This window comes from Marinobacter sp. OP 3.4 (assembly GCF_036224885.1).
Classification (GTDB): Bacteria; Pseudomonadota; Gammaproteobacteria; order Pseudomonadales; family Oleiphilaceae; genus Marinobacter.
Map to the genome: position 1 here is coordinate 1 of NZ_JAVVLT010000032.1, position 115,343 is coordinate 115,343.

Genomic DNA, 115,343 nt, shown 5'->3' on the forward strand with positions numbered 1-115,343 from the left:
CCCTGCGGGCGCTCCCCCTCTCCCTGGCCCTCTCCCTCGTTGGGGAGAGGGGATGAACGACGCGAGTGCCGTGTAGCCCCTCTCCCCAACGAGGGAGAGGGGTTGGGGAGAGGGGGGAACGCCCCACTCCACTGCCCTGTCTCAGCAGCCCCTACTTCTTCCGGTAACGCTCCAGCAGCTCCGCCTTATTGGGCAGGGACCAGTCGATAGCGGGCTGACCCCGCTCCTGCAGCCACTGGTTGGCACGGGAGAAATGCTTACAGCCGAAGAAGCCACGGTAAGCACTCAGTGGGGAGGGGTGCGGGCCTTCCAGCACCAGGTGACGGTTGCGGTCGATGATGCGGCCCTTCTTGCGGGCGTAGCTGCCCCAGAGCAGGAACACCACGCCCTCCCGGCGCTGGTTGATGGTCTCGATGACCCGGTCGGTGAACAGCTCCCAGCCCTTGCCCTGGTGGGCGCCGGCATTGGCCTGCTCCACGGTCAGCACGGCATTGAGCAGTAACACACCCCGCTCGGCCCAGGGCTGCAGGCAGCCATGGTCCGGCGGCGCGATGCCCAGGTCGTCCTGGATTTCCTTGAAGATGTTCACCAGTGAAGGCGGCACCTGCACATTGGGCCGCACCGAGAAGCACAGGCCGTGGGCCTGGCCCGGGCCGTGGTACGGGTCCTGTCCCAGGATCACCACCTTGACCTGATCCAGCGGCGTGCTGTTCAGGGCATTGAAGCAATGCCGACTCTCCGGGAACAGCACCTTGCCGGCCCGTTCCTCGCTGGCCAGGAACTCCGCCAGCTGCGCCATGTAGGGCTGGCGGAATTCATCGGCAAGATACTGGTCCCAGCCCCGGTCGGGCCGGAGTTGCTGCGCCAGTCCTTCGGCCGGGGTCATGGCTTATCCCTCCTGCCCGTGGCCGGCCTTGTGCTCAGGGCGCATGGCCGGGAACAGGATGACATCGCGGATGGACGCGGAATCGGTCAGCAGCATGGCCAGGCGGTCAATACCGATGCCCTCGCCGGCAGTGGGCGGCAGGCCGTACTCCAGCGCCATGACATAGTCCTCGTCGTAGAACATGGCCTCGTCATCGCCGGCGTCTTTTTCCGCCACCTGGGCCAGGAAGCGCTCGGCCTGATCCTCGGCGTCGTTGAGCTCCGAGAAGCCGTTGGCGATCTCGCGGCCACCCACGAAGAACTCGAAACGCTCGGTGACGAAGGGATCACTGTCCTTGCAGCGGGCCAGGGGCGACACTTCCTTCGGATAATCGGTGATGAAGGTGGGCTGCATCAGTCGGTGTTCCGCCGTCGCCTCGAAGATCTCAATCTGCACCTTGCCCAGACCCCAGCCCTGCTTCAGCTGGATGCCCAGATCCTTGGCCACCCGGCGGGCGCTGGCGTCATCCGCCAGCTGTTCCCGGGTGATGTCCGGGTTATGACGCAGGATGGCATCCACCACGGTAAGACGCTCGAAGGGCTTGCCGAAATCGTACTCGACGGTTTCCTCGGTGCCATCAGACAGGGTCCGGGTATTGGTCACCGTGGTGGTACCCAGTACCCTCTTCGCGATGGTACGCAGCATGTCCTCGGTGAGATCCATCAGGTCGTTGTAATCCGCGTAGGCCTGGTAGAACTCCACCATGGTAAATTCCGGGTTGTGACGCGTGGACAGGCCTTCGTTGCGGAAGTTGCGGTTGATCTCGAACACCCGCTCAAAGCCGCCCACCACCAGGCGCTTGAGGAACAGCTCCGGGGCGATCCGCAGGTACATGTCGATACCCAGGGCATTGTGATGGGTCACGAACGGCTTGGCGGTGGCGCCACCGGGAATCACCTGCAGCATGGGTGTCTCCACCTCGGTGAAATCCCGCTCGGTGAAGTACTGGCGCATCACGTTGATGATCTTCGACCGGGCCTGGAAGACCCGCCGGCTTTCCTCGTTCATCATCAGGTCCACGTACCGGTGACGGTAGCGGGCCTCGGTGTCGGTCAGCCCCTTGTGCTTTTCCGGCAGCGGGCGCAGGGACTTGGTGAGCAGCACGTACTCATCCATGGTCACATAGAGGTCGCCCTTGCCGGACTTGGACAGGGTACCGCGCACCCCGATAATGTCCCCCAGGTCCCAGTGCCTGGTGTCCTTCTGCACGTCCTTGGAGGCATACACCTGGATGCGACCGGTCATGTCCTGGACCACCTTGAACGCCTTACGATCGAGCATCATGCGACCGGCGATGGCCACCTGGATGTTCAGCTCGGCAAGCTCTTCCTTGGATTTATCCCCGTATTTCTCCTGCAGCTCGGCAGCGGTGGCGTCGCGGCGGAAGTCGTTGGGGAACGGATTGCCGCCCTCACGCAATTCGGCCAGCTTGGACCGGCGCTCGGCAATCAGCTTGTTGTCCTCGGAATGGGTGGCGTTCGGGTTGTGATCAGTCATGTCGGCTCACAAGTAGGTCGGGGTTTCCGGATTGATACGGTCGATGGCGCCGCTTATTACAGCGCCATCTTCAGGCTGGCTTCGATGAACTTGTCGATATCGCCGTCCAGCACGGTCTGGGTGTTACTGGTTTCCACCTTGGTACGCAGGTCCTTGATGCGGCTGTCGTCCAGCACGTAGGAGCGGATCTGGCTGCCCCAGCCGATGTCGGACTTGGCGTCTTCCTGCTTCTGCTTCTCGGCGTTGCGCTCCTGCATCTCCCGCTCGAACAGTTTGGCCTTGAGCTGTTTCATGGCCTGGTCCTTGTTCTGGTGCTGGCTGCGACCGGCCTGACAGGCCACCACGATACCGGTGGGGTTGTGGGTCAGTCGCACCGCGGACTCGGTCCGGTTGACGTGCTGACCACCGGCGCCGGAGGCCCGGTACACGTCCACTCGCAGGTCCGCCGGGTTGATCTCGATCTCGAAGCTGTCATCCACTTCCGGTGACACGAAGACCGATGAAAAGGAGGTATGGCGGCGGTTACCGGAATCGAACGGCGACTTGCGCACCAGGCGGTGCACGCCGGTCTCGGTGCGCAGCCAGCCGTAGGCATGGTCACCCTGGACATGGATGGTGGCGCTCTTGACGCCGGCCACGTCGCCCTCCTGCAGCTCGACAATCTCGGCCTTGAAGCCACGACGCTCGGCCCAGCGCAGGTACATGCGCAGCAGCATGTTGGCCCAGTCCTGGGCCTCGGTACCGCCGGAGCCGGCCTGTATATCCAGGTAGGCGTTGTTGGCATCCATCTCACCGGAGAACATGCGGCGGAATTCGAGCTTTTCCAGTTCCCGGTCCAGCGCGTCCAGATCCGACTGGATATCGGCCACCGTGCCCTCGTCCTCTTCCTCGGCGGCCATTTCCAGCAGGCTGTCGGCATCGTCGAGGCCGGTGGTGAGGTTGTCGATGGTGCGGACAATCAGTTCCAGATCCGCGCGTTCCTTGCCCAGGGCCTGGGCCCGGTCCGGATCGTCCCACACGGAAGGCTGTTCCAGCTCGCGTTCGACTTCGGTCAGGCGTTCACTACGTTGATCGTAGTCAAAGATACCCCCTGAGCGCTTCAGTGCGCTCACGAAGTTCCTTGATCTTCGTAACAATGGGATTGATTTCCATGGAGCCCTTACTCGTTATGGTCGAATGAAAACAGGGCCGGAATTCTACCGGAAAATCGGTGGCAATTCAGCCTGCTTTCAGCCTTCCACAACGCGTCTCCACCAAAATCGGGAGATCACGCCGGACCAGGGGTTATTCCGGTTCCGGCCACTGCCCCGTCACCCGCTCGAAGTAATGGCTCTCGCAGGCCTCGCAGGGGGCAATCTGGCTGGTGGCCGTTAGGCATTTCATGTGGCCGCAGTTGAGGCAGCGGAACATACCGGCGGTGGCCACCTCGCCGGAGAGGTAGTGGGTGATGTTCTCGTTGTGGAGCTTCTGGTCCAGCTCCAGGGTGTCCAGGCGGGTCTTGTCGGCGATGGAGAACAGCATGTCCGCCAGCTTGTGCTCCAGCAGTGACAGGTCCAGTTGCAGCCATTCCTTCAGGCCCTCGCCGGTGCCTTCCACATAGGTCACCAGGTGCTCCAGGTCCCGGCGCAGGTAGGCGGCCAGCAGGCTGGCCTCGTCCCGGGTCAGGCGCTTGAGCTCGGTCTCGAACTCCACCGCGTCGTCAATTTCCTCACGCAGGGTATCCAGAGTCCGTTCCTCGGTCTCCGCCAGGCGGGCCTCCACCCGCTCCAGCATCCGGTCATAGGCCTTGAGTGCCTGTTCAGACAGTTGTTTTGGCTGCTGTTTCCTGTTCTGCTCGGTCATGGCAACTCCTCGCTACCGGGTTTCTTTCAGTGTGGCACATCAGGGCCACTGAACAAGTGCGGAATCGCGCCGGGGAGAGGGCCTTCCGGAACGGGTCGGGCCGCTCACACCGGCAGGCTACCTGTTGCGCCTGCAGTACGTTAGAATGTCCGGCCCATTTGACAACACTTTTCTGACAGGGGCCCTACACCCCTTTCGACACAAGGTAACGCACGGCAATGGCAGGAATGGACGAGCAATACAATCCCCGCGATGTTGAACAGGATGCCCGCAAATTCTGGGAAGACAACGACACCTTCACGGTGAAGGAGGAGCCCGGCAAACCCAAGTACTACTGCCTGTCCATGTTCCCCTACCCCAGTGGCAAGCTGCACATGGGCCACGTGCGCAACTACACCATTGGCGACGTGATTTCCCGTTACCAGCGCATGCAGGGCAGGAACGTGATGCAGCCCATGGGCTGGGACGCCTTCGGCCTGCCCGCCGAGAACGCCGCCATTGCCAACAAGTCCGCTCCTGCCAAGTGGACCCGGTCCAACATCGACTACATGAAGCAGCAGCTCAAGCAACTGGGCTTTGGCTACGACTGGAACCGGGAGCTGGCCACCTGCGATCCGGACTACTACCGCTGGGAGCAGTGGTTCTTCGCCCGCCTGTACGAGAAGGGGCTGGTCTACAAGAAGATGTCCACGGTCAACTGGGACCCGGTGGACCAGACCGTTCTGGCCAATGAACAGGTGGTGGATGGCCGAGGCTGGCGTTCCGGCGCGGTGGTGGAGCAGAAGAAGATTCCCCAGTGGTTCATCCGCATCACCGACTACGCCGAGGAACTGCTCAACGACCTGGACGACCTGGAAGACTGGCCGGAACAGGTCAAGACCATGCAGCGCAACTGGATCGGCAAGTCCGTGGGCACCGAGCTGACCTTCCCGCTCAAGGACCGTGACGATGGCCTGACCGTGTACACCACCCGTCCGGACACCCTGATGGGCGTCACCTACATGGCAGTGTCCGCCGAGCACCCGCTGGCAAAGCAGGCCGCCGAAGAGCACTCCGACGTGGCCCGTTTTGTGGAGGAGTGCCGCAACAGCAAGGTGGCCGAAGCCGAGCTGGCGACCATGGAAAAGAAGGGCATCGATACCGGCCACAAGGCCATCCACCCGCTCACCCAGGAAGAGATTCCGGTGTGGGTCGCCAACTTCGTACTCGCCGACTATGGTACCGGCGCACTGATGTCCGTACCGGGTCACGATGAGCGGGACCATGAGTTCGCCCGCAAGTACCGCCTGCCCATCCAACAAGTCATCGCCGCCCTTGACGGCCGCGAGCTCGATGTCCAGGAAGAGGCCTTTACCGAGAAAGGCACCCTGGTGTGCTCCGGCAGTTACAGCGGCCTGACCAGCGAGGAGGCCTTCGAGGCCATCGCCGATTACCTGGAAAAGCACGGCATTGGCAGACGCACCGTCAACTACCGCCTGCGGGACTGGGGCGTATCACGCCAGCGCTACTGGGGCGCGCCCATTCCCATGATGACCCTGGAAGACGGCACCGAGATGCCGGTGCCGGATGACCAACTGCCGGTGCGCCTGCCGGAGGATGTGGAGATGGACGGCGTGCAGTCGCCCATCAAGGCGGACCCGGAGTGGGCCAGGACCGACTATAACGGCCAGCCCGCCACCCTGGAGACGGACACCTTCGACACCTTCATGGAGTCCTCCTGGTATTACGCCCGCTTCTGCAGCCCCAACTACGACAAGGGCATGCTGGACCCGTCCGCGGCCAACTACTGGCTGCCGGTGGACCAGTACATCGGCGGTATCGAACACGCCATCCTGCACCTGCTCTACGCGCGCTTCTTTCACAAACTGCTGCGGGACGTGGGCCTGGTGACCAGCTCCGAGCCCTTCAATCGTCTGCTGTGTCAGGGCATGGTGCTGGCGGAGACCTACTACCGCACCGACGACGCCGGCAAGACCACCTGGATCGCCCCGGCGGACGTTACTGTCGAGCGGGACACCAAGGGTCAGGTGGTTAAAGCTGTGCATCGGGAAGACGGCCAGCCGGTGGAGATCGGCGGCGTCACCAAGATGTCCAAGTCCAAGAACAACGGTATCGATCCCCAGGCCATCATCGACCAGTACGGGGCCGACACCGTTCGCCTGTTCATGATGTTCGCCGCTCCCCCCGAACAGTCCCTGGAGTGGTCCGACAGTGGCGTGGAGGGGGCCAACCGCTTCCTCAAGCGCCTGTGGCGGCTGGTGCGCGAACACACCGGCGGAGGCCCGGTGGCGGCCATTGACGTGGAACAACTGAACGACGCCCGCAGGGACCTGCGCCGCAAGACCCATGAGACCATTGCCAAGGTCAGCGACGACATCAGCCGCCGCCTCACCTTCAACACCTCCATCGCCGCCGTGATGGAGCTGCTTAACGAAGTGGCCCGGCTGGAGCCGAAGGACGAGCAGGACCGTGCCGTGATCCAGGAAGCCCTGGATGCCGCCGTGCTGATGCTCTCCCCCATCGCGCCCCATATCTGCCATACCCTGTGGGAAGCCATGGGCCATGAGGAGCCGGTGGTGGACGCCCGCTGGCCCGTGGCCGATGAAAGCGCCATGGTGCGCAGCCAGATCCAGGTGGTGCTGCAGGTGAACGGCAAGGTGCGCGCCAAGGCCGATGTACCCGCCGATATCGGCAAGGCCGACCTGGAAAAGCTGGCCCTGGAACACGACAACGTCACCCGCTTCACCGAGGGCAAGACGGTACGCAAGGTCATCGTGGTGCCAGGCAAACTGGTTAACGTGGTCGCCAACTAACCGATACCGACAGGTCAGCCCCGGGAGACGGCAATGAAACAGCTCAGACACGCCACCACCCTCGCCCTGCTGACCCTGCTGGTCAGTGCCTGCGGGTTCCAGTTGCGGGGCGCCTCACCGGTGCCCTCCGCCCTGCAGCCCATCTGGGTTGGGTGTCATGATGGCGTTCCCACGGAACTGTGCAACTCGCTGAAATCCCAGTTCACCATCGGCGACGTGCAACTCGCCGATAGCCGGGAAGAGGCCGCCCACCTGCTCCTGCTGGGCGACTTCCGCCAGAACCAGCGTACCAGCGCCATCACCGCCCAGGCGGAAGCGGCGGAGTACGAGTTGCGCCAGACCGTCAGCGTGGTCCTGCAGACCCGTGAGGGCATCCCCCTGCTGCCGGAAACCGAGGTCAGCGCTTCCCAGAGCTATCGCTTCGACTCCACCAGCGTGCTGGCCAAGCGCCGGGAGCGGGAGGAGATTGAACGCCAGCTCTACGACAGCCTGGTACGACAGATCGGCTACCGGCTGGTGTCCTTCGACCAGGAGCGGATCGACGAGATCCTGGAAGCCACCAAAGATCAGCAACAGAAGCCGTCACAATGAAGATCAACCCCGGGCAACTGGCACAGGCCCTGGAGAAATCCCTGGCGCCGGTGTACCTGGTGTCCGGGGACGAACCCCTGCTGGTGCAGGAAGCCTGCGACCAGATCCGCGCCAGGGCCCGGGACGCCGGCTTTAATGACCGCCAGGTCTACCATGCCGACCAGCACCTGAACTGGGGCTCGGTACGGGACGAGCTGGGAGCCATGTCGCTGTTTGCGGAACGCCGCCGCATCGAGATCCACCTGCCTTCCGGCAAACTGGGAGACGGTCGCGATGTGATCGAGCAGGCCCTGCTGGAACCCGCCGACGATATCCTCCTGCTGCTGATCAGTGCCCGCCTGGACGCCGCCGAAACCAAGCGCAAGTGGTATAAGCAGCTCCAGAAAGCCGGCGTCCACGTGACCGTCTGGCCCATCGACAACGACAAGTTCGGAGGCTGGCTGCAGCAGCGGGCCCGGTCCCGGGGGCTGACCCTGACCCAGGGTGCCCTCAACCTGCTGGCGGAACGGCTGGAAGGCAACCTGCTGGCCGCCAGTCAGGAACTGGACCGCCTGGAACTGCTGACACCGGACAAGACCATCAACGAAGATGTGGTGGAGGAAGCGGTGCAGTATAGCGCCCGCTTCAATATTTTCGAGGTGATCACCGACCTGCTGGCGGGCAACGCCTCCCACGCCCAGAAAGTGATCACCTCACTCAGGCAGGAAGGGGAAAATCCCCTGGGTCTGCTGGCCATGCTGGTGCGGGATCTCAACGTGACCCTGGAACTGCAGCAGGCCATGAAAAAGCGGGAGGTGCCCGGCACCTTCCTGAAGAAAAACGGCGTATTCCAGCCCCAGCGGGCCCGGGCCATTGAGCAGGCCGCCCGCCGGCTGAACACCGCCCGCCTGCATCAGGCGCTGAACCTGTGCAGCGACGCCGACCGGGCCGCCAAGGGCTTTGGTGACCTGCCGCCCTGGCACCACCTGTCCGACCTGGCGGCTTTACTGCGGCAGTAAGCCGTTACTTCAGCCGCTTGCGGATCCGCTCATACCCGGCTTTCAGCTCCTCACCCAGTTTGTGGGCGGTTTCCCGGGTTTCCTCGCCCACATCCTCGGCATCGTGACGGATGTCATCCAGTTTCTGGCGGAATTTTTCCCAGTACTCGTCCAGGTCGTCCCATTCGTCGCGGACGTCCTGCCGGGCCAGGTGGAGCTGGACCCTGAGTTCATCACGATACTGTTTGACGGTCTCCGAGAGTTTGTTCAGGTCATCTTTCATGCTCATGGTTACCTCCTTGGCAACAATGATTGAGCGAACTTAAACATGCGCCTGTTGCGGAAATGGTGTCAATACCCCGGAAACACAAGAGGCCGGCAATGGCCGGCCTCTTGTGGGATTTCTGACAATACCTTGATCTGAATCAGAACTCGTTGTCGGCATGCTCCATCATGGAATGGCTACCGCTGCGGATACTCTCCGCCAGGGCCACGGTCTGGGGCAGCAGGCGCTCGTAGTAGAAACGGGCGGTCTTGAGCTTGCCGGTATAGAACCCGGAGCTGTCCCCCTCCGCCTTCGGTGCGGCGGCCACCACGATCTTCGCCCACATGTAGGCCAGTGCGGTCATACCGAACAGGTTGGTGTAGTCGGCGGAGGCTGCCCCGGGGGCATTGGGGTCGTCCTTGGACTGGGCCACCACCTGCTCGGTGACATCGGACAGGCGCTCCAGGGCAGCGGCCAGGGGCGCCAGGAAAGGTGCCAGGGCCGGATTGCCCTGCTCTTTCTCGATAAAGTCGGCCATATCCCCGGCAAACAGCTCGTACAGCTTGCCCTGGCTGCCCACCACCTTGCGGGCCATCAGGTCCAGGGCCTGGATGCCGTTGGCCCCCTCGTAGATCTGGGTGATACGGGCATCACGGACCAGTTGCTCCTGGCCCCACTCGCGGATATAGCCATGACCGCCAAACACCTGCTGGCCCAGGACACACATGTCGAAACCACGGTCGGTCAGGAACGCCTTGGCAACGGGGGTCAGCAGGGCCACCAGGCCTTCCGCCCGTTCCCGGTCCTCGTCGTTATCGGAGAACTTGGCCACGTCCAGCCACTGGCCGACATAGGTGGAGAAGGCACGACCGCCCTCCACGTAGCCTTTCATGGTGAGCAGCATGCGACGTACGTCCGGGTGGACTACCAGCGGGTCGGCGGCCTTCTCCGGCTCGCGGGCGCCGGTGGGGGCGCGGCTCTGGATCCGCTCGAAGGCGTATTCCCGGGCACTCTGGAGCGAGGCTTCCGCCGCCGCCAGGCCCTGGATACCCACCCCCAGGCGCTCGTAGTTCATCATGGTGAACATGGCCGCCAGGCCCTTGTTCTCCTCACCCACAAGCCAGCCGGTGGCACCATCGAAGTTCATCACGCAGGTGGCCGAGCCCTTGATGCCCATCTTCTTCTCCAGGGAGCCGCAACTGAAGGCGTTGCGCTCACCCAGGGAGCCGTCACCGTTGACCAGGAACTTGGGCACCAGGAACAGGGAGATACCCTTTGGCCCCTTGGGGGCGTCCGGCAGCTTGGCCAGCACAAAATGGACGATGTTCTCGGCCATGTCATGCTCACCCCAGGTGATGAAGATCTTGGTGCCGCTGATACGGTAGCTGCCGTCTTCCTGGGGCTCCGCCTTGCTGCGCATGATGCCCAGATCGGTGCCGCAGTGGGGCTCGGTCAGGTCCATGGACCCGGACCAGACACCGGAATAGAGGTTGGGCAGGTACTTTTCCTTCAGTGCCTCGCTGCCGTGAGCGTCCAGGGCCAGGCAGGCACCGGCGGTGAGCATGGGGGCCAGGCCAAAGGCCATGTTGGAGGCCTGCAGCATTTCCTCGAACTGGACGACCAGGGTCTTGGGCATGCCCATGCCGCCGAAGTCCGGGTTGCCACCCAAGCCGTTCCAGCCACCTTCCACGATGGTCTGGTAGGCTTCCCGGAAGCCCTCAGGCGTGGTCACCTCGCCGTTGTCCCACTGACAGCCCTGCTCATCGCCTTCCCGGTTCAGGGGGGCAATCACATTGGTGGTGACCTTGCCGGCCTCCTCGACAATGGCGTCGGCGGTGTCCGGATCGACCCGTTCCGCCAGCCGGGGCATTGATGCCCAGAGCGACGGGGCGTCAAATACCTCGTTCATGACGAAACGGATTTCCTGTAACGGAGCCTTATAGTCAGCCATCGTGTTTTCTCCAGTCTATTGGTATGGGGGATAACGCCCTCTTTACGGGGCTTTCTCACAACATAAAAGGGGGATCAGTCTACCGCATCCACCGCCTTTGGGGCAGCCTGAAACGCCCGCAAAAAAGCCCGCGTCCTGGCGGAGCGCGGGCTGGACTGGCCTGAGGCCGAAATCCGCAGGACGCCTGGATCCGACCCTGGCCACCGGGAGGTCACCAGGGTCTCACTCAGGTTGCGATCCTCAGAACGCGAAGTGCTCTTCCTGCATGTCGAGCAGGGTATCGGCACCGGCAAACATGGTTTCCACATGGGTGCGGGTACGCGGCAGCAGGCGCTTGAAGTAGAAGCGCGCGGTCTGGACCTTGGCGTTGTAGAAGGCCTCTTCCGGAGTCCCTTCACGCATGGCGTCCAGGGCCACCTTGGCGGACCGGGCCCACAGGTAGGCGAATACCGCGTAGCCTGAGTACATCAGGTAGTCCACCGCGGCGGCACCCACTTCCTCACGGTTCTGCATGGCGGTCATGCCCAGCTTCATGGTGATCTCGCCCCACTCCTTGTTGATCCGCTGGAGCGGCTCGATGAATTCCTTCAGCTGTTCGTCGTCGGCGTTTTCCTTGCAGAACACGTGAACAATCTTGGTGAACTGCTTGAGCGCCTCGCCCTGGGTCATCAGGATCTTGCGGCCCAGCAGGTCCAGCGCCTGGATACCGGTGGTGCCCTCGTAGATCATGCCGATCCGGGCATCACGGACGTTCTGTTCCATGCCCCACTCGGAGATGAAGCCGTGGCCGCCGAACACCTGCATTCCCAGGTTGGCGGACTCGTAGCCGATCTCGGTCAGGAAAGCCTTGGCGATCGGGGTCAGGAAGCCCAGCATGGCGTCGGCGGCCTTGCGCTCTTCCTCGGTCTTGCCCTGCAGCACGATGTCGGACTGCTGTGCCGCCAGGTAGATCAGGGCGCGGGCGCCTTCGGCGACGGCCTTCTGGGTCAGCAGCATGCGACGCACGTCCGGGTGCACGATGATCGGGTCGGCTATACCGTCCGGGTTCTTGGGACCGGACAGGGAACGCATGGCCAGGCGCTCCTTGGCGTAGGCCAGGGAACCCTGGAAGCCCAGCTCGGCGGCCCCCAGACCCTGGATGGCGGTGCCGATACGGGCGGTGTTCATGAAGGTGAACATGCAGTTCAGGCCCTTGTTCTCCGGCCCGATCAGCCAGCCCCTGGCGCCATCGAAGTTCATCACGCAGGTGGCGTTGCCGTGGATGCCCATCTTGTGCTCCAGGGAGCCACAGGACACGGCATTGCGCTCACCGGCGGAACCGTCGTCGTTGGGCAGGCACTTGGGCACGATGAACAGGGAGATACCCTTGGTGCCTTCCGGTGCGCCCGGCAGACGGGCCAGGACGATATGGACAATGTTGTCGGCCATGTCGTGGTCGCCGGCGGAGATGAAGATCTTGGTACCGGTGATGCTGTAGGTGCCGTCAGCGTTGGGCTCGGCCTTGGTGCGCAGGGTGCCCAGATCGGAGCCGCAGTGGGGCTCGGTCAGGCACATGGTGCCGGTCCATTCGCCGCTGACCAGCTTGCTGAGGTAGGTCTGCTTCTGTTCTTCGGTGCCGTGGGCCTCGACGGTGTTCATGGCGCCGTGACTCAGGCCCGGGTACATGCCCCAGGACCAGTTGGCGGTGCCGACCATCTCACTCATCACGATGCCCACGGAGTTGGGCAGGCCCTGGCCGCCGTATTCGGGGTCGGAGGTCATGGAGGGCCAGCCGCCTTCCACGTACTGCTGGTAGGCTTCACGGAAGCCGGTGGGGGTCTTCACGCCGTCCTCGCTCCAGGTGCACCCTTCACGGTCACCCACCTGGTTGAGCGGAGAGAGTACCTGTTCACTGAACTTGGCCCCTTCCTGGATGATGGCACTGATCATATCCGGGGTGGCATCTTCCGCCCCCTCCAGGGAAGCATAGTGCTGTTCGCTGCCAAGCAGCTCGTTCATGACAAACTGAATATCGCGCAGGGGCGCTTTGTACTCGGGCATGAAATCACCTCAAATCAATCCGGTCCGACGACACATCGGGCCTGATGGTATATCTGGTTGAACCGGCCACTCCCGTAACCGGAAGGTCCCGGGTTTGAAGCACTTTGACAGCGGCGCGGGGCAACATTGTAATGGGCGCTTCAAACGGCTGTTTGAAACATACGTTTATAGGCGTCGCCTTGTCAAGACTTTTCACACACTACAGACAGTTGTTGGGGGGCAAAAAACCGGCGGATGGAAAGCTTCAGGCAACGGCCTGGAAGGCGGGCCTGTCACTGGCGGGGTCAACCATACCGGAAACGTCCCGGTAGGTATTGGAGGCGCTGATACTCTGGCTGCGACCGGGTTCACGGTCCTGGGAGGCTTCTCCGGTTTCGCGGTTTTCGGAAGTCAGTTCCACCTGGGCCTGCAGCATCAGTTGCATGGCTTCGGCGGCCACGGCCCGATCCTGCCCGGAGGGTTCCGCGGGCGCCAGGGCGGCGGCGCGGACGGTGCGCATTTTTTCGATGGTGGCCTGGGGGTCTCCCTGCACGGGGGAGGTGCTAATGGATACTTCCCCGCCGATGGCATACTGGTTGCCGTCCGGGCCCCGCTGGTAGGTGTAGCTGATGGAGCCGGCGTACTGGCCACCAACGGCCTGGTGGGCCTGTTCATGGGCTCGCACTTCCCGGTCCCGGGTCTTGAGTTCCCGGAGCTCCTTGAGCTGGGCCTCGTCCAGTTGCTGGCCGTTCTGCGCGGTTTTTTCGCTGGCGCCGTCGGGGCGCTGTTTTTCGCCCCGCTCTCCCCTGGCTTCAGAGGGCTCGTCGGCGGCACGGGCGGTTTCAGGGTTGCGGGATTCGGCGATATTGCGGCTTTCGGAGCCGGTTACGGGCTGCACGGTGCCACGCCCCACCACCGGTTGTACCGGGAAGGGGTTAGCGGTAGGCAAGGCGGATGAGATTGCCATGGCCGGATCCGTGGGTTGTCGTTATGCCTGGACGTCGAGGAGTGTGCCGAGGGTTTCGTCGGCGGTCTTGACGACCTGGGCGGAGGCTTCAACACTGCGCTCGTAAAGCTTGAGGTCGGTGATGGGCTCGATCAGGCCGCCGCTGCCGTCGGCGGTGCCGCGCAGGCCATAAACGCCACCACGGGCGATTTGCCGGGCGGCGCCGTCCATGCCGCGCATGCCGTCCTGGACACCCTGGATGCCGATGTTCAGTGCATTGTTGATCATCATGGGACTGCGGTCTCCTGGACTCATCACCAGGGTATATTGGGCCACAGGAGTGTATATATTTCAAACAGGTTTGGTTACGGAATGTTGCTGGCTTTTTTAACTTGGGAGCACGAACAAGCAACCGGTATCGCTTTCTGGGACACGCCGTGAATACTTCCCTGTAGGCTCTTCGAAAACGTCCATGTTTTCGAAGGTCCCAGAAAGCGATACCGGTCACTTGTTCCCATACCCCGGGGAAAACTCCCAATGCTGTTAGACCGGAGAAGCCCTACCCAGTAACGGCTCAATATCCAACTCCCCCGCCAGCGCCTTGATATCCGACGTCGGAGACCATGGCAGTACACCAAGGCACGGCGCCCCCATATGCCCCTTCAGGAAATCCAGGGTTTCTTCCTCACAGCTCATGACGGCTTCATCAGGGCGATTGGCCACCCAGCCGGCCACGGTGAGGCCGTCATGGCGGATGGCTTCGACGGTGAGCAGGGCGTGGTTGATGCAGCCCAGGCGCAGCGGGACCACGACGATGACGCCCAGGCCCAGTTCGTTGGGGACCCGGGCGTAGGTTTCCCGTTCGTTGAGGGGGACCCGCCAGCCGCCGGCGCCTTCGATGAGCATCAGGTCGGCGGGCTTCATCATCAGGCCCCGGGCCAGGCCCACCAGGCGTTGGGCGGAGAGTGTGCGACCGGCCTGGATGGCGGCGACGTGGGGTGCGATGGCCGGTTCCAGGGCGATGGGGTTGACCTGTTCGTAGGGCAGCACTTCGGTCATGTGCTCCATCAGCAGCAGGGCGTCTTCGTTCTTCAGGCCGTCCGGTGTCTGTTCGCAGCCGGAGGCCACGGGTTTCATGGCCACGGTGCGCAGGGACAGGTCGGCGGCTTTCTGCAGGATGGCGGCCGATACAACGCTCTTGCCGACTTCGGTATCGGTGCCGGTGACAAAGTAGGTTCGTCTGGCCAAGATTCGGTCCTCCGGTGGATGGTTATTGCGCCTGCCTTACGGGTGGGACAGGCGCAACGCAGGAACGGCTTGCATGGTGTTCGTGAATAATGACATGCCGGCTGTTGTCGGACTACAGGGCTTCAGGCATGGGTCAGGGCCCGGTCCACGACGGCCTGGGGGGCACATTCACGAAGGGCGGTCAGGAGTTGATCCAGTTGCTCTTCGGTGTGGGATGCACTGAAGGTGACCCGCAGCCGGGACTCCCCCTGGGGGACGGTTGGCGGTCGTATGGCGGTGACCAGCAGGCCCCGTCTTTCCAGCTCGCCACTCAGGCGTACCGCTTCGTGGGGATCGCCAATCATGATGGGCTGGATGGGGGTGGCCGAGGGCATCAGCTCATAGCCCATGATCGCCGCTTCGGAGCGGAAGCGGTTGATCAGCCGGGCCAGGTGCCCGCGCCGGTGTTCGTCCTGTTCCACCAGGTCAACGCTGCGGCAGGAGGCGGTGGCCAGGGCCGGCGGCATGGCGGTGGTGTAGATGTAGGAGCGGGCTTTCTGGACCAGGTAGTCCAGTAGCATGGGTGGGCCAGCGACGAAGGCGCCGCTGGTGCCGAAGGCCTTGCCCAGGGTGCCCACCACCAGGGGAACGTCTTCCTCGGACAGGCCTGCCTGCAGCACTGAGCCCCTGCCCTCGGGGCCGACGCAGCCAAAACCGTGGGCGTCGTCCACCACCAGCAGGGCGTCATGGCGTTTGCACAAGGCCGCCAGTTCCCGCAGGGGGGCGATGTCACCGTCCATGCTGAACACGCCGTCGGTGACCACCAGCTTGTGTCCGTCGGTTGCCGCCAGTTGTTCGGCCAGGGTTGCGGTATCCGAGTGGGGATAGATGCGGACCTTGGCGCCACTGAGGCGGCAGCCGTCGATGATGGAGGCGTGGTTGAGGGCGTCGGAGAAGATGGTATCGCCCTTCCCCGCCAGCGCGGTGATCACGCCGACATTGGCCATGTAGCCGGTGGAGAAGAACAGGGCACCGGAGCGGCGGGTGAACGACGCCAGCTTCTCCTCCAGGCGGTGGTGTTCGCTGTGGTGACCGCAGATCAGGTGCGAAGCGGCGCCGCCCAGGCCATGGTCGTCGAGGCCCGCGCTGGCGGCCGCCACCAGTTCCGGATGGCTGGCCAGGCCCAGGTAGTCGTTGGAGCAGAAGGCCAGTACCGGCTCACCGTCCGCGGTCAGCCGCGGCTGGTGGGGGCCGGACATCTGGCGGCGGATGCGGTAGAGCCCGGCTTCCCGGCGCTGCTCCAGTTCGGCGGCGAAATCGCGCATCACGCGCTCTTGGCGGCGTCGTAGAACAGGTGACGGTTGCGCTCTTCTTCCAGGGCGTGGACCAGGGCTTCCTCCTGCTCCTCCTCGGAATGCTTGACCGCGCGCTCCTCCGGACGAATGCCCAGGCGGTTGAACAGCTGACGGTCGTGGTCCGCTTCCGGGTTGGCGGTGGTCAGCAGTTTCTCGCCGTAGAAGATGGAGTTGGCGCCGGCCAGGAAGCACAGGGCCTGCATCTGGTCGTTCATGTCTTCACGACCGGCGGACAGGCGTACGTGGGACTGGGGCATCAGGATGCGGGCCACGGCGATGGTGCGCACGAATTCGAACGGGTCCAGGTCTTCCACGTCTTCCATCGGGGTACCGGCCACCTTGACCAGCATGTTGATGGGCACACTTTCCGGATGGTGCGGCAGGTTGGCCAGTTGCATCAGCAGCCCGGAGCGGTCATCGGCGTCCTCGCCCATGCCCATGATGCCACCGCAGCAGACTTTCATACCGGCCTTGCGCACCCGCTCCAGGGTGTCCAGGCGGTCCTGGTAGGTGCGGGTGGTGATGATGTGGTTGTAGTACTTCTCGGAGGTGTCCAGGTTGTGGTTGTAGTAATCCAGCCCGGCGTCGGCCAGTTCGGTGGCCTGGTCGTCGTTGAGCATGCCCAGGGTCATGCAGGTTTCCAGGCCCAGGGACTTCACCTGGCGGACCATTTCGGTGACGTAGGGCATATCCTTCTTGGTGGGACTGCGCCAGGCAGCGCCCATGCAGAAACGTGAGGCGCCTTTTTCACGGGCGGCCCTGGCTTCCGCCACCACCTTGTCAATCTCCAGCAACTTTTCCTTTTCCAGACCGGTGTTGTAATGGCCGCTCTGGGGACAGTATTTGCAGTCCTCGGGGCAGGCGCCGGTCTTGATGGACAGCAGGGTGCTGACCTGGACCTCGTTGGGGTCGAAATGCTGCCGGTGGACACCCTGGGCCCTGAAAATCAGGTCGTTGAAGGGGAGCGCGAACAGATCGTTGATTTCCTGAAGGGACCAGTCGTGTCGGATGGCAGTAGCAGTCATGGGGTTATCCTGTTAACTTTTGCGCGAATCAGGTTTACGGATAAACCGCATGATAAAGCCCCTCGCCTCCCTGTCAACCGGATTTCGACATCTGGTTAACCAGATCACCGGACAGCCCCGGTTTCCAGCCACCGGTGACAGTCACCGGATACTGCCCGACCTTTGCGTCTCCTGCCTGGCGCCCCAGTCCTCGAACGGACTGTGTGAGGGTTGCCGCAAGGACCTGCCGGCCAACACCACCGCCTGCTTCCGGTGCGGCCTGCCCCTGGTGCTTGCGGCGCCGGGGCCCGGCCTGGTCTGTGGCGAATGCCTCAAGCGTCCGCCGGCCTTCGGGCGGGCCTTCATTCCCTGGCGCTACCAGTTCCCGGTGGACCGGATGATTGGCCGCTATAAGTACCGTGGCCAGCGGCAGTTCGCCCGCCCCCTGCTGGCGAACTATGTGACGCAAGTAAAGGATATGCTGGCAGAAGAACCCGACCGGCGACCGCAGCTACTGGTCGCAGCGCCCATGCACCGCAGGCGCCAGCGCAAACGTGGCTTCAACCAGGCGGCGGAAATCGCCGAGGCCATCAGCCTCGGCACCGGGATCCCCTGGACGGACGACCTGTTGCAACGGGTCCGGGCCACGGTCGCCCAGTCGGGGCTGGACCGGCGACAACGACTGTCGAACCTCAGGGGGGTGTTCGAGGTCAACGGGACGGTGCCCGGGCACGTGGCGGTGGTGGACGATGTGGTCACCACCGGCGCCACCGCCCGCACCCTGGCTTCCCTGTTGCACCGTCACGGTGCCAGGACGGTGGAGATCTGGGCCCTGGCCCGGACACCGGCACACGACCGGTCAGGCCAGTCGTTCCCGCACATGGCGGGCGATGGCGAGGCTGGCGGTCAGGCCCGGTGATTCGATACCGAACAGGTGAACCACTCCCGGAACACCATGAAGGCGTTCGTCATCAATGCGGAAATCCACGAAACCGCTGTCCGGGCCTGCCAGCTTGGGCCTGACGCCGGCATAGGCGGGCTGTAGCCGGGCCGGATCCAGAGCTGGCCACCAGCGCCTGACCGACGCCGCGAAGGCCTGGCGGCGCTCTGGATCGACCGTGTAGTCTGGCGCCGGCACCCACTCCACATCCGGTCCGAACCGGGCCTGACCGGCCAGGTCCAGGGTCAGGTGGACGCCCAGGCCGCCGGGTTCCGGCACCGGGTAGATCAGGGTGTTGAACGGGTGTCGCCCGCTGTAGGAAAAGTAGGCACCGCGAGCATAGTACGCTTCCGGGCAGGCCGCCGTATCAAGGCCGGACCAGGATCGGGCGACCTCGACCGCCTCCAGGCCGGCGGCGTTCACCACCCGCCGGCACCGCACCTCGCAGGGCGAGGCCCCGCCAACCGTCAGCCGGTGCATGGCATAATCGCTGTGGGCAGCCTCCACGGGGGCATGACACACCAGTTGGCCCCCGGCGGCTTCCAGTTCACCGAGCAGCGATACCATCAGGTCATGACTGCTGACAATGCCGGTGCGGGGCGAGAACAGCCCGGCGGTGGCCTTCACCCCTGGCAACGCCCGTTCCAGAGACGCCCCTTCCGCCACCTGCAACTCAACCCCGTTGTCCGTCGCGGCCCGGTGCACCTGCTCCAGCCGCTCGTGCTGGCCCTGGTCGCTGGCAATGATCCATTTTCCGGTCTGTCGGTGGCCCACCGGAAAATGCCGGCAATAGTCGTAGAGCAACTCCCTGCCCTGCAGGCACAGGCGCGCCTTGAGGGAACCCTTCGGATAGTAGAGTCCGGCATGGATGACTTCGCTGTTCCTGGACGAGATACCCTCGCCAAAGTGGCCGGCCCGTTCCAGCACGATCACCTGTTGGCCCGCCTGTGCCAGCTCACGGGCCACGGCCAGGCCCACCACGCCAGCGCCGATCACCACCGTATCGATTTCCAGGGTTTCCAAGTCATTCCTCCGGGCTAATGATCTGTGAGCAGCGGAACCGGTATACTGTCTCACTTATCCTATCAAAGTATCGGGAGCACCATGTCCTCGGACAACCAAGCGGCCAGCACCAGCAGCCATCCCTACGACAGCCTGAAACCGGATATCATACTGGATGCGGTGGAAGACGAGGGTTTTCCCGTGAGTGGCCGGCTGTTTGCCCTCAACAGCTACGAGAACCGGGTATACCAGGTGGGGCTGGACGACCGGCCGCCGGTGATCGTCAAGTTCTACCGACCGGGGCGCTGGACCGAGGCCCAGATCCGCGAGGAACATGCCTTCACCCTGCAACTGGAGGACGCGGACGTACCCGTGGTGGCCCCCATGAGACTGCCCTCCGGCGACACCCTGGGTCGCGGCGGCGACTTCCTGTTTGCGGTCTTCCCCCAACGGGGCGGGCAGGCCCCCGACACCAGCACACCGGATACCCTCTACCGCCTGGGCCAGTGGCTGGGTCAGCTTCACAACATTGGTGCCAGCCAGCCCTTCCAGCACCGGCCGGCGATGTCGATCCTGCCCGCCATCACTGATTTCAGTGCCTATCTGACGGACAATGGCTGGGTTCCGGATGACCTGCGCCCGGCCTGGGATAGCCTGATCCCGGACCTGATCGACGCCTGTGCCCGGCTGGTGGATGAAGCCGGCGAACTCACCAGTATCCGCCTCCACGGCGACTGCCACGCCGGCAATATCCTGGTGCGGGAAGAGCAACTGCTGTTTGTGGATCTGGACGACTGTCGCAGCGGGCCGGCCATACAGGACCTGTGGCTGCTGCTGAACGGGGACGGCCATGAACGCAGCCTCCAGTTCGGCGAACTGCTGGAAGGCTATGAGATGTTCCGGGACTTCAACCGCCGGGAACGCTACCTGGTCGAACCCCTGCGCTGCTACCGGCAACTGTCCCACTGTGCCTGGCTGGCCCAGCGCTGGGACGACCCGGCCTTCCCCCGCTTCTTCCCCTGGTTTGCCCAGCCCCGGTTCTGGTCCGACCAGGTTCTGTCGCTGCGGGAACAGCTCGCGGCCCTGCAGGGGCCAGTGCTGACCATTCCCGGCCAGTATTAACCCCGCCTGACACACATTCGCATTCGGAGACACCATGAGCCAACGCGAGGCCCGTTTTACCATCCGCAGCCTGATTGCCACCGCCGTGGTCAGCATCATCGCCACGGTCGCGGTGCTGGAAATGAGTGGCAGGATCAGCCACAGCGACAACAAGGACCATGTGCCGGTGGGCGAGTTTGAAGCCATCCATATCACGCCGGACCAGCCCTTCCGCATGTCCTCCAGGTCGTCGGAACTGCACGCCGTCTGCCAGGATGGTTACCTGGCCATTGCCGCCGACGCGGACCCCGGATACCAGGGCATCCTGGTGGACTACAAGAACCGGGGCGTACGCTGCCATCCGACCGCCATACAGGCCCGGGAGTAACGGAGGCGCCATGACAGACCGCAACAGGACGGCCAAACCGGCCCAGGCGCTGGACACCCTGTACGCCGCCGACCAGCCCCGGCAGGACTTCCGTTTCGATGCTTCGGTGGCCCGGGTGTTTCCGGACATGATCCGGCGCTCCGTGCCCGGCTATACCACCATCATCCCGATGATCGAGGTGATCACCGAGCAGTACGTCCAGCCCGGCTCCCACTGCTATGACCTGGGCTGCTCCCTGGGGGCCTCGACCCTGGCCATGCGCCATGGCATGCCGGCATCCGGCTGCACCCTGGTGGGCGTCGACAACTCCGACGCCATGATCGAGCGCTGCGAACACTACATCGCCCTGGACGACCATCCCCAACCCGTGGTGTTACGTTGCGAGGATATCCTGGACACGCCCCTCACGGATGCCTCGGTGACCACTCTGAACTTCACCCTGCAGTTCGTGGATCCCGACCGGCGCCTGGAACTGCTGACCCGCATTGCCGAGGCCACGCGGCCGGGGGGCGTACTGATCCTGTCGGAAAAGGTCCGTTTCGAGGACGACGCCGAGCAGGACACCCAGACCCGGCTGCACCATGAGTTCAAGCGGGCCAATGGCTACTCCGACCTGGAGATCAGCCAGAAGCGTTCCGCCCTGGAACAGGTGCTGATCCCCGAAACCCTGGCGGAACACCAGGCCAGGCTGGAACAGGCCGGCTTCCGGAACATCATGGTCTGGTACCAATGCTTTAATTTTGTATCCATGCTGGCCTTCAAGCCGGCCTGATTGAGGAGTGAATAACACCATGGTGGAGTTCAACTGGCAGACCACCTGGTCAGACATGCTACTGCGCCTGGAGAAGGAAGGCTGGCAGGACTGGGCGGATGCCATCCGCACCCAGCTATACCGTCGCTTTGTGGAGAACCCCCACGGCGACCTGCCACGCTGGCAGGATGCCCTTGATCACCTGCCCGACCGGCAGGACGCGATGGTCTACGGTGACCGTAGCGAGGTAACGGTGGATAGCCTGGTTCCCCTGTCATCGCCGGAAGCGGAGAAAATGGAGAAAGGGCTGCGGGGACTGATGCCCTGGCGCAAGGGGCCGTTTCGTTTCTTCGGCGCCCACATCGACACCGAGTGGCGCTCCGACTGGAAATGGGACCGGGTGGCGCCCGCCCTGTCGGACCTGTCAGGTCGCCGCGTCCTGGATGTGGGCTGCGGTTCCGGCTACCACCTGTGGCGCATGTTCGGGGCCGGCGCGGCGGAGGTGATCGGCATTGATCCGGGGCTGCTGTTCCTGTGCCAGTTCCTGGCGGTCAAGCGATACCAGCCCACGGCCCCGGTGGACCTGCTGCCCCTGCGCATTGAGGACCTTCCCCGCCCCCTGGAATACTTCGACACCACCTTCTCCATGGGGGTGCTCTACCATCGGCGCTCCCCCATCGACCACCTGCTGGAGCTGAAGGACACCCTGAGACCAGGGGGAGAACTGGTGCTGGAAACCCTGGTGGTGGAGGGCCCGGAAGGCTATACCCTGATGCCGGAGGACCGTTACGGACGCATGCGCAACGTCTGGTTCCTGCCCTCCTGCCCCACCCTGCTGCGGTGGATGGCCAGGGCCGGCCTGGAAGGAGCCGAGGTGGTGGATGTCACGGTCACCACCACGATGGAGCAACGGTCCACGGACTGGATGCGGTTCCAGTCCCTGGAGCACTTCCTGGATCCCAATGACCCCACCCTGACCATCGAGGGCTACCCCGGCCCACGGCGGGCCACGGTGATCGCCCGCAAGCCCGGCTAGCCTGACCATTCCCCACAACGACAAAGCCCCCGGAACGGTGACCACTCCAGGGGCTTTGTTATCATGCTTCCCAGCTCGGGGTCAGGCCCCGAACGGATGACGCATGGTAATGGTCTCCACCCGGTCCGGGCCGGTGGAGATGATGTCGATGGGCGCCTCGATCTGCTCCTCCAGGAAGCGGATGTAGGCCCGGGCGTTGGCCGGAAGCTGATCCATGCTGGTCAGCCCCACGGTGCTCTCGCTCCAGCCCGGCAGCTCCTCGTACACCGGCTCGATCAGGCCGTATTCCTCGCAATTGATCGGCGGGCGGCTCATCTCGCCATCCGGCGTTTTGTAGCCCACGCACACCTTGACGGAATCCATACCATCCAGCACATCCAGCTTGGTCAGGCAGATGCCGGACACGCTGTTGATCTGGATGGCATGGCGCAGGGCTACGGCGTCAAACCAGCCACAGCGACGGGAGCGGCCGGTGGTGGTTCCAATCTCATTGCCCTTGACCGCCAGGTGCTGGCCCAGGTCGTTGAACAGCTCGGTGGGGAACGGCCCGGAACCCACCCGGGTGGTGTAGGCCTTCGTAATACCCAGCACATAGTCCAGAAACAGGGGGCCGAAACCGGAGCCGGTGGCGGTACCGCCCGCGGTGGTATTGGAGGAGGTGACGTAGGGGTAGGTTCCCAGGTCGATGTCCAGCAGGGAGCCCTGGGCCCCCTCGAACAGGATGTTCTCACCGCGCTTGCGGTAGTCGTGCAGCAGGTCGGTGACATCGGCGGCCATGGGCAGGATCTCGTCACCCATTTCCTTCAGGGTGGCCAGGGCCTGATCCACGTCCTCGGGCTCTTCCCCGAAGTACCCGGTGAGCACGAAGTTATGGTAGTGCATGATCTCCCGCAGTTTTTCCTCGAAGACCTTCGGGTTGTGAAGGTCGCCCAGGCGCAGGCCACGGCGGGACACCTTGTCCTCGTAGGCGGGACCAATGCCACGACCGGTGGTACCGATCTTGTCATTGCCCCGGGCCCGTTCACGGGCCTGGTCGATGCGGATATGGGTCGGCAGAATGAGCGGACAGGCATAGCTGATGCGCAGCCGGTCACGGACCGCAACGCCGCTGTCCTCAAGCTGGCGCACCTCCTTGAGCAGGGCATCCGGGGACAGCACCACGCCATTGCCGATCAGGCACTGGACATGTTTGCGCAGGATGCCGGAGGGGATCAGGTGCAGTGCCGTTTTCTTGCCCTCGATCACCAGGGTGTGACCCGCGTTATGGCCTCCCTGGAAACGCACCACGGCCGCCACCTGGTCGGTGAGCAGGTCGACGATCTTTCCTTTGCCTTCATCACCCCATTGGGTGCCCAGCACTACGACGTTCTTTCCCATGACAATCTCTCATACCGTCCGGCCAGGGACCGGTCACTGTCAGAATGAATGCGGGTGCATCCGCACGCGGGCCAGTGCCCGGTGTCAGTCTGCGCCCAGTTGTTCCACCACCCACTGCCCGTCGCGCTGCACCAGTACCCGGTCACAGCCCCGTTCCGCCGGATCGGTGCCGGCATCCTCGGGCAGTGCGCGCACCACGGTTTCCGTCATCCGCAGTCCGGCAATGGTGGCGTCCAGCGCGGGATCGGCGTCCGCCGGGGCCCAGATCGCCGAACGGGAGCGACCGGCACGGCGCCCCAGCGTCACCAGCGCCCTGACATCCAGGCTGAAGCCGGTGGCAGGCCGAGCACGGCCAAAATCCTGGCCGATGGCGTCGTAACGGCCACCCTTGCCCACGGCATCGCCGTGGCCGGGCACATAGACCGCAAACACCAGGCCGGTGTGATAGTTGTAGCCGCGTAACTCGCAGAAATCGAAACCCAGGCTCAGGTCAGGATGGGTTTCCATCAGATGGTCCGCCACCCGCTGCAACTGGTCCAGTGCCTGTAATACGTTGTCCGGCGCACCGGCCAGGGCCTCACGGGCACGCCCCAGGGAATCGCGACCGCCACTGACCCGGGCCAGCACTCTCAGCAGGGCGCCAGGGGAATCCGGCGGGCAGTCACCCAGCAGTTGATCCAGCTCCGGCACCGACTTGCGGGCCATGGCGTCGAAAATGGCCGCCTCGGTCTCGTCGCTGAATGCCGCCGCCTCAATCAGTGACTGGTAAATGGCCACATGGGCCAGGTCCAGGTGCACCTCGCCGATGCCTGCCACCCTCAGGCTTTCCAGCATCAGGCGGATCACTTCCAGGTCCGCCTCCTCCGAGGCACTGCCGAACAGCTCGCAGCCGGCCTGGATGGGCGTACGCCCGGTCAGCATATGCTGGGGGCGGGCGTGGAGCACATGCCCGGCATAACAGAGCCGGGTGATACCTTCCTGATGGAGGGTATGGGCATCGATGCGGGCAGCCTGGGGCGTCATGTCGGCCCGGACCCCCATCATGCGACCGGTGAGCTGGTCGGTGAGCTTGAAAGTCTGCAGGGCCAGGTCATGGCCGGTGCCGGTAAACAGGGACTCCAGGTATTCGATCAGCGGCGGGATCACCAGTTGATACCCCCAACGCTGGCAGGCATCCATGATGTCCCGGCGCAGGGATTCGATCTGGCCGGCCAGGGGCGGCAGGATGTCCTCGACGCCGTCGGGGAGCAGCCAGCGGTCAGAAACCGTCATATCCTGTTTACCTTCTGCTGAATTCAGTATCGGCTGGAAAATCCGGGCGGAGCCAAACTTTACCCAAAACCCGGCGGATTCTACACCTTTGACGGTCGCAAAAAAACCGGGCCGCTCCGCCAGCTGACGGAGGGGCCCGGTTTTCGGGTCAAACCACCCCGGGTATTACTCGGTCGCCGGGCTGGCGTCGTTGAAATACCGCAGGAACTCGTTGTTGCTGTCGATCACCATGATGTCGTCCTTGCCGGAGAAGGTCTTCTGGTAGGCCTCCAGGCTGCGGTACAACTGGTAGAACTCCGGGTCGGTGCCATAGGCGCTGGCGTAGATGCGCGCCGCTTCACCGTCCCCCTCACCCCGGGTTTCCTCGGCGGTGGCGAAGGCTTCCGCCAGGATGACCGTACGCTGACGATCGGCGTCGGCACGGATACCCTCGGCGAGCTCACGCCCCCGGGAACGGAATTCCTGGGCCAGCTTCTCACGCTCGGTGGCCATGCGACGGTAAACGTTCTGGCTGACCGACTCAGGCAGTTCGATGGCCTTCACCCGGATGTCCAGCACTTCGATACCGAAGGCTTCCATGACCCGCTCGTTTACCCGGGCCCGCAGGGTTTCCATCAGTTCATCGCGCTGGCCGGAAACTACTTCGTGCATGGTACGGACACCGAACTCGTCCCGCAGGCCATTGTCGATACGGGACAGCAACAGTGACTGGGCACGCAGCTCGTCGCCACCGGTGGACCGGTAGTACTCGTCCACGTCACGGATGCGCCAGGCCACGTAGGAATCCACATCCAGCGGCTTCTTCTCGATGGTCAGGTACTGCTTGGCGGGCAGGTCCGTGGTGAGCACCCGGATATCGAACTCCCGCACCTGGTCCACCACCGGGACCTTGAAGTGCAGCCCCGCCGGCACATCGGTCTCGATCAGCTCACCGAAGCGCAGCACCACACCCCGGTGGGTTTCCGGAATGATGAACACACTGGACAGGACCAGCAGGATAACGACCAGGGCCCCTGCAAGGCCCGCTATGCTTTTAGGCCCCATGATTATCGACTCCTCCGGCTGTTACTCAGTTCCTGACGGTTGCGCAGTTCGTCAATGACGCGGTCGGTCAGCGCCTGGATGCTCTGCTCATCCTGTCGCTGGCTGCTGTCCTGGGTATCCGAGCCGCCCGGCGTGCTGTTGCTGGCGCCACGGCCACTGAACATGCGATCCAGGGGCAGGTACATCATGTTGCCGGTACTGGCCGTGTCCACCAGCACCTTGGTGGTGTTGGAATAGACGTTCTCCAGGGCCTGCAGGTACATGCGCTCACGGGTGACCACCGGCGCATCCTGATAGACCGACAGCAGTTCGGTGAAGCGGGCGGTTTCACCACGGGCCCGCTCAATGACTTCGTCACGGTAGGCATTGGCCTCCTCGATCAGACGCTGGGCGCGACCACGGGCCTCCGGAACCACCCGGTTACGGTAGGTTTCCGCCTCTTCCTTGAAACGCTGCTCGTCTTCCCGGGCCCGCTGGACCTCGCGGAAGGCGTCCTGCACCGCAGGCGGCGGCTGGGTGCTTTCCACGTTGACCTGGACAATTTCCAGACCGGTGCCGTAATCGACCAGGAAACGCTGCAGCCGCTGCTCCACGTTAATGGCCAGTTCCGCACGGCCCTCGGTCAACACGTCGTCCAGACCGGAGCTACCCACCTCGTGACGCAGGGCGCTGTCGGTGGCAAAGGCCAGGGCCTGGTTGGAATCCCGCACATTCAGCACGTAGGCCTTGGCATCGGACACCCGGTACTGCACCTGGAGGTCCACAGTGACGATGTTCTCGTCCTGGGTCAGCATCTGACCCTGGGATTCGGCGTTCCGTACGTTGGTAACGCGAACCTTGGTGGCCGATTCGATCAGCGGCATCTTGAAACGCAGGCCGGGATTCTCGGTGCGATGGTATTCACCGAAGCGGAGGACCACGGCCCGTTCCTGCTCGTCAACCGTGTAGAAGGACTGGAAGATCACATAGCCCACCACGATGATGGCACCCAGGGCGAACACGGCCCCCAGGCCGGCACCACCTCCCTTGCCGCCGGAGCCACCGGAACCGCCCGAGCGATTGCCGCCCTTGCCCCCGAGCATGCGGTTGAGCTTGTCCAGTCCCTTCTTCAGGGCCTCATCCAGGTCCGGGGGCCCCTGATCATTGCCGCCACGACCGCCTCCGGTACCCCAGGGGTCATTGTCGTTGCGATTTCCACCCGGTTCATTCCAGGCCATAGTTCTCTCCGTCTATGCGTTTAAAGCTTTGGGAATGGCTGCAAATACTAGGGATTTATACGTGCCCCGGCAATAGCCTTGGCCGGCGGGAGGGTGAAAACCCGCACCATGGCTCAAGGAGCCTCTACCCTGACCCGCTCTTCAGTCAGGCCGGCCCGGCTCAGCAACTGGAACCAGTCGCGGCTCTGCAGGCGAACCTCCAGCACCACGTCGCCATTGTCCCGGTACGCCTCATGGATCACCGAACCGGCTTCATGCAGCAGCGCCCGCAACTTGCCGTCGGCGGGGCCCAGCACCACGGACTGGTGCAGCAGGTCTTCCGCCAGGCGTTCGACAATGGCATCGTACAGCAACTCGAGGCCGTCGCCGGAATGAGCCGACACCCAGACCCGTACCGGGTCGCCATCCTCGTTACGTTCCACCCGGGGCCGGAAATCCTCCAGCAGGTCAATCTTGTTGAACACCTGCAATACGGGCACGTCGTCCGCACCGATCTCATGGAGTACGGAATCCACCTGCTCCATGTTCTCGTCGCGACGGTCATCATGGCAGTCCACCACATGCAGCAGCAGGGAGGCCTGGGTGGTTTCCTCCAGGGTCGCCCGGAAGGCCTCCACCAGCTTGTGCGGCAGGTGCCGGATGAATCCCACCGTGTCCGCAAGAACGACAGGGCCAATGTCAGGAAGTTCCAGCCGCCTCAGGGTGGGGTCCAGGGTGGCAAACAACTGGTCCGCCGCATAGACCCCCGATTCGGTAATCCGGTTGAACATCGTGGACTTGCCAGCGTTGGTGTAGCCCACCAGGGACACCGTGGGAATATCGGCACGCTTGCGTGCCCGGCGGCCCTGGTCACGCTGACGGCGGACCTTCTCGAGGCGCTTGTGGATGGCCTTGATCCGCTCCCGCAGGAGACGGCGGTCCGTTTCCAGCTGGGTTTCACCCGGCCCCCGCAGGCCGATACCGCCTTTCTGGCGCTCCAGGTGAGTCCAGCCCCGTACCAGGCGGGTGGCCATGTGCTCAAGCTGGGCCAGTTCCACCTGCAGCTTGCCCTCATGGGTACGGGCGCGCTGGGCAAAGATATCGAGGATCACCCCGGTGCGGTCGAGAACGCGGCATTTCAGTTCCCGTTCAATATTCCGCTCCTGGCTCGGGCTGAGGGCATGGTTGAACAGCACCACATCGGCCTCACTGGCTGTCGCCAGGTCCCGGATTTCATCCAGCTTGCCCTCTCCCACGAACAGTCGGGGACTGGGCTGGTTGCGGGAGCCGGTAATTTCCGCCACGGCTTCCACACCGGCGGATGTCACCAGCTCGCGGAATTCCCCCAGGTCTTCCGCATCACTGCCGTGGGAGCTGAACTCTATGTGAACGAGCACCGCCCGTTCACCCACATCGGGACGTTCAAACAATCAGTCTTTCTCCAGTCATTGCAATGCAAAAACCCGCACAGTCCGAACCAGTCCCCTGGCCAGCCTGTGCGGGTTTGCCAATACCCTTCGGGGTATCACTCTTCGGATTCGATTTCTCCAGCCGGGTTCTGCTGGGGAACGCGAACGTTCCGGGCCGGCACAACGGTTGAGATGGCATGCTTGTATACCATCTGGCTGACGGTATTCTTCAGCAGGATCACGAACTGGTCAAACGACTCTACCTGGCCCTGCAGCTTGATACCGTTCACCAGGAAGATGGAAACCGGGATACGCTCCTTGCGCAGTGCGTTGAGGTAAGGGTCTTGTAGTGAGTGCCCTTTTGACATGTTATTTCTCCTGTTTTTTCGGATAATGCAGATCGTCTTTGTTTAGTAGCCGCCAATTGCACCAGCATTAATCAATACCAGCCCAGCGACCAATCGAGACCGGATCCCTCCAGCGGAGTTCCCGGTGAACCTCCGGAACAGCCTTGCCTGGATCCTCAGCGCCCCGAATTCAATGTGGAGTGAGATTCAAGTTTTTTCAAGGCAATGGCGGTATTTTGCCCGGCACCTGTCTCGAGCCAGGTCACATTTCGCCATTTTCGCAGCCAGGTGAGCTGCCTCTTGGCCAACTGGCGGGTGGCGGCAATGCCCCTGTCGACCATACCGGCATAGTCCCCTTCACCGGCCAGCCAGGACCAGGCCTGCCGATAGCCTACGCAACGCATGGAAGGCAGGTCGGGAGACAGATCGCCCCGGGCCATCAGGCCCCTCACTTCATCTACAAAGCCCTGTTCCAGCATGGCCAGGAAACGGACACGTATGCGCTCATGGAGCTGGTGACGCTGCGCTGGCGACATTGCGAACTGGACCACAGTATACGGTAGCTGATGGTCGGCGTCTGCCTGCCATTTCGTCGTATACGGGTAATCCTCAATATTTTCCGCGTCCTGCCAGAAGGAAGAGATCGGGCGGCCGCTGATCTCGAACACTTCCAGGGCCCGCAGCAGGCGCTGGCGATTGTTGGCATGGATCAGCCCGGCGGCCACCGGGTCCACCGTCCCCAGGCGCCGGTGCATCTCGTCCCCGCCCAGCTCTGCGGCCTCGGCTTCCAGACGGCGGCGCACGGCCGGATCCGCCGGGGGCAGATCCCCCATCCCCTGGAGTAGCGCCTTGTAGTACATCATGGTTCCGCCCACCAGCAGCGGAATCCGACCAGCAGCCGTGATCTCCGCCATTTCCCGCAGGGCATCACGGCGGAAATCCGCCGCCGAATAGGCTTCCGAGGGATCACAGATATCGATCAGCCGGTGGGGCGCCCGGACCAGTTCCTCCGCCGAGGGCTTGGCGGTGCCGATATCCATGCCCCGGTAGATCATCGCCGAGTCCACGCTGATGATATCGCAGGGCAGGTGCCCGCAAAGCTCGATGGCCAGGTCGGTCTTGCCTGAGGCCGTTGGCCCCATGACGAAGATCGCCAGGGGCGGACGCCCCTCTGCCCCGTTCATCAGCGCCCCCGCAGGAACAGCTTGTCCAGTTCCGGCAGGGTCACCAGGGTCCAGGTGGGACGACCATGGTTGCACTGGCCGCTGCGTTCGGTGGCTTCCATATCCCGTAACAGGGCGTTCATTTCCGGGATGGTCAACTGGCGGTTGGCACGGACGGAACCGTGACAGGCCATGGTGCCGAGCAGTTCGTGGGTCTGGGCCTCGACCCGGTCGCTGCTGCCATTGGCGATCAGGTCCGCCAGTACGTCCCGCAGCAACTGCTCGGCGTCGGCGCCCCGCAGCAAGGCCGGCAACTGCCGCACCGCCAGGGTTTCCGGCCCGATCCGCTCCACCACCAGTCCCAGGGTGGCCAGCTCCTCGGCGTGGTCCTCCGCCAGTCCGGCCTCCTTCTGGCTTACCGCCACCGATACCGGTACCAGCAACGGCTGGCTGGTCAGGTCCTGGGCATCCAGGGCCCGCTTCATGCGTTCGTAGGTGATGCGTTCGTGGGCGGCATGCATGTCCACAATGATCATGCCCTGGCGGCTCTGGGCCAGGATGTAGATACCATGGAGCTGGGCGATGGCGTACCCCAGGGGCGGTTCACCATTCTCACCCTCCACCGCCACGGATGCCCCCATGGCCGGCGTGGGCCGGGTCTCGGGGTAGGCACGCGGTTCCGCCGTCGCCACGGACGCTTGCGGTTGGGCGGGGCCGCCCCCTTCACTGAGGGAACGGTAGAAGGCCATCTGATCTTGGGCCGCCCAGGGTGACTGCTGACCGTGGCCACTGCCCTGGTAACCGCTACTACCACCGACGGGAGCCCCGCCACCGGCCATGCCTCCCTCCGGCTGGGGACCGGACATGGCCGCCGGCTCGGGCATGGGCGTACCACCATCCCGCCCCAGGGACTGGGCCACCGCCCCCCGGAAATGATCATCCGGACGCACGTCCGCCAGTGCCCGGTGCAGGGTGCGGAAGATGAAGTCGTGTACCAGCCGGCCATCCCGGAAGCGCACCTCATGCTTGGTGGGGTGGACATTGACGTCCACATTGGCCGGATCCAGCTCCAGGTAGAGCACGAACGCCGGATGCCGGTTGTTGTAGAGCACGTCCCGATAGGCCTGGCGCACCGCGTGGGCCACCAGACGGTCGCGGATCACCCGGCCGTTGACGAAGAAATACTGCAGGTCCGCCTGGCTGCGGGAGAAGGTGGGTAGCGCGACCCAGCCCCGCAGGCGAAGGCCGGTGGCCTCGGTATCGATAACCACCGCATTGTCGATGAACTTCTGGCCACAGAGGGAGCCGATGCGGCGCTCATGGTCCAGCTCCGTTTCCGCCGGTCGCAGGCTGTGCACCACCTTCTGGTTGTGGCGCAGGGTGAAGCCGGTATCAAAACGGCCCAGGGCCTGACGGCGAAGCACTTCCTCCACGTGGCCGAATTCGGTCTTTTCGGTTCGCAGGAACTTGCGCCGGGCCGGAGTATTGAAGAACAGGTCACGCACTTCCACGGTGGTGCCCACCGGATGGGCGGCGGGTGACACTCGGGCGTCCATGTCCCGGCCTTCCACTTCCACCCGGCTGGCGGCCTCCTGCTCCTGGGTACGGGAAGTCAGGGTCAGGCGGGAGACCGAGCTGATACTGGCCAGGGCCTCGCCCCGGAAACCCAGTGATCCCACCGCCTCCAGGTCGTCCAGGGTAGCGATCTTGCTGGTGGCGTGACGGCTCAGGGCCAGAGGCAGTTCCGCTTCAGGAATGCCCACCCCGTCATCCCGCACCCGGATCAGGCGCGCGCCCCCCTGCTCCACCTCGACATCCACACGCCGGGCGCCGGCATCCAGGGCGTTCTCCACCAGTTCCTTGAGGACCGAGGCTGGCCGTTCAACCACCTCCCCGGCGGCAATCTGGTTCGCCAGTCGGGGGGACAGCAGCTTGATGGAAGGCATGGAGGTATCTGTCTCCAGAGGTCAGTGAATGATTGCCCCGGATGATAACAGATTCGATATGGTGAAAGCTGCCGGCCATTAGTGTCCCGCGCCAATGACCGGCGCGGTCTTCAGGAACTGGGGATCTGCAGGGTCTGGCCGACCATGACCACATCGTCCGTGAGTCCGTTCACCCGTTTCAGGGCTTCCACGGTGACCTGGTTGCGGCGGGCCACGGCGGACAGAGTATCACCACGCTGGACCCGGTATTCGGTCACCGCACCACCACCGTCCTGACGCTTCTGCCAGGCCAGGAGCGTGCCGGGAGGCGGCACGTTGTTGAAGTAGGCATCGATACCCTCGAACACCGCCTGGGCGATCTTCTCCTGATGTGCGGAGCTGGTCAGGTTCCGCTCCTCCCGGGGATTGGAGATAAAACCGGCCTCCACCAGGATCGAGGGAATGTCCGGCGATTTCAGCACCACGAACGCCGCCTGCTCAACGCCGGGCTTGTGCAGCCGGGTAACCCCACCAAGCTCCTCCAGGATATAGCCGCCCACGCCCACGCTGGCATTGATGCTGGCGGTCATGGACAGGTCCAGCAGCACACCGGCCAGGACATCGTCCTTGTCGCCGAGGGTAACACCGCCCTCACCGCCTATCAGGTCGGACCGGTTCTCGCTACGGGCCAGCCAACGCGCGGTTTCACTGGTGGCACCACGCTGGGAGAGGGCGAACACCGAGGCGCCATTGGGCTGCGGGCTGCGGAAGGCATCGGCGTGCACCGATACGAACAGGTCCGCCTTGTGCTTGCGGGCCAACAGGATACGGCGCCGCAGGTCAATGTAATAGTCGCCGGTGCGGGTGAGGCGCGCGTCGTACCCCGGCTGGCTGTCAATCAGCGCCTCCAGCCGGCGGGCCATGGCCAGCACCACGTCCTTCTCACGGGTGCCGGAGGGGCCGATGGCGCCCGGGTCCTCGCCCCCATGCCCGGCATCGATCACCACGATGATGTCCCGCTTGCTGTCGGTCTGGTCGCGGACAATCGGCTTGGTCAGGCTGTCCAGGGACTCCCGGTCCTCCTGAATAAGGTCCACCACCAGGCGGTGACCATACTGCTGGTTGGGTTCCAGCAGGAAACTGCGGGGCTTGATGTCCTTTTCCAGATCCAGCACCACCCTCAGGTCATTGCCGTTCCTGGGAGCACTGCGAATCCGCCGGACCGGGCTGTCGCTGAGATCCAGCTGATCCAGGTCCGCGTTCAGGCTGGTGTCTTCCATGTCGATCACCAGCCGCGACGGATTCTCCAGCGAGAAGATCGTGTGCCTGACCTGTGAACGGGTATCGAACACCAGCCGCGTGTGGTCCGGCGCCGGCCAGATCCGGGCGCCCTCCACCTCGGTGGCACCGACGGCTACCGGGCTCAATAGCAGGGCAGCCACCACCAGCAGCCCCAGAAGCTCCCTTACTGGTCCTGTTGTTATCATTTTCGGGCCCTCAATCCTGCTCCATTCACTCTTCTTCCGGTCGCGACTCATCACCAGTCGCGATACGCTCCATTTCCTGCAATCGATCCAGCAATGCCTGACCGGTGTCGGTGCGGGACACCATCCGCAGGGACCGCCCCTCGCCCTCCGGCGTCAGGGTCAGGTCCAGGTCCGGCTCCGGCAGTATGCCGGCGCCCCGCTCCGGCCACTCCACCAGGCAAACATTGCCGGGCGTCAGATAATCGCGAATCCCCATGAACTCCAGCTCTTCCGGGTCGCCCAGCCGGTAGAGGTCAAAATGCCAGGTGGCCGGCTCAAGCTGTTCATAGGGCTCCACCAGCGTATAGGTCGGACTCTTCACCGCCCCCTGGTGCCCCAGCCCCTGGATAAACCCCCGGCTGAAGGTGGTCTTGCCGGCGCCCAGGGTGCCATGGAGAAATATAACAATGCCCTGCCCTGATGACACCCATTTCACCGCATTTGCGAGATTTTTACCGTTTTTGACAGTCGCTGCCTCATCCGCCAGCCACATTTCCCGCTCAGACATGGTTGGCTCCCTTTCGCCCCGACTCCGCCGCCATCAGCACGGTCGCCATCGCCTCCAGCACATCCTGAGGCAGCAGGGCGCGATACCCCCGTTGCCGCGAGGCCACATTGGCGGCCGCCAGATGGAGGGCGGCGGCATTCACCACCGCATCGGACAGATCCGTGTCGCCACGCCTGACCGCCTGGGCCATGAAACCGCCGGCGATACCGGACAGAATGTCACCCATCCCCCCAGTCGCCATGCCAGGGTTGGCACCGCCAATCACCACGGGCAGACGATCCGGCGCCGCCACCAGCGTGCCAGCCCCCTTGAGCAATGCGATGCCCCCAAAGTTCTGCCGGAGCCTCTTCACCGCCGCCAGACGGTCCGACTCAACATCCGCAACCGAACCGGCCAGCAACCTCGCCGCCTCCCCCGGATGCGGCGTGATCACCTGATAATCGCTGCTGACCGCCACCCGGGTGGACAACAGGTTGAGCGCATCCGCATCCAGCAGTCGCGGCTTGCCGGACGCCAGCACCTGCTGCAGCATCTGCTGCCCCCAGGCCGCCTGGCCGATGCCCGGACCACAGACCACCACATCGGCCTTCTCCAGCAGCGGCGCCAGGTCATTGCCATGGACCACGCCCCGCACCATCAGCGACGGACACCGGGCCAGGGCCGGCGAAACATGCTCCGGCCGAGTGGCCAGACTCACCAGCCCGGCCCCACTGCGGGCCGCCGCCTCCGCCGCCAGTAGTCCGGCGCCCCCAAAGCCCCGGTCACCGGCAATCACCAGCACGTGACCGAAATCCCCCTTGTGGGCCGCCATGGATGGCATCGGCAGCAGGCCCTTGCGGGACTCCCAGGTGGCCAGCTTGGCAACCGGCACGGCCTGGCAGCCCTCGATGTCCTGCTCCGCCCCCAGGGCGTCGTAGGCCACCTCACCGGCGAAATGGGGCCCCTTCCCAGTAAGCAGGCCAATCTTGCGGCCAATAAACGTGGCGGTCACATCCGCCCGGACCGCATTACCTTCGACAGTTCCCAGACTGGCATCCAGCCCCGACGGCACATCCACCGCCAGCACCGGACTGGCACCCTGATTGATCCAGGTAATCACCTCGTCCACCGGTGCCCTGGGCCGCCCCCGGGCCCCGGTCCCCAGCATGGCATCCACCACCACGGTGTCGCCCCCGAAGAGTGCCACCTTTGCCTGCTCATCCAGATCGGACCATGGCGTCATGGACACCCCGGCTTCACCGGCATCCTGCCAGGCCCGGCGGGCATCACCGGACAGCTTCTGCGGATCGGCAACGGTAATACAGGTCACCTCAAGACCATGGCGCAGGGCATTCAACGCCACCAGGTAGCCGTCGCCACCATTGTTCCCGGCCCCGCAAAGCACCACAATACGGGCTGCGGACGGCCAGTGACGCAACACCTGCCGAAAGGCGGCGCGAGCGGCCTTCTGCATCAGTCCATAGCCTTCCACACCGCGCTCATCGATCAGGAAACGGTCCAGGGCCCGCACCCCGTCCGCAGTGAAGAGGGATTCTGTTAAGCTGTTTGCTGTCAGCATAGGAGGCGAACCAGTACCCGTTCAAGAATTCAGTTTAACTGTTAAAGCCAGATACCTGTTAAGCATAGCAAAATTCACGCACAGGCCATACTTTGATCAATAGTACCCGCTATCCATGACGTCTGCACTTAAAGATTTTCCATCCAAGATACGCCAGTGGGCGCAGGAACTGGGCTTCAGCGACGTGGGCATCACCCGGCCGGAGACCGGAGTCCACGCCGAGCGCCTGCAGGCCTGGCTGGATGCCGGCATGCATGGCGAAATGACCTGGATGGCGGACCATGGCGACAAGCGCTACACCCCGACGTCACTGGTGCCGGGCACCCATCGCATCATCTCCGTGCGCATGGACTATCGCACCGCACCGGACAACCCCGCGGAGGTCCTGCAGGACCGGGAAAAGGCCTACGTCACCCGCTACGCCCTGGGCCGGGACTACCACAAGCTGATCCGCAAGCGCCTGACCAGGCTCGCCAAGGCCATCGACGACGAGCTGGAAGGCTACGACTACCGGGCCTTCACCGACAGTGCCCCGGTACTGGAGAAAGGCCTGGCCCAGCGCGCCGGCCTCGGCTGGATCGGCAAGAACACCCTGGTGCTGAACCCGTCCGCCGGCTCCTACTTCTTCCTGGGGGAAATCTTCACCAACGCGCCCCTGCCGGAGACCGAGCCCTTCGAGAAAAACCACTGCGGCACCTGCAGCGCCTGCCTGGACACCTGCCCCACCAACGCCTTCGTGGGCCCTTACGTGCTGGACGCCCGCCGCTGCATCAGCTACCTGACCATCGAACTCAAGGGCTCGATCCCGGAGGAACTGCGCCCGCTGATGGGCAACCGGGTGTTCGGCTGCGACGACTGCCAACTGGTCTGCCCCTGGAACCGCTTCAGCAAGCCCACCGCAGAAGATGATTTCAGCCCCCGCAACAACCTGGACAACACCACCCTGGCGGAGCTGTTTATGTGGACGGAAGAGGAATTCCTGAAACGCACCGAGGGCTCCGCCATCCGCCGTACGGGCTACGAAGGCTGGTTGCGAAACATCGCTGTTGGCCTGGGTAATGCCCCCTCCACGATCCCGGTTATCGAAGCCCTGAAAGCCCGGGCAGACCATCCATCAGAGTTGGTCAGGGAACATGTGAAGTGGGCCCTCGAAAGGCATGGACTGGAAGCCATCGGATAGTTGATGAAACCAGGCCCAAGGGGTGTTTGGGAGGGCAGTCCCGGTAGATTTCGTAACCGCCCCATGGGTGAGACAAACAGTAATGAAGCATACCACCTGACCCGGAGAGGGCGATTGGGAGGGTCCTTCCGGTCATTTTCGTAACAGCGCCATGGATGGCGCGGAGCAAGGCCGGTCCACGGATGGGCCGTGAATTGCGGTGGAGAAAATGACCGGAAGGACCCTTACAAGCGCCCGCCCTGCTACCAAGCACCCGCCCTGCACCAAAGCCCCCAACTCAGAGTTTAAAAAACGTCTCCCGATAATGCTGAAGCTCGGCAATGGAATCGCGGATATCATCCAGGGCCAGATGCGTGCCCTTCTTGCGAACCCCCTCCAGCACATCCGGCCGCCAGCGCCGGGCCAGCTCCTTGATGGTACTCACATCCAGGTTCCGGTAGTGGAAAAAACCCTCCAGGCGCGGCATGTACTTCACCAGGAACCGCCGATCCTGCCCGATACTGTTACCACATAGCGGCGACTTCCCCGGCTCCAGATACTGGGCGAGGAAATTCAGCGTCTGCTCCTCCGCCGCGGACTCCGTGATCGGACTCTCCTTCACCCGCCTGGTCAGACCGCTGTTGCCATGGGTCGTGGTACACCACTCATCCATGGCATCCAGCACCTCGTCGGACTGATGGACCGCCAGCACCGGGCCCTCGGCAATCACCTTCAGGTCCGAATCCGTCACAATGGTCGCGATCTCGATAATCCGTTCCTTCTCCGGATCCAGACCCGTCATCTCCAGATCAATCCAGACCAGACGATTGTTGTCTGCCTCAGCCATGGTGTCCTCCGCCACAGTATTACTTTGGAAAGCCCCTCAACGTCCCGGAAGCGATCCGGAAGTTGTTCAGAGACTCCTTGGGTCAGGTATGATGGACCATCCCAACTTCCAGAACAATCAGGACACCCATGGCCAGGCGCCGCCTCAGCAAGCAGCAGCAACACCGCATCCGCAAGATCCAGGAAGAACGGGCCCGCCGGGCCGGCAAACGCGAGCAGGCCATCAACGACCAGCGGGAAGCCGGCGAACTGGGCCCCGAACAGTCCGGACTGATCATCGCCCACTACGGCCAGCAGCTCGACGTGGAAGCCCTGGACGGCGATCACCAGGGGGAACTGTTCCGCTGCTTCGTGCGCGCCAACATCGACAGCCTGGTGACCGGCGACCGGGTGATCTGGTGCCGGGGGGATGACAACACCGGCGTCATCGTCGCCCGCCAGGACCGCCACACCCTGCTGCAACGCCCGGACAACTTTGGCCAGCTCAAACCGGTGGCCGCCAACATCGACCACATCGTGCTGGTGATCGCACCGCTGCCGGAACCCCACGACAACCTGATCGACCGCTACCTGGTGGCCGCCGAGAATACCGATATCCCCGCCGTCATCCTGCTGAACAAGTCCGACCTGCTCAACGACGACAACCGGCACCGGCTGGAGCCCATGCTCGACCGCTACCGGAACCTCGGCTACCAGGTCATCACCGCCTCGGCGCACCATCCCGACCGGCACGATAACACCATTACCTCACTGGTCCGGGGGCGCACCAGCGTCTTCGTCGGCCAGTCCGGGGTTGGCAAATCCTCGATTATCCAGACCCTGGTGCCAGAGCATGAGTTGAAGGTGGGCGCCGTGTCGGACAGCACCGGCAAAGGCATCCACACCACCACCACCGCACGACTGTTTCACCTGGACCGTGGGGGCGACCTGATTGACTCCCCCGGCATCCGCGAATTCGGCCTCTGGCACATGACACCGGCGGAGATTGAATATGGCTTCCGGGAGATCCGGGAGATTACCGGCCTGTGCCGGTTCCGGGACTGCCGCCATCAGGGAGAGCCGGGCTGTGCCCTGGAGAAAGCGGCGCAGGAGGGACGCATCGCCCCCCAGCGGCTGCAGAGCTTCCGGCGGATAAGGCAGGATATGGCCGAACAGCAGGCCCGGGGATTGAAGCTCTCCTGATATCTCAGCCGACTACCAGTCCAGTTCGCCCGGCTGTACCGGCTCCTCTTCCCGGTCCCAGTCACCGCTTTCCAGCTGCTCCCGGGCCGCTTCCTGCTCTTCCTCGGTGGGCTGGGTCAGATCGATCAATGGCTCGCCGGAACGGCTGGCCCGACCCTGAATTTCGCCGGCTGCCTTCTTGTTCAGCACAATGATCGAGATCCGCCGGTTAACGGGAGCGGTGGGATCCTCCTGATCAAACAGCACCGAGTCGCTGAGCCCCACCACACGGCCAATCTGCTCCGGGCGCACACCACCGGTCACCAGCGCACGGCGGGCGGTATTCGCCCTGTCCGCCGACAGCTCCCAATTGGTGTAACCCGGACGTCCGCCAAAGGGGGTGGCATCGGTGTGACCGGTGATGGAAAGCTTGTTGGGCACCGAGCCCAGAGGCTTGGCCAGTTCAAAGAGAATGTCCTGGGAATAGTACTTGAGCTGGGCGCTGCCACTGTCGAACATGGGGCGCTGGGAACGATCAACGATCTGGATCCGCAGCCCCTCGTCGGTTATATCAATCAGCAGCTGGTCCTTGAATTCATTCAGGGTATCGCTGCTCTCGATGCGTTCGCGGAGGTCCTGGAACAGTTCCTCCATCTGCCGCTGCTCCAGTTGCTGCGCCATGGTCTCGATGCGCTCGTCATCCACCGGGACCTCATTGCCGGCCTGGTCCGCGGCGCTGGCTTCCACCACCGACGCGCTGCCCCCCAGGTCCACGGGGTTGCGGCTGCCACCTTCGGTGTAGCCTACCGGGTCCTTGAAGTACCCTTCCAGGGCCCGCTTCTGTTCCGGCGAGGTATTGGTGGTCAGCCACAACACCAGGAAGAACGCCATCATGGCGGTGGCGAAATCGGCAAAGGCGACTTTCCAGGACCCACCATGGTGGCCTGCCGCAACCTTCTTGACCCGCTTTACAATGATCGGTTGATTTTCCACTACGCCACCTGTTCAGAGCGCCCTGGTTGCCAGCTACTTGGAACGAACGTGATCATTGAGTTCCTGGAAATCCGGTCGCTTGTCGCTGGGCAATGCCTTGCGGCCAAACTCGATCGCCATCTGCGGGGCCTGGCCCGACACGGTCGCGAGGATGGCGGCCTTGGCGCATTCGTAGGCCTTGAGCTCGTACTTGGCATGATGCTCCAGGGCGATGGAGGTGGGCCCGACAAAACCGTAACCCAGGAAAATACCCAGAAAGGTCCCCACCAGGGCCGCCGCCACGCTGAGACCGATCTTCTCCGGTCCCTCGGTCATGTAATTCATGGTGATCACGATGCCCAGCACCGCCGCCACGATACCCAGCCCCGGCAGGGCGTCGGCGATCTTGTTCAGGGCATGGGCCGGCTCTTCCAGCTCGTGCTGACGGGTATCCAGTTCCTGATCCATCAACCCCTCCAGTTCATGGGGGGCCATGTTGCCCGCACTGATGATGCGCAGGTAGTCGGTGATGAACGCCGTCAGGTGCTTCGATTTCATGACCGCGGGATAGCGGGTGAAGATCTGGCTCTGTTCGGGGTTGTCGACATCTTCCTCAATGGACATCACCCCCTGTTTGCGGGACTTGTCGAAAATGTCGTACATCAGGCTCAGCAGGTCCATGTAGAACGCCTTGTTGAATGGCGTCCCCGTGATCAGGCGCAGACTGCCGGCAACGACCTGCTTGATGGTATGAAAGGGATTGGCAATGATGAACGAGCCGACGGCCGCCCCGCCGATGATCAGGACTTCGGTGGGTTGCCAGAGCACCATCAGGTTGCCACCGTGAAGGACATAACCTGTGAGCACACAGGCCAGGACAATGACCGAACCGAGTATCACACCCATGAAACGCTACTACACCTGTATTGGTTTGTGGGCACAGCGACGGCATCCTTACCGTGCCAAACGCCGATGCCAGACATGAACGGCAGGTTATGCGGTCTTCTGCCATGATAGCAATGACTTTTTGTAACCACGAAAAGCATAAACCATTTCTACCGGCCCGCGCGGGTTTGCTAAACTTCCGCGCCCCGTGACCAGAGACCCCAACCCATGCTCGACCGGCTTTTCGTCCTAGTACAATACGTCCTGCCCCAGATCCTGATCTCCCGGATCGCAGGAAAACTGGCCGACAGCAGCCCGCCCGCCGTACTGAAGAACGCGGTCATACGCTGGTTTATCGGCCGCTATGGCGTAAACATGAGCGAAGCCTCCGAGGAGGACCCGACCCGCTACCCCTCCTTCAACGAGTTCTTCACCCGTGAGCTCAAGCCGGGCGTTCGCCCCATGGCCGGGAACGACCACACCATCGTCAGCCCGGTGGACGGCACCATCAGCCAGATCGGACGGATCGAGCGTGACCGGGTGTTCCAGGCCAAGGGCCAGTCGTTCAACCTGACCGAGCTGCTCGGCGGCGATGGGGAACGGGCGCGCCCCTTCGTGGACGGGCAGTTTGCCACCATCTACCTGGCTCCCAAGGACTACCACCGCATCCATATGCCGCTGGCGGGGCAACTCCAGGAGATGGTCTATGTGCCCGGTCGCCTGTTCTCGGTCAACCCGGTGACGGCCGCCGCCGTGCCCCGGCTGTTCGCCCGTAACGAGCGGGTGGTGGCCACCTTTGACACCGAGGCCGGCCCCATGGCCATGGTCATGGTGGGGGCCATGATCGTCGGTAGTGTGGAAACCCGCTGGGCAGGCATTGTGTCGCCCACCAGCGGTCGCCGTGAGGTGAGTTCGTCCGACTACCGCCACCTGTCCAATACCATTCGCTATGGCCGGGGCGAGGAAATGGGGCGTTTCCGCCTGGGCTCCACGGTTATCCTGCTGTTCCCGAAGGGCGCCAACCGCTGGCAGAAGGAACTCAGGACCCGGTCGGTGGTCAGGCTGGGCGAAGCCTTCGGTGAGGTCACGCGCGCTCCGCGGGAAACGCCAGCACCTCGCTGATATCGCTGGCGCCACACTTCAGCATCAGCAGCCGGTCCAGCCCCAGGGCCACCCCGGCACAGTCCGGAAGGCCGGCTTCCAGCGCCGCCAGGAAGGCCTCATCCTCGGGCATTTCCGGCTTCCCCAGGCTACGGCGACGGGCATTGTCCTGCTGGAAGCGACGACGCTGTTCCTCCGGGTCCGTCAGCTCCCAATAGCCATTGCACAGCTCGATGCCCCGCACATACAGCTCGAAGCGGTGGGCCACCGGGTGCCCGTCCTCAACGGAAATTCGCGCCAGGGCCGCCTGGCTGGCCGGGTAGCGGGTGACGAATACGGGGCGGTCAAAGCCCAGTAACGGCTCAACCCGGAAGCTCATCAACAGGTCCAGGCAGCCGTCCCGGTCCAGCTCCGCCAGCAGGCTGCTTTCCCCCACCAGCGGGCGACAGGCGTCCCGCAGGTCGGCCAGGCTGGCCTCGAACGGATCAATACCGGCATGATCCAGCAGCAGGTGGCGATAACCGCACCGGTCCGGTTCCGGCAGGTCCAGCCAGCCACACACCAGCGCCGTCACCTCCGACATCAGCGCCTCGTCATCAAAGCCGGGACGGTACCATTCCAGCAGCGAGAACTCGGGGTTGTGGCGCCGCCCCCGTTCGCCATCCCGGAACACATGGCTGACCTGGTAGATGCTGCCACTGCCCGCCGCCAGCAGGCGTTTCATGTGGTATTCCGGCGAGGTCTGCAGCCAGCCCCGCCCCGGGTACTGTCCCGCCACCACCGTTGGCGAGGCGGCAACACTGTCGATATTGACATCGGTGACGCCATGGCGACCCAGCACCGGCGTTTCCACCTCCAGCACCCCCCGGTCCGCAAAAAAGCCGCGCACCCAGCGTAGCTGTTGTGCGCGGCTTTCCAGGATTCCGCGACTGGCGGTGGGCCGCCAGGATGCCTCTGCCGGCGAGGTTTCCCGACCGGATGCCATCATCGGCTCCCGATCAGGTCTTCACGCGGCTGACGTATTCCCCGGTACGGGTATCCACCTTCAGCACTTCGCCGATGGCGATAAACAGCGGCACGTTCACCACCGCGCCGGTGGACAGTGTGGCCGGCTTGGAGCCACCCTGGGCGGTATCGCCCTTCATGCCGGGGTCGGTTTCCACCACCTCGAGCTCCACGAAGTTCGGGGGGGTCACGGTCAGCGGCGAGCCGTTGTACAGGGTGACCGTGTAGACGTCCTGCTCCTTCAGCCACTTGACGTTGTCGCCCACGGCCTTGGCGTCCGCCGGGAACTGTTCAAAGGAACCGTCGGTCTTCATGAAGTGCCAGAACTCACCGTCCGTGTACAGGTATTCCATGTCCTGGTCGATGACGTCAGCGGCTTCCAGCGTCTCGCCGGACTTGAAGGTACGCTCCCACTGGCGGTTGGTCATCAGGTTACGGAGCTTGACGCGGTTGAAGGCCTGGCCCTTGCCGGGCTTGACGAATTCATTCTCGAGGATGATGCAGGGGTCGCCATCAAGCAAAACCTTAAGACCGCCGCGGAATTCATTGGTAGAATATGATGCCATGAAACACTCACCTGAAAAGACGCTGTTGGAATGTGAAAGTCCGCTATGATACAGCGAACCGCCGCCCGTATAGAAGCCCGTGATCCCGATATCGAAGGCGCCTCCTGGCAGAGCCTGCTGGCCCGGTCCATCACCGACCCGGCCACCCTGCTGCAACGCCTGGGCCTGGATTCGTCCCTGCTGGAGGAAGGCTCCCGTGTCGGTCATGCCGCCTTTCCGGTGAGGGTTCCGGAGCCCTGGCTGGCACGCATCCGCTACGGTGATCCCGCCGACCCCCTGCTGCGCCAGGTACTGCCGCTGGCCGATGAGGGCGAGGAACGCCCCGGCTTTGTCACCGACCCGTTGCAGGAAGCCGATGCCACCGCCGCACCGGGGCTTATCCGCAAGTATCGCAGCCGGGCCCTGCTGATGGTGACCGGCCAGTGTGCCATCAACTGTCGCTACTGTTTCCGCCGCCACTTTCCCTACGAAGACCACCGGCTGACACCCCGGCAGCGGGAGGCGGTTATCGACAGTCTCCGGGCAAGCCCGGAAATCAACGAGGTTATCCTCAGTGGCGGCGACCCCCTGGCCGTGAACGACCACCTGCTGGCGCAATGGGCCTCGGCACTCTCGACGGTGCCCTCGCTGACCCGCCTGCGCATCCACAGCCGTCTGCCCGTGGTCATCCCCCAGCGGGTCGACGACGCCCTGCTGGAGTGGATCGGCTCGTCCCGCCTGAATGTGGTGATGGTGGTCCATATCAACCACCCCCGGGAAATCGACGACCAGGTCTGTCGCGCCATGGCCAGACTGAAACAGGCAGGGGCCACACTCCTGAACCAGAGCGTGATCCTCAAGGGGGTGAACGACGACCCGGACACCCTGCAGGCACTCAGCGAACGGCTCTTTGATGCGGGCATCCTGCCCTATTACCTGCACGGCTTTGACCCGGTGGCGGGCGCGCATCACTTCGACGTCAGCGACCAGCGGGCCCGGGAACTGGTCCGCCAACTGCAGGCCAGACTGCCAGGCTACCTGGTCCCGAGACTGGTGCGGGAGGTCCCGGACCGGCCCGGCAAGACCCTGCTGGACGTTGGTATGGAGTAGTACCGGACAGCCGGTACGTAAGCCGGCTGACGGTAAATCATTGCGGATGTTACGCTGGCCTGAAAGTACCTGCCCCTGCCGGCAGTGACCGGACTGGCTTTCTGTAGCGTATTTGCTATTTTAAGGATAGTCTCGGAGTATCCTATAACAATTTGTAATTCCGGAAGAATCCCCCCAGGATGAAGCGGGCCCGGTCAACTCAACTGCCCGCACAGGCACGCATTCGCCGTCTGCGCGAGAGGTAACACTGGTTAAAAGAATGCAGAAACCCGAACTCACCGTTCCCGAACCCAGGATTGCGAGCCTGTCGTTTTGTGATGCCAGCCCCAAGGCCTTCCGCTATTGGGTGGACCACCTTCCCATGGCCAACCTGGGAGAATTGTCGCGGCAGCTCTACCATGCCATTATCGAGCTCAACCAGCTGTTCTGCTCGCCGACACAGCGGCTCCAGCTACTGGAACTGATCCGGCCCCGGTTGCATTTTGTCTGTGCCGAACTCTCCCGCCATTACCTGGGGATGGCCATTGCCCTGCCGGAGAAGCAGCGCAAGATTGCCAACCTGTCCCAGGCACTCCAGCTCCACCTGGCCTCGGGCTACAAACTCACCATCATGGAACTGCTGGACAGCGGCAATATCGAACGCCAGCGCAAGCCCCTGGCCCAGGCCTGCCACCGGGCCATCACCGAGCTGGGGGCCACCATCCTTCGCTCCCAGCAGCTCTACACCGCCAACCCGGCCGGCAGCTGGCGGGAAAGCCACAGACTGTTCCGCTTTGCCTGCAAGCATGACCTCCAGGCCCTCACGCTCAATGACGATCAACGTCCAAGGCGGCAGGAATCCACGGTTACCGACGCCTATGTCCAGACCCTGCTGCTGGGATGCGCCCGGGCCAACCAATTGCGTCAGAACGAGATGGAACAGGCGTCGGAGCTATTCGAACTCTGGGCGCCGGAGGTACGATGCGCACCGGATCTCACGGCGTCCGCGGTGTTCCTGGTCAATATGGAAAGTGACGCACCTCCGTGTTATCACTCCCTGGCCCCGGAGACTACCGGCAAGGCCTGGTGGGGGTTCGACACGGCCGCGCTGGCCAACCGCATCAGCGCCCACCTGCACGCCACCGGTGAAGTCAGGGGTAAAGCCGGCAAAAAGGCCGACACGGGCACCGATCTGCCCCTGATCGCCGGCGCCAGCGATACCCTGTTGTCCCACCTGGGCCAGGCCCTGGCACTGCTGACCCAGCGTAACTTCAACCGACTCAGCTCCGATGGCCAACTGGAAATCTGTGCGGGGCTGACGCCGGTGCACTATTTCATCGCCGGCGAAAGGCCGTTCAACGAATTCGTGATCGGTAACTCCGCGGACTCCGCGACCGGTCGCGACAACCGCTTCATGAAATCCCCGCGCCAGGACGCCTGGTCCGAGGCCTTCGATGCGGGCATTTCCGACGAACGGATACTGCCCTCGGCGGACACCCCCATCGACTATCAGGCCACCAGCACCCAGACCACGGACGGCGCCGGCCGGAACCTTCCACGGTCCTACCTGACACGGATCGTGAACACCAGCCCGGGCGGGTATTGCGTTGTCTGGAGCGCCAGCATTCCAGCCAGCCTCCAGGCCGGCGAGATCCTGGGGGTGCGGGAGCATCGCCACCACCCGTGGAGCGTCGCAATCGTGCGCTGGCTGCGACAGAGCCGTGGCGAGGGTACCCGCGTGGGTATTGAGGTGATCGGCCCCAATGCCACCCCCTGCGGCGTGCAACTGATCCAGAAGACCGGCAATAGCAGCGAGTTCCTCCGGGGCCTGCTATTGCCCGAAATTCCCGGTGCCCATCAGCCCCGGAGCCTGGTCACACCGAACCTGCCGTTCCAGACCGGAAGCCGGATCAGCCTGCTTCATGAGGGTATCCAGGACCAGGGCACCCTTGGTCACCGGATCGCCGCCACCGGCAGTATCAGCCAGTTCGAGCTGCGCCTGTACAGTCGGCCGGATGAAGCAGGCCCTGAGCCCGGCGGCAAGAAAAACCCCTTCGGCACCAGTGAAGACGAATTCGACTCGCTGTGGCCGAACCTGTAGCCAAATGATGCACAAATAAAAACAAGCCCACAAAAACTGCGCGCCAGCTCCCGCTACCGGTAGCACGGGCTTGTTATTGGCCTTCATCCTCTGCATCATTTGCGGTTACCGGTTTACAGATGTGCCCGCCCGCACACCGTGATAATGGGTGCGACGTGGAGCGCACCACCCTGGCAATGGATGGCCCGTTGAAGAAAACCGTGCCCAGGTTGGCACCCGACAGACAGCGAGACCGCCAGCGCATGCAGAAGCAAAAGAGCACCGTCCATCTCCTGATCATGGATCCGTCCCAGAACGACGCCGAATCCCTGGTCAGCCTGCTGAGGAATTCCGGCCGCGCCACCCGCGCTCACCGGGTCACCTCCGAGGAAGACCTGGACGAGGCCATCCGGACCGGCCAGTGGGACCTGTTCCTGGCCAGGGATTCCCAGGCGGATTTCATTCCGGACGACGCCCTGGCCATGATCCGCCGCCTGGACAAGGATATCCCCTTCGTCCTGCTGACAGAGGATGAAGACAGCGAGCGGTCCCTGAGCATCATGAAGGCCGGGGCCCAGGATACCGCGCCGGTGAAGGAAACCGAGCGGCTGATGCTGGTCATCAACCGCGAGCTGACCAACCTGGAGGAGCGTCGCCGCCGGCGGGTACTCGAGTCCCACCTGCGGGAATCCGAGCAGCGCTGCCAGCTATTGCTGGAAAGCTCCAAGGATGCCATTGCCTACGTCAACGATGGCATGCACATCTACGCCAACCAGGCGTATATGGAGTTCCTGGGTTACGACGACCTGGACGAACTCATGTGTATCCCTCTGCTGGACACCCTGGCCCCGCAGAGCCAGGACGACCTGCGCAAGTTCATGAAGGGCTTCTCCGAAACCCACGAGGACGGCATGAAGCTCAACTGTGTCGCCCGGCGCAGCGACGAGCAGGACATTAACATCACCATGACAGTGTCCGCCGCCACCTACGATGGTGAAGCCTGCATCCAGGTGGTGGTCCAGCCCGAGCACAACGATGCCGAGTTGCAGGAGAAAATTCGCGAGATCAGTAACCAGGATCTGCTGACCGGCCTGAACAACCGCCAGTACCTGATGGAGCGGCTCACCAGTGCCATTGCCATCGCCGGCGAGAAGAACGAGACCGGCGCTCTGGCCTATATCGGCATCGACGGCTTTGTCACCCTCAAGAACGATCTGGGCATCGCCGGCACCGACCTGCTGCTGCGGGACTTTGCCGCCCTGCTGGAGGAGCAGACCAACGACAGCATGACCCTGGCCCGGGTCAGCGACGAGGCCTTCTGCATTCTGGCCCTGCCGCTGGAGGAACAGGCCATGGCCGACCTGGGCGAGGCCATCCGCAAGACCGTGGATGACCACCTGTTCGATATCCAGGGCCGCACCGCCCAGGTGACCGTCTCCATCGGGGTGGCCGCCATTACCGAGAACGCGCCCAAGGCGGCGGATCTGCTGGGCCGGGCCCACACCGCCCATAGCGCGGTCAGGAGTCAGCCGGGCCACGAGAACGGCAACGGCGTGGTGACCTACAACCCGGCGGACTACGAGAAACTGGACGACGCCAACTCCATGGACGCCATCACCAAGGCCCTGGAGGAAAACCGGTTTCGCCTGCTGTTCCAGCCCATCATCAACCTGCGCGGTGAAGGTGAGGAGCATTACGAGGCGCTGGTGCGGATGCTCGACAAGGATGACAAGGAAGTGTCCCCCTACGATTTCCTGCCCCCCGCCGGCCCGTCGGACATGGCGATCCGCATCGACCGCTGGGTGGTGCTGCAGACCATCAAACAGCTTTCCCAGCACCGCAGCCGGGGGCACGATACCCGCCTGTTCCTGAACGTGACGGCGGAAACCCTGCAGGACAAGACCTTCAGCCAGTGGCTCAGCGTGGCCCTGAAGGCAGCCAGGTTGCCCGGGGATTCACTGATCTTCCAGATGCGCGAGGGTGATGCCAACAGCTATCTGAAGCAGGCCAGGGAGTTTGCCAAAACGCTTCATGAGCTGCACTGCAAGGTGGCCATCTCCCAGTTCGGCTGCGCCCTGAACCCCTTCAACAACCTCAAGCACGTGGACGTGGACTACGTGAAGATCGACGGCTCCTTCACTGAGGAAATCCAGAAGAACGACGAGGCCAAGGCGCAGGTGAAAGAGATGGTCGAATCACTCCAGAAGAGCGGCAAGCTGACCATTATCCCACTGGTGGAGAACGCCTCGGTACTGGCTACCCTGTGGCAGGCGGGGGTCAACTACATCCAGGGCTACTACCTGCAGGCCCCGGTTCCGGAAATGAACTACGACTTCGGCGACCAGTAACGGCCCACAAGGACGCCCTGCCCATCCCTGCGGCAGGGGCTGCAAGGCTTAGTCCGGGGAGGCCAGGCGGGCCTCGGACTCCCGGTACCCCAGCAGGTACAGGATGGCATCCAGGCCCAGGGTGGAAATGGCGTGCCGGGCGGACTCCTTCACCAGGGGCTTGGCCCGGAAGGCAACGCCCAGGCCAGCCTGGCTGAGCATGGGCAGGTCGTTGGCACCATCACCCACGGCAATCACCTGCTCCCGGGAAATCTTTTCCCGCTCGGCAAGCTCAAGCAGCAGTTGCGCCTTGCGGGCGCCGTCCACGACGGGGCCGGCCACGCGCCCGGTCACCTTGCCATCGACAATTTCCAGCTCGTTGGCATAGATGTAGTCAATGCCCAGCTTTTCCTGCAGATGGCGCGCAAAGTAGTTAAAGCCCCCGGAGAGGATCGCGGTCCGGTACCCCAGTGAACGCAGCGTCCGGATCAGGTACTCCGCTCCCTCCGTCAGGGAGAGACGACCGGCAATCCGCTCCAGCACCCCTTCGTCCAGCCCCTGCAGCAGGGCCAGCCGCTCGGCGAAACTCTCGCTGAAATCCAGTTCGCCGCGCATGGCCCTTTCGGTAATCTCGGCCACCTGTTCACCCACACCAGCCTCCAGGGCCAGTTCATCGATGACTTCCGCCTCGATCAGGGTGGAATCCATGTCGAACACCACCAGGCGCCGGTTGCGGCGGAAGATGGAATCCTCCTGGAAGGCGATGTCCACGTTCATGTCACCGGCGATCCTGAGGAAGTCCGTGCGCAGGGCCTCCAGGTTTTCCGGCGTGCCCCGCACCGAGAACTCGACACAGGCAATGCGGTTGTCCGCACGGCTCAGGGACGGCCGGGCCGACAGTCGGGTGATGTTGTCGATGTTCAGGCCGTGGCGGGCGGTGATTTCGGACACCCGGGCAATCTGCTCTGCGGTGATGTCCCGGGACAGCAGGGTGACCATGTAGCAGGCCCGGTTGCGACCTTCCGCCCACTGCTGATACTCGGCCTCGGTGATGGGCGCGAACCGCACCTGCAGGTCCAGGGCATGCAGGCGGAACAGCAGTTCCCGGATCACCGGCGACGCCTGGGACTCGTCCGGAATCTCCGCCAGGATACCCCAGGTCAGGTAGTCGTGGATCACCGCCTGCCCGATATCAAGGATGCGGACATCGTAACGGCCCATAATGCCGGTGATTTCCGAGGTCAGGCCGGGTTTGTCCCGGCCGGACACGTTAATCAGGACCAGTTCACTCACTGTCGTTGTCTCCGGCGGCTGGTTCTTCCGTTCCGGCCGCGGCAATCACGTCGATACCGTCGACCCGTTGCAGCCCCCGGGGAAGCTTGTGACCACGGCGGCCCCGCTCGCCCAGGTAGTGCTCCAGATCCCCAAAGCGTAGTCCAAGCTTGCGCTTGCCGGCGCGGATTTCAAGCTGGTCCGCTTCGCCAAACACCGACAGCGCCACCACGAATTCCTCCCGGTTCTGCACCCGGGCCGAGGGAATGCTGATGATCTTGTTGCCCTTGCCCCGGGCCAGTTCCGGCAGTTGCTCCAGCGGGAACACCAGCATGCGCCCCTCATTGGAGACCGCCGCCAGGTACAGGGTCTGCTCCCGGCGGGGAATGGTGACCGGCGGCAGCAGCCTGGCTCCCTTGGGAATCGTCACCACGGATTTGCCGTTTCGGTTCTTGCTGATCAGGTCGGACGCGGTACCGACGAAACCGTAGCCGGCATCGGTGGCCAGCAGGTATTTCTCGTCCGGGTTGGTCACCATCAGGCCCGCAAAGGTGGCCCCGGAAGGCGGGTTGATGCGACCAGTGAGGGGCTCCCCCTGCCCCCGGGCGGATGGCAGGCTGTGAGCCATCAGGGAATAGGCCCGACCGGTGGAATCCAGGAACACCGCATTCTGGTTGTTGCGGCCCTTCGAGGCCAGGGCAAACTTGTCCCCGGCCTTGTAGCTGAGCCCGGCCGGGTCGATGTCGTGGCCCTTGGCGGCCCGTACCCAGCCCTTCTCGGACAGCACCACGGTGACCGGGTCGTTGGACACCAGGTCGGCCTCGGAGAAGGCGCGGGCCTCTTCCCGTTCCACGATGGGGGAACAGCGGTCATCGCCGTAGGTTTCCGCATCCGCCAGCAGCTCTTCCTTGATCAGTTCCCGCAGCCGGTCCTCCGACCCCAGGATGGACTGGAGCTCGTCCCTCTCGGCGGACAGCTCGTCCTGCTCGCCGCGGATCTTCATTTCCTCCAGTTTGGCCAGGTGGCGCAGTTTCAGCTCGAGGATGGCTTCCGCCTGCTCGGCGGACAGCCCGAACCGCTTGATCAGTTCGGCCTTGGGCTCGTCCTCGTAACGGATGATGTTGATCACCTCGTCAATGTTGAGGTAGGCAATCAACAGGCCTTCAAGGATATGCAGGCGCGCCAGCACCTTGTCCAGGCGGTACTGGAGCCGGCGGGTAACCGTGGTCTTGCGGTAGGCCAGCCACTCGGTCAGCAGGGTGTGCAGGTTCTTCACCGCCGGGCGGCCATCATTGCCGATGACGTTGAGATTGACCCGGTAGGTTTTCTCCAGGTCGGTACTGGCGAACAGGTGGGCCATCAGGCCTTCCACGTCCACCCGGGAAGATCGGGGCACGATCACCAGGCGGGTCGGGTTCTCGTGGTCCGATTCATCCCGCAGGTCCGCCACCATGGGCAGCTTGCGAGTCTGCATCTGATGGGCAATCTGCTCCAGCACCCGGTTACCGGACACCTGATGCGGCAGATCGGTGATCACCACCTCGCCGTTCTCGCGAATCCAGCGAGCCCGCATGCGAAGGCTGCCACGACCGGTGTGATACATCTGCCGCAGGTCACGACGGGGCGTGATGACCTCGGCGCCGGTGGGAAAATCCGGTCCCTTGATGTGTTCGCAGAGCTCGTCCACGTCGGTATCCGGCTTGTCCAGCAACCGGACACAGGCGGCGGTGACTTCACGCACATTGTGGGGCGGAATGTCCGTCGCCATGCCCACGGCGATACCGGTGGTGCCATTGAGCAGCACGTGGGGCAGCCGCGCCGGCAGAGTGGAAGGCTCGTCCATGGTGCCGTCGAAGTTCGGCACCCAGTCAACGGTGCCCTGCCCCAGTTCGCTGAGCAGGACTTCGGAGAACTTCGACAGGCGCGACTCGGTGTACCGCATGGCCGCGAAGGACTTCGGATCGTCCGGCGACCCCCAGTTACCCTGGCCATCCACCAGCGGGTAGCGGTAGGAGAAGGGCTGGGCCATGAGCACCATGGCCTCATAACAGGCGCTGTCGCCATGGGGATGGAACTTGCCGAGCACATCGCCAACGGTACGGGCGGATTTCTTGTACTTGCTGGTGGACTTCAGACCCAGCTCGGACATGGCGTAGATGATACGCCGCTGGACCGGCTTGAGCCCGTCACCCACATTGGGCAGGGCCCGGTCGAGAATGACGTACATGGAATAGTCCAGGTAGGCCTTCTCGGTGTAGTCCCGTAATGAAACCCGCTCAAAGCCCTCGTCGGTCGTTTCAAACTCTGGCATGGATGCCCCTTGCTCCAGGAATGTATTCACACGAATCCCCTGCCCGGGGGAATTCAAGACTGCTGTAAGGCTGGGACATTATATGGAGGGAGGGCGCAATAGACCAATGCCGCGAAAGAAATCCCCGGGGGATTTTTCCAATAGCGGAATTCCCGCATGTTTCCACAAACCCGTGCGCCGTATTCTGCTTCCCGTTCAAGGAGCCAAAGACAGTCCTTAAGGATTCCCGGTTTCCAATCAGAGCGAACACTATGAAACTGACTCTCAAGGCGTGCCGTCAGGCGGTTCTTACCGCACTGATCAACGGCGCACTGGCCCTGGCGCTAATGCTCCTGGTGGAGTTCTCGCTCAGTGGCAGCCTGGCGATGACAAGGCCGTTCCTGATAGCGGGCCTGCTGGTAGCCCTAGTGATTTTCGTGGCCCAGTTCTTTCGCCAGCTCAGACTCTGTCGTTGTAACGAAAACGGGGCTCCCAACAAATAGGAGCCCCGTTTTCGCACTACCGCTTTCTTACCGCAGTCCGTTCTTTACTGGCGGATGCCTTCCACGGAAATTTCCAGCTTCACGGTCTCCGAGGCCTTGCCCAGGTTCATGGGAATGCCGAAGTCCGCCAGCTTGATCTCGGTTTCCGCGTCAAAGCCCATGCGGTAGCCGCCCCAGGGATCCTCACCATAGCCCTGAAGATCCACATCCAGGGTGACCTGACGGGTGACGCCGCGCAGGGTCAGGTCGCCGATCACATCGGCTTCATCGCCGTCCTCATCCACCTCGACGCGGGTGCTCTTGAAGGTCGCCTCCGGGTATTCATCCACGTACAGGAAGTCTTCGCTGCGCAGGTGCTTGTCGCGCTCGGCGTGGTTGGTGTCGACACTGGAGGTATCGATGGTGACCTGGACCCGGCTGTTCTCCGGATTTTCCTCGTCGAACACAAACTGGCCATCGAATTCATTGAAACGCCCGAAAAGCGTGCTGTAGCCCAGGTGGGAGATTTCGAAGGTGATGAACTGGTGTGCGCCCTCGGTATCGAACGCATAGGTGCCGCCGTGCTGGTCCGCCTGGACCGCGCCAGCCATGGCCAGGGATACCGCTGAGGCGAGGATGGTTCTTTTCATGTGGTCAGTCTCCTTGCTTGATGGTCACATCTTCGGATGGATGGGAATTACCGGTGTTTCAACCGCACGGGAAGCATACGGCGAAGCGTATCGTCACGGTCAATGAGATGGTGCTTGATAGCCGCCAGGCCGTGGAGGGCGGCCAGAACCACCAGGGCCCAGGTCACCCAGTAATGCACGTCTCCGGCGACGTCCTCCATGCCCTGGATCCGTCCGGTCACCGACGGTACCTCGAACCAGTTGAACACCTGGATGGCCGAGCCGTCGGCGGTGGAAATCAGGTACCCACTGACCATGGCGGTCAGCATCAGCAGGTACAGCAGCCAGTGGGCGGCATGGGCCGACAGCACCTCGAAACGGGAATGGGTGGACAGCGGCGACGGTGCCTGCTCGATGACACGCCAGAGGAGACGCAGCACCACCGCCATCAACAGCAGTATGCCGATGCTGCGGTGGATATGGGGTGCCAACCGGTACCACTGGTCATAGTAGCTCAGGCCAACCATGTAATAGCCAAGCCCGAACAGGCCGAACACCGCCAGCGCCACCAGCCAGTGCAGGCTGGCACTCACCGCGCCATAGCGCCCCCTGGAATTTCTCAACTGCATGTGCACCGCGCTCCCTGACTGTCACCAACATCTGTGCCGAGAGAGTAAGCCGTTATGGGCACCAGACCAACCACAATATTCTGCTCACCCTGTTCAGTTTTTCTGATGTTGGTCCATCGCCCTCCGGCCTGCCCTGAGCCTTTGGTCGAATACGGATATTACGGATTCAGGATAACCATCGGATTCCTATAATTAACCTATCACTATTCAGGCGGACCGCCATCACACCAAGGAGCACAGAGCGATGGAACTCGAATTCGACGAATCCGTTGTCGTACCCAGCAATAACTGAGTCAGGACCAGGCCATTGCCTGCCTCAGGCCATAGGTAACCGGAGACACCAGACGACCGTTTAAACACATCACTCAGGTCATCCGGTAACAAAGTTTGACATAAGCGACTGGCACCGCTTGAAAAGTTCTGGCATGCTCCGTTCATACACCCGTTTATGACCGCAACTTAATGGTTTGCGAGGCAGTCTTCCGGGTTCTTGTCAGCAGTCAGAATTGCGGATCCATGACCTATCTGTCAGACCACCTTACGGGCGCCGACCTGGAACTACTCGATCCCCTCCTCCGCAGGCAGGATGACCAGTGGACAGGCCTGTTCCACGGCCTGATCCTGAAGACGGCACTGCAACCCATCTTTTCCATCTCCCACAAACGCATTATTGGCTACGAAGCCCTGATTCGCGCGTTCGATCCCGACAATGCCAGTGTACCCCCTTACCAGCTTTTTGCACTGCCGGACTCGGAACAGGAGAACGTACTGCTGGACCGTCTGTGCCGGCTGCTGCATATACGCAACTACGCCAGCTTCCAGGACGAGGTGAACTGGCTGTTCCTGAACGTGTCGCCCCAGGTGGTGGCCTCCGGCTATCGTTGCGACTCCTTCTTTGGTGAGCTGCTACGCCAGACCGGACTGCCGCCCCACCGCATCGTGGTGGAAATTGTCGAGCAGCCCACGGACGATTCCGAACGCCTGCGGGAGACCGTAAACTACTACAAGGAGTTGGGGTGCCTGACCGCCATTGATGACTTCGGCGCCGGTCATTCCAATTTCGAGCGGATCTGGAACCTGTCACCGGACATCGTCAAGCTGGACCGGACCCTGACCCTGCGGGCCGGCAAAGACCCCAAGGCCCGCCAGATCCTCAATGGCATTGTCACCCTGCTGCACCAGTCAAGCTGCCTGGTATTGCTGGAAGGGGTGGAAACCCATGATCAGGCCATGATTGCCATCGATGCCGGCGTGGACTTCGTGCAGGGGTACTATTTCTGCCACCCCCGGGTGGAACTGGAGCGCATCCAGGGGGACGTGCCAAACTTCGAGACCCTGCTGTCGGACTACAAGGACCGCAACCGCATCCGGCTGGATCCCACCCAGCAACTGGCGGAGTTCTTCACCAGCCACTTCCAGCGGGCCATCCAGCGACTGCAGGACGACAGCCACCTGAGGGACGCCTGCGCCGAGATCATGGCCCATCACACGGTGTCCCGGTGTTACCTGATCGACCAGCGCGGGGTGCAGATCGACGATACCCAGGTATCCGCCACCGGCGCCAGCCAGCTCGACCCCCGATACCGGCCGCTGGAAAACACCAGCAGCGCCGACTGGTACCGGCAGCACTACCTCAAGCAGGCCCTGGCCCAGCCCAACCGGATGCAGGTGACCAGCCCCTACCTCTCCATTACCGGGGTCTACATGTGCGTGACCCTGTCACTGGGGTTCCGGTTTCGGGGGGAATTGCGGGTGCTCTGCTGCGATATCCTGGCGGAACAGGGGCCACTGGCCAGCGCCTAGTGTCCCCAATTCCCGTCACACGGCGACGTCGGCCATATTGCCGTAGGTCTCCAGCCAGTTCCGGCGGTCTCCCGCCCGCTTCTTGCCCAGCAGCATGTCCATCCGCTCGATGGTGTCGTCGCCGTCCTCCAGGGTCAGCATCACCAGGCGACGGGTGTCCGGGGCCATGGTGGTCTCCCGGAGCTGCAGCGGGTTCATCTCACCCAGCCCCTTGAAGCGGGTGACCTGAATCTTGCCCTTGCGCTTCTCGGCGGCAATCCGGTCGATGATGCCCTGTTTCTCGTGCTCATCCAGGGCATAGAAGGTCTCCTTGCCCAGGTCGACACGGTAAAGCGGCGGCATGGCCACAAACACGTGTCCCGCCTGCACCACGGGGCGGAAATGCTGGACAAACAGCGCACACAGCAGGGTAGCGATATGCAGGCCATCGGAGTCCGCATCCGCCAGGATACAGATCTTGTTGTAGCGCAGACCGTCCAGCTTGTCGGAACCGGGATCCACACCAATGGCCACCGCGATATCGTGCACTTCCTGGGACGCCAGGATCTCGGACGAGTCCACTTCCCAGGTATTGAGGATCTTGCCCCGCAGCGGCATCACCGCCTGGAATTCCCGGTCACGGGCCTGCTTGGCGGAACCGCCCGCCGAGTCCCCCTCCACCAGGAACAGTTCGGAGCGGCTGGCGTCGGCGCCGGAACAGTCCGCCAGCTTGCCTGGCAGGGCCGGGCCCGAGGTCACCTTCTTGCGAGCCACCTTGCGGCTCGCCCGCAGGCGGCGCTGGGCGTTGCTGATGAACACATCCGCCAGGGCTTCCGCCACGCTGGTGTGCTGGTTCAGCCACAGACTGAAGGCATCCTTGACCACCCCGGAGATAAACGCCGCCGCCTCGCGGGACGACAGGCGCTCCTTGGTCTGGCCGGAGAACTGCGGGTCCTGCATCTTGAACGAGAGCACGTAGGCACAGCGCTCCCAGATATCTTCCGGCGTCAGTTTCACACCCCGGGGCAGCAGGTTGCGGAACTCACAGAACTCCCGCATGGCTTCCAGCAGGCCGGTGCGGAAACCGTTGACGTGGGTGCCGCCCTGGACGGTGGGAATCAGGTTGACGTAGCTTTCGGTAACGGACTCGCCGCCCTCCGGCAGCCACTGCACCGCCCAGTCCACCTCTTCGCTGTTGCCTGCGAAACGACCGGTGAAGGGCTCCAGGGGCACCGCTTCCAGGTCCGCCAGCTCACTGCGCAGATAGTCCCGCAGGCCATCCTCGTAGAACCACTCGTCCTTCTCGCCGGTGGCTTCCTGCAGGAAGGTCACGTTCAGCCCCGGGCACAGTACCGCCTTGGCCCGCAGGTTGTGGCGCAGGCGGCTGACGGAGAACTTCGGGGAATCAAAGTACTTCACGTCCGGCATGAAATGCAGGCGGGTACCGGTATTACGTTTGCCCACGGTGTCCACTACCTCAAGCTCACTGGCCTTCTCGCCATTGGCGAAGGTCATTCGGTAGAGGTTGCCGTCCCGCTTGATGGTGATTTCCAGGTGGGTGGACAGGGCGTTCACCACCGATACCCCCACCCCGTGCAGGCCGCCGGAGAAGTTGTAGTTGCCCTGGGAGAACTTGCCCCCGGCGTGCAGCCGGCTGAGGATAAGCTCTACCCCGGACAGGCCTTCCTCCTTGTGCATGTCCACCGGCATACCGCGACCGTCATCCTCCACCGACAGTGAACCGTCGGCGTGCAGGATGACGTCCATGCGCCGGGCGTGACCGGCCAGCGCCTCGTCTACGCTGTTGTCGATGACTTCCTGGGCCAGATGGTTGGGCCGACTGGTGTCGGTGTACATGCCCGGACGCTTGCGTACCGGGTCCAGACCGCTGAGGACTTCAATGGAGTCGGCGTTGTAGGTTTTCTGGCTCATAGGGAGGGTACAGCTCCGGATCTGCGGGGATGGGTTGTGGCCCCATAGCTTAGGGAATCTGGTGCAAAGATCAATGTCCCGACGGCGCTGAATGAGTTGTCGGTCACCGCTGGAATGACAGTTCGTCGAATCCGGGGCCGGACACCGTTGCCCTACTCCAGCCCTCGGCGGTTACCGCCAGCAGGGCGCAGGGACTGGTCAGGGCCATGGTCACCGCCTGGTCGGGGGCCGGGCTGCGCACCTGCACGGTGATCTCCAGTACGTCCTCGCGGATACGGGACTCCTCCAAGGCGACGCCATAGCCGCCGCTCGGTTTGCGACCGGCGGCCACCAGCAGCAGATGCTCCCGCTCGAAGTCATGGTTCTCCACCGCCACCAGATTCACCCCACGGGCCTCCGACAGGGCATCCAGGCGCTCCCGGGAATCCATGTAGACCAGGCCCGGAGCGGTGAAACCACACTGGCCGGAGGCGGTGATCTGCCGGGCCAGGGGCGCGCCCTCGGAGGTGGTGTCACGGTTCATGGCACAGGCGGACAATACCGACAACAGGAGGACGCCGGTGACAACGGAACATTGGTGTTTCCAGGACCCCATGGGACTCTCCTCAGACTATTCTACTACTCCAACCGCCGGTCCACGGACGTATCAACCGCGGACCGATCGGGCACGGGGTACCCCTCGAACCCGTAACGCGGCAGCCCCATCTCGGCGATGGTCGGTCGACGGAAACTGGTGGTCATATCCAGTCGCAGTGTCTCACCCTCGCCGATGGAGATCACCTCACGGGAACCGGCATTGGGGTATTCGGCGCAGGCTTCGCCGTTTTCGCAGATAAAGCCGTTGCTGTCCAGGTCGGTGCCGGCCACCAGGATGTAATCACCCGGTGTTACGTCGCTCAGGGAATACTCGTACTCACCGCTGCCTTCCTGTGCAACCACCTGCATGGACCGGGACGAGTCGAAATCATCGGCATCCAGCAGCAGGACATAGTGACGCCCGGCACTGCGATCCTCCGGCTCGTCCGTGGACTGGACGTAGACCGGAACGATCAACGTGTGAGTGCTACCGTTCTCGGCGGTGTGCTCTATCTCGATATTTCCGGAAGCCTCCCGATTGGCGGGCAAGGCATCCGGATCGACGCGAATGCGCAACGCCTCCGGAATCGGATCACCACCGTTGACGGGTTGTCCGTCACCGTCCGTCATTTCGAAGGGCGCGGGTATGACGGGCGCACCGCTGACGGTAGGGGAACTCTGGACATCATCCTTCAGGATCTCCAGCAACACGATCGACTCGTTACCCGATGAACTGACCTCCAGAACCCGGGGCCAGGCGCTGACCACGGTTGGGAAATTGCCCCGATTATCTAACGCCCTCTGAGCATCCAAAAGCCCGGCACCGAAGAGTGCATAGTCGTCTAGGCCGGAGACGGCAGGGTCGGCGGTTAGATCCCCGGCGATCAGTTGGGCCCGGAACTGGTCCGGGGACAGATCAGATTTGACGCTCTTCGCCAGGGCATAGACCCCGGTCAGGTGAGGCACCGCCATGGACGTACCTGCCAGGTAGCCATACTCCCTGACCAGGTTTCCGCCTTCGGCATTACCATAGGCATTCAGAATACCATCATCCAGCGCGCCACCCGGTGCCAGCAAGTCAACGGACTGGCCATAGTTGGAATAACTTGCCAGCTCATCATCACGATTGGTGGCGCCCACCCCCACCACCCGTCGATTGGCTGCCGGGTAGACGGCGGAGGCATCGCCACTGTTGCCTCCGGCGGCCACCACCAAGATGCCATTGTCGTAGGCCCGATCGGTGGCTGCCTGGAGCGGGGCCAGTTGTGGCAGGCCGCCCAGGCTCAGGTTGATCACATCCACATCGGTGCGGTCAGAGGCGGTATTGATGGCATCGATCAGATCCGCTACCGCCCCCGTACCATCATCGCCGGTGACTGGATCAACACCCAGCACCCGGTAGGGCAGGATCGTCGCCTGATGGGCTATGCCCACGGTTCCAATCATATTGTCCTCAGCGGCGATAATGCCTGCCACATGGGTACCGTGGAAGCTGGTACCCCCTGGGTCACCCGGGGTGGGCGGCGTGGCGGGATTGCCATCGCGGCCCTGGGTGCCGGAGACATAGTTGCCATCAACATCATAATTATCGCTGACGAAATCCAATATACCGCCAGCAGGGTCTACCACGTTGTTTACCAGGTCCTCGTGCCAGTCACCATACGTCGACAGGTCGGTACTGAACATGCCGGTGTCCATGATGGCAACACCAACGCCTTGCCCATCCGGGGCTCCAACTGAGCCCCACGCTCCCGGTGCCTTGATTTGGACAAGGTTCCAGTTGTCAGGGTCACCGTTATCATTGTCTGTGCCATAGAATTGGTTGGTCCCAGGTGTAGCGGTACTCTGACGGACCAGATAGTTGGGTTCCGCGTCCAGCCCGAATTCCTCCCGCATGGTCCGGATCCATTCGATGGTCTCGGCCCGGGGATCGTTGGTGCCGGTGGACCGGGTCGACAGGGCATTGACGCCCTCGTCCCGGCGCACATGCCAGGTATCCGGTCCGATGGAGCGTCCCACGTCCATCACGGAACTGGCCCGGAGACCGGAGGAAGACAGGGTGCTGGCGAAGGCGACGGGGCCGGTCACGATGGCCTCGTCCACCCGCAGGTCAGGCTCCGGCCAGCTTACATTGAAGGTGCTCAGGGAGCCCTGAGGGACGATGGTCAGCACATAGCGCAGGGGCCCGCCATCACTATTGGTGGACACCGTGATCCGGACATCTCCGCTTCCACCTTCATAGATGCCACCTGAACCGCAGGCATCTGAATTGTCGGCAGTGCCATCCAACGCCAGGGTCACACCCAGTCCGTCCTCGTCCAGGCCAAGTGACGAGAAGCACTGAAGCACGTAGCGATCACCGTCTTCCATCAGCGCCACGTAGGTGTCGGTATTATCTTCCGGATAAACGCGGCCCGAGCCATCGGATCCACTGCGATGGCTCAGGTAGCCACCCACCGTGGCGGGCACCGGCAGCGTGACGGTACCGTCACTGCCGTCAGGCCAGTTGCCGTCGTTTACCCGCCAAAGATCCGCATAATCCCGGTCCACCCGACTGCCCGAGACAATATCGATGGTGCCCTGGACCCCCGCTGAGTCGCCATTGAGTCCCCCACCGTCGGAACCACCTCCACCGCCGCCACAACTGGCCAGCAGGCCGCCCAATGCCAGGATGAAGAAGGAAAGTGTGCTTTTCCGACCGAAAGACAATCTGGTATCCATATAGCCTGATATCTCTATCGTTCAGCACCGGCATCAACCGGCGACAGCCTATACCCCCGATGCGTCTGGGTCCTGTGACCGGCGAACCGATGAAAAGTTACTGCTTATTACCGAAGCGTAGCAGGTAGGGATCGTAAAAAATGAGAAACGGAGCGCCAAAGTGACGCTCCGTACTCAGGAAGGACAGGTTTTATCCGTATAAACTGGTAGTCAGTCGCCGACCTTCAGCACCACCTTGCCGGTGGCGGTCCGTCCGGTGAGGGCGTCGAGGGCTTTCACGTAGTCCTCGAAGGCGAATACCTCGCTGACCCTGGGCTTGATCTTGCCCTCCGCGTGCATCTGGAACAGCTCCTTCATGTTCTGCACGTGGTTCTGCGGCTCCTTCTGGGTGAAGGCACCCCAGAACACGCCCACCACGGAACAGCTCTTGAGCAGGGTCAGGTTAGCGGGGATCTTGGGGATATCGCCGGCGGCGAAGCCGATGATCAGGTGGCGGCCGTTCCAGGCCATGGCCCGCAACGACTGCTCGGTGAAGTCGCCGCCCACGGGATCGTAGATCACATCGACGCCCTTGCCGCCGGTCATTTCCTTGATCACATCCTTCAGGGGCTTGTCGGTGTTGCTGTAGTTGAGCAGCTCGTCGGCACCGGCTTCCTTGGCCACCTGCAGCTTGGCATCGGTGCTGGCCGCCGCGATCACGTGAGCACCCATGGCCTTGCCCAGCTCCACTGCCGCCAGGCCCACGCCGCCGCTGGCGCCCAGTACCAGCAGGGTTTCCCCCGGCTGGATATCGGCCCGCTGCTTGAGGGCGTGGTAGGAGGTGCCGTACACCATGGTGAACGCCGCGCCTTCCTCATTACTCATGCCCTCTGCCAGGGGCAGCAGGCGATTCTCGTCCACCAGCATTTCTTCGGCAAAGGCGCCGTAACCGGTCATGCCGATCACCCGGTCGCCGGGCTTGAAGCGGCTCACCTTGTCGCCCACGGACACCACCTCGCCGGCCATTTCGCCACCGGGAGAGAACGGCATTTCCGGCTTGATCTGGTACTTGCCTTCAATGATGAGGGTATCCGGAAAGTTCAGGCCCGCCGCCTTGACACGGACCTTGACCTGGCCGCCGGTGGGCTCCGGACATTCGATATCCTCAATCACCAGCTTTTCCGCCGGGCCGTACTCCTTGCAGAGAATTGCACGCATGCTGTTGCTCCGATCCTGTATCAGGGTATTGATGTTGTTGATAACAGCCCAAGCTAACCTGACGCAGGTCATGAATCAAATAAGGATAGCTTATGGAACAGCATCACTGTCATTGATCAGCCATTTGATCGGATGCTACCAGGCCGGAAATCGGCTATCCTTCGCGCACCGTTCACAGCCTGCCTGACCTGCCCTATGCCTGACATCATCTATGTGCTGGAAATGATCGGCGTGGTCGCCTTTGCGATTTCCGGCATGATCGTCGCCCAGCAGAAAAACATGGACCCGGTTGGGGTATTCACCATCGGTTTTGTCACTGCCCTGGGCGGCGGCACATTGCGTGACCTGATGATGGACAATCACCCGCTGTACTGGATCAAGCACCAGGAGCAGCCTATCCTGATCCTGGCCATGGCGGTGGTGTTCAGCTACGCCGGGCTGGGGCGGCGCATCCGGGCATCCCGCATCGTGTTCCCGGACGCCATCGGGCTGGGGATCTTCTCCATCCTGGGGGCCCAGCTGGCGCTGGATCTGGGGCACTCCTGGTTTATCGCCTCGCTGCTGGGGGTGATGACCGGCACCTTCGGGGGCGCCCTGCGGGACACACTGTGTAACGAAGTGCCGTTCATCTTCCGCAAGGACCAGATCTACGCGTCCATCTCCTTTGCCGGCTGCTGGCTCTACTTTGCCTGTCAGTGGCTGCTGGCAAGCGAAACCCTGGCCCTGACCATCGGCCTGCTGTTTATCGTGGTGGTCCGCATGGCCGCCGTGCGTTTTGATATCCGGTTGCAACGGGACAGCCACCACTGACAGGCTTGGCACTGTCATGGTCTGGCCCGGTCGCCTGAGGTATCATTACGCCCCTTTAACGTTTGCCCACAATCCAAACGCATCGAGGCTTCCCCCCATGCTCGAAAAGCTCTTCCAGTTGCAGGCCCACGGCACCACCGTCAAGCGTGAGGTCATCGCCGGCATTACCACCTTCCTGACCATGGCGTACATCGTGGTGGTCAACCCGTCCATCCTGTCCGCCACCGGTATGGATTTCGGGGCCGTGTTCGTGGCCACGTGCATTGCCGCCGTCATCGGCACCCTGATCATGGGCCTGTGGGCCAACTACCCCATCGCCCTGGCCCCGGGCATGGGTCTGAACGCCTTCTTCTCGTTCACCGTGGTGGGCAACATGGGCTATAGCTGGCAGGTGGCCCTGGGCGCCGTGTTCATGTCGGGCCTGATCTTCTTCCTGCTGAGTATCTTCAAGGTGCGGGAATGGATCATCAACAGCATTCCCCTGTCCCTGCGCTTCGGCATCTCCGCCGGCATTGGCTTTTTCCTTGCCTTTATTGCACTGAAGAACGCCGGCATCGTGGTGGACAATCCCGCCACCCTGGTGACCATGGGCGACATCAAGACGCCGGAAGCCCTGCTGTTTTTCGCCGGTTTCGCCGCCATCTGCGCCATGGCCTATCGCCGTATTACCGGCGCGGTCATGATCGGCATCCTGGCCATCACCGGCATCGCCATGGCCCTGGGCCTGGTGGAATACGAGGGGCTGGTCTCCGCCCCGCCCAGCCTGGCCCCCACCTTCATGGAGCTGGACATTGCCGGCGCCCTCAACGTGGGCATGATCTCGGTGATCTTCGCGTTCCTGTTCGTGGACCTGTTTGATACCTCCGGCACCCTGATCGGCGCCGCCCAGCGTGGCGGCCTGCTGGACAAGGACGGCAAACTGCCACGCCTGGGCCGGGCGCTGATGTCCGACTCCGTGGCCACCATGTCCGGCGCCGCCCTGGGCACCTCCACCACCACCAGCTATGTGGAGTCCACCGCCGGTATCACCGCTGGTGGCCGTACCGGCCTGACCGCCGTGGTGGTGGCCGCGCTGTTCCTGGCCTGCCTGCTGTTCGCCCCCATCGCCAGCGTGATCCCGGCCTACGCCACCGCCCCCGCCCTGCTCTACGTGGCGGTGCTGATGACCAGCGGCCTCAAGCTGATCGACTGGGAGGACGTCACCGACGCCGCGCCCGCCGTGGCCACCGCGCTGATCATGCCGCTGACCTTCTCCATCGCCGATGGCATCGCCGCCGGCTTTATCACCTACGCCACTCTCAAGGCCCTGAGCGGTCGCTGGTCCGACCTCAACCCCAGCGTGGCGATCATTGCCATTGTGTTCGTACTCAAGTTCATTTTCCTCGACGCCTGACCGGCACCGGAGAAGCAACGCCATGGACTACTTTGCCGACAGCATCAAGAAAGCCATTCGCACGGTCCCGGACTGGCCCAAACCCGGCGTGGCTTTCCGTGACATCACCACGGTACTGCAGGACCGCACCACCTTCCGCTTGCTGGTGGATGCCTTTGTCCACCGCTACCACGACCAGCAGATCGACGCCGTTGCCGCCATCGACGCCCGTGGCTTCATTATCGGTGCGCCCCTGGCCTATGAACTGAACGCCGGCCTGGTGCTGGTGCGCAAGAAAGGCAAGCTGCCCTTCGACACCCTGGTGGAAGACTACGAGCTGGAGTACGGCACGGCGTCCGTGGAGCTCCACAAGGACGCCTTCAGGCCGGGGGACAAGGTGGTGCTGGTGGATGACCTGATCGCCACCGGCGGCACCATGCTGGCCGCCAGCCGCCTGATTCGACAGATCGGCGCGGAAATCGTGGAGGTGTCCGCCATGATCGACCTGCCGGACCTGGGCGGCTCCCGCAAGCTGCGTGACGAAGGATTGAACGTCTATACTGTCTGCGAGTTCGAGGGCGATTAGCGCCCACCGGGCCTGTAATGGCACACCATCGTTGAAGGGATAATCGGGGGGTTACCATGAACTATCGGCACCAGTGGCAGGACGGCAGCGCCATCGACTGGCCCCTCGGCAAGGTGGTCTGCGTGGGCCGCAACTACGCCCAGCACGCGGCCGAACTCAACAACCCGATTCCCGAGCAACCGCTGCTGTTCATCAAGCCGGCCACCGCCGTGGTGCCACTGACCAACCCCATACGCCTGCCAACGGACCAGGGCGAGATGCACTATGAGGCGGAACTGGCGGTGCTGATCGGCAAGCCCCTGCGGCATGCCAGTGAGAGCGAGGTCCGGGAGGCCAGCGTGGGCATCGGCCTGGCCCTGGACCTGACCCTGCGGGAACTGCAGTCGGAACTCAAGGCCAAGGGGCACCCCTGGGAGCGCGCCAAGGCTTTTGATGGCGCCTGCCCACTATCGTCCTTCATACCGCTGCGCCAGGGGGAGAACTTCGGCAACCTGTCGTTTTCCCTGGCCATCAACGGCGACATCCGCCAGCGGGGTCATACCGGCGACATGATCACCCCGGTACTCACCCTGATTGCCTACGCCTCCGAAACCTTCACCCTCCTGCCCGGGGATGTGGTACTCACCGGCACCCCCGCCGGTGTGGGCGAACTGGCCCCCGGACAGCGCCTGGAGCTGGAACTGGACGGTAGGCTTCACGTGGAAACCAGCGTAGAGTAGGCAACCAACATTCTCCTGGTACCCCATAGCTGGCATGTCCAAGAAACCCGTAACCTCCCGCGGCGGACGCTTCCTGAAACTCGCCGGCATGACCGCCTCCGTGGCTGGCCAGTTCGCCGGCCATCGGGCCCGACGTTTCCTGGGCCGTGAATCGGACGAGGAACGCTCCCTCCAGTACGCCCGTATGGCGGACGAAATCGTCGATACCCTGGGGGAACTCAAGGGTGCGGTGATGAAGGTGGGCCAGGTGGCCTCCCAGACCCAGGATTTCCTGCCCAAGGAGTTTTCCCAGGCCCTGCAGCGGCTACAGAAGGAAGCGCCGCCCATGCCCTTCGAGGTCATCCGCCAGCAGGTGGAAGCGGAGCTGGGGGCACCCGTGGACGAGCTGTTTGATGAACTCCAGGAAAAACCCTACGCTGCCGCATCCATCGGTCAGGTCCACCGGGCGCGGCTGAAGGACGGCACCGAGGTCATCGTGAAGGTCCAGTATCCGGGGGTGGACGAATCCTGCGACTCGGACCTGAAACAGCTTCGCATGGCGCTACGGCTGGGCGGCCTGCTGCGGATGCCCAGGGAAAGCGCCGACCGGCTGTTCGAGGAGATCCGGGTACGCCTGAAGGAGGAACTGGACTACGAGAACGAAGCCACCAATATCCGCCGGTTCCGGGACTATCACCAGCGTCACCCCTGGGTACTCATCCCCCGGGTCATCGACAGCCACTCCACCCGGCATATCCTGACCCTGGAACTGGCCGAGGGCGATCACCTGCAACAGATCACGCCGGACCGGTACAGCCAGGCGACCATCAACCGCCTGGGCGAACAGCTGTTCATCACCATGGCCGACGAACTGTTCGACTTCCAGTGCATCCACGGCGACCCCCATGCCGGCAACTTTGCCTTCCGACCCGACGGCACCCTGATTCTCTATGATTTCGGTTGCGTGAAGTCCCTGCGCCCGGCGGTGGTTGCCCATTACCGTCAGGCGCTGATTGCGGCACTGGAGGAGGACTACGAGGCCCTGGACCGGCACCTGATTGACCTGGGAGCGAGGGTGGCGGAGAAACCGGCCATCAATCCGGACTACTACGCCATGTGGCGCAACCTGCTGATCGAACCCTTCGATGGTGACGAGCCCTACGACTTCGGTCGGTCAGACCTGCACCGGCAGATTGCGGCCCGTACCCATACCGTGTTCCGCTACCTGGACCGTTTCCAGCCCGCCGTGGACAGCATGTTCATCGACCGCATGGTGGCGGGACACTACTGGATACTGAAGCAGCTTGGCGTACAGGCGGCCTTCCGTGGAAACCTGGACAGCTACCTGCGGGACTAGGAGTCTGTGCGGCTATAACCGCACGACACACTAGAAACTCCGCATGGTATGGATATGCCGGGTCTTCAGGTACTGCTGTGCCTCGTTCATCTGCGCCCGGTCGCGGGCATGGATGGTAACCATGTAGTAGCCCTTGTCCAGCGCCGACGCCGAACGGGACACGTACGCGATATGATCTGGCCGGAGGGTGTAGACCCCGCCGAGCAGCAGGCCTGCCACACCACCGAATACCGCAAACAGGGCACCGGCCCAGATCAGGTTCTGGGCCACAAAGGGAAGGCCCGCAGCCGCCAGTACCGAGAACAGCAACAGGCCCCCGGCGATGCCGGCCAGCCCCAGCCAGATGTGGGACCGGATGGCCGTGTGCATGATGCCCTGATCCTCGGGCTCCAGCTTCGAGCCCTTATGGTCATCGGTGGGGTGGATAATACGGACCTGTCCCTGGCCCAGACTGGTCGCCGTACACAGGTCGTCAGCAATCTTTTCCGCCTCCGTGGCAGTGCCACACCTGGCGGCGAGCTTGTGGTCCAGGGTTTCTCCGGATACGTGCATGGTCATCTTCATTTCAGCCTCCCAGAGCCACTGTCCTTAGTAGTGGATGATGGCCAGTCTAGCCAAGTACAACCAGCCCTGTCCGGGGACTAACAATGTTTAATGTCACGGCCATGAAAACCGGGTGAAAGGGCCGCCAACCGTCCCCTACGGGGAGACAGCTTCAATCTCCCGCCAGTTCCCTTACCCACCGGGGCACACCAGTGCTGGCTGGCTCCCGGAGCACCCGGGCCCGGGTCATGGCCGGCACCTCTCCGGGATCGATCACCGTCATCGGCACATCGAAGCCGGCCAGTTCCACCAGGCCGGCGGCCGGATAGACCTGCAGCGAGGTGCCCACAATCAGCAGGTGATCCGCCATGGGGACAATCTCGGCGGCCGCCTCGATCATCGGCACCGCCTCACCAAACCAGACCACATGGGGACGAAGCTGGCTGCCCTGTTCGCAGGTGTCACCCAGCCGGATCTCGTCGTAGCCGAGGTGGTAGATCAGGTCCGGCACCTTCGAACTGCGAACCTTGGTCAGTTCGCCATGCAGGTGCACCACATTGCTGGACCCTGCCCGCTCGTGCAGGTCATCCACATTCTGGGTGATCACGGTGACCTGGTGGGTCCGCTCCAGCTCCGCGAGGGCAATATGGGCGGCATTGGGTTCAACCCCGCCCAACTGCCTGCGGCGCTGATTGTAGAAATCCAGCACCAGTTCCGGATTTCGGGCAAAGGCCTCCGGGGTGGCCACTTCCTCGATACTGACCCTTTCCCAGAGACCGCCGCTGTCACGGAAGGTGGACAGGCCACTTTCGGCACTGATGCCGGCCCCTGTCAGTACAACCACATGGTCTTTCATGGCACCTCCTGTCACTTGGGTGGTGTCTGGCGTTTCCTTCAGTGAACAGTGAATCAATGGCCTACTGAGGATCGAAGATCTTGCCGGGGTTCATGATGCCGTTGGGATCGAAAACCTGCTTGATGCCCCGCAGGTAGGCGATCTCCGTGGGCGAACGGGTATAGTGCAGGTAGTCCTTCTTGACCAGGCCCACCCCGTGTTCGGCGGAGACACTGCCCCGGTGCCGTTGCACGATATCGAACACCCACTTGTTCACCTGCTGACATTTGTCGAAGAACTCCTCCTTCGCCATGTCTTCGGGCTTGAGGATGTTCAGGTGCAGGTTGCCGTCACCGATATGGCCGAACCAGATGATCTCGAAATCCGGGTAGTGCTCGGCGACCACCTGGTCGATTTCGGTGAGGAATTCCGGCACCTTGGAGACCACCACGGAAATATCGTTCTTGTAGGGGGTGCGCGGGGCGATGGACTCGGAAATCCGTTCACGCAACTGCCACAGGTTGTTGGCCTGGGTTTCGCTCTGGCTGATCACGCCATCCAGCACCCAGCCGTTCTCGACACACTGTTCGAACAGCGCCATGGCATCGTCCATGACCTGGTCGGACACGGCCTCAAATTCCAGCAGGGCGTAGTAAGGCGCCTCGGTGTCGAACGGCGCCTGCACCTGACCATGAGCCAGGACGTGACCCATGGCCTGGTGGGAGAAGAATTCGTAGGCGGTCAGATCCACGTTCTTCAGGAAGGTCTGCAACACGTCCATGGTGTTGGTGAGGTCCGCCAGGCCCAGCACCATCACTGTCAGGTTGGTGGGCTGGCGGGTCAGTTTCATGGTGGCCTCGGTGATAAAGCCCAGGGTGCCCTCGGCGCCGATGAACAGGTGACGCAGATCGTAGCCGGTGTTGTTCTTCTCCAGATCCAGGTTCAGGTCCAGGATATCCCCCTTGCCGGTGACCACCTTGAGGCCGGCGACCCAGTCACGGCTCATGCCGTAGCGAATCACCTTGATGCCCCCGGCGTTGGTGGACAGGTTGCCGCCCAGCTGGCTGGAGCCCGCCGAGGCGAAATCCACGGGGTAGAACAGGTCGTTGTCCTCAGCGAAGGTCTGCAACTGTTCGGTCACCACCCCGGCCTGGCAGCGGACCGTGCGGTCACTGGGGCTGAAGTCCAGGATCCGGTTCATGTTGTCGAACGCCACCACCACTTCGCCGTTGGCGGCTACCGCGCCGGCACTGAGCCCGGTGCGACCACCGGACGGCACCAGCGCCACCTGGTTGTCGTTGGCAAACCGCACCACCGCCTGCACCTGCTCGGTGGTCTTGGGCAGCACTATCGCCAGCGGGCGAGGCGCGTATTGCTTCGTCCAGTCCTTGCCGTAGGCGTCCAGGTCGGCCGGATCCGTCAGGACCTTGCCATCATCCACCAGGGTTTTCAGGGAAGCGATGATCTGTTCCGGGTTCATGGGTTGCGGGATCTCTCGGATAGTGGGGCCCGCACCCCGACACGGGTTGATTCAGGTAAACGGGCCGGCTGTGAAAATTTGCCGTTATGGTATCATACCGCCCCTGTTCTGTGAGCCCGCGCCAGAACCGGTCGCGGAAGGCCCCGGGCTTGCAGGTGTTTTCTGGTCCAGGGAGCCCGGACACCCCGGCGCTTCACACCACGCAATAGAAGGTCTGGAAGCTTACCCATGTCAGAAACGTCTCTTGAAAAGAGCAAGATCCGCATCCTGCTGCTGGAAGGAGTTCACCAGTCTGCACTGGATACCCTGCACGCAGCCGGTTACACCAACATCGAATACCTCACCCACTCCCTGGCGGAGGATGAGCTGATCGAGAAGATTGCCGACGCCCATTTCATCGGCATCCGCTCCCGTACCCAGCTCACCGAGAAGGTGTTCGACGCCGCGAAGAAGCTGGTTGCGGTGGGCTGTTTCTGCATCGGGACCAACCAGGTGGATCTGCAGGCGGCTACCCGCCGTGGTGTCGCCGTGTTCAATGCGCCCTTCTCCAACACCCGCAGCGTGGCGGAACTGGTGCTGGCCCAGGCCATCCTGCTGCTGCGCGGCATCCCCGAAAAGAACGCCCGCGCCCATCGTGGCGGCTGGCAGAAGTCCGCCAAGAACAGCTACGAGATTCGTGGCAAGAAGCTGGGCATCATAGGCTACGGCAACATCGGCACCCAGTTCTCGGTACTGGCGGAATCCCTGGGGATGGAAGTCTATTTCTATGACGTGGTTTCCAAGCTGTCCATCGGTAACGCCAGGCAAGTGGGTTCCCTGAAGGAACTGCTGAACCTGGCGGATGTGGTCAGCCTTCACGTGCCGGCGACCCAGGCGACCCACTACATGTTCGGCGCCGAACAGTTCGCCCAGATGAAACCGGGCAGCATCCTGATGAACGCCTCCCGTGGCACCGTGGTGGATATCGACGCCCTGGCCGAGGCCATCAGCAGCGGCAAGCTGCTGGGTGCGGCCATCGACGTGTTCCCGGTGGAGCCCAAGTCCAACGACGAGGAATTCGTGTCTCCACTGCGGGAATTCGACAATGTGATCCTGACCCCGCACATCGGTGGCTCCACCATGGAAGCCCAGGAGAACATCGGCAAGGAAGTGGCCGAGAAGCTGGCCATGTACAGCGACAACGGCACCTCCGTGTCCTCCGTCAACTTCCCGGAAGTGGCGCTGCCGTCCCACCCCAACCAGCACCGCCTGCTGCATATCCACGAGAACGTGCCGGGGGTGATGTCGGAGATCAACCAGGTCTTTTCCGAGAACGGCATCAACGTCTGCGGCCAATATCTGCAGACCAAGGAGGAGATTGGTTATGTGGTGATCGACGTGGACAAGGCCTACGGCGAGCTGGCGCTGGAGAAACTGCGCAAGATCAAGGGCACCATCCGCTGCCGCGTGCTGTTCTGATCCGCCGTCATGACGTCACGAAAAAAGGGGTGCCGGCCGGCACCCCTTTTTTATGGCTGGACATCCGCCCCGTTACTGCTGGGTGGGCACCAGCGTCAGCTCCACGCGACGGTTCTGCTCGCGACCGGCGGGGGTGTCATTGGTGGCCACCGGGTAGCGTTCGCCATAGCCGGTGGCACGGGTGCGGGCCGGCGCAATGCCCTGGTTGAGCAGGAAGTCCCGCACCGAGCTGGCACGGCGTTCCGAGAGCATCTGGTTGTAGCTGTCGGAACCGGTGCTGTCGGTATGGCCGTCGATCTGGATAACGGTCTTGTCGAATTCCTGCAGCACCAGCCCCACGGACTCCAGCACACCAGTAAAGGACGACTTGATGGAGGCCTGGTCGGTATCGAAGGTGATGTTGCCAGGCATGATCAGTTCAATCTGATCGCCATTACGCACCACCCGCACGCCGGTGCCTTCCAGCTTGCGACGCAGTTCCGCCTCCTGCTTGTCCATGTAGTAGCCGATACCGCCACCAACGGCAGCGCCACCGGCGGCACCGATCAGGGCGCCCTTGCCACGGTCACTGTCACTGGAGGTGGCGGCACCGATTGCGGCACCGCCGATCGCCCCGATGATACTGCCCTTGGTGGCGTTGGAGGTTTTTTCCTCGCCGGTATAGGGGTCATAGGTCATACAGCCGGACAGGCCAACTGCGGCCACGGTGATTGCCATCAGAGTTTTTTTCACGGTCAGATCTCCTGTGTTGGTAACCGTTCTTGTCGATGCCGGGCAACCCCGTCTTCAGTGACGGCGTGATCAAAGGTATCGATGATGCCATTGAACACGGTTGCCTGCAGATCCTGTGCTTCATTGACCAGATGATGCCTCCCGGTGGGCAGCCTGATCTCGTCCACGGAAGAAAACTTGTTCCTGATAATGCGAAGGTTGTGCCGCCAGTCCACTGTCTGGTCCTTTTCGCCCTGGATGACCGTCACCGGGAAGTCCACCGGGCGGGCGGATTCAATATGCGGCACCCACTGACGCAATGCCGATACCCAGTCCACATGCACGGCCCTGGCCTGCAGCGGGTCATGCTCCCGCAGGAACTCCAGGAAACGGGTATTGGCACTGTTGGCGGAAAAGGCCCGCTTCCAGCGTTTCAGGAAGGGTTTCGCCACACTGTGCAACGCCCGGGCTCCCAGCCAGCCCATCGGCCGGACCAGTGGCGCCAGCAACACCACCGAGCGGAACGCGGAGGTGTCCACGCTATGGTGGTTGGACAGCAGGTAATCAATCAGTATACCGCTGCCGGTGCTCTGTCCCACGGCGTGCCAGGGCCCGGGAGCATGGCGGCGCACCCTGGCCATCAGGTCGCTCAGTACAGCCTGGTACTCCATGAAACTGCCAATGGCCGCCGGTGCACCACTGGAGAGGCCATGGCCAGGCTGGTCCCACGCCAGCACGTGATAACCAGCCGACAGGCAGCGTTCGATCAACTGGCTGTAGAGCCCGACGTGGTCGAAGTAGCCGTGCAGGATGAAAACGGTACCCTTGGTCTGACGCTGCTCGGGCAGCCGATAGAAGTGCACGGCCACCTGGTGCCCCCCGGCTTCCACCAGACCCGGTGAATAGAGCACCTCCGGGTACTCCACCCAGAGATCCAGGCCGTAGTAGCGACAGTAGGCCTGCATGTCCGGGCTCAGTTCCTGCCCTTCCTGCGGGGAAAACGGCTTGAGGTCGTCCCGGACCGCATCGCTCTCCCACTGGGGAATACCGATCTTGTCGTTTTTCCAGTACACGTATACCTACACGTCTGTTTATTGGATCGCGTTCCATCGGGAATACCGCGAGAATACCACAGTCATTCTCACCGTCCGCCCCCGGGGCGGAATTTACGGCATTTTTACCTGGCCAGGCGGTGGAATGACACGATCGCCACGGATCAAGGCATCCTTGTGCCGACGGGGCCATCGCTTGATGTGCCACTCCAGGCTCAGGGCCCGGGACCGGTCCCCCACCGGCTGGCTGAATACCAGCTCCAGGGGCCCCTTGCCTCGCAGGCTGCGGGCACAGCGGGGACCACCGGATTGATGTTCGGACAGGCGCCGCTTCACATCCGTGGTCACGCCGGTATAGAGGCTGCCGCTGGCCGTCCGCAGGATGTACAGGTGCCAGTCAGCCATGGCCGGCGGTTTCCCCGGCGGACGGGCGGGCGCCCACCTGTTGCAGCCATAGCCCGGCCACGATCAGCACCAGTCCAACCCAGGTGGAGGCGAGAATCACTTCCCCCAGGATCAGGTAGATGAAAACCAGGGACAGGAAGGGCGAAATGAAGATCAGGTTGCTGACCCGCGAGGTATTGGTGGCCAGCTTCATGGCCCGCGACCAGAGCACAAAAGCCAGCCCCATCTCGAACACGCCCACGTAGAGACTGCCGGCAAAGCCACCACTGGCCAGGGACGGCAGGCCGTCCTGCCACCAGGTCAGCGCGGCGATGAACGGCAGCGCGAACAGGAAGTTGAGCAGCAGCCCGGTCACTGGTTCCCGGCGGTCACGGGTGGCCAGTATCCAGTAGCTGGCCCAGACCAGGGTGCTGGCAATGGCCAGGGTGACCCCGAGCGGATCCGAGAACGACAGGTCGGAAAAATTGCCCCGGGTGGCGATCACCACCACCCCGCCATAACAGACCAGTCCCGCCAGGATGTCCATGCCCCGCAACCGGTGGCCAAGGAACGGCACCGACAGGTAGGCCAGGACCAGGGCCCAGGTGTAGTTGATGGGCTGGGCCTCCTGGGCCGGCAGGCGGTCGAATGCCCCGAACAGCAGCAGGTAGTACAGGCACGGGTTGATCAGGCCCAGCCCCAGGGACTGCAGGTACTGCCAGCGTGACAGTTGCAGCACCCCACCCAGCCGTCCCTGGAACGCCAGCAGCACGGCCATCACCACCACCGAGGTGAGACACGCCATCAGCATCATCTGCAGGGGAGTGTAGTGCTGCAGGGTCAGCTTGAACGCCGTGGCCACCGTTGACCAGAGCAGGACGGCACCCAGCCCTGACAGCATGGCAAGGCGCTGGTTCTTCATTGGTTTCCTCCCGTGCTCTCGAGCCACCGGTAGAGCGTGCGCCGGTTGATCCCCAGGATCTGGGCGGCACGGCGCTTGTTGCCGTCGACGGCCTTCATCACTTTGGCGACATAGTCCTGCTGGAGCACATCCAGTGTCGGCCACTGGGCGATACTGCTGTCATCCGCCTTGCCCTCCACGGGCGGGGCCATGCCCCCCGCCTGGCGCTTGCGGATGCGGGCCGGCAGGTGTTCCGGCTGGACCACATCCCCCTCGCAGAAGGTCACCGCCCGCTCCATGGCACTGGACAGTTCCCGGACGTTACCGGGAAACGGGTAATCCCCCAGGGTCTGCAGGGTGGCCTCCCCCAGCCTCAGGAAACCCCTGCCGTGACGATCCGCCGACTGTCGCAGGAAGTGCATGGCCAGCAGTTCCACATCATCCCCACGCTGCCGCAGGGGCGGCACCGACAGCGCCAGGGTCTCCAGGCGATAGTAGAGGTCCTCGCGGAATTCCCCCCGTGTCACGGCGTCCAGCAGGTCCACATGGGTGGCCGCGATCACCCGCACATCCACCGCCTCTTCACGTTCGGCGCCCACCGGCTTGACCCGGCCTTCCTGCAGCACCCGCAGCAGCTTGGCCTGGAGCGCCAGGGGCATTTCCCCCACCTCGTCCAGCAACAGGGTACCGCCACTGGCCTCGGCGAACAGCCCCTTGCGGGACTGGCGGGCGCCGGTGAAGGCGCCGGCCTCATGGCCGAAGAACTCGCTTTCCATCAGCTCATGGGGAATACCGGCACAGTTCACCGGGATGAATGGCTGGTCCCGGCGCTCGCTTTCCTGGTGTATGGCCCGGGCCACCAGCTCCTTGCCGGTGCCACTCTCACCGTTGACCAGAACCGCCGCCTGGCTGCGGGCCACCTGGCGTATTTCCTGGCGCAGCCGGTCCATGGCCACACTTTCTCCCACCAGCCCCAGGTTGGCGGGCTGGCCCGAAGTGGAGCGATAACGGGCCAGTTCGTGGCTCAGGGCGGCATGGGCCAGCAGCCGCTTCACTTTCAGGCGCAGGTGTTCGGTGGACAGGGGTTTGGTGAGGAAATCGTCCGCCCCGGCCTGGAGGGCGTCCACCGCCTGGTCCACAGTGCCAAACGCGGTGATGATGACAAACGGCACCACCCGGCCTTCCGCCTGGAGCTTTCGTAACACATCCAGTCCGTCCCCGTCCGGCAGCCGGAGGTCGGATATCACCAGATCCGGCGACTGCGCCAGCACCATGGCCGTGCCCTCCGCGGAGGTGGAGGCGACCAGTACCCGATAGCCATCCAGCGCCAGTTCCTCCTGCAAAAGCGTTCTCAGGCTGGCATCGTCCTCGATTAACAGCAGTGTTTCCCGGGTTGTCATACCGTTTGCTCCTGTTCTTCAGCCGGTGGGGAGGCAACGGGCCAGAACAGGCCCATGCGGCAGCCGCCCAGGGGGCTGTCCGTCACCGTCAGGCGGCCCCGATGCTCCTTGATCACGCTCTTGACCATGGCCAGGCCAAGCCCTGTCCCCTCGCCGGCAGGCCGTGTGCTGAAAAAGGGCTCGAAGATCCGCTCCCGCTGGACTTCCGGAATGCCCGGTCCGTCGTCATCCACCCGGACCTGCCAGTAATCTCCGGAAGGTTCCACGGTCACCGTCACCCGGTCCTGGCCGGCCTCGCAGGCATTGCGTATGACGTTGACACAGGCCAGTTCCAGCCGTGTCGGCTCGGCCTCGACCCGGACCGGCCCATCCGGCATGGACAGTGTTATCGATTTGCCACTGGCCGCCGGCTCCTCACCCACCTGGGCCACCAGTTCACGCAGGAGCGGGGCCAGGTCCACCGGGCGACGGGCATCCGGCACATGCCGGAAACAGTCCAGCAATTGCTCGATAATCCGTGTCATGCGCTGCACCTGGTGACGGATGTCATCCAGTTGCCGGAGCTCCTCCGGACCCAGCTCCCCCCGGGCCAGGATCGATGCCCTGCCCTGGATAACGTTCAGGGGCGCCCCCAGTTCGTGGGCCACCCCGCCCGCCACGCGACCGATCATGGCCACTTTTTCCTGGTACTCAAGCTGTTCTCCCAGTTCCTGTTCCCGCTGGACCCGCTGGCGGATTTCCTCCTCCGCCTGGGCCATGCGGTCCCCCAGGTGACACAGGCCTTCATGCAACTGCCGTATCTCCCGGGGACCGGAGGCGCCGGAGCGGATCTGCCATCGCCCCGGAGCCATACCCCCCATGGCCTCCAGCAGCCGGTTGACGTATCGCCCCACCGCCCCGTAATGCCCCAGTACCACCACCAGGCTGACCACCACCAGGACCAGGCACCACAGAACCACCGCCCAGGTCCGGGCCGATGCCACCTGGCGATGGAAATCGCTGCGCTTGCGAGTGACCTGCAGCAACCCGATGATACGGCCATCCTCCGACACCAATGGGGTGAACTGGGAGAATACCGGCACGCCATCCACCCGGCGGAAGGTTCCGCCCCGCTCCCCGCTCTGGATCACCTCATTGGCACTGCGACTGGTGCGCACGCTGGTGTCCGCCACCCCCAGACTGGCGACCTGGGTGCCCTCGGCATCGAAGATCGACGCGCCATAGACACGACCGATGCGGAAGATGGACTTGAGGGCCTGGTCCAGCACGATCTCATTGCTGTCCTCCATGGCCCGGGCCAGCGGGCCGCTGGCGGCACGGGCCACCAGCTCCAGGTCTTCCCGGAGCCGCTGGTCGAGGTTGTCCTCAATCGCGTTGACCGCCAGCACGATACCGGCACCCACCACCAGCATCAGCGGTACCACGATACTGAGGAACAGGGTCAGCCTTACGGAATGGAAGACCTGGCCGGCGCTACCGAGAATACGGCTCATGGTTGATATCCTGGACAGGGTAAGTCATGGGTGGATGAAAAGTGTGTGGGGGCGTCGACCGACATAAATGCCACAGCAGGATGTCACATGTGGCATATTGCCTCAATCCAGATTACCGTTTCTTCACTACAGGATTCAATTAACGCATTGATTGCATTGGATTTTGCAAAAAACGCCGCATTGGCACGGCAATTGAAACACTGGCCAGCGAACCTTAAACCAGCATGAGGACTTCAATTATGAAACACCTTCTGACTTCCGCCGCCATTGCCATCACACTGGTTGCCGGTGCACCGGCTGTGTACGCGCAGTCCCAGACCCAGGAACCCACACAGACTGACCAGGGCAGCTACAGCAACCCGTCAGCCGCCGGTGAGGCAAAGACCGACTACAACGACGAGGAACTGCGCAAGTTTGTCCAGGCCCAGGACGGCATCAACGATATCCGCGACGAGTACATGGCCAAGATCGAGGAAGCCGGTTCCCAGGACGAAGCCCGTGAACTCCAGATGGAAGCCAACGACAAGATGGTAACCGTCATTGAGGATGCCGGACTGGACATCCCCACCTACAACGCCATTGCCACGGCCTACAACAGTGAGCCCAGCGTCCGGAACCGGGTCGATGCCCTGATGTAAACCGTTCATAGCTTCCTGCCTCAGCTTGCCCCGTCCCGTGACGGGGCTTTTTTTGTCCGGCGGTCCCCCGGGGCCGGTACCGCATCCGAGCCAACTCGGCTAGGATAGGGCTTTTGGGATACGATCCACCAAGGAGACATCACCACCCATGAAAGCCAGGCAAAACGGCGCCCTGGTACTGGCCATGGTTAGCTGCCTTTTCCTGTCCGCTTGCAGCGACAATGACGACGCGGTCACCGGACTGTTTCCGGACGAACCGGAGCCGGAAATCTGGCGATTTGCCCTGGAAGAAATCGGTGGCAGCGTTCAGGACGCCTGGGCCCAGGAGTTCCGCCGACGCATCAGCGAGCTTTCCGAGGGCCAGGTGCAGGTGGAAATCTACCCCTACGGTTCCATCGGCACCTCACCGCACCTTACCCAACTGGTGGAGGATGGCCGGGTACACCTGGCATTCGCCTCCCCCGGCCATGTCGCCGATGACATTCCGGAAGCCGGCATTTTCCTGCTGCCATTCCTGTTTCCCGAGTCCGACGAGGCCAATCGCCGGACACTGGCGGACAGCGAACTGCTGACACTGCTGCAATCGGGCTGGCAGGATGCGGGCCTGCAGCTGCTGGACCTGGTGCCCGAAGGCTGGATGATCTGGACTGCGGACAGACCCATCCAGTCCCCGGATGATTTTGACGGCCTGCGCATGCGCACCATGACCGCTCCCCTGCAGGCGGAGGTGTTCCGGACCTGGGGTGCCGAACCGGTCCCCATGCCCTACTCGGAGGTCTACGATGCCCTGCAACTGGGTCAGGTGGACGGCCAGAGCAACCCCGCCTTCGCCATTGCCGAGATGAATTTCCATGAGGTCCAGTCTGTCATGACGGTGCCGCGGGCCACACGCTTCGTGGCCAGCGTGGTCAGCAACCGGGACTGGTACCGGAACCTCGACGACAGGCATCGGCAGTGGCTGAATGCCGCCCGGGCGGGCATGCCGGAGTTTATCGATGAGGTACAGCGGAATTACAACCGTCGACGCCTGCAACAGATCCGGGAGTCGGGGCGTATTACCATGGAACGCCTGACGGACGAACAGCGTGAGCGGTTCCGTGAGGCCAGCCTGCCAGCCCGGGACAGTTTCCTGGAGCGGGCCGGGGAGCGCGGCGAGCGCATCCTGCAACGGGTGCAGTCCCTGTCCCGGGACGAGGGCGCTGACTGAGCCAATCCCGGCCTCCGTCCCGCTATCGACCAATCCATCAACCCCACCCAGCCAACCGGAGTCCCCCTTGCCAGAAAGCCGGAGCCTGAACGACACCGCCGAACACCTCTATGGCCTGATTGCCAATGAAGAAGATGCCCGGGTCTGCACCGATCTGCCGGATGAAGCCTGCCGGGAGGTGCCCCGCAACTTCTTCCTGATCCTGGCCAGTAACGTGCTCACCAAGCTTGGCGATCTGCTGATCAGCCCCAAGACGGTACTGGCCTGGCTGCTGAATGCGGTGGGGGCCCCCGCCCTTGTAGCCTGGCTGGTGCCGATCCGGGAGTCCGGCTCCATGCTGCCGCAGATGGTGATTGGTGCCTGGGTGCGGCGAAAGCCGGTACGCAAGTGGTTCTGGGCCCTGGGCGCACTGGGCCAGGCGGTCAGTGTGGCCGCCATGGCCGCCAGCGTGTGGTTCCTGGAGGGCTATGCCGCCGGTGGTGGGGTGGTGGCCGCGCTGGTGGTCTTTTCCCTGGCCCGGGGGTTCTGCTCCGTGTCCATGAAGGACGTACAGGGCAAATGCATCCCCAAGGGCCGCCGTGGCCGACTGTCGGGCCTTGCCACCACCCTGGGTGGCAGCGCCACGGCCGTCCTGACCGTGGTACTGTTCTGGGACCGGGGCGAGCCCTCGATGCTGTTCTACACCCTGCTGCTGTTACTGGCCGCCGGTTTCTGGGTGGTGGCCGGGGTGCTGTTCGCCAGTATTGACGAGTATGACGGGGAAACCAGCGGTGGCGGCAATGCCCTCAGGGACGCATTCAACAACCTGGGCCTGCTGCGGACGGATCCACTGTTCCGTCACTTCGTGATCACCCGCGCGCTGCTGCTGTGCTCTGCCCTGGCCTCCCCCTACTTCGTGCTGATGGCCCAGAAACAGGAAGATTCCGCCTGGCTGCTGGGCGTGTTCCTGCTGGCCAGCAGCCTGGCCAGTTCCGTCAGCGCCAGCGTCTGGGGCTGGATGGCGGACGCCAGCAGTCGGCGGGTGATGATCCGCGGCGCCACCATCGCCAGCGGCACTTGCCTGGTGGTGGGGGCCGCCGCTCTGTTCCTCGGGGAGCAGGTCGGGGGTCGCTGGTTCTACCCCCTGGCGTTCTTCATCCTCAGCATCGCCCACGCCGGGGTTCGCCTGGGCCGCAAGACCTACCTGGTGGATATGGCCGGTGGCAACAAGCGCACGGACTACACCTCGGTCAGCAACTCGGTGATCGGAATGCTCCTGCTGGTCACCGGGGGCCTGACCGCCCTGGTGTCCCTGATTTCCGATATCGCGGTCATCCTGTTCCTGGGATTCATGGGGCTGGCGGGCACCGTCAGTGCCCTGCGGCTGAAAGAGGTTTAATCGGGTGCCCCGTCAGGGCGCGCGGCCATCGTTGAGGGCCAGGGCGCCCCGGACCACCCGGTAGATGTACCAGATGGCCAGCCCCAGCAGGATGAACCAGCCGATCAGCAGGAAGGTGGTCACCGTGCCAATGACGCCCCAGAGCAACCCAATCCAGAAGGTGCGGATCTGCCAGCGGAAATGGGGCTCAAGCGGGCTGTTGCGGGCCTCGTCCTGCTTGAGGTAATTGATGATCACACCGGCGACGGCCATCAGGCCGCTGGTGGGGATCGCCAGGGCCTGCAACAGATAGACCGCCACCACCACCTTCCACAGCGGGTCTTCCGTGTACCGGTGGCCGGGGCGGCCTGTGGGAATCACTTCAGGATCGGTCAAGGCTGGATTCCTGTCTCTGGACATGTGGCTCCAGTATAGGACGGCAGGCGGGGTCCGGGCCATCCCGCCCCCATTCCGCCACGATCGATCAGCGCCGGTTATGCTCACCCGGCCGATAACCCAGCCGCAACCCGCCCCAGTGGCGACCATTCACGAGGATGGGCACTGACAGGTCGTGCATGATCTCGCCGGTGTCCCGGCGGTAGGTCTGCAGCAGCATGGCATCGGTATGGCTGCCGCAGCGGGCGCCGGTACGGTCGTTGAACAGTCGTTTACTGCGGCTGCGCACCAGGTCCTGCTCGGGGTTACCGGTGGGCTCGTGGGAAAAGGCCCGGTTATGGGTCGGCACATAGCCATCCGGCGCCGTGGCAATGGCAAATACTAGGGCGTCGTGGGACTGCACCACCGGCTCCTGTATGTCCGGCAACACCCGGTCGGTAAACTCGTCAAAACCGCTGTGGTACTTGGTGGGGGTGGTGTCCGGCACCGGCGTTCGCTGGTGATCGAACAGTTGTGACTCGGTGAGTTCCCCGCTTACCAGGGCCTGCTCGAAGCGTTTGCCGATGGCGTCGGCGGCCCGGGCGGCCTGTTCATAGAAGAAGCGGTGGTAACTCTCGCGGCTGCTGGCGGCGAACGCCGCATTGGCCTGTTCCGCGATGTCCATCAGGCGTGCCGCCTGGGTCGCCAGCTCCCCGACGCCCCGGTCACTGTCCGCCATCTGGTCACGAAGGGTTTCCACCCCCTGCAGGACCTGCGCCAGGTTGCGCTCGTTTTCCCGGTCGCTGTCGGCAATGGCGGACACCTCGCCGGCCAGCTGGTCGGCCTCATTGCCGATATGTTCCAGGTTGCCGGACACGGATTCCACGGACTCCAGCCCCCGTTCCACGGAACGGGACAGACTCTCCACGCCCTCCAGGATGCTGGCGGTGGCCTGGCGTATCCCCGCCAGCACCGAGGCCACTTCGGAGGTGGCCTCGGTGGTCCGGGAAGCCAGGCTGCGAACCTCGTCCGCCACCACCGCAAACCCGCGCCCCTGCTCGCCGGCCCGGGCCGCCTCGATCGCCGCGTTCAATGCCAGCAGGTTGGTCTGCTCGGCAATACCCTCGATAACCGAGGTCACCCCCTGGATCCGGTCCGACTTGTCATTCAGGTCGCGGATCAGCGACAGGTTCTGTTCCGACTGCTGGTGCACTTCCCGGATATCGCCAATGGCCGCGCCCAGGGCCTGACGCCCCTCACCGCTCAGATGGCTGGCGCCCCGGGCCCGTTCGGACGCCTCACCGGCCTGCCGGGCACTGTGCTGGACAGTCTCGGTCACCTGGCGGGCGTAGTCCGCCATCTGCCCGATTTCACTTACCTGCTGGTCCAGCCGCTGCTTGAGCTGGTCCGCGGCCCAGGACACTTCAGCCGCGGAGACCGCATTCTGGTCAGCAGAGGAAGACAGGGTTTCCACCAGCGCCCGTCCGGCGGCGGCCTGGTCCAGCAGGGGTTGCAGTCGGGAATACCAGGGGTGGCGCCGGTCCAGCTCGCCTCGGGCGAGCCTGTCGGCAGTGGCGACCAGGGGCGCCATTGCCAGTCGCCACCAGAGCACCACGAGCACCATGGCCGTTGCCACGGTGGCCACCGCCACCAGCAGGGGTTGCGAACCACTGGCAACGGCGGTCAGGCCGGCAACACAACCAACAATCAGGACTGCAATCAGCCCGGCAAACACGGCAAACCGGCTTGATGTCTCCATTGAGACCTCTCGTTATGCTTGTTTTGTTCATATTGTAGTCAAACAAGCATACGTGATCCGCCTACCGGGGAAACTCCGACTTTAGTGAGATGGAAGGAAGGGCAATAGGGCGACGGGAAGTCGGACGACAGACCAAAAAAAGCAGGCGCGGACGCCTGCCTTTTTACTCAGAAAACCAGGACCGGGTTACTGGGTCATCTCGTCCGCGGTCTCTTCCATTTCCTCACCGGCCTCACTGGCGGCGTCCTGAGCGTCATCACCGGCTGCTTCCATTTCATCGCCCATCTCTTCAGCCGCTTCGGAGGTGGATTCAGCGGCCTGCTCCATCGGGTCTTCCTGGGTGCCGGTGGCATCCTCAAAGGTTTCCTCGGTGGCGTCGGCTGCATCTTCCGTCATTTCCTCAACATTCTCTGCAGCCTGATCCATATCTGCGCCTTCTTCAGTGTCGTCGCTGCAGGCAGCGAGGCCCAGAACCAACATCAGTGTGAAGAAACTCAGCGTCAGTTTTTTCATCGGTCATCCCTTTTGGTTGGTGAGAACACGGCCAACCTCTTGCGAACCGAGATTTGGTGTCCCGCCTGGGTAATTCGTTAGCCAGACGGGACACTGGTTCACGTCGCCGTGTAGTCACCCCCGATACTAGGGCACGTCATGTAATGTTTGCATTGCCATGAGGTTACCGGATTTCAATAACCGTTCAGATTGTGACCGTCGATAATCAGGATATGATCCACCGCCAGCAGTACTCCCTTGTCCAGGGCGACGAAATCGCCCCCGGGGCGGGTAAACAGATCCCGTATACGTGAATGTACCACCTGCACCTGGCCCGAGGCATCGCGGTAGACCAGTTCAACGATCTGCTGCTGAAGAATGTAGTGGGTCAGCTTCGACCTCAGGGACGTTTCCAGTAAGCGCCTTGCGTTAGCCATATCCTTGCCTGTGAGAAGCGGAACCCCGATGGGGCACTGGATGGGTCCGCTGATTGATTATTGTCGGGCACCAGCAAAAGTCTGGATCACATTCCCGGCATTTTCCAGAAACCGTTGTCCGGCCCGGGTCTGTCGGGTCATCTCCCTGACCTGCCTGTTCCCTGCCCGGCCTTTTGTTTAGAATAGCCCCGCTTACCATACCTTCCACTTTATCAAAGACAGGATGCCCCATGGACTGGCTTCAGGTTGTGATCCTTGCCCTGGTACAGGGAATTACCGAATTCCTGCCGGTATCATCCTCCGCCCACCTGATCCTGGTGCCGGTGCTCACCAACTGGCAGGACCAGGGGCTGGCGTTTGATGTGGCGTTACACCTGGGCAGCCTGCTGGCGGTGGTACTGTATTTCCGCAGGGACCTGACGGCCATGACCATCAGTTGGGGCCGATCCCTGCAAACCCGCCAACCCGATGCCGACGCCAGGCTGGCCTGGGCGGTACTGCTGGGAACCATCCCGGTGGGGTTGGCCGGACTGGCCTTCAAGGACACTATAGAGACCGTGCTCCGGTCACCGCTGTACCTGGCAGCCGGCCTGATCGTGTTCGGTGTGGTGCTGGCCTGGGCGGACCTGCGTCACCGGGGCAGTCGCACCGAACACCAGATGACCTGGAAGGACGTGCTGGTGATCGGCTGCGCCCAGGCGTTGGCCCTGTTTCCAGGCACCTCCCGCTCGGGCATCACCATCACCGCCGCCCTGTTCATGGGCATGAACCGGGAGGCGGCGTCCCGCTTTTCGTTCCTGCTGTCGATCCCGGTTATCGTGCTGGCCTGCGGCCTGCTGATCAAGGACCTGATCGAGACCCCGGAACCCATCCAGTGGGGCTTCATGGCGGTGGGCGTCCTGCTGTCCGGGATTTCCGCCTACCTGTGCATCCACTATTTCCTGGCCTTTATCAAGCGCATCGGGATGATGCCTTTCGTGGCCTACCGCATCGTGCTGGGAATTATCCTGATCGGCATATTCGCCTGATCCACCGGACTCAGAACCAGCCGGCCCGCATATCCAGGCAGGTGGTGTCCTGGTTCTGCAGCAGGACCAGATCCTGGGCGACTTCCGGCAGGGTCCAGTGGAAGAAGTACCGTGCCGCCTGCAGTTTGCCCCGGTAGAACCCCTCATCGCCGGCTTCCGCGCTGGCCAGCCCCCCGGCCGCCGCGTTGGCCTGGCGCAGCCACATCCAGCCGGCGAGCATTTCGCCAAACAGATGGAGGTAGCGGGCGGCATTGGCCAGTACCCGGTCTCGGGAGCCGGCCTGCAACCCCTGTCCCAGGCCCTGGGTCACTTTCACCGCCCGTTGCAGGGTTTCACTCAGGGACAGGGCCCATTGCTGGGTATCCTGGGTGGTGGCGGCCTCCAGGTCCTTCTGCAGGACCTGCAGGAAAAGCTGTAGTCCGTGACTCTGGTGTTGCCACACGCGCTGCCCCAGGAAGTCCCTGGCGTAGTCACTGACGTCAGCCGGATCCGGCGCCGGGGCGTCGCTGTTCCCCAGACTCACCGACGTTTGCCACGCGGCATAATGGGGCCACCAGGCGATCAATGGCTGGAGGAAGGCCAGCAGGCGCTCGCAGGCCTCACGGCGTTCCAGGTCCGGATGGCTCTGGGTATCCTCCGCCAGCGATGCACCGTACAGACACATGGACAGGGCGGCCTCGCAGCGGCTCTTCGCGGCCAGCAGACGCCCCCTGAGATCTGCCGCATCTGGGCTGTCCAGGGCATCGGCGGACAGTGGCGCCAGGGCTTCCAGGTAACCCCGCCAGGCCGCCAGGGACGCCGTCATGGGGCCGGCCACCAGTTCCTCGGAGCGGGTGCGAAACAGTCGTGATGGCTGACCAGCGGCCTCGTAGAGGCCATTGCCAAGCGTCAGGACCACCTCCGGCACCACCCCCCCCGACCCTTCCGCCAGGTCTTGTGCATGGTCGTCACCAGCGCCGCTGCGCCCTGCGGACAGCCGGCTGAAGGTTTCCACCACGGTCCTCAGGGACGTATCCGAGTGCGCCTGGTAGCGGTCACGGGAGACCAGCGTGCCGGTATCAAGGATATCGAAAAGCTGAAACAGGAATTCCCGGGACTCCACCTGACTGGCAACCATGATCTCTCACTCTCATATAACAGGACACTGGGAGGCGATCGCTCGCGCCGGACTCACCGGCCGGGGCGGCACCGCGCAGAGGCAACAGCCTCGCACAGGGCGGGAATCAGTTCCATAGCGCAACACAAATCCCTGATATCCGGACTATCCTGAAAACGGGATCCACCCACGACTCGCCGGCCAGACCATTCCCCACGAAAGGGCCGTTGCTGTCTGGAGCACCCTCGCAAACCGTTCTCAAATCAGAGGACGAGCGGCTGGCCCGGGCAGGGTTTTATGCCATACCCGGGGAAGAAACGTCAGGTCACACGGGGATAGACATCCCGGGTGCCCCCCTTGGACAGCACCCACTGCCAGAGCTGGAGGTCCCGGGCACGGAAGGCCCCCGCACAGGACAACAGGTAGAACCGCCACATACGGAAGAAGCGTTCCCCGAGCTCATCGGAGAAGCGGGGCCAGGCCTCCTCGAAGTTACGGTACCAGGCCATCAGGGTCCGGTCGTAATCCGGACCGAAGTTGTGCAGGTCCTCCACCACGAACAGGTCGTCCACCGCATCACCAATCTGGCCCACGGAGGGCAGCTCGCCGTTGGGAAAGATATACTTGTCGATCCAGGGGTCGTTGCCATGGGAACGCTGGTTCTTGCCAATGGTGTGGAGCAGGAACAGCCCGCCGTCCTTCAGGCAGCGCTGGGCCACCTCCATATAGGTTCGGTAGTTCTTTTCGCCCACATGCTCGAACATACCGATGCTGACAACCCGATCGAAGGTTTCATCCACCTCCCGGTAATCCTGCAGCCGGAATTCCAGCGGCAGGTCCGGGTAGTGGCGCTGGGCGTAATCCACCTGTTCCCGGGAAATGGTGATACCCACACACTCAACACCATAATGCTCGGCGGCGTAGGCCATGAAGCTGCCCCAGCCGCAGCCGATATCCAGCACCCGCATGCCGGGTTCCAGTTGCAGCTTGCGGCAGATCAGGTCGAGCTTGGCTTCCTGGGCCTCGTCCAGGTTGCTGGCGTCCTTCCAGTAGCCGCAGGTATAGGTCATGCGGGCATCCAGCATGGCGCCATAGAACTCGTTGCCCAGGTCATAGTGCCTTTCGCCCACCTCACGGGCACGGGACACCGTCTGCCGGTTGAGCAGGCGGGCTTTCAGGTAGTGCAGCAGCACCCGGGTCGGGCGCACCTGACGGGCCAGCCGGGCGCGCAGCACCCGGTGAATGAATTCGTCCAGGGACTGGACCTCCCAGTCGCCATCCATATAACTCTCACCCAGCCCCAGACTGCCGGCCGTAAAGATCCGCTCCGCCACGCCGGGCGTATTCAGTTGCATATCCCAGGGCCGATCGCCCCCCAGGGTAATGTCGGCTCTCTCCAACAGTTCACGAAGATAATCCTGGAGGGACGATCGTCCCGAGAGTGATGTCTTTCCAGACTGTTTTGACAGCTCCATGAAAATTCCCCCTACCAAGACGCTTGGGCAGAAAACCGTGACATCCCTTTATAAAAATAGACCCGGTTTGCCCATTTTTTAAATTGGCGTGCTCAATAGGTTGGAAAGCCGGTTTCTATAACGCCGGCATCGACAGGGAAAATCCAGGCGCCCGGCCTTCCTGTCCGCCGGACGCCCGGATGCTGGCTACCGGTTCCAGATCAGGACACCCTGCCGGTCATCACCGATACCGATAACGATGCTTCTATCCTGGTGGTAGCGCCGATGGTTCCGGTCGCCATGCCTTTGTCTGTCCCTGTGGCCACCATGGTAACGGTGGTTACGTCTGTCATGGTCACGCCAATGGGGCCCATGGCGACCCGGGTGATGGTCGCGGTAACGACCATGGCCTCGATGGCCGTGGTCCTTGTGACGGTCCCTGACCCTCATCCTCAGACGGTCCTCATGCCGGTCATGCTCCTTGTGCCAGCCAGATCCCCGATCACGGTCCCGGTCCCAATCGCGATCCCGGTCCGCCATGGCAACCGGGGCGGAAGCCAGTATGGCCGCCCCTACTATGGCAATCAGTCGCTTCTTCATAGGGTCCTCCTTTGTGAAACCCTGCGCGGGAATACCGCGCACGCCGTTGAGTCTGTGGCTCCACCCTACCGTGCGGGATGTAAAGCCATGTTTGGGGTCGGGTAAAGATCCTGTAAAGCCCACGATCGAAACAGCCGGCCCGCTTCAACGGGTGAGTCATGCCATGGCATAACCCACCGTTTTGGAAGATAAAACGCAAACCAGGTCTCATTACTAAATATTTCGTGTAATACATGTCATATTTTTCGAGACATTTACTGGTTTTGTCTTAATTAACCATTAGCCTTGCTATACAGGTTCCGGTTAAAAACCGGCAACCCGATGTAGGAGGAACGGGAGTTTCTCCAATAAAAACAGGGCCCGGTGGCCGGCACAGCCACCTCCAGTGGGCCCGGGAAGTGATGAGAGGGAGGTGCCTGTGTCTGAAGACAAACCGACCAATGTCCCCATCAGCTCGGGGAGGCGTCAGTTGCTGATCGGCTCTGGCCTACTCGGCGCAGCAGCGGCGGTCAATCCCGGAATGGCTTTTGCCCACTGGGGCAGGGGCGGCTGGGGCTGGTGGAACCCGGAAGAAAACGTCGAGCCCGTCGACTGGACCGTCGATCAGTTGCGTACGGCGCTTACAGCACTCAGGGATGACACATTCTTTGCCATGATCGCCTTCGGTGTACCCGGTGACGATCCGTACTCCGAATACCAGGGTGTCAGCACCCCCTACCCCGGCGGCATCACCACCCGGGCCGACCTGTACCTGTTCGGCGGTACCGACCTGCTGGTACCCATGCCCCCGGAATTCATGGATCAGATGCTGGCCTCCATTGCCACCTATCTGAAACTGTCCCCCATGGACATTCCTGACATGGCCGCTGAAGACGTGGGCGAAAACGGCGAATACATCCTGGAGAACCTGGACAGCACCTTCACCGAGTTGCTGGAAGGCGAAGTCTCCAATTCAGTACTGGTGGCACTACTGCTGAACCTGGCCGCCACCCGTGTCTCCGGTTCCATTGACGGCCCCTTCCCGTCACCTTTTGCCAACCTGTCCTGGGAGCAGAAGGCCAAGGTTTTCGAGGAACTGGAGAACGAGCACTCCTGGCTCAAGCGGGCCATTACCTGGGCCATCCCCAACCGGGATTACCGGGAAGCCGCCCCGGGCGTCCTCAACCTGATGGTTTCGTTCATGCTGCGAATCTCGGGTTTTGGCAGCTACTGCGAGTTCGCCGTGTTCAACCCTGCCACCCGTGAAGTGGTCCAGCGTCCGCTGGGTTGGGTTCTGAGCCAATATGCGCCCGATGCGCCGCCCAGCGGTATCGGTAGCGACGACTTGATCGGCTATTTCCAGGGTCGGAGGAGTGTCTGATGCGTGATGTCATTATTATCGGTGCTGGCGGCGGTGGTCCTGTCGTAGCCAAAGAACTGGCCGAACGCGGCCTGGATGTGCTGGTTCTCGAGGCAGGCGCACGCCACGCCAACCCGGAACAGGAATGGTCCGCCCTTGAAAACCACATGAACAGTTCCCTGACCGGCAAGCTGCGCTTTGGTCCGTCGGACCCGGCCAAGCCGGCCTGGTTCCGGGAGAACGCCACACCCGGTACGTTTTCACAGGTCGCCGGGGTCGGAGGTACCACCCTGCACTACTATGGCAACAGCCCCCGGGCCATGCCGGGTGTCTTTGCCGGCTACCGGGGTCGTGACAGTCGCCTGTACGATCATCGTCACCGCTTCCCGTTCAGCTACGACGAGATGCGTCGCTACTATGAATGGACCGAGGCGACCCTGCCGGTCCAGACCGCGGCCATGGGTACCAAGGAAAAGGCGTTCTTCGACGCTGCCGCGGCCTCGGGCCTGCAGCCCATTACCGGCAAGGACGTCACCCATGCCGGGTTCCGGCCCCAGGAGAATGCCATCCTGCAACCCGGCGGTACCGCGGGCAAGACCAGCGATGCGTCACAGCTGAGCTATCCCAACGCTACCGGCTGTACCCTGTGTGGTCACTGTTTTCAGGGCTGCATGCTGCCCAAGGGCGCACCCCGTAACCTGAAGGCCCGTCGCTCCACGGACAACAGCTACACGCCCATGGCGCTGACGGCGGATCTGTGGAAATCCGGTGGCAAGGCCATCACCCTGATCAGCGATGCCTACGTGACCCGCATCCTGTCCGATCGTCGCTGGGGTCGTCGCATGCAGAAGGCCACCGGTGTCGAGTGGCGTGACGTCAACACCGGCGAGGTTCATAGCGAAGACGCCAAGGTTGTGGTCATGGCCGGCGGCTGTATCGAGAACCCGCGCTTGTGGATGAACAGTGACCTGCCCGATCCCAACGGCTGGGTTGGCCGTGGCCTGACCGATCACGCCCTGGACTGGGTAACCGGCATCTTCGATCACGACGTGGGTGGTGCCAGGGGGACCTCCTGCTCCTCCCGTGCCGACTTCCCCGGTTACGGCGCGATCCAGAATACGGCGAATACGCCTGGCGTCGCCGCCAACAACCTGGCCGCCAGCGATAGTGGCATCCGTGGTGCCTATACCAATGGCGCCGGCGGCCAGGGTGCCTGGGACGGCCAGCCGGGGCGCGTCTTCGGTACCGAGCTCAAGGAGATGATGTCCAACATCAATAACCAGATGAGCATCCTGGTACTGACCGACGACGACGTGGAACGCCATAACAAGGTGGATGTCTCCCGGGTATTCGAGGATGATCACGGCCCGGTGGCCAGGGTCAGCATCGACAAGCGTCGCCGTTCACGCCGTACCAAACGCAACCGTGACTTCCTGGCCAACAAGTGCGCGGAAATCCTGCGTGCCGCTGGCGCGAAGAAGATCGTACGCACCGACTGGACGCCGGTGCTGCTGCACCTGCAGTCCTCCATGCGTATGGGCGACCATCACCGCAACTCGGTGCTGGACGAGAACTGCGAAGCGCGGGCCGTGGAAGGGCTGTTCATTGCGGACAACTCGGCGCTGCCGAACTCCCTGGGCGGGCCCAACCCGACCCTGAGCACCCAGGCGTTGGCCACCCGTACTGCCGAGAAGATCTTCCAGCAGTACTTTGGCGGTGATGCCTGGGTCGGCAACGAAAGCCCGATCTGCTCCATTGATGACGTGGTCACACAGGCCGTTATCAACCGGGGGCTGTAAAAGGAAGCAACCGGGCCGGTCACTGACAGCTGGCCGGCCCAATAACACCAGTGCCGCCAGGGACCGGCGGTACAAGTCGGAAGGAATCCGGCGACCTTTGGGGGTAACACTCTGCTTGCAGAGTGTCGTTTGGCCCGGCAGTTTCTGCCGGGCCTTTTTTTTGCCTGATCGGCGGACATCAGCTCGAAAGTGCCTCCAGACAACCGGACAGGGTCTCGGTGATCCTGGCGTTGATGCGCAGATCCAGCATCCCGTCGGCCCGGGTGCGTCCCAGGTTGAGGGCGGCCATGGGCTTGCCCCACTCCCGGGCATAACGACAGAATCGCAGTCCCGAATACACCATCAGTGACGACCCCACCACCAGCAGGCCGTCCGCCTCCCGCAGGTAGTCCAGGCCCTGGTTGACCCGGTCCTTCGGCACGAAATCACCGAAGAACACCACGTCGGGCTTGAGTATCCCGCCACAATGCGGGCAGTCGGCCACCCGGAACCCACTGAAATCCACTTCCAGGTCGGCGTCGCCATCGGGGGCGACACCGGCGCTCAGGTCCAGGAAACCGGGATTCAGTTCGGCACAACGGGTATGGACCTGGTCCCGCTCACACCGGTACCCGCAGGCCATGCAGACCACCTGGTCGGCCCGGCCGTGCAGATCGATCACCGTGCGGCTGCCTGCCTTCTGGTGCAAACGGTCCACGTTCTGTGTCACCAGCAGGTCGGTGTATCCCCGGGCCTCCAGGGCCGCCAGGTGATGATGGGCCTGGTTGGGCATGGCATTACGGATCACGGGCCAGCCCAGCAGGCTCCGCCCCCAGTACCGCTGGCGCAATGACGCTTCTGACATGAAGGCCTGGTGCTGGACCGGCTGGCGACGCTTCCAGGCCCCGGCGGCATCCCGGTAGTCGGGAATACCGGAGTCAGTACTCACGCCCGCCCCGGTCAACACCAGCAGGCGGGGATGCCCATGGATAAACTCCGCCAGCCTGGGGGCCGCCTCCCCGGGGGCCAGCTCCTCGGGTTCCGGTCCGGAGCGGGGCATGGGCACTGAACGTGTGGTGGGACGCATGGACACCATCAGCTGTCTCCGGTGGTTACCTGACCCTCCAGCAGTGACTGCCGGGTCATCAGTCGTTCCGTCAGGAAATCCTGGGCCACCCGAACCCGGGCCATCCGGCGCTGATCCTGGTGGGCCAGCAGCCAGAGATCAATACTTTCCCCGTCAAGCGGGCCGGACAGCCGTTCCAGATCGTCGGCGCGATCCCCCAGGTAACAGGGTAATACACCCAGGCCACTGCTCGAACGAATCAGGCTGAACATGCCGTACAGACTGTTGCACCGCAGCGTGGCCCCGGCGCGACGCAGGTTTTTCCGGTACCACTTGCCCGTGGCCAGGTGCACGAAACTTTCGTCCGGTACTACCCATACGTGGTCGCCAGGCAACTCGGATTCATTAAACGGATGTTGCCCGAGGTAGGCATGGCTACCGTAGATGGCGGACTCAATACAGCCAATCCGGGCCCCCACCAGCGTCTGCTGGGGCTGGTTGGTGGGCCGCAGTACCAGGTCCGCGTCCCGCTGGGTCAGGCCGGCCACGTCGGTGCTGGAAATGACTTCCACCTCGATGCCCGGATGGGCCGCCACCAGCTCCGCCAGCAGGGGCGCCAGCAACCCGTTGAGCAGGCTGTCGGTGGTGGCCAGGCGGACCCGGCCCTCTGGCTGGGTTTCCTGACCCACCAGGCGGCGCTCCAGGTTTTCCATGTCCACCGACAGTCGGTCCGCTTCCTGGAAAACCAGCTCGCCGGCGGGGGTCAGGGCCAGCCCATCGCGGTTCCGGTCGAAGAGCTGGACGCCCAGTTCCTCTTCCATCTGGTCCAGCCGCCGGAGCACCGTGGTCTGGTGGACGCCAAGCAGCTCCCCGGCCCTGGCGAGGGTGCCCCCATTGGCGAGGGCGTGTACGTATCTCAGGTAATCCCAATCCATTCAGCTTTCCAATCGGTTGATAACTGCAAATCTGCAACGGAACTATGGAGTTTAACGTATTTAAACTGCAAAAAAGACCGGTCAGAATATGAGCATCCTGACGGACAGGATGCAACGGGCTACATCAGAGGCCCCATACCTTCCGTCGGGAGGGACCTGATCATGCAATTAACCAACCTGAGGAGGTAAGACGTATGCAAGATCGTGTAATGGTAACCCCCGTCCCCTCCACCGTGCTGCACAACGCCGTTGAGCTTCGCCGGGCCTATACCCGCCTAGCCGCACGGAAAGCTGTGAAGGCGGTGGCCCGCTGGACTCACTCTGTCCAGCACCGGATCGCCCTGTTCATCCGCCCGGCGGCGGGATAAGCGGCGCTACAGGGCCAACGGCAAGGTACCGGGCATAGCCAGGAACCGGCGGGCGCAAAAAGACTTGCCACGGGCAGATGCGGCAGGCAGCATTCCGGTTCCACACACAGAACAGGATACTGACCATGACACAGGCTACCGCCCGCCATATTCTTGTTGAAACCGAAGCCAAGTGCGACGAACTCAAGCAGGCCATCGAGAACGGACAGGATTTCGCCGAGGTTGCCCGCGAATACTCCCGTTGCCCCTCCGGTCGCAACGGTGGTGATCTCGGCTCCTTCGGCCCCGGGCAGATGGTGCCGGAATTCGACCAGGCCGTGTTCAACAGCGATCTGAACACGGTGATCGGACCGATCCGCACCCAGTTCGGCTACCACCTGCTGGAGGTCACCAGCCGCTCCTGACAGCGCCCGGCAACCGGACATCCGTCACCGGGATTACCGGGCCCGACGGAACGTCAGGTTGTAGCGCAGATGGCCGGTTGCCTCACACCGGTCATCGGGAACCGGCGCGATACCATGGTATCGGAGCCGGTCTTCCCCTCCCCATAACAGTACATCACCATGTTCCAGCCGCAACCTTGCCGGTGATCCGCCCCGTTTCAGGCCACCCCACAGGAACACTGCAGGCAGCCCCAGTGAAACCGACACCACCGGCCAGCGGAAATCCTCCTCGTCCCGATCCTGGTGGAGACCCATGCGGGCACCAGGCTCATAACGGTTGATCAGGCAGACATCCGGCTCGAACCCCGGAAAGCCGGCCCGGGCGGATACGTCCCGGGCCAGGCTGGCCATGACAGACGGCATGGACGGCCAGGCTTTGCCGGTTTCCGGATCCGTGTCAGCGTAGCGATAGCCGCGGCGGTCGGTCACCCAGCAGCGTTCGCCGCAACCGGTCATGGCCGCGGACATCCGGCGGCCTCCCGGCGTCATCATCCGGCGGAAAGGTGATACCGACGATACCACCCGGATGGCTTCCAGCAGATCCTCCACCACCGGTTGCGCATACTGGCGGAACAGGAAGGCACCGGGGCCGAGTTTCTCCGGTTCGCCGGGGGCATTGAGCACGTCCTGACCTGTAAATAAATCCGGCACCTGTGGCACCCCCTTGACACTTCCCATTGACGCTGAGCGTCACTATACAACGCTTTCCGGCGCTTTTCCGACCGGGTCGCGGCACCCGGCGCTACCTCTGTCACGGCAGGAACGCTCCAAGACCCATCCTGGCGCCCTTGGCCTGGATTATGCTGCATTCCCCATAGACGCCAGTTTACCGGCAGTTCGTAAAATAAGCTGACATCACTGGGGATTCGTCATGACCGTTGTTACTTCAAGCCAGCAGGCGGACCTTCTCCACCGGCTGTACGCAAACAAGCAGAAGCAACTGAACGCCGCCAGCAAACAGGGCAATTCGCTCCTCTACCGGGTCCTGGAAGCCGAGGCCCGAGCCATCAGCGACGCCCTGAATTCCGCGGACCGACGCTGAACGACGCCCGACCGGGGCCCGCCCTGTCGACGCGATCAGGAGTATGCTACAAAGGACTGTTGTCCACAGACCTGTCCTGATGCCCATGTCCAGACCCGTTAAATGGGGCCTTCGGGTCCTTGTTTTCCTCGCCATCCTGCTGTCCGGCCCCGTATTCATGGTCGCCTGCTCCAATATGGACACCAGCGCCAGTTGGCGGGACGCTGATCGCTCCAGTGCCGGGCTGGCTCCCCTGGCCGCCGAATCCCCCCAGGCCCTGGTACAGGTCTACGGAGCAAGGGCCTTCAGCTGGCGCGGTTACTTTGCCATCCACACCTGGATCGCCACCAAGCAGGAAGGCGCCGACAGCTACACCGTCCATGAGGTGACCGGCTGGGGCGCCAACAAGGTCCGGTCCTACCGGTCCCTGCCCGACCGCGCCTGGTACGGGGCTCCGCCGGCGCTGCTGGCCAACATATCCGGGGAGGCCGCTGCACGCCTGATCCCGGACATCGAGCAGGCCATTGCCGACTACCCCTACCCCCACACCTACGAGGCCTGGCCCGGCCCCAACAGCAATACCTTCGTGGCCTGGATTATCCGCCAGGTGTCGGGCCTGGAAGTCAACCTGCCCAATACCGCCATCGGTAAGGATTACCTGGGCAATGGCTATATTGCCGAAACGCCGTCAGGTGCCGGCTACCAGCTGTCCGCCGGCGGTTACATCGGCATATTGGCTGGTGTCCGGGAGGGTCTGGAACTGAATATCCTCGGGCTCTCCCTGGGCGTTGATCCCCGTCACCTGGCCGTCAAACTCCCCGGCGTCGGCTCCCTGGGCCTGCTGGATCCCTGGCCACAAACCCTGCCCTGAATTACCCGAGATTCACTTACCCCCTCAAATAGGTAGGTCGTTCATAAATTGCCGGACCGTTCGGTGAGACATTTAACACAATAGTCTCATATCAAAGGCATAATGAAAGGGACACTTGGTCCCCTGACATCGGTCAGATGCCTACGACATGGTACGCATCTGTCTGTTTTCAGGGGTTATTTATTTTAAGGACACATTAAATATACCCCTGGAAGCGGCACGTCACTACCGCCGACAGGGCCAAAAGAACAGGGGCCACTCCGGTCGTTCACACTGCACCTTGCCCGCTGTATCGCAATCCGATTGCAGGAGACAGGAAAGGCTCCGTACGAAGGTGGCATCCAAGCCACCCCAACTCGACGCATGCCAAGGAGGCAGTTGTGAAACGAGAGAGAGAAGCACCTCAACCCCTGCTCAACGCGGGCCGCCGCAGGCTATTGGTGGGTTCCGGCATACTGGGCGCCGCTGCGGCGGTAGCGCCGGGATTGCTGGTTCCCGGCAAGGCCTACGCCGATCTGGACAGCGGTGACGTCCAGTGGACCGCGGAGCAACTCCAGGCCGCGCTGGAGGCCCTGCGCAACGATACCTTCTTCGGGCTGATTGCCTTTGCCGTGCCCGGAGATGACCCCTACTCCCAGAACCAGGGCGTCAGCACACCGACGCCAGGCGGTATCGGAACACGGGCGGACCTGTACCTGACCGGCGGCATTGACCGCGTCGTGCCCCTGCCGCCGCAATTCATGAACCAACTGCTGGACGGCATCGGCGCTTACCTGAATGCCGCCCCGCTGTCCATTCCCGATGAGGCAGCCGCTTCCCTGGGGGACAATGGCGAGTGGATCCTGGAAAACCTGGATACCTCCCTGAGCCAGTACCTGGAAGGAGACGTGGCCAATTCCATCATGCTGGCGCTGTTGCTGAACCTGGTGGCCAACCAGGTGATCGACGAGCCCGGCACCGGACCGTTCGTGGCGCCGTTCTCCAACCTGACCTGGGAACAGAAAGGCCAGGTCATGGCGGCCCTGGACGGCGAGGATTCCTGGCTCAAGAACGCCCTGCGCTGGACCATCCCCGATGCCGCATTCCGGCAGGCGGCACCCGGTGTCCTGCAAACCTTCATATCCTTTGTCATCCGCATTGCCAGCTTTGCCAGCTACAACGAGTTTGCGGTATTCGACCCGGAGAACCTGACCGTGGCCCAGCGCCCCCTTGGCTGGGTACTCAGCGGCTATGAACCGGGTGCGCCCCCCATTCCGGATGGTGGCGATGATTTCATTGGTTATTACCAGGGACGGAGGAGTGTCGACAATGCGTGATGTCATTATTATCGGCGCCGGGGGCGGTGGCCCCGTGGTTGCAAAGGAACTGGCCGAGCGTGGCCTGGATGTGCTGGTACTGGAGGCTGGCGCCCGCCACGCCAACCCGGAACAGGAATGGTCCTACCTCGAAAATCACATGAACAGCACCCTGACCGGCAAGTTCCGCGTAGGACCGTCAGATCCCGCCAAGCCCGGCTGGTTCCGGGAACTGACCAATCCGGCCAGCATCTCCCAGGTGGCCGGCGTCGGCGGTACCACCCTGCATTATTACGGCAACAGCCCCCGGGCCATGCCGGGCGTGTTCGCCGGTTATAACGGCGCCGACCGGAACCTTTACGACAACGACTATCGCTTCCCCTTCACCTATGAGGAAATGCGACCGTACTATGAGTGGACCGAAGCCACCCTGCCGGTGCAGACCGCTGCCATGGGCAAGAAGGAAAAGGCCTTCTTTGACAGTGCCGAGGCCGCCGGCCTGACGCCCATCACCAGCAAGGATGTCACCCGGGCCGGTTTCCGCCCCCAGGAAAACGCCATCCTGCAACCGGGGGGCACCGCCGGCAAGACCCGGGACAGCTCACAACTGCAGTACCCGAACGCCACCGGCTGTACCTTCTGTGGCCACTGCTTCCAGGGCTGCCAGCTCCCCAAGGGCGCACCCCGCAACCTGAAGGCCCGCCGGTCCACGGATAACAGTTACATTCCCATGGCCCTCACCGCCGACCTTTACAAGCCCGGCGGCAAGGCCATCACTCTGATCTCCGATGCCTACGTTACCCGCATTATCAGCGAACGGCCCCGGTTCAGCCTGACCCGGGTGGCCCGGGGAGTGGAATGGCGCGATACCAATACCGGAGAGACCCGGAGCGAGGAGGCCCGGGTGGTGATCATGGCCGGTGGCTGTATCGAGAACCCACGCCTGTGGCAAAACAGCGAACTGCCAGACTTCAATGGCTGGGTGGGCCGTGGCCTGACCGACCACGCCCTGGACTGGGTGGTGGGTCAATTCCCCCATGACGTCGGCGGCACCGAAGGGCCGGCATCGTCCTCAAGGGCGGACTTCCCGGGCTATGGCTCCATCGAGAACACCTCCAACATGCCAGCTATCCATGCCAACAACCTGAGTGACAGTAACACCGGTATCCGCTCGCTGTACGACAATGGCCTGTCCAATACCGGCGCCTGGGATGGCAAGTCCGGTCGGGTCTACGGCACCGAACTGAAGGACATGATGTCCGATGTCAATCGCCTGATGGCGGTACTGATCCTCACGGATGACGATGTGGAGTACCAGAACCGGGTGGATGTGTCCCAGGCCTTCAGCGATGAGCATGGCCCGGTGGCCCGGGTGAGGATGGAAAAGCGCAACCGCTCGAACCGTACCATCCGTAACCGTAACCACCTGACCAACCGGGCGGCGGAAATCCTGCGGGCCGGCGGTGCCTCGAAGATCATCCGCCTGGACTGGAACCCGGTGCTGCTGCACATGCAGTCATCCATGCGCATGGGTGACAGCGTCCGTAATTCCGTCCTGGATGAGAACTGCGAGGCCCGTGCGGTGGAGGGTCTCTATATCGCGGACCATTCGGCCTTGCCCAACGCCATCGGTGGGCCCAACCCCACCCTGACGTCCCAGGCGCTGGCGACCCGCACCGCCGAAAAGATTTTCCAGAAGTACTTCGACGGCGATCCCTGGGTGGGTAAGGAGAACCCGATCTGTTCCATAGACGATGTGGTGACCCAGGCCGTCATCGACCGGGGAATCTGATGTTCCCCCTGTAGTAACAGCCCGGCATTGCCGGGTTGCCCTTCCTCCTCATTGCCGGCCCCTCGGACTCCGGGCCGGCCTTTTTCCGCCTTCCGACCTTCCACCGCTCACCAGATAAAATCTTTCCATTAAGAGAGTAAGCCAATTTTTTCAATGGGTTAACGAGTTACAAGTTGATTACCAAAGCGTACTTCGACTTTAACTTGGAACCTATCCATTTTGATTTACGCTGGAAATGCGTGATCGAGCGCACAGTCTCGAACCGTGACATTACTGATGACCCAGGAGGTCCGAATGATGCGACTCAAATCCGGTATTGCATGCGTCACTGTTTTTACGACTGCCGTTTTCACGGCACCCGCCGTCATGGCTCAGAGTACAGGCGAACGGGATGATTCCGGCTTCTTCGTCAGTGGCAGCTATGGTGGTTACAAATCCCACGGCGGTGAATTCGACGATGATCGCGATCTGTACGGTGTGTCCGCCGGTTACCAGTTCAACCCGTTCTTCGCCCTGGAAGCCGACTACGTCGACTTTGGCAAATTCGGCGAAGATGACGTCCGCTCGGACCTGAAGGGCCTGGCCCTGTCGGCCAAGGGCCGCTTTCCCCTCACTGAAGCCTTCGGCATCTATGGCAAGGTCGGTGCTTTCGCGTCCGACATGGAAGTGAGCGCTTTTGACGAGAAGGAGACCTACGACGAGGTAAGTCCCTTTGTGGGCGCCGGTGTCGACTTCATGGTCACCCCATCGCTGACTGCATTCGCCGAGTACAACCGCTACAACGTGGATGATGTTGACGAAGACGACTTCAACGGCCAGGTTACCAACGACGGGCCCGAGTTCGACACCGCCCGGGTTGGCCTGCAATACATGTTCTGACCCGATGCCCTGTCGCCGGCAGGCAGGCGACCGAACCCGCGTCTATCCTTGCAGGAGACCTGCAACTCAGGTTCCCGGGTCCGTAGCCCTGCTGCGGGCCCGCTTTTGTGTCCACCACGTTCTTGGGGAGACTGACGCCCATGAATCAATCCGAGCTACCGTTCCTCGATATGCTGATCCGCCTGTCCATTGCGACGGGATTCGGCTTCCTGCTTGGGCTTGAAAGGGAATTGCGCGGCAAGCCGGCGGGGCTACGCTCTCATATGCTGGTGTCGATGGGCGCCGCCACCTTCGTGATGGTCGGCATGCAGATCCTGTTTGACACCGCCACCGGGGATCCCTCCGCCCGGATAGATCCAACCCGCATTGTGGAAGGCGTGATCGGGGGCATTGGTTTTCTCGGTGCCGGTTCCATTATCCAGGCCAGGGGCAGTGTGCAGGGCATCACCACCGGTGCCTCCATCTGGATTGCCGGGGCCGTCGGTGTTGCCAGCGGCGTCGGTAACCTGCCCCTGGCGGGGCTGCTGTCGGCCTTTGCCCTGATCACCATGACGGTGCTGGGGCGTTTCGAGCGGGAAGTGCTCAGCGACTGAGCGGCGTCAGTAGAAATTCCCCACCAGAGCGGTACCTCCCAGCTGTGACATCTGCTGGCGAATCCAGGACACCCGCTCCCACACATAGGGCGTCGGTGCGCCGGCATCAAACATCCGGGGGTTGGGCAGCACCGCCGCCAGGCGGGCGGCCTGGGTGGCTGTCAATTGCGCCGCCGATACGCCGAAATGCACCTGGCTGGCCGCCTCGACCCCGTAGAGTCCCGGGCCGAATTCCGCCACATTGAGGTACACCTCCATGATCCGGCGCTTGGGCCAGAGGCCGTCCATGCCCACCGCCAGCGCCGCCTCCAACCCCTTGCGCACAAAGCTGCGCCCACCCCAGAGAAACAGGTTCTTGCTGGTCTGCTGGGTGATGGTACTGGCCCCCCGCAGGCCGTCACCGTCCTGGAAGGCATTGAGCGCGGTGGCGATGGCACCCAGGTCGACGCCCCAGTGGTTCAGGAAGCGCTGGTCCTCACTGGCGATCACCGCCAGCGGCATCCAGGGCGATATGTTCTCAAGGGGCACCCAGGTCTGGCGGACGCCGGAAAAGCTACCAGTCTCCGCCTGGTAGGCCATGATAAAGGCGGTGGTGGGTGGATTGACGAAACGGAAGAGCAATAGCAACAGGAGTGCCAGGGCAAGAACCGATAGTACCAGGAGGAAAAGCCACCGCAGGGTGATCCTCAACAGCTTCATCGGCCACCAGCCCCCAACAGCCGCACTAGTTGATTGCCAACACTGCTGACCGGTTCCATGATGGCATCATGGACCGCATCCGCGGCACTGGCGGTATACGCCTGCCCCGCCGGGGATTCCAGAAATGTCAGGTAGGTATCGAGATCCTTGTCCGGGAATCCCTCATACATGGACAGGAAGGCCAGGTACACCTGCTCGCCCACCCGGCGCTCAATCGCGGGGCGATTATCCTCGATCTGGGCCCGCACGGATTCCACGGTATCCCCCTCACTGAGCGACGCCAGCGAGTCCGCCAGTTCAAGCTGCACCGCCATGGCGGTTTCCACGGCGGTATCCGTAGCGCCTGTGGCTCGTTCATACCGGTCGAACAGCTCCTGGCGCGCCGTACCCTCGAACCGCTCCCTCAGGGCCGGCCCGGCCGCCTGGACGGCCTTCCAGCTTGAGGGCGCCGCCGCTTGCGACTCCGCCCGGGCCAACTGCCGGCCCAGGGGCGAGTCGTACCAGTCCTTCACCGCCTCCAACTGGGCGTTGTCCAGATCATCCGCCAGGGCCGTGGCCAGTTGCGAACGTACCCGTTGCGGGTTGAAGGCCCGGCTGCCGATACCGGCGATGGTTTCCGCCAGGAACGGGTCCACCTGTCCGGTGCCCACCAGTCCATCACGGATGCCCGTCCTCAGCATGGCCGGGGACTGGTCCGCAATGGCCCCTAGAGGGGACGCCTCAACCACCGATTCAGCCAGAGGAGAGGCATGAACCGCCTGGGACACCAGAAAGCCGATAATAAACAAGGGGGCCAACACCCCGGAAACTGTCTGACGCATGGAAATGCCCCACCAATGAATGTCAGGCCCGTTTATGCCATGGTCGACGGGGTCCGGCAAGGTAAAGTGATGGCCTTTCAATGACGGTTTGGTCAGGGTCCGGTAACAGGTCCTCAGGCCTGCCGGGCGCGCACCAGCAGGTTCTGCTGAGCGGTCCCGATACGGCCCTGTTCGTCATAGATTTCCGAACGGACCAGGCCGATACCATTGGGTTCGATAACCGTTCGGCTATCCAGGGCAACCCACTCGGTCCTCGGATGGCGATGCAGGTACACGGTCAGGTCCGTATTCACAAAGGTGTACTCGTCAAAGGGAAGAATCCAGCTAAGGCCGTTGCCAAAATCCGACGCGGCTACCGCACGCATGGCGGCGGAGACACTCTCCCCTGCAACCAGCGGGTACTGCATGCGGAACCAGCCGGCAGCCGGGCCAGGACCAACAGTCTGGCCATGGGCCACGCGGATATCCATGGCGGTGTAGTGGAACGAGGTCACCTGCTCCATGCCCGGAATCACGAAGGGTTCATGGCACCGGTCGGGGCCCGGCAGCGGATGGCCTCCCAGACGCGGCTCGATGCCCAGTGGCTCGGCCCTCAGGAACAGGGCCACGGCACGGGCGACCACGGTATCACCGCTGGTCAGGGTCATTTCCACTCGCCGGACCGAGCGCCCCTTCCCCATGCTGGCCTGGATGGCCAGCGGCGCCATGGGAACCGGGCGTACCAGCTCCATGGTCAGCCGCGACAACAGCATGTCCGGGTCTCCCACCTGCTCCTCGGCATAGCCCGCCAACAGTGCCGCCGGCGCGCCCCCGTGGAGTGCGTCCGGACTCCAGGGGCCGCGCCCCAGTTCCGTGGGCACAAAAACGTCGCCCTCGCGGAAAAACACAGCTTCGTGACCGGTCTCTGACATATCCTGAATTCCAAGTGTCCTCGGGATAAAAAGGTTTGAACTTGATCCCGAGAATACCGTACCTGTACAGGAAATCCACTGCCTGTGTTAATTACGGCGACTAGCCGTGCCGAATCATGACATGGCGGACAGTGGTGTAATCTTCAAGAGAGTACGACGACATGTCTTTTCCGTATCCTGACTGCTTCATGCCACCGTGGGGCATTTCGTTTACCAGCATGAAGTGGCAGTTCACCCAGGTGCAGCCATACTGCAAGCGTGACGAGACATCCATGGCCCTGGAAATGTCCCTGGTCCACACCGATGACGACAGGCCATATTCTGACTGGTTGGCCCAGGTGACAACATCGTCATCATCCGTGAACCGGGTAACGGACACCACCGGACCAAACACTTCCCGACGGACAATCTCATCATCCTGTCGCGCCCCGGTGATCAGTGTGGGCTCGTAGTAAAAGCCGTTTCCATCAGGCATACGACCGCCTACGGCCACTTCCATGTGAGACTGTTCCGCCGCCCTTTCAACAAAACTGGCTACCCGGTCCCGCTGCCGCTCGGAAATCAGGGGAGGAATTTCGTTGTCATCGTCATTGCCCTGATTGTAGCGGATGGTGGAAACCGCATCGGTCAGCTTCTCCACCAGTTGGTCGTGGATCCCCGCTCCGGCGTATATCCGACAAGCCGCCGTGCAGTCCTGCCCGGCGTTGAAGTAACCGAACGTGCGGATGCCTTCGACTACTTCGTCCAGGTCGGCGTCATCAAATACGAGTACCGGGGCCTTGCCACCCAGTTCGAGGTGGGTCCGTTTCACGCCCTTGGCGGCATTGGTGAGTATCTTCTTGCCGGTGGCGATATCCCCTGTCAGCGAGATCATGTCCACATCCGGATGACAGACCAGGGATGTACCCACGCTTTCCCCCCGACCGGTGATCACATTGAGCACGCCGGCAGGCAGTACTTCGGCGGCGATCCGTGCCAGCAACAGGCTGGTCAGGGGCGTCTGCTCCGACGGCTTGATCACAACGGTATTGCCCGCCGCCAGGGCCGGGCTGATCTTCCAGGCCGCCATCATCAGCGGGTAGTTCCAGGGTGCAATGGAACCGACCACACCCACCGGGTCACGGCGGATCATCGAGGTGTGACCCGTCATATACTCTCCTGCCGCGCTTCCCTGCATGCACCGGGCCGCACCGGCAAAGTATCTCAGGCAGTCCACGACCGCCGGGATCTCCTCCGCCAGCACGATATGGAACGGTTTTCCGCAGTTCAATGCCTCCAGCCGGGCGAAGGTTTCGCCGTGCTGCTCAATCCGGTCCGCCAGCCGCAGCAACAGCAGCGAACGCTCCCCCGGCGTGGTTCTCGACCAGCCCTGGAAGGCCTTGCGGGCCGCGGCAACTGCCTGGTTGACCTGATCATCGGAGGCCTCGGGCAGATCAATGATCTTCCCGGCGGTACGCGGATTGAGTATGGATTCCTCCGGCCCGTTTCCGGCCACCAGGTCTCCACCAATCAATAAACGGGTATCCAGGGCCTGGGCACCACTTGCATTACCTGTCTGGGACATGGGGAAATCTCCTTGTTAGCCTGAATTGCCTGTCACTTACCCTGCCCGGCGGTCGCTTCGCCGCCGCGGGTGAAGTAATAAGCCATGAGAATGGGCAGGAAAGTGATAATCACCACGAACACCGCCACCACGTTGGTCACCGGTCGCTGCCTGGGACGTACCAATTCGCTGAGCATCCAGATGGGCAGGGTCGTTTGTTGTCCTGCGGTGAAGGTAGTCACAATGACCTCGTCAAAGGACAGGGCAAAGGCCAGCATGCCGCCCGCCAGCAGTGCGGTGGCAAGATTGGGCAGCAGCACATGCCGGAAGGTCTGAAAGCCATTCGCCCCCAGATCCAGCGAGGCCTCCAGCAGGGAGGGCGATGTACGCCGGAGCCTTGCCACCGCGTTGTTGTAGACCACCACCACACAGAAGGTCGCGTGACCGAGCACAATGGTCCAGAAGGAAAATGGAATATCGGCGATATCGAAGGCCGAGCGCAACGCAATACCGGTTACCACCCCGGGAAGCGCGATGGGCAGGATAATCAGCAGTGACACGGTTTCACGGCCAAAGAACCGGGTGCGGGCAACGGCCCCCGCCGCCAGGGTACCCAGCACGATGGCCGCGCCGGTGGCGATCAACGCGATTTTCAGGGACAGGCCGAACGCATCCCAGATATCCTGCCGATCCCAGACCACCGCAAACCATTTCAACGTATAGTCCGGGGGCGGAAACTGGTAGCTCTTTTCCTCGGTGGTGAAGGCATACAGAAAGATCAGCAACAGGGGCAGGTGCAGGAACAGTAAACCTGCCACCGCCCCGATTTTCAGCTTCAGCGGCGCACCCGAACGGCTCTTCCTAAAGCGCATTGAAGGCCCCCATCTTTTTCGCAATCCAGAGGTAAATGGCCATGACCACGATGGGCACCATGGAAAAGGCTGCTGCCATCGGCAGATTGCCGGCGGTGCCCTGGTGCATGTAAACCGCCTGGCCAATGAACAGTCGCGAGGAACCCACGATCTGGGGCGCGATATAGTCCCCCAGGGTCAACGAGAAAGTGAAAATGGAGCCGGCCACGATACCGGGCAGGGCCAGCGGGAAGATCACTTTGCGGAAGGTTTGCCCGGGCCGGGCCCCCAGGTCGTCCGAGGCCTCCAGCATGGACCCTGGCACCCGCTCCAGCGCCGCCTGGATCGGCAGGATCATGAACGGCAGCCACAGGTAGACGAACACCAGGAAGGTGCCGATATAACTGAACGACAACGAGGGCCCGCCAATCACCGGCATGGATAGCAACGCATCCACCAGCGGGGTGAGCCCCACCCTCTCGACGCTCCAGTTGAGCACGCCCTCATTGGCAAGGATCAGTTTCCAGGCATAGACCCTTACCAGGTAACTGGACCAGAGCGGCAGCATGACGGCAATGAAGAACAGCCCCTTGATCCACCCACGGGCGAAACGGGCGGCATAGAACGCGATGGGAAACGCTATGAGCGCGGATGCCAGGGTCACCGACGCGGCCATCAGCACCGTGCGCAACACGATATCGAGGTTGGAGGGACGCAGCAGCTCTGCGTAGGTCTTGAGCGTAAACTCCCGGACGATGCGACCTGAGAACTCGTCAATCGAATAGAAGCTCTGCACCAGCAGTGCCACCAGCGACCCGACATAGACCACGCCAATCCAGATCAGCGGCGGCCCCAGCAGGATGGCCAGCAACAGTCCCGGTCGCCGGAACAGCAGGTCGGATACCCGGCCCAGTACACCGTCGGCCGGCTGGTTGATTGCCATGCCATCGTCAGCCATCACGGCACCATCCTGTGCATGTCGTCCAGATTCCAGCGGGCATAGACCGACTGCCCGGTAGCCAGTCCACCCACCGCCGAGGGAACCGACAGGGACAGCGAGTGCCCCGCCACGGACAGCACACACCGCCGCACCGAGCCCTGGTACTGCACGTGACTGATGGTGGCGGATACGGTGACTACACCATCCTCCCGGGACACCGACTGGTCGGCCAGGTGGATTTTCTCCGGGCGCAGACTCCACACCCCCTCGGGAGCACCGATACGCTGGCAGAGCTCCGGCTCCAGTATGTTGGAGGAACCGACGAAATCCGCCACGAAACGATGCTCGGGCCTCTCGTAGATGTCTTCCGGGGTACCCACCTGAACCACCTGCCCCTGATTGAAGACCGCCACCCTGTCACTCATGGACAGGGCCTCGCCCTGGTCATGGGTGACGAACACAAAGGTGATGCCCAGTTCCCGCTGCAGGGACTTGAGTTCCACCTGCATCTGCTCCCTCAGTTTCAGGTCCAGGGCCCCCAGGGGCTCGTCCAGCAGCAACACCTTGGGTTTTCCTATCAGGGCCCGGGCCAGGGCAACCCGCTGGCGTTGCCCGCCGGACAACTGCGCGGGCTGGCGTTTCGCAAACCCGCCCAGGCGTACCAGTTCAAGCATCTCCATGGCCTGACGATGCCGTTGATGGCGCCCTACCCCGCGTACCGTCAGCGCGTAGGCCACGTTATCGATGACATTCATATGGGGGAACAGGGCATAGTCCTGGAAAACCGTGTTAACGGCGCGGCGATAGGGCGGAAGGCCGTCCACCATGTCGCCAAAGATCTTCAGGTGACCGGCCGTGGGCTGCTCGAACCCCGCGATCAGCCTCAGGCAGGTTGTCTTGCCGGATCCGGACGGCCCCAGCATTCCAAAGAACTCCCCCTCGGGTATGTCGAGGTTCACCTGGTCCACCGCCTTAACGGTGCCAAAATGCCGGCTGACCCCCGACAGCTCCACCGCACTGACCTGTTCAGCCGGGTCGGGGCTCACCTCGTCTTTTTCCGTGTCGTACATGGGTTTCCGGACCGTGGTTGGCATGAAACTCTCCTGATGCGTATCGCCCCACCCAGCAGGGTGGGACGATGGAACTCTCAACTGGCTTACCGGCCACCCAGGATGGCGATGTAGTCGGTTACCCAGCGGTAGTAGGGCACGCATTGTTTGCCTTCCCCACAGGATGAAACCGGGGTACGCCAGAAACTGATACGCTCGAAATTCTCCATGCCATTGGTCTCGCAGCCTTTCTCACCCAGCAGTTCGTTGCCTTCACAGGCGGCCGGCACCACCGGCACTGAACCAAACCAGGAAGCAAGGTCCCCCTGCAGCCGGGTGTTAAGCGAGTGCTCCATCCACTTATAGGCGCAGTTGGGGTGGGGAGCATCCACATGCATCATGGTGGTATCCGCCCAGCCGGTGGCACCCTCGTCCGGTATGACCGTGGCGACAGGTTGCCCCTGAGCTTTCAGGATGTTGGCCTGGAACGGCCAGGCGGAGGATGCGACAACACCCTCGTTGGTGAAATCATCAATCTGTACAAAGGCATCATGCCAGTACCGCCCCACGATCTTCCGTTGCTCCCGCAACAGGTCCAGAGCCACCTGGTATTGCTCCTGGGTCAGTTCGTACGGATCCTCGATACCCAGTTCCGGCTGATGTTTTTTTAGATACAGCGCGGCATCGGCAATGTAGATTGGCCCATCAAACGCCTGGACCCGCCCCTTGTTGGACTTGCCGTCCGGAAGGGTCATTTCCTCGAACACCACTTGCCAACTCTTGGGCGGCTGGTCCCCGAACACCTCGGTGTTGTACATCAGCACATTCGCTCCCCACTGATAGGGAACGCCATAGTGAACGCCATCCACGGTGTGCCAGGGTGCATCCTTGAGTCGGTCATCAATGGTGTTCCAGCTGGGGATCAGGTCCGTGTTCACCGGCTGTACCCGGTCGCCGTATATAATCCGCAGGGAGGCATCACCGGAGGCCGTCACCAGGTCAAAGCCACCCTCGTTCATCAGGGCGACCATCTCGTCCGAGGTGTTGGCCGTCTTCACCCTTACCTCACATCCGGTTTCTTCCTCGAATCCGGTCACCCAGTCATAGTTCTCGTCGGTTTCACCACGCTCGATGTAGCCGGGCCAGGCCACGATATCCACCGCACCCTCGCCTGCGCCGACAGATTTTTTCATATCCGCTGCCGAGGCAAGCGTGGCAACACAGAATGTGGTGGTCAGCATCGACACCATTATCTTTTTCATGATTCCTCTCCCGAGCTGTGTGGGCTCACCATGTCTTTCATGGCGACATGAATACGGATGGTCATTTCGAGTATAGAAATCACCTCAGCTATCGCCATAAATAAAATCAGAAAACATATATCGGTTATTCCGATATTTATAGGTAAAATCACGTAGTGGGATGCAACGCAAAACAGGAGGGTATTGAGTGATCGGGTTTTCCGAAAGGACGCTTGGGTGGTCAGCGATGGCGGAGGGCCGGTTCCTCCAGGGCCAGATCAATAAACGCTCGGGCGGCATCAGAAGGCTTGGCACCACGGCGCCAGGCCAGCCCAACCTCCACCGGTGGTAGCGGAGACGCCACGTTGACGCCGGCAATGCGGTCTCCTTCCAGGGACCAGGGGCGGTAGACAAGGTCCGGCAGCACGGAGACACCGGCTCCGGTCGCTACCAGGCTTCTCACTGCTTCCACCGACGACGTTCGCATGGCCATGCGGGGATTTCGGCTCGCCCGCTGCCACAAGTCTGCAGTTGCCAGTCGGATCTCGTCAGTGTTGAGCAGGATGAAGCGGTCTTCCAGCAGAACGTCGCGGTCAATTTCCGGCGCGTTGGCCAGGCGATGCCCCATGGGTAACCAGGCCCGGAAGGGTGATGTTTCCATCACCGCCGTGTTGAGGGCAGAGCGTTCCTGAAGGGCAGAGAGGATCAGTATGGCGACATCCAGTTCGCCATTGAGCAGGTAGTGTTCAAGGTATTCCGGGGCGTCTTCCACCACCTGGACGCCGGTTCCACTAAAAGCCCGCCGGTAGCGTGCCAGGAGATCCGGCAGGGCGTAGCCCGCCACGATCGACGTGACACCGACATGCAGGGTTCCGGTGACCTGCTCCTGTTCCGAAAACACTCCCCTGGCGTAACTGATTTCCGCCAGAATCCGGTTGGCATGGCGCAGAAACGCATGCCCCTTGTGGGTCAGCCCCATACCCCGGGCATGCCGTTCCAGCAGGACCACCCCGAGATCGCTTTCCAGCTCCTTGATGGCTTCCGTAACAGTGGATTGGGATACGGCGAGATCCCGTGCGGCACCGGAAACCGAACCGATCTCCGATACCGCAACGAAATACCGCAACTGTCTGAAGGAAAAGCTCACTGGCAGGGGCCTGACCGTCGTCCGGGATCAGTCGGTGGATGCCAACGCGTCCTCAACAATCTGCAAACCTTCCTCCAGCACCTCATCCTCGATGGTCACCGGCATCAGGAAGCGGATGGTGTTGCCGTACATGCCGCAACTGAGCAGGATCAGGCCGTGCTCCTTGGCATAGCCGGTCACCTTGGCGGCCAGGTCGGCCCGGGGCTCACAGTCATGCTTGTCGGTGACCAGTTCGATGGCGGCCATGGGGCCGAGGTTGCGCACGTTGTCCACATGGTCAAACTTCTCCTGCCACTGAGCAAAGCGCTTGGCGAGCTTGTTGCCAAGGACCTGGCTCTTACCGAGGATGTCTTCTTCCTCGAACACCTCCATCACCGCCAGGGCCGCAGCACAGGCGGTGGGGCTGCCGGTGTAGGTGCCGCCCAGGGAGTTGGGGCCGGAAGCGTCCATCACTTTGTCGGTGCCGACAATGGCGGAAATGGGCATGCCGTCGGCCATGCTCTTGGCCATGGTCATGATGTCCGGCTCGACACCACTGTGCTCGATGGCAAACAGCTTGCCAGTCCGGCCAAAGCCACTCTGCACTTCGTCCACGATCATCAGCATGCCGTGTTCGTCGCAGATCTCGCGGATCTTCTTCAGGAAGCTCGGCGGCGCCGGGTAGAAGCCGCCCTCCCCCAGGACCGGCTCAATCACGATGGCTGCGGTATCCCTGGGGTTGGCATCGGTCTTGAGGACCATCTTCAATCCACGGAGCGCCTCATCCTCGGATACCCCGTGGTAGGGCACCGGATAGGGGGCGCGGAACACCGTACCGGGCATGGGGCCGAAATCGGACGCATAGGGGGCCACCTTGCCGTTCATGGCCATGGTCATGAAGGTCCGGCCATGGTAGCCGCCATCAAAACAGATCACGTTGGTCTTGCCGGTCGCCGCGCGGGCTATCTTGAGCGCATTCTCCAGGGCCTCGGCACCGGAATTGGCGAGCATCACCTTGGCATGGCCGCGGACCGGCGCCACCTGGCTGAGCTTTTCCGCCACCTTCACGTACCCTTCATAGGGCATGACGGTCTGGCAGGTATGCATCAGCTTGTCCAACTGGGCCTTGACCGCTTCCACCACCTTCGGATGACGATGGCCGATATTGAGCACACCGATACCGCCGGCAAAGTCGATCATGCGCTTGCCGTCGGCGTCCCACAGTTCAGCGTTACGGGCGTGGTCCGCAAACTGCTCGTTGGGGCTGGCTGCACCGGCCGCCACATACCGCTCTTTCAGCTGCTGCAATTCTTTGTTGGTCATGCGTCGCCTCTGATCTGTTCAGGATAGGTTGGATGTTGTCTCAGTATGGTCGAAGGAAGCCCCCCCTTGCCACCCCGGCGGACGGAATTGCCATGCGGCAACCTTATTAATAAACAAAACTTATACTGATCAATCAGAATAATTCAGTTGATTCATCCAGCAGCCAGTTTCATAGTGATCCCACTGAACAGACGCCGAACAGCTTCCGCTGCTCAGGCCCACCAATCACTGCCAGATACCCGGGAGGCAAATCATGGATTTCCAGTATTCCGACAAGGTCAAGGAACTGCGCCAGCAACTGCTGACGTTCATGGATGACTATATCTACCCCAACGAAGAAACCTACAAGCAGCAGAAGGCCGCCAACAAGGAACGTGGCCGCGCGTATGCCAAGGTCCCCATCGTTGACGAGCTGAAGGAAAAGGCCAGGGCCCAGGGCCTGTGGAACCTGTTCCTGCCAGAGGAAGAATATGGCCCTGGTCTGACTAACCTGGAATACGCTCCCCTGGCCGAGATCATGGGGCGGGTCCTGTGGAGCTCCGAGGTTTTCAACTGCGCCGCCCCGGACACCGGCAATATGGAGGTACTGGCCCGCTACGGCAGCGAGGAGCAGAAGGAGACCTGGCTGACCCCCCTGCTGAACGGCGAGATCCGCTCCTCCTTTGCCATGACCGAGCCGGCCGTGGCCTCCAGTGATGCCACCAACATCGAGACCCGCATCCAGCGGGATGGCGACGACTATGTCGTCAACGGTCGCAAGTGGTTTATCACCGGCGGCTGTGGCGAGGAAACAAAGTTCTTCATCGTGATGGGCAAGTCCGACCCGGACAATGCCGACCGCCACAAGCAGCAGTCCATGATCATCGTGCCCAAGGACACCCCTGGGGTCACCATTGTCCGGGACATGCCGGTCTATGGTTACTACCACGCCCCCAAGGGTCATCCGGAGATCCAGTTCGACAATGTCCGCGTGCCTGCCAGCAACCTGATCCTCGGTGAGGGCCGGGGCTTCGAGATTGCCCAGGGGCGTCTGGGACCGGGTCGTATCCATCACTGCATGCGGGTGATTGGCCAGGCCGAACGGGCCTTCGACATCATGTGCCAGCGCCTGACCTCACGGGTCGCCTTCCACAAGACCCTGGCCGACCAGGGCGTGTGGCGCGAACGCATCGCCGACTGCCGTATTGCGATTGACCAGACCCGCCTGATGGTCCTGCAGACCGCCCAGATGATGGACCTGGTGGGTAACAAGGTCGCCAAGCAGCAGATCGCCATGATCAAGGTGGCCGCCCCTGACATGGCCCTGAAGGTGATCGACTGGGCCATCCAGGCCCATGGCGCCGGTGGCTACACCGAGGACTTCCCGCTGGCCGACATGTGGGTCTATGCCCGCCACCTGCGCACTGCGGACGGCCCCGACGAGGTGCACCGCAACGCCATCGCCAAGGAAGTGCTCAAGAACTACCGATAAACGGACACAAAGCCCGACCGTTCCGCGGTCGGGCCATCATCCTCCTTTCATCCCACCACACTCAAAACATCCATCGCCAAACGCTCCGTATTTGCAAGATAGCCGCATTTCCTGACCTTATCTCGGCACTTCCCTACACACGACATGCATTCCGGGACACAAAGCGTTACTCGCTGTTACGGCATAGCCACTGAGGATTAACTACACTTCACTATAATTCCGTGTAATCCCACAAGACGGAGGACGACGCCCATGCTGACCGGCGCCGACCCCATTCCCTGTAATAACCTGCAGGCGCTGTTCGACCTGTGCAACGATCGTTACTTCAACGGCACCCTCCGGTCCGGTGAGGACTTCACCGTTCGCTACAGTACCGCCGAACGGCAGTTGGGACGCTTCCGCTATTGCCCGGAATCCTGCCGGCCACTGGCCATCGAACTATCGTCCCGGCTTCGAGACCACCCGAGGGCCCTGCGCAGCGCCATGGTACGGGAGATGATCCCGATGCTGGCTCTGCAGAGCTATCGCGATACCGGTGACGGGATATTCCTGGACCGGGTCCCCCTCCACGGGCACCTGTTTATCGAACCGGGTATCGGCGCCTTCTTCCTGGCCCAGCTTGAACACCTGAACCTGCAGTTTCCGGAGCTTTGCCTGACCATCAAGCCACGCTTCGGCAGTGGTTCCCTGTTCGATCAGAGCCGGATTCCCACCGCCCGGCTGGTGGTTATCCCGGCGGATCCGGCCAACAATGCCGGCGTTATCTACCGCCTGCACGACAAGGCCCCGATCCAGTGGAAGCAGCTCCGGGAGATGGCATGGCTCAATCACGGAGCACCCACGATCAGCCTGCTGCGGGTCTGCGGTGCGCTGGCGGAGGAATTCCCGGTGTTACGCAAGGACAACCAGCCCCGCGCCAATACCCGAGTCCGCATGGAACCGGATTTTGACCTGGTGGTACAGGAGATCCGGGATCACCGCCTGACCGCCGAACTGGCCGCGCCGGAGGCCCAGCCGGAACCGGAAACCATGGGCGAGACGTTTGCCGGCTGGCACCCCGAGGCCTATTCGGGGTACTGACACCCGGGCCTCACACCTGCCCCGCCGGCCTTCTGATCACCTGCAGCTCCCCGGGACGACAGGTCATTTCCAGGGGGGTATGGCCCACCACATCTCCGTCCACGGTCACCGTCTTGGACCGGCGGCTGGTTACCCGGCACCAGGGGCAGCTCATCTCCACCACCGTTTTCGTATCTTTCGGCATTCGCCCCAGCAGACGCGTCGTGATGAAGGCACCGGCCAGGCTGACCAGGGAAGCCGGTCGTACCGCGATCACCACCAGGCGACCATTATCCAGTGCCGCGCCAGGGACCTCGGTACCACCGCCGAACCAGGCTCCGTTGGCGATGGCAATGGATAACCAGCGGCCCGCCACCGTGGCCGTATCCGTCGCGATGGTGGCGCGAAAGCCACGCCGGGTGAACAGACGCCTGAACAGTGAGGCCAGGTAACTGAACTGGCCCAGAAACTTCTTGGCATCGCCATTGGAGTTGGCGTCCCGGGCCGGCAGGGTGCCCAGGCCTATATGGGCCACATTCAGGCACAGGCCATGGTCATGGTGGCTTACATCCACCGGCTGCGGGCCATAGTCCACCAGCGCCCGGCAGATGGCCTCCGGATCGGGGTCGATGCCCAGGTTGCGAAAGAAGTCATTGGCGGTACCGGAGGGGAGGACAGCCAGGGAGGCCCCGGTATCCAGACAGATGCCCGCGGCCCGGTTAACCGACCCATCCCCACCGGCCGCCAGTATGCGGTCACCGCTGCGCACCTCCCGGACCCAGTCGAGATTGTCCAGGTCGCAGGTCCTGCCCAGTGCCACGCCGGCCTGTTCAAGGTAGCCTCGCCAGAAATCAGCATTGCGTTCACCCGCCCCAGCATGGGGATTGGCCAGCAACCAGTCTGTCATCACCCCTCCGGAAGTCCCCCACCGGGACCTGTGGATTTTGCGGCTCGTGCCCGTCCGGTTCAGCGTCGGACAATGACATGCCCCGTACAGGTTACCCGATCTTCAGGCATCGGAGGTGACAGTTGGTTAACGGGCCGTATCGCTATGGACGACTGTCAATCAATGCTTTCTGATTCGTCCTTGCGGCCAGGTAGGCGGGCCGGGGCGAGGTGCCGGCAAAGGGCTGGGCCAGACGGTTATCCACACTGTTATAGACGAAGAAGAGGTTGGCCCTGGGCCATGGCGACATGTTCCGGTTGGACGCGTGCAGGGTATTGCACTCGAACAGCAGCAGTGACCCTGCCGGTCCGGTGGGCGCATGGATACCCCGGCCGTCTGTCAGCGCCTCGACGTCCGATCTGGAGGGCAGACCGACGCGCTGGTGTTTCAGCGAGCCGTTCCAGTTTCTTTCCGGCGTCTGCCCCACGCAGGGCACGAACTGATGATGGGAGCCCGGAATCAACATCAGCGGCCCGTTGAACGGGTTGTTCTCCGTCAGCATGATGGACACACTCACCGCCCGCATCCCGGGCATACCATCCTCGCTGTGCCAGGTCTCGAAATCGGAATGCCACTCGAAGCCGTTGCCGCAGAAACCTGATTTGCTGTTGATCCGGGACTGATGGATATAAACCTCCGACCCCAGGATCTGCCGGACCATGTCCAGCAGTCTGGGGTCCCGGGTCATGCGGTCAAAGGCGGCCGACAGCTCGTGCATGGCAAAGACGGAACGAATCGATTGCCGCTCCTCATCCATGACGACCTGCTCCAGGTCGGTCACATCCTGTCGTCTCGCCATGGTTCTGAGCTCCTCCAGGAAAGGCG

At 62.7% G+C, this 115,343-nt stretch carries 107 protein-coding genes (1 of these 107 running past the window's edge); 39 read left to right on the forward strand and 68 right to left on the reverse strand.

What is annotated here, in order from left to right:
* Positions 1-151 precede the first annotated feature (151 nt).
* The 4 genes from ung to RO069_RS05120 form a co-directional block, all read right to left on the reverse strand.
* The gene (gene ung, locus RO069_RS05105; protein ID WP_328185687.1) at positions 152-886 is read right to left on the reverse strand and encodes a uracil-DNA glycosylase; all 735 of its coding nucleotides are present in this window, start codon (positions 884-886) and stop codon (positions 152-154) included.
* A gap of 3 nt (positions 887-889) precedes the next feature.
* The gene (gene lysS, locus RO069_RS05110; protein WP_328185690.1) at positions 890-2,422 is read right to left on the reverse strand and encodes a lysine--tRNA ligase; all 1,533 of its coding nucleotides are present in this window, start codon (positions 2,420-2,422) and stop codon (positions 890-892) included.
* A gap of 56 nt (positions 2,423-2,478) precedes the next feature.
* A protein-coding gene (prfB, locus tag RO069_RS05115; RefSeq protein WP_328185692.1) for a peptide chain release factor 2 occupies positions 2,479-3,574 on the reverse strand; the annotation gives its coding sequence in 2 pieces (ribosomal slippage) (positions 2,479-3,501 and positions 3,503-3,574; 1,095 coding nt in all).
* 132 nt (positions 3,575-3,706) lie between these two features.
* On the reverse strand, positions 3,707-4,264 hold the full coding sequence (locus RO069_RS05120) for a zinc ribbon-containing protein (protein ID WP_328185693.1): 558 nt from the start codon (positions 4,262-4,264) through the stop codon (positions 3,707-3,709).
* Positions 4,265-4,491: 227 nt separating this feature from the next.
* Here RO069_RS05120 and leuS point away from each other — a divergent pair, with 227 nt between their 5' ends.
* The 3 genes from leuS to holA are packed head-to-tail and all read left to right on the forward strand — an operon-like array spanning position 4,492 to position 8,666.
* Positions 4,492-7,077 (forward strand): leucine--tRNA ligase, encoded by a 2,586-nt coding sequence (gene leuS / locus RO069_RS05125; protein ID WP_328186188.1) that lies wholly within the window; start codon positions 4,492-4,494, stop codon positions 7,075-7,077.
* A gap of 33 nt (positions 7,078-7,110) precedes the next feature.
* A complete protein-coding gene (locus tag RO069_RS05130; protein WP_328185695.1) occupies positions 7,111-7,668 on the forward strand; it encodes an LPS-assembly lipoprotein LptE in 558 nt (185 codons plus the stop codon).
* The gene (holA, locus tag RO069_RS05135) at positions 7,665-8,666 is read left to right on the forward strand and encodes a DNA polymerase III subunit delta (RefSeq protein WP_328185697.1); all 1,002 of its coding nucleotides are present in this window, start codon (positions 7,665-7,667) and stop codon (positions 8,664-8,666) included. Before RO069_RS05130 ends, holA begins: the two co-directional genes overlap by 4 nt.
* 4 nt (positions 8,667-8,670) lie before the next feature.
* Here holA and RO069_RS05140 read toward each other — a convergent pair whose 3' ends face one another.
* From RO069_RS05140 to bioB, 8 genes are all read right to left on the reverse strand, one after another.
* Complete coding sequence (locus tag RO069_RS05140; protein WP_328185698.1) at positions 8,671-8,934, reverse strand: hypothetical protein; 264 nt, start codon at positions 8,932-8,934, stop codon at positions 8,671-8,673.
* Between the two features lie 136 nt (positions 8,935-9,070).
* Entirely contained in the window at positions 9,071-10,861 is a 1,791-nt protein-coding gene (locus RO069_RS05145; RefSeq protein ID WP_328185699.1) for an acyl-CoA dehydrogenase C-terminal domain-containing protein, read from the reverse strand.
* Between the two features lie 240 nt (positions 10,862-11,101).
* Positions 11,102-12,901 carry an acyl-CoA dehydrogenase C-terminal domain-containing protein gene (locus tag RO069_RS05150; RefSeq protein WP_328185701.1) on the reverse strand — a complete coding sequence of 600 codons (1,800 nt, stop codon included), beginning with the start codon at positions 12,899-12,901 and terminating at the stop codon, positions 11,102-11,104.
* A gap of 244 nt (positions 12,902-13,145) precedes the next feature.
* Positions 13,146-13,847: a putative metalloprotease CJM1_0395 family protein gene (locus tag RO069_RS05155; RefSeq protein WP_328185703.1), complete on the reverse strand. Its 702-nt coding sequence runs from the start codon at positions 13,845-13,847 to the stop codon at positions 13,146-13,148.
* A gap of 21 nt (positions 13,848-13,868) precedes the next feature.
* Complete coding sequence (locus tag RO069_RS05160; protein WP_328186190.1) at positions 13,869-14,114, reverse strand: flagellar biosynthesis protein FlgE; 246 nt, start codon at positions 14,112-14,114, stop codon at positions 13,869-13,871.
* 255 nt (positions 14,115-14,369) lie between these two features.
* Positions 14,370-15,074, reverse strand: coding sequence for a dethiobiotin synthase (gene bioD / locus RO069_RS05165; protein ID WP_328185704.1), 705 nt, complete (start codon positions 15,072-15,074; stop codon positions 14,370-14,372).
* Between the two features lie 122 nt (positions 15,075-15,196).
* Entirely contained in the window at positions 15,197-16,378 is a 1,182-nt protein-coding gene (gene bioF, locus RO069_RS05170; RefSeq protein WP_328185705.1) for an 8-amino-7-oxononanoate synthase, read from the reverse strand.
* On the reverse strand, positions 16,378-17,433 hold the full coding sequence (gene bioB / locus RO069_RS05175; RefSeq protein ID WP_328185707.1) for a biotin synthase BioB: 1,056 nt from the start codon (positions 17,431-17,433) through the stop codon (positions 16,378-16,380). The genes bioF and bioB overlap by 1 nt, the downstream gene beginning before the upstream one ends.
* Before the next feature lie 49 nt (positions 17,434-17,482).
* Between bioB and RO069_RS05180 the strand changes: the two genes are divergently transcribed.
* Entirely contained in the window at positions 17,483-18,331 is an 849-nt protein-coding gene (locus RO069_RS05180; protein ID WP_328185708.1) for a ComF family protein, read from the forward strand.
* On the opposite strand, the gene RO069_RS05185 is transcribed toward RO069_RS05180, so the two are convergent.
* Positions 18,272-19,375, reverse strand: a complete 1,104-nt coding sequence (locus RO069_RS05185) for an NAD(P)/FAD-dependent oxidoreductase (RefSeq protein ID WP_328185710.1) — start codon at positions 19,373-19,375, stop codon at positions 18,272-18,274. The genes RO069_RS05180 and RO069_RS05185 overlap by 60 nt on opposite strands.
* 81 nt (positions 19,376-19,456) lie before the next feature.
* Between RO069_RS05185 and RO069_RS05190 the strand changes: the two genes are divergently transcribed.
* Genes RO069_RS05190 through cmoB form a run of 4 tightly spaced genes read left to right on the forward strand, consistent with a single transcriptional unit; the run spans position 19,457 to position 22,630 of the window.
* Positions 19,457-20,476 (forward strand): serine/threonine protein kinase, encoded by a 1,020-nt coding sequence (locus RO069_RS05190; RefSeq protein WP_328185711.1) that lies wholly within the window; start codon positions 19,457-19,459, stop codon positions 20,474-20,476.
* A gap of 34 nt (positions 20,477-20,510) precedes the next feature.
* Entirely contained in the window at positions 20,511-20,843 is a 333-nt protein-coding gene (locus RO069_RS05195) for a kinase (RefSeq protein WP_328185713.1), read from the forward strand.
* A 10-nt stretch (positions 20,844-20,853) separates the two neighbouring features.
* The gene (cmoA, locus tag RO069_RS05200) at positions 20,854-21,615 is read left to right on the forward strand and encodes a carboxy-S-adenosyl-L-methionine synthase CmoA (protein WP_328185715.1); all 762 of its coding nucleotides are present in this window, start codon (positions 20,854-20,856) and stop codon (positions 21,613-21,615) included.
* 19 nt (positions 21,616-21,634) lie between these two features.
* Entirely contained in the window at positions 21,635-22,630 is a 996-nt protein-coding gene (gene cmoB, locus RO069_RS05205) for a tRNA 5-methoxyuridine(34)/uridine 5-oxyacetic acid(34) synthase CmoB (RefSeq protein ID WP_442915338.1), read from the forward strand.
* Positions 22,631-22,711: 81 nt separating this feature from the next.
* Here the strand turns inward: cmoB and RO069_RS05210 are convergent, their stop codons facing one another.
* From RO069_RS05210 to RO069_RS05260, 11 genes are all read right to left on the reverse strand, one after another.
* Positions 22,712-24,007, reverse strand: coding sequence for an adenylosuccinate synthase (locus RO069_RS05210; RefSeq protein ID WP_328185717.1), 1,296 nt, complete (start codon positions 24,005-24,007; stop codon positions 22,712-22,714).
* A gap of 84 nt (positions 24,008-24,091) precedes the next feature.
* Positions 24,092-25,279: an ATP phosphoribosyltransferase regulatory subunit gene (locus RO069_RS05215; RefSeq protein ID WP_328185718.1), complete on the reverse strand. Its 1,188-nt coding sequence runs from the start codon at positions 25,277-25,279 to the stop codon at positions 24,092-24,094.
* 165 nt (positions 25,280-25,444) lie between these two features.
* Positions 25,445-26,323: a protease modulator HflC gene (gene hflC / locus RO069_RS05220; protein WP_328185720.1), complete on the reverse strand. Its 879-nt coding sequence runs from the start codon at positions 26,321-26,323 to the stop codon at positions 25,445-25,447.
* A gap of 2 nt (positions 26,324-26,325) precedes the next feature.
* Positions 26,326-27,540 carry an FtsH protease activity modulator HflK gene (hflK, locus tag RO069_RS05225; protein WP_328185722.1) on the reverse strand — a complete coding sequence of 405 codons (1,215 nt, stop codon included), beginning with the start codon at positions 27,538-27,540 and terminating at the stop codon, positions 26,326-26,328.
* Between the two features lie 113 nt (positions 27,541-27,653).
* Positions 27,654-28,949 (reverse strand): ribosome rescue GTPase HflX, encoded by a 1,296-nt coding sequence (gene hflX, locus RO069_RS05230; protein ID WP_328185724.1) that lies wholly within the window; start codon positions 28,947-28,949, stop codon positions 27,654-27,656.
* 95 nt (positions 28,950-29,044) lie between these two features.
* Entirely contained in the window at positions 29,045-29,296 is a 252-nt protein-coding gene (hfq, locus tag RO069_RS05235) for an RNA chaperone Hfq (protein ID WP_328185725.1), read from the reverse strand.
* 155 nt (positions 29,297-29,451) lie between these two features.
* Positions 29,452-30,459 (reverse strand): tRNA (adenosine(37)-N6)-dimethylallyltransferase MiaA, encoded by a 1,008-nt coding sequence (miaA, locus tag RO069_RS05240; protein ID WP_328185727.1) that lies wholly within the window; start codon positions 30,457-30,459, stop codon positions 29,452-29,454.
* Positions 30,459-32,384 carry a DNA mismatch repair endonuclease MutL gene (gene mutL, locus RO069_RS05245; RefSeq protein ID WP_328185728.1) on the reverse strand — a complete coding sequence of 642 codons (1,926 nt, stop codon included), beginning with the start codon at positions 32,382-32,384 and terminating at the stop codon, positions 30,459-30,461. The genes miaA and mutL overlap by 1 nt, the downstream gene beginning before the upstream one ends.
* 110 nt (positions 32,385-32,494) lie before the next feature.
* Positions 32,495-33,850: an N-acetylmuramoyl-L-alanine amidase gene (locus RO069_RS05250; protein ID WP_328185729.1), complete on the reverse strand. Its 1,356-nt coding sequence runs from the start codon at positions 33,848-33,850 to the stop codon at positions 32,495-32,497.
* Positions 33,851-33,875: 25 nt separating this feature from the next.
* On the reverse strand, positions 33,876-34,397 hold the full coding sequence (gene tsaE / locus RO069_RS05255; RefSeq protein ID WP_328185730.1) for a tRNA (adenosine(37)-N6)-threonylcarbamoyltransferase complex ATPase subunit type 1 TsaE: 522 nt from the start codon (positions 34,395-34,397) through the stop codon (positions 33,876-33,878).
* Complete coding sequence (locus RO069_RS05260) at positions 34,390-35,955, reverse strand: NAD(P)H-hydrate dehydratase (protein ID WP_328185731.1); 1,566 nt, start codon at positions 35,953-35,955, stop codon at positions 34,390-34,392. The genes tsaE and RO069_RS05260 overlap by 8 nt, the downstream gene beginning before the upstream one ends.
* 115 nt (positions 35,956-36,070) lie before the next feature.
* On the opposite strand from RO069_RS05260, the gene queG reads away from it, so the two are divergent.
* Positions 36,071-37,135 carry a tRNA epoxyqueuosine(34) reductase QueG gene (queG, locus tag RO069_RS05265; protein WP_328185733.1) on the forward strand — a complete coding sequence of 355 codons (1,065 nt, stop codon included), beginning with the start codon at positions 36,071-36,073 and terminating at the stop codon, positions 37,133-37,135.
* Between the two features lie 277 nt (positions 37,136-37,412).
* On the opposite strand, the gene orn is transcribed toward queG, so the two are convergent.
* Positions 37,413-37,961 (reverse strand): oligoribonuclease, encoded by a 549-nt coding sequence (gene orn, locus RO069_RS05270; protein WP_328185735.1) that lies wholly within the window; start codon positions 37,959-37,961, stop codon positions 37,413-37,415.
* 128 nt (positions 37,962-38,089) lie between these two features.
* Here orn and rsgA point away from each other — a divergent pair, with 128 nt between their 5' ends.
* Entirely contained in the window at positions 38,090-39,142 is a 1,053-nt protein-coding gene (gene rsgA, locus RO069_RS05275; protein WP_328185737.1) for a small ribosomal subunit biogenesis GTPase RsgA, read from the forward strand.
* Positions 39,143-39,154: 12 nt separating this feature from the next.
* Here the strand turns inward: rsgA and motB are convergent, their stop codons facing one another.
* Positions 39,155-40,114 carry a flagellar motor protein MotB gene (motB, locus tag RO069_RS05280; protein WP_328185738.1) on the reverse strand — a complete coding sequence of 320 codons (960 nt, stop codon included), beginning with the start codon at positions 40,112-40,114 and terminating at the stop codon, positions 39,155-39,157.
* Positions 40,115-40,147: 33 nt separating this feature from the next.
* Complete coding sequence (gene motA / locus RO069_RS05285) at positions 40,148-40,999, reverse strand: flagellar motor stator protein MotA (RefSeq protein WP_328185739.1); 852 nt, start codon at positions 40,997-40,999, stop codon at positions 40,148-40,150.
* A 207-nt stretch (positions 41,000-41,206) separates the two neighbouring features.
* Between motA and asd the strand changes: the two genes are divergently transcribed.
* A complete protein-coding gene (gene asd / locus RO069_RS05290; RefSeq protein WP_328185740.1) occupies positions 41,207-42,100 on the forward strand; it encodes an archaetidylserine decarboxylase in 894 nt (297 codons plus the stop codon).
* On the opposite strand, the gene epmA is transcribed toward asd, so the two are convergent.
* On the reverse strand, positions 42,063-43,064 hold the full coding sequence (epmA, locus tag RO069_RS05295; protein WP_328185741.1) for an EF-P lysine aminoacylase EpmA: 1,002 nt from the start codon (positions 43,062-43,064) through the stop codon (positions 42,063-42,065). The genes asd and epmA overlap by 38 nt on opposite strands.
* Before the next feature lie 13 nt (positions 43,065-43,077).
* Entirely contained in the window at positions 43,078-43,650 is a 573-nt protein-coding gene (efp, locus tag RO069_RS05300; protein WP_328185742.1) for an elongation factor P, read from the reverse strand.
* 45 nt (positions 43,651-43,695) lie between these two features.
* Between efp and epmB the strand changes: the two genes are divergently transcribed.
* The 3 genes from epmB (at position 43,696) to RO069_RS05315 (ending at position 49,146) form a co-directional block, all read left to right on the forward strand.
* Complete coding sequence (gene epmB / locus RO069_RS05305; RefSeq protein ID WP_328185743.1) at positions 43,696-44,739, forward strand: EF-P beta-lysylation protein EpmB; 1,044 nt, start codon at positions 43,696-43,698, stop codon at positions 44,737-44,739.
* A 259-nt stretch (positions 44,740-44,998) separates the two neighbouring features.
* Positions 44,999-46,819 (forward strand): GTPase, encoded by a 1,821-nt coding sequence (locus RO069_RS05310; protein ID WP_328185745.1) that lies wholly within the window; start codon positions 44,999-45,001, stop codon positions 46,817-46,819.
* A gap of 242 nt (positions 46,820-47,061) precedes the next feature.
* A complete protein-coding gene (locus tag RO069_RS05315) occupies positions 47,062-49,146 on the forward strand; it encodes an EAL domain-containing response regulator (protein ID WP_328185747.1) in 2,085 nt (694 codons plus the stop codon).
* A 48-nt stretch (positions 49,147-49,194) separates the two neighbouring features.
* Here the strand turns inward: RO069_RS05315 and serB are convergent, their stop codons facing one another.
* Together serB and parC are read right to left on the reverse strand one after the other, a co-directional pair.
* The gene (gene serB, locus RO069_RS05320) at positions 49,195-50,418 is read right to left on the reverse strand and encodes a phosphoserine phosphatase SerB (protein ID WP_328185749.1); all 1,224 of its coding nucleotides are present in this window, start codon (positions 50,416-50,418) and stop codon (positions 49,195-49,197) included.
* A complete protein-coding gene (gene parC, locus RO069_RS05325) occupies positions 50,411-52,708 on the reverse strand; it encodes a DNA topoisomerase IV subunit A (RefSeq protein ID WP_328185750.1) in 2,298 nt (765 codons plus the stop codon). The genes serB and parC overlap by 8 nt, the downstream gene beginning before the upstream one ends.
* Positions 52,709-52,959: 251 nt before the next feature.
* On the opposite strand from parC, the gene RO069_RS05330 reads away from it, so the two are divergent.
* A complete protein-coding gene (locus tag RO069_RS05330) occupies positions 52,960-53,190 on the forward strand; it encodes a hypothetical protein (protein ID WP_328185752.1) in 231 nt (76 codons plus the stop codon).
* 44 nt (positions 53,191-53,234) lie between these two features.
* On the opposite strand, the gene RO069_RS05335 is transcribed toward RO069_RS05330, so the two are convergent.
* Both RO069_RS05335 and RO069_RS05340 read right to left on the reverse strand, forming a co-directional pair.
* The gene (locus tag RO069_RS05335) at positions 53,235-53,819 is read right to left on the reverse strand and encodes a YceI family protein (RefSeq protein WP_328185754.1); all 585 of its coding nucleotides are present in this window, start codon (positions 53,817-53,819) and stop codon (positions 53,235-53,237) included.
* A gap of 47 nt (positions 53,820-53,866) precedes the next feature.
* Positions 53,867-54,427, reverse strand: a complete 561-nt coding sequence (locus RO069_RS05340; protein WP_328185755.1) for a cytochrome b — start codon at positions 54,425-54,427, stop codon at positions 53,867-53,869.
* Positions 54,428-54,943: 516 nt separating this feature from the next.
* Between RO069_RS05340 and RO069_RS05345 the strand changes: the two genes are divergently transcribed.
* Positions 54,944-56,230 carry an EAL domain-containing protein gene (locus RO069_RS05345; protein WP_328185757.1) on the forward strand — a complete coding sequence of 429 codons (1,287 nt, stop codon included), beginning with the start codon at positions 54,944-54,946 and terminating at the stop codon, positions 56,228-56,230.
* A 15-nt stretch (positions 56,231-56,245) separates the two neighbouring features.
* On the opposite strand, the gene parE is transcribed toward RO069_RS05345, so the two are convergent.
* The 4 genes from parE to RO069_RS05365 all read right to left on the reverse strand — a co-directional run bounded on the left by parE (position 56,246) and on the right by RO069_RS05365 (position 62,635).
* Entirely contained in the window at positions 56,246-58,141 is a 1,896-nt protein-coding gene (gene parE, locus RO069_RS05350) for a DNA topoisomerase IV subunit B (protein WP_328185759.1), read from the reverse strand.
* A 103-nt stretch (positions 58,142-58,244) separates the two neighbouring features.
* A complete protein-coding gene (locus tag RO069_RS05355) occupies positions 58,245-58,736 on the reverse strand; it encodes a protease complex subunit PrcB family protein (RefSeq protein ID WP_328185760.1) in 492 nt (163 codons plus the stop codon).
* A 23-nt stretch (positions 58,737-58,759) separates the two neighbouring features.
* Positions 58,760-61,426 (reverse strand): S8 family serine peptidase, encoded by a 2,667-nt coding sequence (locus tag RO069_RS05360; RefSeq protein ID WP_328185761.1) that lies wholly within the window; start codon positions 61,424-61,426, stop codon positions 58,760-58,762.
* 222 nt (positions 61,427-61,648) lie between these two features.
* Positions 61,649-62,635: an NADPH:quinone oxidoreductase family protein gene (locus RO069_RS05365; protein WP_328185763.1), complete on the reverse strand. Its 987-nt coding sequence runs from the start codon at positions 62,633-62,635 to the stop codon at positions 61,649-61,651.
* 195 nt (positions 62,636-62,830) lie between these two features.
* On the opposite strand from RO069_RS05365, the gene RO069_RS05370 reads away from it, so the two are divergent.
* The 5 genes from RO069_RS05370 to RO069_RS05390 all read left to right on the forward strand — a co-directional run bounded on the left by RO069_RS05370 (position 62,831) and on the right by RO069_RS05390 (position 67,458).
* Positions 62,831-63,445 carry a trimeric intracellular cation channel family protein gene (locus RO069_RS05370; protein ID WP_328185764.1) on the forward strand — a complete coding sequence of 205 codons (615 nt, stop codon included), beginning with the start codon at positions 62,831-62,833 and terminating at the stop codon, positions 63,443-63,445.
* A 97-nt stretch (positions 63,446-63,542) separates the two neighbouring features.
* Positions 63,543-64,838, forward strand: coding sequence for an NCS2 family permease (locus tag RO069_RS05375; RefSeq protein ID WP_328185766.1), 1,296 nt, complete (start codon positions 63,543-63,545; stop codon positions 64,836-64,838).
* A 22-nt stretch (positions 64,839-64,860) separates the two neighbouring features.
* A complete protein-coding gene (locus tag RO069_RS05380) occupies positions 64,861-65,403 on the forward strand; it encodes an adenine phosphoribosyltransferase (protein ID WP_328185767.1) in 543 nt (180 codons plus the stop codon).
* 56 nt (positions 65,404-65,459) lie between these two features.
* The gene (locus RO069_RS05385; protein ID WP_328185768.1) at positions 65,460-66,122 is read left to right on the forward strand and encodes a fumarylacetoacetate hydrolase family protein; all 663 of its coding nucleotides are present in this window, start codon (positions 65,460-65,462) and stop codon (positions 66,120-66,122) included.
* Between the two features lie 34 nt (positions 66,123-66,156).
* Entirely contained in the window at positions 66,157-67,458 is a 1,302-nt protein-coding gene (locus tag RO069_RS05390) for an ABC1 kinase family protein (protein ID WP_328185770.1), read from the forward strand.
* 30 nt (positions 67,459-67,488) lie between these two features.
* On the opposite strand, the gene RO069_RS05395 is transcribed toward RO069_RS05390, so the two are convergent.
* The 3 genes from RO069_RS05395 to RO069_RS05405 all read right to left on the reverse strand — a co-directional run bounded on the left by RO069_RS05395 (position 67,489) and on the right by RO069_RS05405 (position 70,316).
* Complete coding sequence (locus tag RO069_RS05395) at positions 67,489-68,022, reverse strand: hypothetical protein (RefSeq protein WP_328185772.1); 534 nt, start codon at positions 68,020-68,022, stop codon at positions 67,489-67,491.
* A gap of 151 nt (positions 68,023-68,173) precedes the next feature.
* Positions 68,174-68,857, reverse strand: coding sequence for an SIR2 family NAD-dependent protein deacylase (locus tag RO069_RS05400; RefSeq protein WP_328185774.1), 684 nt, complete (start codon positions 68,855-68,857; stop codon positions 68,174-68,176).
* Between the two features lie 61 nt (positions 68,858-68,918).
* Complete coding sequence (locus RO069_RS05405; RefSeq protein ID WP_328185776.1) at positions 68,919-70,316, reverse strand: FAD-binding oxidoreductase; 1,398 nt, start codon at positions 70,314-70,316, stop codon at positions 68,919-68,921.
* A 228-nt stretch (positions 70,317-70,544) separates the two neighbouring features.
* On the opposite strand from RO069_RS05405, the gene serA reads away from it, so the two are divergent.
* Positions 70,545-71,774: a phosphoglycerate dehydrogenase gene (gene serA, locus RO069_RS05410; RefSeq protein ID WP_328185778.1), complete on the forward strand. Its 1,230-nt coding sequence runs from the start codon at positions 70,545-70,547 to the stop codon at positions 71,772-71,774.
* A gap of 72 nt (positions 71,775-71,846) precedes the next feature.
* On the opposite strand, the gene RO069_RS05415 is transcribed toward serA, so the two are convergent.
* The 6 genes from RO069_RS05415 to RO069_RS05440 all read right to left on the reverse strand — a co-directional run bounded on the left by RO069_RS05415 (position 71,847) and on the right by RO069_RS05440 (position 77,715).
* Complete coding sequence (locus RO069_RS05415; RefSeq protein WP_328185780.1) at positions 71,847-72,506, reverse strand: OmpA family protein; 660 nt, start codon at positions 72,504-72,506, stop codon at positions 71,847-71,849.
* 2 nt (positions 72,507-72,508) lie between these two features.
* The gene (locus tag RO069_RS05420) at positions 72,509-73,558 is read right to left on the reverse strand and encodes an alpha/beta hydrolase (RefSeq protein WP_328185782.1); all 1,050 of its coding nucleotides are present in this window, start codon (positions 73,556-73,558) and stop codon (positions 72,509-72,511) included.
* 93 nt (positions 73,559-73,651) lie between these two features.
* Positions 73,652-73,942 carry a GIY-YIG nuclease family protein gene (locus RO069_RS05425; protein ID WP_328185783.1) on the reverse strand — a complete coding sequence of 97 codons (291 nt, stop codon included), beginning with the start codon at positions 73,940-73,942 and terminating at the stop codon, positions 73,652-73,654.
* Positions 73,935-74,843: a DMT family transporter gene (locus tag RO069_RS05430; RefSeq protein WP_328185785.1), complete on the reverse strand. Its 909-nt coding sequence runs from the start codon at positions 74,841-74,843 to the stop codon at positions 73,935-73,937. Before RO069_RS05430 ends, RO069_RS05425 begins: the two co-directional genes overlap by 8 nt.
* A complete protein-coding gene (locus RO069_RS05435) occupies positions 74,840-76,222 on the reverse strand; it encodes a sigma-54-dependent transcriptional regulator (RefSeq protein WP_328185787.1) in 1,383 nt (460 codons plus the stop codon). The genes RO069_RS05430 and RO069_RS05435 overlap by 4 nt, the downstream gene beginning before the upstream one ends.
* Positions 76,219-77,715: a sensor histidine kinase gene (locus RO069_RS05440; RefSeq protein WP_328185789.1), complete on the reverse strand. Its 1,497-nt coding sequence runs from the start codon at positions 77,713-77,715 to the stop codon at positions 76,219-76,221. The genes RO069_RS05435 and RO069_RS05440 overlap by 4 nt, the downstream gene beginning before the upstream one ends.
* A gap of 87 nt (positions 77,716-77,802) precedes the next feature.
* Between RO069_RS05440 and RO069_RS05445 the strand changes: the two genes are divergently transcribed.
* The 4 genes from RO069_RS05445 to RO069_RS05460 all read left to right on the forward strand — a co-directional run bounded on the left by RO069_RS05445 (position 77,803) and on the right by RO069_RS05460 (position 80,938).
* Positions 77,803-77,943: a hypothetical protein gene (locus RO069_RS05445; protein WP_328185790.1), complete on the forward strand. Its 141-nt coding sequence runs from the start codon at positions 77,803-77,805 to the stop codon at positions 77,941-77,943.
* An 11-nt stretch (positions 77,944-77,954) separates the two neighbouring features.
* On the forward strand, positions 77,955-78,353 hold the full coding sequence (locus tag RO069_RS05450) for a DUF4168 domain-containing protein (RefSeq protein WP_328185792.1): 399 nt from the start codon (positions 77,955-77,957) through the stop codon (positions 78,351-78,353).
* Between the two features lie 148 nt (positions 78,354-78,501).
* On the forward strand, positions 78,502-79,560 hold the full coding sequence (gene dctP / locus RO069_RS05455; RefSeq protein WP_328185793.1) for a TRAP transporter substrate-binding protein DctP: 1,059 nt from the start codon (positions 78,502-78,504) through the stop codon (positions 79,558-79,560).
* 67 nt (positions 79,561-79,627) lie between these two features.
* On the forward strand, positions 79,628-80,938 hold the full coding sequence (locus RO069_RS05460; RefSeq protein WP_328185794.1) for an MFS transporter: 1,311 nt from the start codon (positions 79,628-79,630) through the stop codon (positions 80,936-80,938).
* A 12-nt stretch (positions 80,939-80,950) separates the two neighbouring features.
* Here the strand turns inward: RO069_RS05460 and RO069_RS05465 are convergent, their stop codons facing one another.
* From RO069_RS05465 to RO069_RS05480, 4 genes are all read right to left on the reverse strand, one after another.
* Complete coding sequence (locus RO069_RS05465) at positions 80,951-81,313, reverse strand: DUF4870 family protein (protein WP_328185796.1); 363 nt, start codon at positions 81,311-81,313, stop codon at positions 80,951-80,953.
* A gap of 88 nt (positions 81,314-81,401) precedes the next feature.
* Positions 81,402-83,051 (reverse strand): methyl-accepting chemotaxis protein, encoded by a 1,650-nt coding sequence (locus RO069_RS05470; RefSeq protein ID WP_328185797.1) that lies wholly within the window; start codon positions 83,049-83,051, stop codon positions 81,402-81,404.
* A 186-nt stretch (positions 83,052-83,237) separates the two neighbouring features.
* Complete coding sequence (locus tag RO069_RS05475; RefSeq protein ID WP_328185799.1) at positions 83,238-83,564, reverse strand: hypothetical protein; 327 nt, start codon at positions 83,562-83,564, stop codon at positions 83,238-83,240.
* Positions 83,565-83,737: 173 nt separating this feature from the next.
* On the reverse strand, positions 83,738-83,980 hold the full coding sequence (locus tag RO069_RS05480) for a hypothetical protein (protein ID WP_328185801.1): 243 nt from the start codon (positions 83,978-83,980) through the stop codon (positions 83,738-83,740).
* A gap of 230 nt (positions 83,981-84,210) precedes the next feature.
* Here RO069_RS05480 and RO069_RS05485 point away from each other — a divergent pair, with 230 nt between their 5' ends.
* Positions 84,211-85,008, forward strand: coding sequence for an undecaprenyl-diphosphate phosphatase (locus RO069_RS05485; protein ID WP_328185803.1), 798 nt, complete (start codon positions 84,211-84,213; stop codon positions 85,006-85,008).
* A 10-nt stretch (positions 85,009-85,018) separates the two neighbouring features.
* Here the strand turns inward: RO069_RS05485 and RO069_RS05490 are convergent, their stop codons facing one another.
* The 3 genes from RO069_RS05490 to RO069_RS05500 all read right to left on the reverse strand — a co-directional run bounded on the left by RO069_RS05490 (position 85,019) and on the right by RO069_RS05500 (position 88,158).
* Positions 85,019-86,125: an acyl-CoA dehydrogenase C-terminal domain-containing protein gene (locus RO069_RS05490; protein ID WP_328185804.1), complete on the reverse strand. Its 1,107-nt coding sequence runs from the start codon at positions 86,123-86,125 to the stop codon at positions 85,019-85,021.
* 299 nt (positions 86,126-86,424) lie between these two features.
* Positions 86,425-87,579 (reverse strand): cyclopropane fatty acyl phospholipid synthase, encoded by a 1,155-nt coding sequence (gene cfa / locus RO069_RS05495; protein ID WP_328185806.1) that lies wholly within the window; start codon positions 87,577-87,579, stop codon positions 86,425-86,427.
* A 186-nt stretch (positions 87,580-87,765) separates the two neighbouring features.
* A complete protein-coding gene (locus tag RO069_RS05500; protein WP_328185807.1) occupies positions 87,766-88,158 on the reverse strand; it encodes a hypothetical protein in 393 nt (130 codons plus the stop codon).
* 418 nt (positions 88,159-88,576) lie between these two features.
* Between RO069_RS05500 and RO069_RS05505 the strand changes: the two genes are divergently transcribed.
* Positions 88,577-89,518 (forward strand): hypothetical protein, encoded by a 942-nt coding sequence (locus RO069_RS05505; RefSeq protein WP_328185808.1) that lies wholly within the window; start codon positions 88,577-88,579, stop codon positions 89,516-89,518.
* Positions 89,518-91,296, forward strand: coding sequence for a GMC family oxidoreductase N-terminal domain-containing protein (locus RO069_RS05510; RefSeq protein ID WP_328185810.1), 1,779 nt, complete (start codon positions 89,518-89,520; stop codon positions 91,294-91,296). Before RO069_RS05505 ends, RO069_RS05510 begins: the two co-directional genes overlap by 1 nt.
* A gap of 178 nt (positions 91,297-91,474) precedes the next feature.
* Here RO069_RS05510 and RO069_RS05515 read toward each other — a convergent pair whose 3' ends face one another.
* Positions 91,475-92,371, reverse strand: a complete 897-nt coding sequence (locus tag RO069_RS05515; protein ID WP_442915339.1) for an NAD-dependent protein deacetylase — start codon at positions 92,369-92,371, stop codon at positions 91,475-91,477.
* Positions 92,371-93,276, reverse strand: a complete 906-nt coding sequence (locus RO069_RS05520) for a LysR family transcriptional regulator (protein WP_328185812.1) — start codon at positions 93,274-93,276, stop codon at positions 92,371-92,373. Before RO069_RS05520 ends, RO069_RS05515 begins: the two co-directional genes overlap by 1 nt.
* Before the next feature lie 194 nt (positions 93,277-93,470).
* Here RO069_RS05520 and RO069_RS05525 point away from each other — a divergent pair, with 194 nt between their 5' ends.
* Positions 93,471-93,644 carry a hypothetical protein gene (locus RO069_RS05525; RefSeq protein ID WP_328185814.1) on the forward strand — a complete coding sequence of 58 codons (174 nt, stop codon included), beginning with the start codon at positions 93,471-93,473 and terminating at the stop codon, positions 93,642-93,644.
* 125 nt (positions 93,645-93,769) lie between these two features.
* Complete coding sequence (locus tag RO069_RS05530; RefSeq protein ID WP_328185816.1) at positions 93,770-94,048, forward strand: peptidylprolyl isomerase; 279 nt, start codon at positions 93,770-93,772, stop codon at positions 94,046-94,048.
* 33 nt (positions 94,049-94,081) lie between these two features.
* Here RO069_RS05530 and alkB read toward each other — a convergent pair whose 3' ends face one another.
* Positions 94,082-94,765, reverse strand: coding sequence for a DNA oxidative demethylase AlkB (gene alkB, locus RO069_RS05535; RefSeq protein WP_442915340.1), 684 nt, complete (start codon positions 94,763-94,765; stop codon positions 94,082-94,084).
* A gap of 193 nt (positions 94,766-94,958) precedes the next feature.
* Here alkB and RO069_RS05540 point away from each other — a divergent pair, with 193 nt between their 5' ends.
* The 6 genes from RO069_RS05540 to RO069_RS05565 all read left to right on the forward strand — a co-directional run bounded on the left by RO069_RS05540 (position 94,959) and on the right by RO069_RS05565 (position 100,538).
* Positions 94,959-95,129 carry a hypothetical protein gene (locus RO069_RS05540; RefSeq protein ID WP_328185820.1) on the forward strand — a complete coding sequence of 57 codons (171 nt, stop codon included), beginning with the start codon at positions 94,959-94,961 and terminating at the stop codon, positions 95,127-95,129.
* Between the two features lie 85 nt (positions 95,130-95,214).
* Positions 95,215-95,979 (forward strand): DUF3750 domain-containing protein, encoded by a 765-nt coding sequence (locus tag RO069_RS05545; RefSeq protein ID WP_328185821.1) that lies wholly within the window; start codon positions 95,215-95,217, stop codon positions 95,977-95,979.
* Positions 95,980-96,359: 380 nt separating this feature from the next.
* The gene (locus RO069_RS05550; protein ID WP_328185822.1) at positions 96,360-97,295 is read left to right on the forward strand and encodes a hypothetical protein; all 936 of its coding nucleotides are present in this window, start codon (positions 96,360-96,362) and stop codon (positions 97,293-97,295) included.
* Positions 97,288-99,066 carry a GMC oxidoreductase gene (locus RO069_RS05555; protein WP_328185823.1) on the forward strand — a complete coding sequence of 593 codons (1,779 nt, stop codon included), beginning with the start codon at positions 97,288-97,290 and terminating at the stop codon, positions 99,064-99,066. The genes RO069_RS05550 and RO069_RS05555 overlap by 8 nt, the downstream gene beginning before the upstream one ends.
* 297 nt (positions 99,067-99,363) lie before the next feature.
* Positions 99,364-99,945 (forward strand): outer membrane beta-barrel protein, encoded by a 582-nt coding sequence (locus RO069_RS05560; RefSeq protein ID WP_328186195.1) that lies wholly within the window; start codon positions 99,364-99,366, stop codon positions 99,943-99,945.
* Between the two features lie 140 nt (positions 99,946-100,085).
* Complete coding sequence (locus tag RO069_RS05565; RefSeq protein WP_328185825.1) at positions 100,086-100,538, forward strand: MgtC/SapB family protein; 453 nt, start codon at positions 100,086-100,088, stop codon at positions 100,536-100,538.
* Between the two features lie 6 nt (positions 100,539-100,544).
* Here RO069_RS05565 and mtgA read toward each other — a convergent pair whose 3' ends face one another.
* The 10 genes from mtgA to gabT form a co-directional block, all read right to left on the reverse strand.
* Positions 100,545-101,237, reverse strand: a complete 693-nt coding sequence (gene mtgA, locus RO069_RS05570) for a monofunctional biosynthetic peptidoglycan transglycosylase (RefSeq protein ID WP_328185827.1) — start codon at positions 101,235-101,237, stop codon at positions 100,545-100,547.
* Positions 101,234-102,058 (reverse strand): DUF2059 domain-containing protein, encoded by an 825-nt coding sequence (locus tag RO069_RS05575; protein ID WP_328185828.1) that lies wholly within the window; start codon positions 102,056-102,058, stop codon positions 101,234-101,236. The genes mtgA and RO069_RS05575 overlap by 4 nt, the downstream gene beginning before the upstream one ends.
* A 113-nt stretch (positions 102,059-102,171) precedes the next feature.
* On the reverse strand, positions 102,172-102,969 hold the full coding sequence (locus RO069_RS05580) for a thioesterase family protein (protein ID WP_328185829.1): 798 nt from the start codon (positions 102,967-102,969) through the stop codon (positions 102,172-102,174).
* Positions 102,970-103,069: 100 nt separating this feature from the next.
* A complete protein-coding gene (locus RO069_RS05585; protein WP_328186197.1) occupies positions 103,070-104,497 on the reverse strand; it encodes a gamma-aminobutyraldehyde dehydrogenase in 1,428 nt (475 codons plus the stop codon).
* 68 nt (positions 104,498-104,565) lie between these two features.
* On the reverse strand, positions 104,566-105,384 hold the full coding sequence (locus RO069_RS05590; RefSeq protein WP_328185830.1) for an ABC transporter permease: 819 nt from the start codon (positions 105,382-105,384) through the stop codon (positions 104,566-104,568).
* Complete coding sequence (locus tag RO069_RS05595; protein ID WP_328185832.1) at positions 105,374-106,321, reverse strand: ABC transporter permease; 948 nt, start codon at positions 106,319-106,321, stop codon at positions 105,374-105,376. The genes RO069_RS05590 and RO069_RS05595 overlap by 11 nt, the downstream gene beginning before the upstream one ends.
* A complete protein-coding gene (locus RO069_RS05600) occupies positions 106,321-107,373 on the reverse strand; it encodes an ABC transporter ATP-binding protein (protein WP_328186199.1) in 1,053 nt (350 codons plus the stop codon). The genes RO069_RS05595 and RO069_RS05600 overlap by 1 nt, the downstream gene beginning before the upstream one ends.
* Before the next feature lie 86 nt (positions 107,374-107,459).
* The gene (locus RO069_RS05605) at positions 107,460-108,614 is read right to left on the reverse strand and encodes an ABC transporter substrate-binding protein (protein WP_328185833.1); all 1,155 of its coding nucleotides are present in this window, start codon (positions 108,612-108,614) and stop codon (positions 107,460-107,462) included.
* 220 nt (positions 108,615-108,834) lie between these two features.
* Positions 108,835-109,740, reverse strand: a complete 906-nt coding sequence (locus tag RO069_RS05610; RefSeq protein WP_328185834.1) for a LysR family transcriptional regulator — start codon at positions 109,738-109,740, stop codon at positions 108,835-108,837.
* Between the two features lie 27 nt (positions 109,741-109,767).
* Positions 109,768-111,042, reverse strand: a complete 1,275-nt coding sequence (gene gabT, locus RO069_RS05615; RefSeq protein WP_328185835.1) for a 4-aminobutyrate--2-oxoglutarate transaminase — start codon at positions 111,040-111,042, stop codon at positions 109,768-109,770.
* 253 nt (positions 111,043-111,295) lie between these two features.
* Between gabT and RO069_RS05620 the strand changes: the two genes are divergently transcribed.
* Both RO069_RS05620 and RO069_RS05625 read left to right on the forward strand, forming a co-directional pair.
* Positions 111,296-112,513 (forward strand): acyl-CoA dehydrogenase family protein, encoded by a 1,218-nt coding sequence (locus RO069_RS05620; RefSeq protein ID WP_328185837.1) that lies wholly within the window; start codon positions 111,296-111,298, stop codon positions 112,511-112,513.
* 252 nt (positions 112,514-112,765) lie between these two features.
* Positions 112,766-113,593 carry a hypothetical protein gene (locus tag RO069_RS05625; RefSeq protein WP_328185839.1) on the forward strand — a complete coding sequence of 276 codons (828 nt, stop codon included), beginning with the start codon at positions 112,766-112,768 and terminating at the stop codon, positions 113,591-113,593.
* A 10-nt stretch (positions 113,594-113,603) separates the two neighbouring features.
* On the opposite strand, the gene RO069_RS05630 is transcribed toward RO069_RS05625, so the two are convergent.
* Both RO069_RS05630 and thpD read right to left on the reverse strand, forming a co-directional pair.
* The gene (locus RO069_RS05630; RefSeq protein ID WP_328185841.1) at positions 113,604-114,479 is read right to left on the reverse strand and encodes a diacylglycerol/lipid kinase family protein; all 876 of its coding nucleotides are present in this window, start codon (positions 114,477-114,479) and stop codon (positions 113,604-113,606) included.
* A gap of 142 nt (positions 114,480-114,621) precedes the next feature.
* On the reverse strand, positions 114,622-115,343 hold the 3' portion of the coding sequence (gene thpD, locus RO069_RS05635; protein WP_328185842.1) for an ectoine hydroxylase. Its footprint extends 190 nt past the window's final position; only the last 722 of its 912 coding nucleotides appear in the window; its start codon lies off the right edge, out of view; it ends in the stop codon at positions 114,622-114,624.

Bases quoted from the DNA above. Each gene is read 5' to 3' on its own strand.
- gabT (WP_328185835.1), bottom strand. From the start codon at position 111,042: ATGACCAACAAAGAATTGCAGCAGCTGAAAGAGCGGTATGTGGCGGCC.
- RO069_RS05515 (WP_442915339.1), bottom strand. From the start codon at position 92,371: ATGGTGTCCATGCGTCCCACCACACGTTCAGTGCCCATGCCCCGCTCC.
- RO069_RS05625 (WP_328185839.1), top strand. From the start codon at position 112,766: ATGCTGACCGGCGCCGACCCCATTCCCTGTAATAACCTGCAGGCGCTG.
- RO069_RS05430 (WP_328185785.1), bottom strand. From the start codon at position 74,843: ATGAAGAACCAGCGCCTTGCCATGCTGTCAGGGCTGGGTGCCGTCCTG.
- RO069_RS05510 (WP_328185810.1), top strand. From the start codon at position 89,518: ATGCGTGATGTCATTATTATCGGTGCTGGCGGCGGTGGTCCTGTCGTA.
- holA (WP_328185697.1), top strand. From the start codon at position 7,665: ATGAAGATCAACCCCGGGCAACTGGCACAGGCCCTGGAGAAATCCCTG.
- RO069_RS05555 (WP_328185823.1), top strand. From the start codon at position 97,288: ATGCGTGATGTCATTATTATCGGCGCCGGGGGCGGTGGCCCCGTGGTT.
- RO069_RS05520 (WP_328185812.1), bottom strand. From the start codon at position 93,276: ATGGATTGGGATTACCTGAGATACGTACACGCCCTCGCCAATGGGGGC.
- RO069_RS05365 (WP_328185763.1), bottom strand. From the start codon at position 62,635: ATGCGTGCAATTCTCTGCAAGGAGTACGGCCCGGCGGAAAAGCTGGTG.
- RO069_RS05400 (WP_328185774.1), bottom strand. From the start codon at position 68,857: ATGAAAGACCATGTGGTTGTACTGACAGGGGCCGGCATCAGTGCCGAA.
- parE (WP_328185759.1), bottom strand. From the start codon at position 58,141: ATGAGCCAGAAAACCTACAACGCCGACTCCATTGAAGTCCTCAGCGGT.
- RO069_RS05435 (WP_328185787.1), bottom strand. From the start codon at position 76,222: ATGACAACCCGGGAAACACTGCTGTTAATCGAGGACGATGCCAGCCTG.
- RO069_RS05215 (WP_328185718.1), bottom strand. From the start codon at position 25,279: ATGACGGTTTCTGACCGCTGGCTGCTCCCCGACGGCGTCGAGGACATC.
- mtgA (WP_328185827.1), bottom strand. From the start codon at position 101,237: ATGAAGCTGTTGAGGATCACCCTGCGGTGGCTTTTCCTCCTGGTACTA.
- RO069_RS05380 (WP_328185767.1), top strand. From the start codon at position 64,861: ATGGACTACTTTGCCGACAGCATCAAGAAAGCCATTCGCACGGTCCCG.
- RO069_RS05565 (WP_328185825.1), top strand. From the start codon at position 100,086: ATGAATCAATCCGAGCTACCGTTCCTCGATATGCTGATCCGCCTGTCC.
- RO069_RS05260 (WP_328185731.1), bottom strand. From the start codon at position 35,955: ATGCTGACAGCAAACAGCTTAACAGAATCCCTCTTCACTGCGGACGGG.
- dctP (WP_328185793.1), top strand. From the start codon at position 78,502: ATGAAAGCCAGGCAAAACGGCGCCCTGGTACTGGCCATGGTTAGCTGC.
- RO069_RS05370 (WP_328185764.1), top strand. From the start codon at position 62,831: ATGCCTGACATCATCTATGTGCTGGAAATGATCGGCGTGGTCGCCTTT.
- cmoA (WP_328185715.1), top strand. From the start codon at position 20,854: ATGACAGACCGCAACAGGACGGCCAAACCGGCCCAGGCGCTGGACACC.
- motA (WP_328185739.1), bottom strand. From the start codon at position 40,999: ATGGGTGTGATACTCGGTTCGGTCATTGTCCTGGCCTGTGTGCTCACA.
- RO069_RS05330 (WP_328185752.1), top strand. From the start codon at position 52,960: ATGAAACTGACTCTCAAGGCGTGCCGTCAGGCGGTTCTTACCGCACTG.
- efp (WP_328185742.1), bottom strand. From the start codon at position 43,650: ATGGCATCATATTCTACCAATGAATTCCGCGGCGGTCTTAAGGTTTTG.
- RO069_RS05425 (WP_328185783.1), bottom strand. From the start codon at position 73,942: ATGGCTGACTGGCACCTGTACATCCTGCGGACGGCCAGCGGCAGCCTC.
- RO069_RS05540 (WP_328185820.1), top strand. From the start codon at position 94,959: ATGACCGTTGTTACTTCAAGCCAGCAGGCGGACCTTCTCCACCGGCTG.
- RO069_RS05145 (WP_328185699.1), bottom strand. From the start codon at position 10,861: ATGGCTGACTATAAGGCTCCGTTACAGGAAATCCGTTTCGTCATGAAC.
- epmA (WP_328185741.1), bottom strand. From the start codon at position 43,064: ATGGCATCCGGTCGGGAAACCTCGCCGGCAGAGGCATCCTGGCGGCCC.
- RO069_RS05390 (WP_328185770.1), top strand. From the start codon at position 66,157: ATGTCCAAGAAACCCGTAACCTCCCGCGGCGGACGCTTCCTGAAACTC.
- rsgA (WP_328185737.1), top strand. From the start codon at position 38,090: ATGGCCAGGCGCCGCCTCAGCAAGCAGCAGCAACACCGCATCCGCAAG.
- asd (WP_328185740.1), top strand. From the start codon at position 41,207: ATGCTCGACCGGCTTTTCGTCCTAGTACAATACGTCCTGCCCCAGATC.
- RO069_RS05140 (WP_328185698.1), bottom strand. From the start codon at position 8,934: ATGAGCATGAAAGATGACCTGAACAAACTCTCGGAGACCGTCAAACAG.
- RO069_RS05480 (WP_328185801.1), bottom strand. From the start codon at position 83,980: ATGGCTAACGCAAGGCGCTTACTGGAAACGTCCCTGAGGTCGAAGCTG.
- ung (WP_328185687.1), bottom strand. From the start codon at position 886: ATGACCCCGGCCGAAGGACTGGCGCAGCAACTCCGGCCCGACCGGGGC.
- RO069_RS05595 (WP_328185832.1), bottom strand. From the start codon at position 106,321: ATGGCTGACGATGGCATGGCAATCAACCAGCCGGCCGACGGTGTACTG.
- RO069_RS05620 (WP_328185837.1), top strand. From the start codon at position 111,296: ATGGATTTCCAGTATTCCGACAAGGTCAAGGAACTGCGCCAGCAACTG.
- RO069_RS05525 (WP_328185814.1), top strand. From the start codon at position 93,471: ATGCAAGATCGTGTAATGGTAACCCCCGTCCCCTCCACCGTGCTGCAC.
- RO069_RS05545 (WP_328185821.1), top strand. From the start codon at position 95,215: ATGTCCAGACCCGTTAAATGGGGCCTTCGGGTCCTTGTTTTCCTCGCC.
- RO069_RS05160 (WP_328186190.1), bottom strand. From the start codon at position 14,114: ATGATCAACAATGCACTGAACATCGGCATCCAGGGTGTCCAGGACGGC.
- RO069_RS05490 (WP_328185804.1), bottom strand. From the start codon at position 86,125: ATGGTTGCCAGTCAGGTGGAGTCCCGGGAATTCCTGTTTCAGCTTTTC.
- leuS (WP_328186188.1), top strand. From the start codon at position 4,492: ATGGACGAGCAATACAATCCCCGCGATGTTGAACAGGATGCCCGCAAA.
- RO069_RS05210 (WP_328185717.1), bottom strand. From the start codon at position 24,007: ATGGGAAAGAACGTCGTAGTGCTGGGCACCCAATGGGGTGATGAAGGC.
- hflK (WP_328185722.1), bottom strand. From the start codon at position 27,540: ATGGCCTGGAATGAACCGGGTGGAAATCGCAACGACAATGACCCCTGG.
- RO069_RS05445 (WP_328185790.1), top strand. From the start codon at position 77,803: ATGTGGCATATTGCCTCAATCCAGATTACCGTTTCTTCACTACAGGAT.
- RO069_RS05340 (WP_328185755.1), bottom strand. From the start codon at position 54,427: ATGCAGTTGAGAAATTCCAGGGGGCGCTATGGCGCGGTGAGTGCCAGC.
- RO069_RS05450 (WP_328185792.1), top strand. From the start codon at position 77,955: ATGAAACACCTTCTGACTTCCGCCGCCATTGCCATCACACTGGTTGCC.
- hflC (WP_328185720.1), bottom strand. From the start codon at position 26,323: ATGGGGCCTAAAAGCATAGCGGGCCTTGCAGGGGCCCTGGTCGTTATC.
- RO069_RS05475 (WP_328185799.1), bottom strand. From the start codon at position 83,564: ATGAAAAAACTGACGCTGAGTTTCTTCACACTGATGTTGGTTCTGGGC.
- RO069_RS05395 (WP_328185772.1), bottom strand. From the start codon at position 68,022: ATGAAGATGACCATGCACGTATCCGGAGAAACCCTGGACCACAAGCTC.
- bioB (WP_328185707.1), bottom strand. From the start codon at position 17,433: ATGACTGCTACTGCCATCCGACACGACTGGTCCCTTCAGGAAATCAAC.
- RO069_RS05375 (WP_328185766.1), top strand. From the start codon at position 63,543: ATGCTCGAAAAGCTCTTCCAGTTGCAGGCCCACGGCACCACCGTCAAG.
- RO069_RS05580 (WP_328185829.1), bottom strand. From the start codon at position 102,969: ATGTCAGAGACCGGTCACGAAGCTGTGTTTTTCCGCGAGGGCGACGTT.
- RO069_RS05130 (WP_328185695.1), top strand. From the start codon at position 7,111: ATGAAACAGCTCAGACACGCCACCACCCTCGCCCTGCTGACCCTGCTG.
- queG (WP_328185733.1), top strand. From the start codon at position 36,071: ATGACGTCTGCACTTAAAGATTTTCCATCCAAGATACGCCAGTGGGCG.
- RO069_RS05530 (WP_328185816.1), top strand. From the start codon at position 93,770: ATGACACAGGCTACCGCCCGCCATATTCTTGTTGAAACCGAAGCCAAG.
- serA (WP_328185778.1), top strand. From the start codon at position 70,545: ATGTCAGAAACGTCTCTTGAAAAGAGCAAGATCCGCATCCTGCTGCTG.
- alkB (WP_442915340.1), bottom strand. From the start codon at position 94,765: ATGGGAAGTGTCAAGGGGGTGCCACAGGTGCCGGATTTATTTACAGGT.
- RO069_RS05355 (WP_328185760.1), bottom strand. From the start codon at position 58,736: ATGGGGTCCTGGAAACACCAATGTTCCGTTGTCACCGGCGTCCTCCTG.
- epmB (WP_328185743.1), top strand. From the start codon at position 43,696: ATGATACAGCGAACCGCCGCCCGTATAGAAGCCCGTGATCCCGATATC.
- hfq (WP_328185725.1), bottom strand. From the start codon at position 29,296: ATGTCAAAAGGGCACTCACTACAAGACCCTTACCTCAACGCACTGCGC.
- RO069_RS05120 (WP_328185693.1), bottom strand. From the start codon at position 4,264: ATGACCGAGCAGAACAGGAAACAGCAGCCAAAACAACTGTCTGAACAG.
- RO069_RS05470 (WP_328185797.1), bottom strand. From the start codon at position 83,051: ATGGAGACATCAAGCCGGTTTGCCGTGTTTGCCGGGCTGATTGCAGTC.
- RO069_RS05195 (WP_328185713.1), top strand. From the start codon at position 20,511: ATGAGCCAACGCGAGGCCCGTTTTACCATCCGCAGCCTGATTGCCACC.
- parC (WP_328185750.1), bottom strand. From the start codon at position 52,708: ATGCCAGAGTTTGAAACGACCGACGAGGGCTTTGAGCGGGTTTCATTA.
- RO069_RS05630 (WP_328185841.1), bottom strand. From the start codon at position 114,479: ATGACAGACTGGTTGCTGGCCAATCCCCATGCTGGGGCGGGTGAACGC.
- RO069_RS05310 (WP_328185745.1), top strand. From the start codon at position 44,999: ATGCAGAAACCCGAACTCACCGTTCCCGAACCCAGGATTGCGAGCCTG.
- RO069_RS05600 (WP_328186199.1), bottom strand. From the start codon at position 107,373: ATGTACGACACGGAAAAAGACGAGGTGAGCCCCGACCCGGCTGAACAG.
- RO069_RS05590 (WP_328185830.1), bottom strand. From the start codon at position 105,384: ATGCGCTTTAGGAAGAGCCGTTCGGGTGCGCCGCTGAAGCTGAAAATC.
- RO069_RS05180 (WP_328185708.1), top strand. From the start codon at position 17,483: ATGATAAAGCCCCTCGCCTCCCTGTCAACCGGATTTCGACATCTGGTT.
- bioF (WP_328185705.1), bottom strand. From the start codon at position 16,378: ATGCGCGATTTCGCCGCCGAACTGGAGCAGCGCCGGGAAGCCGGGCTC.
- tsaE (WP_328185730.1), bottom strand. From the start codon at position 34,397: ATGTCTGAGCGGGAAATGTGGCTGGCGGATGAGGCAGCGACTGTCAAA.
- RO069_RS05605 (WP_328185833.1), bottom strand. From the start codon at position 108,614: ATGAAAAAGATAATGGTGTCGATGCTGACCACCACATTCTGTGTTGCC.
- RO069_RS05155 (WP_328185703.1), bottom strand. From the start codon at position 13,847: ATGGCAATCTCATCCGCCTTGCCTACCGCTAACCCCTTCCCGGTACAA.
- RO069_RS05250 (WP_328185729.1), bottom strand. From the start codon at position 33,850: ATGATAACAACAGGACCAGTAAGGGAGCTTCTGGGGCTGCTGGTGGTG.
- RO069_RS05485 (WP_328185803.1), top strand. From the start codon at position 84,211: ATGGACTGGCTTCAGGTTGTGATCCTTGCCCTGGTACAGGGAATTACC.
- RO069_RS05500 (WP_328185807.1), bottom strand. From the start codon at position 88,158: ATGAAGAAGCGACTGATTGCCATAGTAGGGGCGGCCATACTGGCTTCC.
- RO069_RS05385 (WP_328185768.1), top strand. From the start codon at position 65,460: ATGAACTATCGGCACCAGTGGCAGGACGGCAGCGCCATCGACTGGCCC.
- RO069_RS05150 (WP_328185701.1), bottom strand. From the start codon at position 12,901: ATGCCCGAGTACAAAGCGCCCCTGCGCGATATTCAGTTTGTCATGAAC.
- lysS (WP_328185690.1), bottom strand. From the start codon at position 2,422: ATGACTGATCACAACCCGAACGCCACCCATTCCGAGGACAACAAGCTG.
- RO069_RS05575 (WP_328185828.1), bottom strand. From the start codon at position 102,058: ATGCGTCAGACAGTTTCCGGGGTGTTGGCCCCCTTGTTTATTATCGGC.
- cmoB (WP_442915338.1), top strand. From the start codon at position 21,635: ATGGTGGAGTTCAACTGGCAGACCACCTGGTCAGACATGCTACTGCGC.
- RO069_RS05335 (WP_328185754.1), bottom strand. From the start codon at position 53,819: ATGAAAAGAACCATCCTCGCCTCAGCGGTATCCCTGGCCATGGCTGGC.
- cfa (WP_328185806.1), bottom strand. From the start codon at position 87,579: ATGGAGCTGTCAAAACAGTCTGGAAAGACATCACTCTCGGGACGATCG.
- RO069_RS05440 (WP_328185789.1), bottom strand. From the start codon at position 77,715: ATGAGCCGTATTCTCGGTAGCGCCGGCCAGGTCTTCCATTCCGTAAGG.
- RO069_RS05345 (WP_328185757.1), top strand. From the start codon at position 54,944: ATGACCTATCTGTCAGACCACCTTACGGGCGCCGACCTGGAACTACTC.
- RO069_RS05560 (WP_328186195.1), top strand. From the start codon at position 99,364: ATGCGACTCAAATCCGGTATTGCATGCGTCACTGTTTTTACGACTGCC.
- orn (WP_328185735.1), bottom strand. From the start codon at position 37,961: ATGGCTGAGGCAGACAACAATCGTCTGGTCTGGATTGATCTGGAGATG.
- RO069_RS05190 (WP_328185711.1), top strand. From the start codon at position 19,457: ATGTCCTCGGACAACCAAGCGGCCAGCACCAGCAGCCATCCCTACGAC.
- RO069_RS05405 (WP_328185776.1), bottom strand. From the start codon at position 70,316: ATGAACCCGGAACAGATCATCGCTTCCCTGAAAACCCTGGTGGATGAT.
- RO069_RS05315 (WP_328185747.1), top strand. From the start codon at position 47,062: ATGCAGAAGCAAAAGAGCACCGTCCATCTCCTGATCATGGATCCGTCC.
- miaA (WP_328185727.1), bottom strand. From the start codon at position 30,459: ATGAACGGGGCAGAGGGGCGTCCGCCCCTGGCGATCTTCGTCATGGGG.
- mutL (WP_328185728.1), bottom strand. From the start codon at position 32,384: ATGCCTTCCATCAAGCTGCTGTCCCCCCGACTGGCGAACCAGATTGCC.